This window comes from Streptomyces lucensis JCM 4490 (assembly GCF_014650035.1).
Classification (GTDB): Bacteria; Actinomycetota; Actinomycetes; order Streptomycetales; family Streptomycetaceae; genus Streptomyces; species Streptomyces lucensis.
The window spans coordinates 1-109,928 of sequence record NZ_BMUE01000020.1 but is presented as its reverse complement, the minus strand read 5'-3'; the positions used below and the strand labels follow the sequence as shown (position 1 = coordinate 109,928).

The 109,928-nt window shown below is 73.6% G+C and carries 101 protein-coding genes, 1 tRNA gene and 5 pseudogenes; 54 read left to right on the top strand and 53 right to left on the bottom strand.

The window, feature by feature from the left end:
- A pseudogene (locus IE177_RS31610) lies at window positions 1-177 on the bottom strand (RNA polymerase sigma factor SigF); the annotation flags it as partial.
- 175 nt (window positions 178-352) lie between these two features.
- Here IE177_RS31610 and IE177_RS31605 point away from each other — a divergent pair.
- A complete protein-coding gene (locus tag IE177_RS31605) occupies window positions 353-1,198 on the top strand; it encodes a DUF1206 domain-containing protein (protein ID WP_190018890.1) in 846 nt (281 codons plus the stop codon).
- A 20-nt stretch (window positions 1,199-1,218) separates the two neighbouring features.
- On the opposite strand, the gene IE177_RS31600 is transcribed toward IE177_RS31605, so the two are convergent.
- Entirely contained in the window at window positions 1,219-2,907 is a 1,689-nt protein-coding gene (locus IE177_RS31600) for an LCP family protein (protein WP_190018889.1), read from the bottom strand.
- 355 nt (window positions 2,908-3,262) lie between these two features.
- Here IE177_RS31600 and IE177_RS31595 point away from each other — a divergent pair, with 355 nt between their 5' ends.
- On the top strand, window positions 3,263-3,526 hold the full coding sequence (locus IE177_RS31595) for a GlsB/YeaQ/YmgE family stress response membrane protein (protein WP_190018888.1): 264 nt from the start codon (window positions 3,263-3,265) through the stop codon (window positions 3,524-3,526).
- Between the two features lie 216 nt (window positions 3,527-3,742).
- Window positions 3,743-4,114, top strand: coding sequence for an STAS domain-containing protein (locus IE177_RS31590; RefSeq protein ID WP_229816350.1), 372 nt, complete (start codon window positions 3,743-3,745; stop codon window positions 4,112-4,114).
- A 16-nt stretch (window positions 4,115-4,130) separates the two neighbouring features.
- Here the strand turns inward: IE177_RS31590 and IE177_RS31585 are convergent, their stop codons facing one another.
- Window positions 4,131-4,898, bottom strand: coding sequence for a LamG domain-containing protein (locus IE177_RS31585; protein WP_190018887.1), 768 nt, complete (start codon window positions 4,896-4,898; stop codon window positions 4,131-4,133).
- Between the two features lie 504 nt (window positions 4,899-5,402).
- Here IE177_RS31585 and IE177_RS31580 point away from each other — a divergent pair.
- Both IE177_RS31580 and IE177_RS31575 read left to right on the top strand, forming a co-directional pair.
- Entirely contained in the window at window positions 5,403-5,861 is a 459-nt protein-coding gene (locus IE177_RS31580) for a Crp/Fnr family transcriptional regulator (RefSeq protein WP_190018886.1), read from the top strand.
- A gap of 59 nt (window positions 5,862-5,920) precedes the next feature.
- A pseudogene (locus IE177_RS31575) lies at window positions 5,921-6,542 on the top strand (CBS domain-containing protein).
- A 100-nt stretch (window positions 6,543-6,642) separates the two neighbouring features.
- Here IE177_RS31575 and IE177_RS31570 read toward each other — a convergent pair.
- The 4 genes from IE177_RS31570 to IE177_RS31555 all read right to left on the bottom strand — a co-directional run bounded on the left by IE177_RS31570 (window position 6,643) and on the right by IE177_RS31555 (window position 11,218).
- Entirely contained in the window at window positions 6,643-7,239 is a 597-nt protein-coding gene (locus IE177_RS31570) for an Rv1733c family protein (protein WP_190018885.1), read from the bottom strand.
- Window positions 7,240-7,275: 36 nt separating this feature from the next.
- The gene (locus tag IE177_RS31565) at window positions 7,276-7,977 is read right to left on the bottom strand and encodes a CBS domain-containing protein (protein ID WP_190018884.1); all 702 of its coding nucleotides are present in this window, start codon (window positions 7,975-7,977) and stop codon (window positions 7,276-7,278) included.
- Between the two features lie 119 nt (window positions 7,978-8,096).
- A complete protein-coding gene (locus tag IE177_RS31560) occupies window positions 8,097-9,842 on the bottom strand; it encodes a GAF domain-containing sensor histidine kinase (protein ID WP_190018883.1) in 1,746 nt (581 codons plus the stop codon).
- A 305-nt stretch (window positions 9,843-10,147) separates the two neighbouring features.
- Window positions 10,148-11,218: a zinc-dependent alcohol dehydrogenase family protein gene (locus IE177_RS31555; RefSeq protein WP_190018882.1), complete on the bottom strand. Its 1,071-nt coding sequence runs from the start codon at window positions 11,216-11,218 to the stop codon at window positions 10,148-10,150.
- 227 nt (window positions 11,219-11,445) lie between these two features.
- Between IE177_RS31555 and IE177_RS31550 the strand changes: the two genes are divergently transcribed.
- Entirely contained in the window at window positions 11,446-11,823 is a 378-nt protein-coding gene (locus IE177_RS31550; RefSeq protein WP_190018881.1) for an STAS domain-containing protein, read from the top strand.
- Between the two features lie 23 nt (window positions 11,824-11,846).
- Here the strand turns inward: IE177_RS31550 and IE177_RS31545 are convergent, their stop codons facing one another.
- Window positions 11,847-12,725, bottom strand: coding sequence for a universal stress protein (locus tag IE177_RS31545; protein WP_190018880.1), 879 nt, complete (start codon window positions 12,723-12,725; stop codon window positions 11,847-11,849).
- Window positions 12,726-12,884: 159 nt separating this feature from the next.
- Here IE177_RS31545 and IE177_RS31540 point away from each other — a divergent pair, with 159 nt between their 5' ends.
- The 4 genes from IE177_RS31540 to IE177_RS31525 all read left to right on the top strand — a co-directional run bounded on the left by IE177_RS31540 (window position 12,885) and on the right by IE177_RS31525 (window position 15,380).
- Complete coding sequence (locus tag IE177_RS31540; RefSeq protein WP_190018879.1) at window positions 12,885-13,538, top strand: CBS domain-containing protein; 654 nt, start codon at window positions 12,885-12,887, stop codon at window positions 13,536-13,538.
- 97 nt (window positions 13,539-13,635) lie between these two features.
- Complete coding sequence (locus IE177_RS31535) at window positions 13,636-14,451, top strand: serine hydrolase (RefSeq protein ID WP_190018878.1); 816 nt, start codon at window positions 13,636-13,638, stop codon at window positions 14,449-14,451.
- Window positions 14,452-14,656: 205 nt separating this feature from the next.
- On the top strand, window positions 14,657-14,887 hold the full coding sequence (locus IE177_RS31530; RefSeq protein WP_190018877.1) for a response regulator transcription factor: 231 nt from the start codon (window positions 14,657-14,659) through the stop codon (window positions 14,885-14,887).
- A gap of 79 nt (window positions 14,888-14,966) precedes the next feature.
- Window positions 14,967-15,380, top strand: a complete 414-nt coding sequence (locus tag IE177_RS31525; RefSeq protein ID WP_190018876.1) for an SRPBCC family protein — start codon at window positions 14,967-14,969, stop codon at window positions 15,378-15,380.
- 4 nt (window positions 15,381-15,384) lie between these two features.
- On the opposite strand, the gene IE177_RS31520 is transcribed toward IE177_RS31525, so the two are convergent.
- The 3 genes from IE177_RS31520 to IE177_RS31510 form a co-directional block, all read right to left on the bottom strand.
- Window positions 15,385-15,876, bottom strand: coding sequence for a hypothetical protein (locus IE177_RS31520; RefSeq protein ID WP_190018875.1), 492 nt, complete (start codon window positions 15,874-15,876; stop codon window positions 15,385-15,387).
- On the bottom strand, window positions 15,873-18,275 hold the full coding sequence (locus IE177_RS31515; protein ID WP_190018874.1) for a molybdopterin oxidoreductase family protein: 2,403 nt from the start codon (window positions 18,273-18,275) through the stop codon (window positions 15,873-15,875). The genes IE177_RS31520 and IE177_RS31515 overlap by 4 nt, the downstream gene beginning before the upstream one ends.
- Before the next feature lie 166 nt (window positions 18,276-18,441).
- Entirely contained in the window at window positions 18,442-20,016 is a 1,575-nt protein-coding gene (locus IE177_RS31510; RefSeq protein WP_190018873.1) for a hypothetical protein, read from the bottom strand.
- Between the two features lie 383 nt (window positions 20,017-20,399).
- Between IE177_RS31510 and IE177_RS31505 the strand changes: the two genes are divergently transcribed.
- The 8 genes from IE177_RS31505 (at window position 20,400) to hypA (ending at window position 27,142) form a co-directional block, all read left to right on the top strand.
- On the top strand, window positions 20,400-21,986 hold the full coding sequence (locus tag IE177_RS31505) for a hypothetical protein (protein ID WP_229816349.1): 1,587 nt from the start codon (window positions 20,400-20,402) through the stop codon (window positions 21,984-21,986).
- 198 nt (window positions 21,987-22,184) lie between these two features.
- The gene (locus tag IE177_RS31500; RefSeq protein ID WP_190018872.1) at window positions 22,185-23,273 is read left to right on the top strand and encodes an NADH-quinone oxidoreductase subunit B family protein; all 1,089 of its coding nucleotides are present in this window, start codon (window positions 22,185-22,187) and stop codon (window positions 23,271-23,273) included.
- 99 nt (window positions 23,274-23,372) lie between these two features.
- Complete coding sequence (locus IE177_RS31495) at window positions 23,373-25,166, top strand: nickel-dependent hydrogenase large subunit (RefSeq protein ID WP_190018871.1); 1,794 nt, start codon at window positions 23,373-23,375, stop codon at window positions 25,164-25,166.
- Window positions 25,159-25,722 (top strand): NifU-related iron-sulfur-binding protein, encoded by a 564-nt coding sequence (locus IE177_RS31490; RefSeq protein ID WP_190018870.1) that lies wholly within the window; start codon window positions 25,159-25,161, stop codon window positions 25,720-25,722. The genes IE177_RS31495 and IE177_RS31490 overlap by 8 nt, the downstream gene beginning before the upstream one ends.
- Entirely contained in the window at window positions 25,719-26,315 is a 597-nt protein-coding gene (locus IE177_RS31485; RefSeq protein ID WP_190018869.1) for a DUF5947 family protein, read from the top strand. The genes IE177_RS31490 and IE177_RS31485 overlap by 4 nt, the downstream gene beginning before the upstream one ends.
- Before the next feature lie 55 nt (window positions 26,316-26,370).
- The gene (locus IE177_RS31480; protein WP_190018868.1) at window positions 26,371-26,577 is read left to right on the top strand and encodes a hypothetical protein; all 207 of its coding nucleotides are present in this window, start codon (window positions 26,371-26,373) and stop codon (window positions 26,575-26,577) included.
- A gap of 17 nt (window positions 26,578-26,594) precedes the next feature.
- Window positions 26,595-26,777 carry a hypothetical protein gene (locus IE177_RS31475; protein WP_190018894.1) on the top strand — a complete coding sequence of 61 codons (183 nt, stop codon included), beginning with the start codon at window positions 26,595-26,597 and terminating at the stop codon, window positions 26,775-26,777.
- A gap of 8 nt (window positions 26,778-26,785) precedes the next feature.
- Entirely contained in the window at window positions 26,786-27,142 is a 357-nt protein-coding gene (gene hypA, locus IE177_RS31470) for a hydrogenase maturation nickel metallochaperone HypA (RefSeq protein WP_190018867.1), read from the top strand.
- Window positions 27,143-27,163: 21 nt separating this feature from the next.
- Here hypA and hypE read toward each other — a convergent pair whose 3' ends face one another.
- The 9 genes from hypE to IE177_RS31425 all read right to left on the bottom strand — a co-directional run bounded on the left by hypE (window position 27,164) and on the right by IE177_RS31425 (window position 36,305).
- Entirely contained in the window at window positions 27,164-28,243 is a 1,080-nt protein-coding gene (gene hypE / locus IE177_RS31465) for a hydrogenase expression/formation protein HypE (RefSeq protein WP_308431601.1), read from the bottom strand.
- Window positions 28,236-29,378 (bottom strand): hydrogenase formation protein HypD, encoded by a 1,143-nt coding sequence (gene hypD, locus IE177_RS31460; RefSeq protein ID WP_190018866.1) that lies wholly within the window; start codon window positions 29,376-29,378, stop codon window positions 28,236-28,238. Before hypD ends, hypE begins: the two co-directional genes overlap by 8 nt.
- The gene (locus IE177_RS31455) at window positions 29,375-29,665 is read right to left on the bottom strand and encodes a HypC/HybG/HupF family hydrogenase formation chaperone (protein WP_190018865.1); all 291 of its coding nucleotides are present in this window, start codon (window positions 29,663-29,665) and stop codon (window positions 29,375-29,377) included. Before IE177_RS31455 ends, hypD begins: the two co-directional genes overlap by 4 nt.
- 3 nt (window positions 29,666-29,668) lie before the next feature.
- Complete coding sequence (gene hypF, locus IE177_RS31450) at window positions 29,669-32,023, bottom strand: carbamoyltransferase HypF (RefSeq protein WP_190018864.1); 2,355 nt, start codon at window positions 32,021-32,023, stop codon at window positions 29,669-29,671.
- Window positions 32,020-32,745 (bottom strand): hydrogenase nickel incorporation protein HypB, encoded by a 726-nt coding sequence (gene hypB / locus IE177_RS31445; protein WP_190018863.1) that lies wholly within the window; start codon window positions 32,743-32,745, stop codon window positions 32,020-32,022. The genes hypF and hypB overlap by 4 nt, the downstream gene beginning before the upstream one ends.
- Before the next feature lie 76 nt (window positions 32,746-32,821).
- Window positions 32,822-33,385, bottom strand: a complete 564-nt coding sequence (locus tag IE177_RS31440; protein ID WP_190018862.1) for a hydrogenase maturation protease — start codon at window positions 33,383-33,385, stop codon at window positions 32,822-32,824.
- Window positions 33,382-35,097 carry a hydrogenase maturation protein gene (locus tag IE177_RS31435; protein ID WP_190018861.1) on the bottom strand — a complete coding sequence of 572 codons (1,716 nt, stop codon included), beginning with the start codon at window positions 35,095-35,097 and terminating at the stop codon, window positions 33,382-33,384. Before IE177_RS31435 ends, IE177_RS31440 begins: the two co-directional genes overlap by 4 nt.
- 66 nt (window positions 35,098-35,163) lie before the next feature.
- Complete coding sequence (locus IE177_RS31430) at window positions 35,164-35,532, bottom strand: hypothetical protein (RefSeq protein ID WP_190018860.1); 369 nt, start codon at window positions 35,530-35,532, stop codon at window positions 35,164-35,166.
- Window positions 35,533-35,777: 245 nt separating this feature from the next.
- Complete coding sequence (locus IE177_RS31425; protein WP_190018859.1) at window positions 35,778-36,305, bottom strand: hypothetical protein; 528 nt, start codon at window positions 36,303-36,305, stop codon at window positions 35,778-35,780.
- A 224-nt stretch (window positions 36,306-36,529) separates the two neighbouring features.
- Between IE177_RS31425 and IE177_RS31420 the strand changes: the two genes are divergently transcribed.
- From IE177_RS31420 to IE177_RS31405, 4 genes are all read left to right on the top strand, one after another.
- The gene (locus tag IE177_RS31420) at window positions 36,530-37,021 is read left to right on the top strand and encodes a DUF1360 domain-containing protein (protein ID WP_190018858.1); all 492 of its coding nucleotides are present in this window, start codon (window positions 36,530-36,532) and stop codon (window positions 37,019-37,021) included.
- Window positions 37,022-37,080: 59 nt separating this feature from the next.
- Window positions 37,081-37,503 carry a DUF2267 domain-containing protein gene (locus IE177_RS31415; protein ID WP_190018857.1) on the top strand — a complete coding sequence of 141 codons (423 nt, stop codon included), beginning with the start codon at window positions 37,081-37,083 and terminating at the stop codon, window positions 37,501-37,503.
- Between the two features lie 190 nt (window positions 37,504-37,693).
- The gene (locus IE177_RS31410; RefSeq protein ID WP_373305211.1) at window positions 37,694-38,866 is read left to right on the top strand and encodes an AI-2E family transporter; all 1,173 of its coding nucleotides are present in this window, start codon (window positions 37,694-37,696) and stop codon (window positions 38,864-38,866) included.
- A 196-nt stretch (window positions 38,867-39,062) separates the two neighbouring features.
- A complete protein-coding gene (locus IE177_RS31405; RefSeq protein ID WP_229816348.1) occupies window positions 39,063-40,193 on the top strand; it encodes an FUSC family protein in 1,131 nt (376 codons plus the stop codon).
- Between the two features lie 10 nt (window positions 40,194-40,203).
- On the opposite strand, the gene IE177_RS31400 is transcribed toward IE177_RS31405, so the two are convergent.
- The 5 genes from IE177_RS31400 to IE177_RS31380 all read right to left on the bottom strand — a co-directional run bounded on the left by IE177_RS31400 (window position 40,204) and on the right by IE177_RS31380 (window position 45,029).
- Window positions 40,204-40,857, bottom strand: coding sequence for a hypothetical protein (locus IE177_RS31400; RefSeq protein WP_190018854.1), 654 nt, complete (start codon window positions 40,855-40,857; stop codon window positions 40,204-40,206).
- A 70-nt stretch (window positions 40,858-40,927) separates the two neighbouring features.
- The gene (locus IE177_RS31395; RefSeq protein ID WP_190018853.1) at window positions 40,928-41,431 is read right to left on the bottom strand and encodes a molybdenum cofactor biosysynthesis protein; all 504 of its coding nucleotides are present in this window, start codon (window positions 41,429-41,431) and stop codon (window positions 40,928-40,930) included.
- A 77-nt stretch (window positions 41,432-41,508) separates the two neighbouring features.
- A complete protein-coding gene (locus tag IE177_RS31390; RefSeq protein ID WP_373305212.1) occupies window positions 41,509-42,339 on the bottom strand; it encodes a lysozyme in 831 nt (276 codons plus the stop codon).
- A 268-nt stretch (window positions 42,340-42,607) separates the two neighbouring features.
- Entirely contained in the window at window positions 42,608-43,264 is a 657-nt protein-coding gene (locus IE177_RS31385) for a maltokinase N-terminal cap-like domain-containing protein (protein WP_190018851.1), read from the bottom strand.
- Between the two features lie 148 nt (window positions 43,265-43,412).
- On the bottom strand, window positions 43,413-45,029 hold the full coding sequence (locus IE177_RS31380; protein WP_190018850.1) for an adenosine deaminase family protein: 1,617 nt from the start codon (window positions 45,027-45,029) through the stop codon (window positions 43,413-43,415).
- A gap of 242 nt (window positions 45,030-45,271) precedes the next feature.
- Here IE177_RS31380 and IE177_RS31375 point away from each other — a divergent pair, with 242 nt between their 5' ends.
- On the top strand, window positions 45,272-45,526 hold the full coding sequence (locus tag IE177_RS31375) for a DUF5133 domain-containing protein (RefSeq protein ID WP_190018849.1): 255 nt from the start codon (window positions 45,272-45,274) through the stop codon (window positions 45,524-45,526).
- Window positions 45,527-45,741: 215 nt separating this feature from the next.
- Window positions 45,742-46,659, top strand: coding sequence for an SGNH/GDSL hydrolase family protein (locus IE177_RS31370; RefSeq protein WP_190018848.1), 918 nt, complete (start codon window positions 45,742-45,744; stop codon window positions 46,657-46,659).
- Between the two features lie 77 nt (window positions 46,660-46,736).
- Here IE177_RS31370 and pgm read toward each other — a convergent pair whose 3' ends face one another.
- From pgm to IE177_RS35905, 3 genes and pseudogenes are all read right to left on the bottom strand, one after another.
- Complete coding sequence (gene pgm / locus IE177_RS31365; protein WP_190018847.1) at window positions 46,737-48,377, bottom strand: phosphoglucomutase (alpha-D-glucose-1,6-bisphosphate-dependent); 1,641 nt, start codon at window positions 48,375-48,377, stop codon at window positions 46,737-46,739.
- Between the two features lie 110 nt (window positions 48,378-48,487).
- Complete coding sequence (locus IE177_RS31360; protein WP_190018846.1) at window positions 48,488-49,324, bottom strand: chitosanase; 837 nt, start codon at window positions 49,322-49,324, stop codon at window positions 48,488-48,490.
- 134 nt (window positions 49,325-49,458) lie between these two features.
- Window positions 49,459-49,795: pseudogene (locus tag IE177_RS35905) on the bottom strand (MFS transporter); the annotation flags it as partial.
- 411 nt (window positions 49,796-50,206) lie between these two features.
- Here IE177_RS35905 and mgrA point away from each other — a divergent pair.
- A complete protein-coding gene (gene mgrA, locus IE177_RS31350) occupies window positions 50,207-51,250 on the top strand; it encodes an L-glyceraldehyde 3-phosphate reductase (protein ID WP_190018845.1) in 1,044 nt (347 codons plus the stop codon).
- A 170-nt stretch (window positions 51,251-51,420) separates the two neighbouring features.
- Window positions 51,421-51,603: a hypothetical protein gene (locus IE177_RS31345; protein ID WP_190018844.1), complete on the top strand. Its 183-nt coding sequence runs from the start codon at window positions 51,421-51,423 to the stop codon at window positions 51,601-51,603.
- Window positions 51,604-51,681: 78 nt separating this feature from the next.
- Here the strand turns inward: IE177_RS31345 and IE177_RS31340 are convergent, their stop codons facing one another.
- The gene (locus IE177_RS31340; protein WP_190018843.1) at window positions 51,682-51,852 is read right to left on the bottom strand and encodes a hydrophobic protein; all 171 of its coding nucleotides are present in this window, start codon (window positions 51,850-51,852) and stop codon (window positions 51,682-51,684) included.
- Between the two features lie 156 nt (window positions 51,853-52,008).
- Here IE177_RS31340 and IE177_RS31335 point away from each other — a divergent pair, with 156 nt between their 5' ends.
- Window positions 52,009-52,182 carry a CsbD family protein gene (locus IE177_RS31335; protein WP_190018842.1) on the top strand — a complete coding sequence of 58 codons (174 nt, stop codon included), beginning with the start codon at window positions 52,009-52,011 and terminating at the stop codon, window positions 52,180-52,182.
- A gap of 322 nt (window positions 52,183-52,504) precedes the next feature.
- Complete coding sequence (locus IE177_RS31330) at window positions 52,505-52,954, top strand: ATP-binding protein (protein ID WP_190018841.1); 450 nt, start codon at window positions 52,505-52,507, stop codon at window positions 52,952-52,954.
- An 8-nt stretch (window positions 52,955-52,962) separates the two neighbouring features.
- Here the strand turns inward: IE177_RS31330 and IE177_RS31325 are convergent, their stop codons facing one another.
- Window positions 52,963-55,386 carry a SpoIIE family protein phosphatase gene (locus tag IE177_RS31325; protein ID WP_373305210.1) on the bottom strand — a complete coding sequence of 808 codons (2,424 nt, stop codon included), beginning with the start codon at window positions 55,384-55,386 and terminating at the stop codon, window positions 52,963-52,965.
- A 49-nt stretch (window positions 55,387-55,435) separates the two neighbouring features.
- Window positions 55,436-59,422 (bottom strand): HAMP domain-containing protein, encoded by a 3,987-nt coding sequence (locus tag IE177_RS31320; RefSeq protein ID WP_190018840.1) that lies wholly within the window; start codon window positions 59,420-59,422, stop codon window positions 55,436-55,438.
- A gap of 407 nt (window positions 59,423-59,829) precedes the next feature.
- On the opposite strand from IE177_RS31320, the gene IE177_RS31315 reads away from it, so the two are divergent.
- The 3 genes from IE177_RS31315 (at window position 59,830) to fdh (ending at window position 65,288) form a co-directional block, all read left to right on the top strand.
- Window positions 59,830-60,843 carry a 4Fe-4S dicluster domain-containing protein gene (locus tag IE177_RS31315; RefSeq protein WP_190018839.1) on the top strand — a complete coding sequence of 338 codons (1,014 nt, stop codon included), beginning with the start codon at window positions 59,830-59,832 and terminating at the stop codon, window positions 60,841-60,843.
- Window positions 60,840-61,865 carry an NrfD/PsrC family molybdoenzyme membrane anchor subunit gene (gene nrfD / locus IE177_RS31310; protein WP_190018838.1) on the top strand — a complete coding sequence of 342 codons (1,026 nt, stop codon included), beginning with the start codon at window positions 60,840-60,842 and terminating at the stop codon, window positions 61,863-61,865. Before IE177_RS31315 ends, nrfD begins: the two co-directional genes overlap by 4 nt.
- A gap of 162 nt (window positions 61,866-62,027) precedes the next feature.
- The gene (fdh, locus tag IE177_RS31305; RefSeq protein ID WP_190018837.1) at window positions 62,028-65,288 is read left to right on the top strand and encodes a formate dehydrogenase; all 3,261 of its coding nucleotides are present in this window, start codon (window positions 62,028-62,030) and stop codon (window positions 65,286-65,288) included.
- A gap of 1 nt (window position 65,289) precedes the next feature.
- On the opposite strand, the gene selD is transcribed toward fdh, so the two are convergent.
- Complete coding sequence (gene selD, locus IE177_RS31300) at window positions 65,290-66,297, bottom strand: selenide, water dikinase SelD (protein ID WP_190018836.1); 1,008 nt, start codon at window positions 66,295-66,297, stop codon at window positions 65,290-65,292.
- A 34-nt stretch (window positions 66,298-66,331) separates the two neighbouring features.
- On the opposite strand from selD, the gene IE177_RS31295 reads away from it, so the two are divergent.
- A tRNA-Sec gene (locus IE177_RS31295) sits at window positions 66,332-66,424 on the top strand.
- Window positions 66,425-66,459: 35 nt separating this feature from the next.
- On the opposite strand, the pseudogene IE177_RS31290 reads toward IE177_RS31295, so the two are convergent.
- Both IE177_RS31290 and selA read right to left on the bottom strand, forming a co-directional pair.
- Window positions 66,460-68,268 (bottom strand): annotated as a pseudogene (locus IE177_RS31290) (SelB domain-containing protein); the annotation flags it as partial.
- The gene (selA, locus tag IE177_RS31285) at window positions 68,268-69,632 is read right to left on the bottom strand and encodes an L-seryl-tRNA(Sec) selenium transferase (RefSeq protein ID WP_190018835.1); all 1,365 of its coding nucleotides are present in this window, start codon (window positions 69,630-69,632) and stop codon (window positions 68,268-68,270) included. The gene selA and the pseudogene IE177_RS31290, both read right to left, overlap by 1 nt.
- Before the next feature lie 131 nt (window positions 69,633-69,763).
- Between selA and IE177_RS31280 the strand changes: the two genes are divergently transcribed.
- Entirely contained in the window at window positions 69,764-70,012 is a 249-nt protein-coding gene (locus tag IE177_RS31280; protein WP_190018834.1) for a hypothetical protein, read from the top strand.
- Between the two features lie 6 nt (window positions 70,013-70,018).
- Here the strand turns inward: IE177_RS31280 and IE177_RS31275 are convergent, their stop codons facing one another.
- The 4 genes from IE177_RS31275 to IE177_RS31260 all read right to left on the bottom strand — a co-directional run bounded on the left by IE177_RS31275 (window position 70,019) and on the right by IE177_RS31260 (window position 73,677).
- Window positions 70,019-71,041 (bottom strand): MASE1 domain-containing protein, encoded by a 1,023-nt coding sequence (locus IE177_RS31275; protein ID WP_190018833.1) that lies wholly within the window; start codon window positions 71,039-71,041, stop codon window positions 70,019-70,021.
- Between the two features lie 66 nt (window positions 71,042-71,107).
- Window positions 71,108-71,938: a PP2C family protein-serine/threonine phosphatase gene (locus IE177_RS31270; protein WP_190018832.1), complete on the bottom strand. Its 831-nt coding sequence runs from the start codon at window positions 71,936-71,938 to the stop codon at window positions 71,108-71,110.
- 129 nt (window positions 71,939-72,067) lie between these two features.
- The gene (locus IE177_RS31265) at window positions 72,068-72,388 is read right to left on the bottom strand and encodes a hypothetical protein (protein ID WP_190018831.1); all 321 of its coding nucleotides are present in this window, start codon (window positions 72,386-72,388) and stop codon (window positions 72,068-72,070) included.
- Between the two features lie 80 nt (window positions 72,389-72,468).
- Window positions 72,469-73,677, bottom strand: coding sequence for a putative hexosyltransferase (locus IE177_RS31260; RefSeq protein WP_229816347.1), 1,209 nt, complete (start codon window positions 73,675-73,677; stop codon window positions 72,469-72,471).
- Window positions 73,678-73,873: 196 nt separating this feature from the next.
- Here IE177_RS31260 and IE177_RS31255 point away from each other — a divergent pair, with 196 nt between their 5' ends.
- Window positions 73,874-75,319: a glyceraldehyde-3-phosphate dehydrogenase gene (locus tag IE177_RS31255; protein WP_190018830.1), complete on the top strand. Its 1,446-nt coding sequence runs from the start codon at window positions 73,874-73,876 to the stop codon at window positions 75,317-75,319.
- Between the two features lie 75 nt (window positions 75,320-75,394).
- Here IE177_RS31255 and IE177_RS31250 read toward each other — a convergent pair whose 3' ends face one another.
- From IE177_RS31250 to IE177_RS31235, 4 genes are all read right to left on the bottom strand, one after another.
- Window positions 75,395-77,320: a collagenase gene (locus tag IE177_RS31250; protein WP_190018829.1), complete on the bottom strand. Its 1,926-nt coding sequence runs from the start codon at window positions 77,318-77,320 to the stop codon at window positions 75,395-75,397.
- Between the two features lie 145 nt (window positions 77,321-77,465).
- Window positions 77,466-78,419, bottom strand: a complete 954-nt coding sequence (locus IE177_RS31245; protein WP_190018828.1) for a LysR family transcriptional regulator — start codon at window positions 78,417-78,419, stop codon at window positions 77,466-77,468.
- A gap of 139 nt (window positions 78,420-78,558) precedes the next feature.
- On the bottom strand, window positions 78,559-79,230 hold the full coding sequence (locus tag IE177_RS31240) for a class F sortase (protein ID WP_190018827.1): 672 nt from the start codon (window positions 79,228-79,230) through the stop codon (window positions 78,559-78,561).
- 152 nt (window positions 79,231-79,382) lie between these two features.
- Window positions 79,383-79,982: a hypothetical protein gene (locus IE177_RS31235; protein ID WP_190018826.1), complete on the bottom strand. Its 600-nt coding sequence runs from the start codon at window positions 79,980-79,982 to the stop codon at window positions 79,383-79,385.
- 255 nt (window positions 79,983-80,237) lie between these two features.
- Here IE177_RS31235 and IE177_RS31230 point away from each other — a divergent pair, with 255 nt between their 5' ends.
- The 5 genes from IE177_RS31230 to IE177_RS31210 all read left to right on the top strand — a co-directional run bounded on the left by IE177_RS31230 (window position 80,238) and on the right by IE177_RS31210 (window position 84,452).
- Window positions 80,238-81,116: an SCO6745 family protein gene (locus IE177_RS31230; protein WP_190018825.1), complete on the top strand. Its 879-nt coding sequence runs from the start codon at window positions 80,238-80,240 to the stop codon at window positions 81,114-81,116.
- Between the two features lie 67 nt (window positions 81,117-81,183).
- Entirely contained in the window at window positions 81,184-82,050 is an 867-nt protein-coding gene (locus IE177_RS31225) for a fructosamine kinase family protein (protein WP_190018824.1), read from the top strand.
- 253 nt (window positions 82,051-82,303) lie between these two features.
- Window positions 82,304-82,495: a putative ATP-grasp-modified RiPP gene (gene tgmA / locus IE177_RS31220; protein ID WP_020938095.1), complete on the top strand. Its 192-nt coding sequence runs from the start codon at window positions 82,304-82,306 to the stop codon at window positions 82,493-82,495.
- 17 nt (window positions 82,496-82,512) lie between these two features.
- The gene (tgmB, locus tag IE177_RS31215; RefSeq protein WP_190018823.1) at window positions 82,513-83,496 is read left to right on the top strand and encodes an ATP-grasp ribosomal peptide maturase; all 984 of its coding nucleotides are present in this window, start codon (window positions 82,513-82,515) and stop codon (window positions 83,494-83,496) included.
- Window positions 83,497-83,531: 35 nt separating this feature from the next.
- The gene (locus IE177_RS31210; protein WP_190018822.1) at window positions 83,532-84,452 is read left to right on the top strand and encodes a Gfo/Idh/MocA family protein; all 921 of its coding nucleotides are present in this window, start codon (window positions 83,532-83,534) and stop codon (window positions 84,450-84,452) included.
- A gap of 57 nt (window positions 84,453-84,509) precedes the next feature.
- On the opposite strand, the gene IE177_RS31205 is transcribed toward IE177_RS31210, so the two are convergent.
- Window positions 84,510-85,418 (bottom strand): GNAT family N-acetyltransferase, encoded by a 909-nt coding sequence (locus tag IE177_RS31205; protein ID WP_190018821.1) that lies wholly within the window; start codon window positions 85,416-85,418, stop codon window positions 84,510-84,512.
- A 283-nt stretch (window positions 85,419-85,701) separates the two neighbouring features.
- On the opposite strand from IE177_RS31205, the gene IE177_RS31200 reads away from it, so the two are divergent.
- The gene (locus tag IE177_RS31200; protein ID WP_190018820.1) at window positions 85,702-86,808 is read left to right on the top strand and encodes a PP2C family protein-serine/threonine phosphatase; all 1,107 of its coding nucleotides are present in this window, start codon (window positions 85,702-85,704) and stop codon (window positions 86,806-86,808) included.
- Window positions 86,809-86,842: 34 nt separating this feature from the next.
- Here IE177_RS31200 and IE177_RS35645 read toward each other — a convergent pair.
- Window positions 86,843-86,980: pseudogene (locus IE177_RS35645) on the bottom strand (AsnC family transcriptional regulator); the annotation flags it as partial.
- Between the two features lie 211 nt (window positions 86,981-87,191).
- Between IE177_RS35645 and IE177_RS31195 the strand changes: the two are divergent.
- The 5 genes from IE177_RS31195 (at window position 87,192) to IE177_RS31175 (ending at window position 92,833) form a co-directional block, all read left to right on the top strand.
- Window positions 87,192-88,436 (top strand): serine hydrolase domain-containing protein, encoded by a 1,245-nt coding sequence (locus IE177_RS31195; RefSeq protein WP_190018819.1) that lies wholly within the window; start codon window positions 87,192-87,194, stop codon window positions 88,434-88,436.
- 117 nt (window positions 88,437-88,553) lie between these two features.
- Entirely contained in the window at window positions 88,554-89,786 is a 1,233-nt protein-coding gene (locus IE177_RS31190; RefSeq protein WP_190018818.1) for a cytochrome P450 family protein, read from the top strand.
- 215 nt (window positions 89,787-90,001) lie between these two features.
- Window positions 90,002-90,622, top strand: a complete 621-nt coding sequence (locus IE177_RS31185) for an L-threonylcarbamoyladenylate synthase (RefSeq protein WP_190018817.1) — start codon at window positions 90,002-90,004, stop codon at window positions 90,620-90,622.
- Between the two features lie 103 nt (window positions 90,623-90,725).
- Window positions 90,726-91,481, top strand: a complete 756-nt coding sequence (locus IE177_RS31180) for a dienelactone hydrolase family protein (protein WP_190018816.1) — start codon at window positions 90,726-90,728, stop codon at window positions 91,479-91,481.
- A 152-nt stretch (window positions 91,482-91,633) separates the two neighbouring features.
- Entirely contained in the window at window positions 91,634-92,833 is a 1,200-nt protein-coding gene (locus IE177_RS31175) for a glycoside hydrolase family 64 protein (RefSeq protein WP_190018815.1), read from the top strand.
- A gap of 73 nt (window positions 92,834-92,906) precedes the next feature.
- Here IE177_RS31175 and IE177_RS31170 read toward each other — a convergent pair whose 3' ends face one another.
- Window positions 92,907-95,222 carry a M4 family metallopeptidase gene (locus IE177_RS31170; RefSeq protein ID WP_229816352.1) on the bottom strand — a complete coding sequence of 772 codons (2,316 nt, stop codon included), beginning with the start codon at window positions 95,220-95,222 and terminating at the stop codon, window positions 92,907-92,909.
- A gap of 345 nt (window positions 95,223-95,567) precedes the next feature.
- Complete coding sequence (locus tag IE177_RS31165) at window positions 95,568-95,855, bottom strand: DUF1905 domain-containing protein (RefSeq protein WP_190018813.1); 288 nt, start codon at window positions 95,853-95,855, stop codon at window positions 95,568-95,570.
- 153 nt (window positions 95,856-96,008) lie between these two features.
- Between IE177_RS31165 and IE177_RS31160 the strand changes: the two genes are divergently transcribed.
- Entirely contained in the window at window positions 96,009-97,544 is a 1,536-nt protein-coding gene (locus IE177_RS31160; protein ID WP_190018812.1) for a metallophosphoesterase family protein, read from the top strand.
- On the opposite strand, the gene IE177_RS31155 is transcribed toward IE177_RS31160, so the two are convergent.
- Window positions 97,516-98,508, bottom strand: a complete 993-nt coding sequence (locus tag IE177_RS31155; protein WP_190018811.1) for a TauD/TfdA dioxygenase family protein — start codon at window positions 98,506-98,508, stop codon at window positions 97,516-97,518. The two genes, IE177_RS31160 and IE177_RS31155, sit on opposite strands and share 29 nt — an antisense overlap.
- Before the next feature lie 160 nt (window positions 98,509-98,668).
- On the opposite strand from IE177_RS31155, the gene IE177_RS31150 reads away from it, so the two are divergent.
- Window positions 98,669-99,280 carry a DNA polymerase ligase N-terminal domain-containing protein gene (locus IE177_RS31150; protein ID WP_190018810.1) on the top strand — a complete coding sequence of 204 codons (612 nt, stop codon included), beginning with the start codon at window positions 98,669-98,671 and terminating at the stop codon, window positions 99,278-99,280.
- A gap of 102 nt (window positions 99,281-99,382) precedes the next feature.
- Here IE177_RS31150 and IE177_RS31145 read toward each other — a convergent pair whose 3' ends face one another.
- Window positions 99,383-99,850 carry a peroxiredoxin gene (locus IE177_RS31145; RefSeq protein ID WP_190018809.1) on the bottom strand — a complete coding sequence of 156 codons (468 nt, stop codon included), beginning with the start codon at window positions 99,848-99,850 and terminating at the stop codon, window positions 99,383-99,385.
- Window positions 99,847-100,227 carry a DoxX family protein gene (locus tag IE177_RS31140; RefSeq protein WP_190018808.1) on the bottom strand — a complete coding sequence of 127 codons (381 nt, stop codon included), beginning with the start codon at window positions 100,225-100,227 and terminating at the stop codon, window positions 99,847-99,849. Before IE177_RS31140 ends, IE177_RS31145 begins: the two co-directional genes overlap by 4 nt.
- A 229-nt stretch (window positions 100,228-100,456) precedes the next feature.
- On the opposite strand from IE177_RS31140, the gene IE177_RS31135 reads away from it, so the two are divergent.
- Genes IE177_RS31135 through hemC form a run of 3 tightly spaced genes read left to right on the top strand, consistent with a single transcriptional unit; the run spans window position 100,457 to window position 102,840 of the window.
- A complete protein-coding gene (locus tag IE177_RS31135) occupies window positions 100,457-100,873 on the top strand; it encodes a hypothetical protein (protein ID WP_190018807.1) in 417 nt (138 codons plus the stop codon).
- Window positions 100,874-100,878: 5 nt separating this feature from the next.
- Window positions 100,879-101,856: an ATP-dependent DNA ligase gene (locus IE177_RS31130; RefSeq protein ID WP_229816351.1), complete on the top strand. Its 978-nt coding sequence runs from the start codon at window positions 100,879-100,881 to the stop codon at window positions 101,854-101,856.
- Between the two features lie 48 nt (window positions 101,857-101,904).
- Entirely contained in the window at window positions 101,905-102,840 is a 936-nt protein-coding gene (hemC, locus tag IE177_RS31125) for a hydroxymethylbilane synthase (RefSeq protein WP_190018806.1), read from the top strand.
- Window positions 102,841-102,865: 25 nt separating this feature from the next.
- Here hemC and IE177_RS31120 read toward each other — a convergent pair whose 3' ends face one another.
- A complete protein-coding gene (locus IE177_RS31120) occupies window positions 102,866-103,390 on the bottom strand; it encodes a hypothetical protein (protein ID WP_190018805.1) in 525 nt (174 codons plus the stop codon).
- Between the two features lie 401 nt (window positions 103,391-103,791).
- On the opposite strand from IE177_RS31120, the gene IE177_RS31115 reads away from it, so the two are divergent.
- Window positions 103,792-104,595, top strand: coding sequence for an RNA polymerase sigma factor SigF (locus IE177_RS31115; protein ID WP_190018804.1), 804 nt, complete (start codon window positions 103,792-103,794; stop codon window positions 104,593-104,595).
- A 37-nt stretch (window positions 104,596-104,632) separates the two neighbouring features.
- Here the strand turns inward: IE177_RS31115 and IE177_RS31110 are convergent, their stop codons facing one another.
- Window positions 104,633-104,947, bottom strand: coding sequence for an ANTAR domain-containing protein (locus IE177_RS31110; RefSeq protein WP_190018803.1), 315 nt, complete (start codon window positions 104,945-104,947; stop codon window positions 104,633-104,635).
- 129 nt (window positions 104,948-105,076) lie between these two features.
- Between IE177_RS31110 and IE177_RS31105 the strand changes: the two genes are divergently transcribed.
- Window positions 105,077-105,901 (top strand): VOC family protein, encoded by an 825-nt coding sequence (locus IE177_RS31105; protein ID WP_190018802.1) that lies wholly within the window; start codon window positions 105,077-105,079, stop codon window positions 105,899-105,901.
- Here the strand turns inward: IE177_RS31105 and glgX are convergent.
- The gene (gene glgX / locus IE177_RS31100) at window positions 105,879-108,143 is read right to left on the bottom strand and encodes a glycogen debranching protein GlgX (RefSeq protein WP_229816346.1); all 2,265 of its coding nucleotides are present in this window, start codon (window positions 108,141-108,143) and stop codon (window positions 105,879-105,881) included. The two genes, IE177_RS31105 and glgX, sit on opposite strands and share 23 nt — an antisense overlap.
- Window positions 108,140-108,652: a pep a2 gene (locus IE177_RS31095; protein WP_190018801.1), complete on the bottom strand. Its 513-nt coding sequence runs from the start codon at window positions 108,650-108,652 to the stop codon at window positions 108,140-108,142. Before IE177_RS31095 ends, glgX begins: the two co-directional genes overlap by 4 nt.
- A gap of 303 nt (window positions 108,653-108,955) precedes the next feature.
- On the opposite strand from IE177_RS31095, the gene IE177_RS31090 reads away from it, so the two are divergent.
- Window positions 108,956-109,255 carry a DUF5133 domain-containing protein gene (locus IE177_RS31090; RefSeq protein WP_190018800.1) on the top strand — a complete coding sequence of 100 codons (300 nt, stop codon included), beginning with the start codon at window positions 108,956-108,958 and terminating at the stop codon, window positions 109,253-109,255.
- Between the two features lie 109 nt (window positions 109,256-109,364).
- Window positions 109,365-109,928, top strand: a 564-nt coding sequence (locus tag IE177_RS31085; protein ID WP_190018799.1) for a maltotransferase domain-containing protein, incomplete at its 3' end; no start/stop codon positions are given.

Here is a 109,928-nt window from a genome sequence, read left to right as displayed (position 1 = left end):
CAGCGTGTTCCGCGCGTACTGGAACTCCGGCGTACCCTCCTCCAGCACCGCCAGCCGACCGAAGAACACCCGCGACAACTCCCGCGCGTCCCGCGGCGCCACACCCGCCGGATCGACCAGCTCGGGCAACCCCGCCGCCACCCGCTCCCCCTGGCCCGCCACGGTCTGCGCAGTCATGGTGTTCCCCTCCCGGATCCGTCCGCGTGCGCCGGTGTCGCCGACGACACCTCGCCTACCCGGGCACTCGCCATGCATGCCCGCCGCGCACACGGTCCTTCTGGCGCGCCGGACGCGCGACCACCGTGCGGTCGCGGGCAGGTGTCGGACCGGGAGGCGGGGGCATCGGCGGAGTATGAGCACACAGTCATGGGCACTACGCGGTCGCTTCAAGGCCCGCCGGGCGGCGGACAGCACGGCGATGACGGTCGCCGCCCGGGCGGGTTTCGCCGCCCGGGGACTCATCTACCTGCTCGTGGGCGTCATCGCGCTGCAGATCGCCTTCGCCGGGGACGGCAAGGGGCGGCAGGCGGACCGCGGCGGCGCCCTCGGGGAACTGGCCGAGAAGCCGTTCGGCTCGGCGATGCTGTGGACGGTGGGGATCGCACTGGCCGGGATGGCGCTGTGGCGGCTGTCCGAGGCGGTGTTCGGCGGACCGGGCTCGGACGGTTCCAAGCTGCGCAAGCGGGCGGCGTCGGCGGCCCGTTCCGTCTTCTACGCCTTCGTGTCGTACTCCGTGCTGGCGTACGCCGCCGGCGACCGGGACAGCGGCAGCGGGTCCTCCGACAAGCACACCGACGACGTCACCGCCGTGGTGCTCAAGTGGCCGGGCGGCCAGTGGCTCGTCGGCGTGGCCGGGGTGGCGGTGGTGGTCGCCGGACTGTGGATCGCGGTCCGTGCCGTGCGCAAGAAGTTCCGCAAGCACCTGCGCACCGCGGCCATGTCGCCGCGGACGCGGCGGGTCACCGACGTCCTGGGAGTGACGGGTGGCACGGCTCGCGGGATCGTGTTCGCCGTCGCCGGGGTCTTCGCCGTCGTCGCGGCCGTTCAGCACCGGCCCGGCCGGGCCAAGGGCATGGACGACACCCTGCGCTCCTTCCGTGACCTGCCCGCCGGGCCGTGGCTGCTCGCCCTCATCGCGCTCGGCCTGGCCGCTTTCGGGGTCTTCTCCTGGTGCAACGCGCGCTGGCGCGAGGTCTGAACGGGTCCCGGGCCGCTCGCTCACTCGTCGGAGTCGGGCTTGTTCCGTGCCGCGGCGTAGGCCTGGGCCGGGGTCATGGAGACCCCGTCGAGCCTGACCGTCTTGTAGGGGCTGACCTTGGCGCAGGTCTTGGCCTGGTCGGCGGTGGAGGCGTGGGCGCCTCCGACCGCGGTTTCGGTGTCGGCCGGCGCGGGCGAGGACTTGCCGCCGGGGTAGCTGTCACCACTGGGCCAGTCGCTGCCGACCACGAGGATCAGGTCAGGTCCGCTGCCCTGCCTGAGGTGCGCGTCGGTGAGCCCCAGCGCCCTGGCGACCGTCTGGGCCTCGCCTTTGCGGCCGGCGCCGTAGGTGAGCGTGGTGGTCCTCGCGGGGCTCGGTGCGTTGGCCGTGGTCGTCGCGGGGCTGAAGCCGCGGCCGGTGAGGGCGGTCGCGACGGCGGAGGCGCGACCGGTGATGCCGGTTCCGTTCTCCACGGTCACGGCGATCCCGGCCGCGGGCACGGCCCGGGCGGTGGCCGTGGCCTTCGACGTGGCCGGCGCCGCCGCGGACTTCTTCCCCGATCCGGTGGTCAGGGACTGGTCGTCGGCGATGGTGGAGAAGAGCGTTCTGGCGCCGGGGCCCACCACCACCCGGTTGGCGTCGCCCGGATCCGGAGCGGTCTGCATGGTCGTGAAGGTGATCCGCTTGGCGGGGACCTTGTTCACGTCGGCCGCGAGCCCTATCAGCTTCTTGACCGTGCCCAGCCCGTCGTCCACGGTGAGCGCCTTGGTGGCGGCGTCGGCGAGGGAGTAGACCGCGGTCGGGTCGGTGAGCGTGCCGGCGCTCTTGAACTTGCGGATCATCGCGCTGAGGAAGATGTGCTGGGAGATGGTCCGGCCGAGGTCGCTGCCGTCGCCGAAGCCGTGCCGGGAACGGACGAACTCCAGGGCCGCGACGCCCTTGAGGGTGTGGGAGCCCTCGGACAGCTTCAGGTGGGAGTAGGTGTCGTAGACGTCGTCGTCGACGCACACGGAGACGCCGCCGACCGCGTCGGACATCTTGACCACGCCGGAGAAGTCCAGCTTGACGAAGTGGTCGATGGGTATGCCGGTGAGCCGGTGGACGGTGGCCACCTGGCAGGCGGGTCCGTACTGCAGCGCGCTGTTGACCTGTCCGTAGTAACCGCCGGTGGACCGGCCCGTCTCGCTGTCCTTGCAGGCGGGGACTTTGGTCATGGTGTCGCGGGGGATGCTCATCACGGTGGCGTTGGAGCGGTCCGCCGATATGTGCATCACCATCTGCACGTCCGCGTTGCTGCCGTTCTGCACGCCGGTCCTCGCGCAGCCCCCGCCCAGCCTGCAGTCGGTCTTGCTCGTACGTCCGTCGGAGCCCATCACGAGGATGTTGATCGGGGTGCGGCCGAAGGCGTCGGCCTTCTCGGTGCCGCCCTTGCCGTCGAGCGAGACACTGTGGATGTTGCCGTTGAGGTGCTGGTAGAACCACCAGCCCGCGCCGGCCGTGAGCACGACCAGTGTGGACAGGCATATCGCGAGGATCCTCAGCACCCGTCTGCCGCGACGCACCGGACGGCCTCGCCGCGCCCGCCGTCCGCCGCGGGCGGCCGTCCGGGCCGCGGGCGTCCCGCCGAAGTCGCCGGTGCGCTGTCCGGGCACCCGCGCACCTCTACTGCGCGTGGCCTGGCCTGCGGGCCCGTCCCACGGGTCGCTCATCTCCCACTCCCCTGAACGGTCGTGCCCGTCAGCCCGGGCCGACCGCCGGACGGCCGGACCCGCGCTTGATGTACGGGCGGCGTGAAGCGGCACCTCACCTCGGTTGCGTGATGGCGCAATCTAACAAAGCCATGGCCTGAACCGTACAGATCCATACGCAATTCACAGGTGAGGCATCTCATGCGAGACACCGGCCCGATGTGACGGAGGCCACGCCGCGAGCGCCCGGCAGGCGGAGGGGAAGGGGCCGGCGGGCGCCGGCGCACGCTCAGGCCGGGCGCCACCGGCCCCGGGCGTGGCGCGATGTCGAACGGGCACACGTACACGACCAACGACGAAGGGTGGCCTGCCGGTCATGGAGATCTCAGGAATCATCAGCGCGCTCGTCATCGGCATCGTGATCGGCGCCCTGGGACGGCTCGTGGTCCCGGGACGCCAGCACATCGGCATCCTGTGGACGATCCTGGTCGGCATCGTGGCCGCCCTGATCGGATCGGTCGTCGCGGCCGGTCTCGGTGTCGCGGACACCAAGGGCGTCGACTGGATCGAGTGGCTCGTCCAGATCGCCCTCGCGGCCGTCGGCGTGGCCGCGCTGAGCAGGGTGAAGGCACTGCGCTGAGGGCGCCGCGGAGAACGGGCCCCGCCCTCGCCCGGCCCGCACCGCGCCCCTGCGGACGACAGCGGGGGGCGCGGTGCGCTGCTGTGCAGGCCGGGGCGCACCGGAGCGGGCGGCCCGGTCCCGGACGGGACGGCCGCGCATCGTCCGCGCGATCCGGGGCAGCCACCCGGTGGGGGAATCCTTGGCCAGAAGTCGTCGAACGTTGTCGAGGGACGCGTGAGAGCAACCGCATACACCAACGAACCGGACGACGCGGACCGGTTGTCGGTCAGCCGTGCCACCGTCGAGGGCGTCACCGTCGTCACGGTGGCCGGAGAGATCGACCACCACACCGCCGGCGCGCTGCGCCGGTCCCTGATACCCGGTGAACCCGCGGCGGCGGCGCGCACCGTCGCGGATTTCACCGGTGTGCCCTTCATGGACTCCAGCGGCATCAACGTCCTCATCGCCGCGCACCAGGCCCACGGCCCGGCCGGCTGGCTGCGGCTGGCCGGCGTCCGCGGGGCCGTCCTGCGGACCCTGGAGATCGTCGGGCTCACCGCCCTCGTCGACTGCTACCCGGGCGTCCAGGAGGCCCTCGACGCCTGAGGCGCGCGGCCCCTCATCAGGCCGGCTCGTCCAGGGCCGCCTCCTCCCCGGCTTCGGCGGCCGCCACCGCGTCGCCGGTCGGACGGCGTACGACGAGCCTGCTCACCTCGAACGACATCTCGGCCGTCCGCGGGGCGGGCGCCGGGTGGTAACGGCCCGCCGAAACAGACAGGTTGACGATGAGATAGGCGTGCCAGCGGCGTCCCACCCCCCGCTGGTCCGAGAAGACCCGTGAGCCGTTCACCCACCAGACGACGGAACGGGCCCCGAACTCGGTCCGCAGGTCGACCCAGGCGCCGGGGGCGATGGCGTCGTCCCGGAGCGAGAAGCCGGCGCCCCGCACGTGGTTGCCGAACTCCAGGAGGTGCGGATGGTCCGGGTGGTACTCGAAGACGTCGATCTCCTGGTCGCCGTCGCGCCAGGTCCAGATCGCCGGCCACGCCCCGACCTCGCGGGGCAGCCGTACCCGCGCCTCCAGCACGTCGCCCGGCCGCAGGGCGAAGGCCTGCTCGCTGCCCTCCGTGGTCAGCAGGCCCGTGTTCCACAGGCCGTCCGGCCGCCGGACGGCTCTGAAGACCCCGGAGCGGCTGTAGGAGGGGTCGGTCACCAGATGGTCCAGTTTGTCGTCGCCCGGGTTGACCGGGCCCCCGTCGGGATAGGCCCATGAGCGCCCCGCCACCCACTGTTCGGCGGACGCGAAGTCCGCGGTGAGCACGACGTCGGTGGACGGAGCGGACGGGGTGCGCTGAGCCGGGAACGGATCGCCCGGATTCGGTTGCTGCATGCCGGATGTCTCACCGGCTCGGCTCCGGACATGCGCCGGCGTCCCCGGCGGGGCCCCATGACAACCCCTTCGGGTGACGGACGCGGGGCGGGGGCCGGTCGGCCCCTGGTGCGCCGCTGCGTTCCGTGGTGTCCTTGTAGTGACGGGAAGGACCCGAGAAAGACGCGGGGAAGCGGCCTCGAACCGCGCACCGCGCAATCCGGATCCGCGAGAAGCGGGTGGCCCTTCCCGTCCTTTCGCCGCGCCCGGCCTCCGGCCGTGAGTTCCCTTCGGCCCCTGCGGTCGCCCGTGGCCGTCCGTTCCTCCTCGTGCCGTGACTCCCGTTCGCCTCGTGACACCGCCCGCCACGGCGACCGGAGCGTGCGGAGCCGCCGGGCACGTGGGCCGAACGGCCCCCGACCGGGCCCGAGCGGCCCGTGGTGCCGCGCGCGTCTGAGGCCCACGCTATGAGCACAGGACAACACGCCCACGCCGGGAGCAGCAGCCCCGAAGGGAGTCGGTGCGATGACCTCCGCCACCACCATGACCGCGGCTCTCGAGCCCGTCCACCGCGACCGGCTGATGCCCCTGGCACGCGAGGTCTGCTTCGCAGCCGGCACCCGGTTGTTCGAGGAGGGCCGCCGCGCCGACCGCTTCTGGATCGTGCGCACCGGCACAGTCGACCTCGACCTGCACGTGCCCGGCCGCCGCCCCGCGGTCGTCGAGACGCTCGGCCACAACGAACTCGTCGGCTGGTCCTGGCACTTCCAGCCGTACGTCTGGCACCTGGGCGCCGAGGCGATGACCCCGGTGCGGGCCTGGGAGTTCGACGCGGCGGCCGTACGGGCGATGTGCGCCGAGGACCCGGAGTTCGGACGGGCGATCGCCGTCTGGGTCGGGCGGGTGGTCGCTCAGCGGCTGCACGCCTCCCGGGTCCGCCTGCTCGACCTGTACGCCCCCTACGGCAGCGGGGGCCTGGCATGACCGGACGGCCGGGTGAGGAGGAGACCGTGTACGGCAGCCCGCAACGGGTGCGCGACGTGATGACCCGTGCCGTGGTCGCGGTGGGCCGCGACGCCCTGTTCAAGGACATGGTCGAACGGATGACGCAGTGGAAGGTCAGCGCCCTTCCCGTCCTGACGGGTGACGGGAGGGTGATCGGCGTGGTGTCGGAGGCCGATCTGCTGCCCAAGGAGGAGTTCCGGGACAGCGATCCCGACCGGCTCACCCAGCTGCGCCGGCTGGCCGACCTGGCCAGGGCGGGGGCGGTGAACGCCGAGGAGCTGATGAGCACGCCGGCCGTCACCGTGCACGCCGACGCCACGCTCGCCGAGGCGTCCCGCATCATGGCCCTGCGGCACGTCAAGCGGCTGCCCGTGGTGAACGCGGAGGGCCTGCTCGAAGGCGTGGTCAGCCGGAGCGACCTTCTGAAGGTGTTCCTGCGCTCCGACGACGAACTGGCCGACGAGATCCGCCGCGACGTCCTCGACGTGCTGTTCCCGGCCCCCGTCGAACCCCGTGCACATCACCGTCACCGACGGCGTGGCCACGCTGACCGGGCGGGTCCCGGACGGTACGCGGATCCCGCTCGCGGCCCGGATGGCGCGGGGCGTCGAGGGTGTCGTGGAGGTGGACTGCCGGCTCACCGCGGCGGACGCGCGGTGAGCCGGCGGCACCGCCCGCGCGCGTCCGGGAGCCGCCTCGGGCTCGGGTGCCCGTGAGGGTTCGGGTACCGCTGGAGGGCCCGGGTACCGCCGCACCGGATTCAGGTACCGCTGAAGTTGCCCCAGCGCGGACCGATCTGCTTCCACTCCTCGTCCCACTCGGCCATGCGCCGCCGGATGAGCCGGCCGCGGACGAACCAGCCCGCGGCCCAGACGGCCGCACCGGCCGACGGGGCCACGAGAACGCCGGTGAGGGCCGACTGCAGGCCGGCCGCGGCCCCGGTCACGGGTGCCGCGACCACCCGGCCGGCCCGGTCCGTCCACACCGTCACCCGGCTGCCGCCGGGGGCGCCCGGGAAGACCTTCGTCCGGCCGGTGTGCACCGAGCCGTCCTTGTCCGTCCAGCGCACCGCGGCCCACACCCGGCCGTCGTCGTATCCGGTGGAGGCGGGCGGGGTCTTCACCGCGCCGTCGGTGAGGACGGCGGACACCTGGTGCAACTGAGCCCGGCGCGCCGCGAACGCCGCGTCGGTGGCCTGTGCCGCCAGCACGCCCGCGAGGACTCCGCCGACGAGGACGAGGATCCAGGTGACCAGGACGACCCAGGCCTCGACGACATCGCTGTGCCGTCTGAGCGGGTTGCGCCGCCATCGCCACAGCCGGACGGGGGTGACTGTCGTGGGGGGTGTCCTGGTCATCGTCACCGCCTCTTCTCGTGCGCCGGCGGGTGCGCCTCACGGCGTGCCGGTCCGCTCGGCGTCCGGCAGGTCCGGATCGAGGTCCGGGCGCCGGGGCGGCCCGGCCAGCGCGCACCGCACGTCCACCACGCCCGGCACGGAGCGGGCGAGACGGACGGCGAGCGGTACGAGGTGGGTCTCTCGGACCCGGCCGCCGAGCGTCACTACACCATCGTGCACCTCCACCCGGATCGCCGCGGCGTGGGCGCCGAAAAGGTGTACGACGACCTCCCGCCGTACCTCCTCGGCGAGGTCCGCGTCGTCCCGCAGGAACACCCTCAGGAGGTCCGAACGGCTGACGATGCCCCGCAGCGTGCCGTCGGGCGCGACCACCGGCAGCCGCTTGACCCCGGCGTGCGCCATGGCGCGCGCGGCGAGGGCCAGGGTGGCGTCGGGTACGACGGTGACGGCGGGACAGGTCATCAGCTCACCGGCGGTCGTCGCGTCCGCCTTGCCGGCGTCGGCGTCGCGCCGCACCCGGCCGTAGCGGTCGGCGGCGCCCTCGCGGTACTCCTCCTTGGGCAGCAGGTCCGCCTCGGAGACGACGCCCACCACGTGTCCGGCGTCGTCCAGTACCGGCAGCGCGCTGACCCGCCACTCGCGCATGGCCTGCACGATGTCCTTGAAGGCCGCACCCGTGCGCAGGGCGACGACCGTCCGGGTCATCACGTCGTTCACGACGGTCGGGGTGTCGTCCATGGCGTCCTCCCGGGATCGGTGCCGTCGGTACGACACTTCCAGCCTGCCGCCGGCGGTGCGTGCGCGCCATGGGCCGAACGGACCCGGCAGGCCGCCCACCGGCCACACGGCCGGCCGCCCTACGTCTTCGGCAGCGGGACGCGCCACTCCAGCGTGGTGCCGCCGGTCTCGCCGCTGGTCACCCGGAGCCGTCCGCCGAGCTGTTCCGCCCGCCGCGCCATGTTGCGCAGGCCGCTGCGCCGGCCCTCCGGAGGAATGCCGACGCCGTCGTCGCCGACCCTGAGGCACACCTCGTGGCCGTCGGTGGTGAGCAGCACCTCGGTCCGGTCCGCGTGGGCGTGCCGGACCACGTTCGAGAGGGCCTCCGAGAGCACGGCCACCACGTGGTCGGCGATCTCGCGCGGCACCTCGGTGTCGACGAGTCCCTCCATCCGCACGCTCGGCGGGTGGCCGAGCACCCGGGCGCTGTCGCCGGCCACGCGGACGAGCCTGGCCCGCAGGCCGCTCTCGGCGGTGCCCGGGTGCGTCCGCAGCCCGAAGATCGTCGACCTGATGATCCTGATGGTCTCGTCGAGGTCGTCGACGGCCCGCAGCACCCGTGCGCGGGCCTCCTCGTGCTCGATGAAGCGGCCCGCGCTCTGCAGGGTCATCCCGGTGGCGAACAGCCGCTGGATGGCGAGGTCGTGCAGGTCCCGGGCGATCCGGTCGCGGTCCTCCAGCAGCGCGATCTGCTGGGCGTCCTGCCGCCGTTCCGCCAGCTCCATCGCGATCGCGGCCTGGGCGGCGAACCCCCGCAGCATCTCGCTCTCCTGACCGGAGAACACCGGCCGCCCGCTCTCACGGGCCAGCAGGACCACGCCCCGCGCCCCGGCCTCACCGGTCCCGATGGGAACGGCCACGGCGGGGCCAAGGCCGCGGAAGCGCGGGGGCTCGGCGGAGATCCGTTCGTCGTGGTCGACGTCGTCGCTGGTGACCGGGGCGGCGGCGGAGAAGGCCAGTCCCATCAGGCTCTCGCCGAGCGGGAGGACGAGTCCGCGGTGCGCCTTGGCCTCGGCCCCAACGGCGATCTCCACGGAGAGGCGGCCGGTGTCCCGCAGGGGCACGGCGACCGCGGCGAGCGCCGAGCCCGTGATCTCGCGGGCCCGCTCCGCGATGAGGTCCAGGGCCTCCGAGCGCGCGCTGCCGGACATCAGGCTGTGGCCGATCTCGGCGTTCGCCAGCAGCCAGCGCTCGCGCTGCCGGGACTCCTCGTACAGCCGGGCGTTGTCGATGGCGACACCGGCGGCGACGGCCAGCGTCGAGAGGACCGATTCGTCCTCCTCGTCGAACTCCGCACCGCCGCGTTTCTCGGTCAGGTACAGGTTGCCGAAGACCTCGTCGCGGACCCGGATCGGGACGCCGAGGAAGCTGTTCATCGGCGGATGGCCCGGCGGGAAGCCGTACGAGGCGGTGTGCCGGGAGAGCTTCGCCAGCCGCAGCGGCCGCGGACGCCGGATCAGCTCGCCGAGGATGCCGTGCCCCTGCGGGAAGGGGCCGATCCGCCTGATCTCCTCCTCGCTCACGCCGACGGTGTGGAAGGCGGAGAGGGTCCGGCCGTCCGGTCCGATGACGCCGAGGGCACCGTACTCGGCGTCCACCAGGGTCGCCGCCGCCTCGACGACGGAGTGCAGGGCCTGTTCCAGGTCCAGTTCACGGCCGACGGAGAGCACCGCCTCCAGCAGGCTGTGCACCCGGTCCCGGGTGCCGCGGGCCGCGTCGATCCGGGCCTGCAGCTCCTCCAGCAGCTCGTCGAGCTTCAGCTGCGGCAGCCGTACGCGGGGCGCCTCGGGGCTCGTCACCGTTCCTCCAGTCCCCCGGGGCCGCATGTCCGGATCACGACGGGATCGCGGGCCCCCGGCACTCCCCGGCACCGCGCGCTGGTTCCGGCCTGATCCGGACGGAAGGCCCCAGGCGCGTCGCTGGTCCACCACGGTAACCGTCCCGCGCGGCGCACGGGCGGGCGGCGCCGGGGGAACCGCGCCCGGTGCTCCGGGCAGGGACCACCGGCCCCGCCGCGGGACCGGACGGCACTGGTGCGGGGGAGGGGGCCGGGGCGAGAGTGGAACCAGGAGCGGCACCGATCCCCCGTGGTGCCGCTCCGCCCCACGAGGAGTGTTCACGCCATGATCGGTCAGGCCGCGGGGACGGCCAGTTCCGCGTGCTGTTCCCCGCCGAGGACCACCTTCAGCGCCCCGGTCTCACCGGCCCGGGAGAAGACCTCGTAGGCCTCCTCCATCTGCTGCAGCGGGAACGTGTGGGTGACCAGCAGCCCGGTCGGCAGCCGGCCTGCCGCCGCCATCCGCAGCAGGGTCGGGGTGGAGTAGGTGTCGACCAGGCCCGTCGTGATGGTCACGTTCCTGATCCACAGCTCTTCGAGGTGCAGGGTGGCCGGCCGGCCGTGGACGCCCACGTTCGCCACGTGTCCGCCGGGCCGCACCACGCGGGTGCACAGCTCGAAGCTCTCCGGGACGCCGACGGCCTCGATGGCCACGTCCGCGCCGAGCTCGTCGGTCAGATCGGACACCAACTGACCGGGAGCCTCGCGCACGTCGGCCACCGCGTCGGCGCCGAGCCGCCGCGCCGCCTCCAGCCGGGCCGGTACCAGGTCGACGGCGATGATCCGCTCGGGCGCGAACAGGCGGGCCGTGACGATCGCGGCCAGCCCGATGGGCCCGGCGCCGACGATGGCGACGGTGTCCCCGGGGCGTACGTGGCCGTTGAGGACGCCGACCTCGTACGCGGTGGGGAAGATGTCGGCGAGCAGGACGGCGTCCTCGCTGCGCAGGGCGGCGGGCAGCGCGTGCACGGAGAGGTCGGCGCAGGGCACGCGGACGTACTCGGCCTGCGTGCCGTCGATCCGGTGGCCGAGGATCCAGCCTCCGCCGCCGCGGCACTGGCCGTAGCTGCCGTCCCGGCAGAAGCGGCAGCGGCCGCACGAGGTGATGCAGGAGATCAGCACCCGGTCGCCGGGCCGTACGGTCCGCACGTCGCTGCCGACCTCGACGATCTCGCCGACCGCCTCGTGGCCGAGCACCGTGCCGGGGCGCACCTCGGGCACGTCGCCCTTGAGGATGTGCAGGTCGGTCCCGCAGATGGTCACCGCGCCGACCTTCACGATGGCGTCGGTCGGTTCCTTGACCGCCGGGTCCGGGACGTCCTGCCAGGCGGCCTGTCCGGGACCGTGGAAGACGAAGCCTTTCATGGCGCTCCTCACCCTCGTCGGTGGCGGTACCACGGGGGCGCGGGTTCCGGCGCGGTGCCGGTGCCGGCCCCACGAGTCCAGCTTCCCCCGTGCCGGGCGGTTCCGCTCGGGCCGTCGGGCCCCGGCGCGCGGAGGGGGGCCGTGCGCCGAGGCCGGTCCCGGAAACACCCGTGAAGAGGGCCGACTGGCCCTACCCGGCAGCCCGGCGGTCGGGTTTGGCTTGTCCCATGCCCGAGAACCACGTGCGGCGCGGCGCCGCGGAGCAGACCGGTCACGGTGCGGCCGAGGCCCGCCGGGCGCCCGGCGGGGCCACGGTCCTGCCGTTGCGGGGGGACATCGACCTGCTGACGGTGCCCGCCCTGGCGGAGCGGCTCGACGCGCTCACCGCGTGTCCGAGCCCCGACCTGGTGCTGGACCTCCGTCCGGTCGACTTCATCGACTGCGCCGGGCTGGGGGTCCTGTGCCGGGCCCGCAACCGGACGCTGGCCCGGCGGGGCAGACTGCGGCTCGTCGCGGACAGCCCGTGCTTCCTGCGGATGCTGCGGGTGACGGGGCTGTCGGGCGTGTTCGAGGTGCACCGGCAGCTGCCGGCCGCCTGCCGGTGAGGGCGGGCCGGCGGGGGCCGGCCTCAGGCGGGTTCCGGGTGCGCGGCGGGGCCGGGCGGTTCGGGTACGACGGCCACGGGGCAGTGCGCGTGGTGCAGGACGCCGTGGGGCACGCGGCCCAGTTGCGGGCCGAGGCGGCCATGCCGTCGGCTGACGCCGACGACGAGCAGTCCGGCGTCGCGGGAGGCCGCGAGCAGCGCGTCGCGGGCGTTGCCCTCGACGCGGCTCCGGCGCAGTTCCATGCCCTCCGGGGCGTCCGCCAGCGCCTGTTCCACCAGCTCGGCGGCGTCCTGTTCGTGCGGGTGCCCGGAGAGGGCGTGCCCGGGGCGCCGCCAGGCCCGTAGGGCCTCCAGGGGCACCTCGCGCAGCGCGGCCTCCCGGATCGCGAACCGGACGGCGGCCGAGCCCGCCGGTCTGCCCGGGACGCCGAGGACGACGCGGCCCCGGGCGCCGGCCGGCTCCGGGCCGCCCCGCACCACGATCACCGGGCAGTGCGCGTGTCCGGCGACCGTCACGCCGACGGAACCGAGGAGCGCCTCGGCGACGCCGCCGCGGCCCCGGACGCCCAGCACCACGGCGAGGGCGGTGCGGCTCTCGCGCACCAGCCCGCTTTCGGGCTCCTCGGGGAGCACGTCGGTGGTGACCGGCACGCCCGGCCGGCCGGTGCGCACCCGCTGCTCGGCGACGCCCACGACGTCCCTGGCCATCACCTCCTCGGCCGGTCTGCCGAGTTCCTGCGCGAGCAGGGCGCCTTCGTAGCGTTCCCAGAGCGAGGCGTACACCAGGCGGAGCGGTGCCCCGCGCAGGACGGCCTCCTCCGCGGCCCAGTCCACGGCGCGCAGGCTCGGCTCGGAGCCGTCGACGCCCACGACGATCGGAAGTTCCCGCACCGCTGCGGACATCCTCTCCACCTCCCGCAGGACGACCTGGTGCCGGCGTGGGGGGCGCGGCGAGGCCGAACGGCCCGCCCCGCAGGGCCATGCGGCCACTGTGCCGCGCTTCGCGTGCCCGCGCATGCTGGTCGCGGCAGGACCGGTCCCCGGCACGGACGGAGTGTCACCATGTACGGCACACCGCACATCGTCAGCGATGTGATGACCCACACGGTCGCCGCCGTAGGGCGGCGGGCTCCCTTCAAGGAGATCGTGCGGCTGATGCAGGACTGGCAGGTCAGCGCCCTGCCGGTGATCGAGGGCGAGGGCCGGGTGGTCGGGGTGGTGTCCGAGGCCGACCTGCTGCCCAAGGAGGAGCTGCGGGACGAGCCCGCGGAGGAGTACCGGCGGCAGCGCCGCCCGGCCGACCTGGCGAAGGCCGAGGGGATCACGGCCGGGGACCTGATGTCCTCGCCGGCGGTGACGGTCCGGGCGGACACGACCCTGGCCGAGGCCGCTCGCACCATGGCGCGGACGGGGGTCAAGCGACTGCCCGTGGTCGACGCCGTCGGCATGCTGGAGGGCGTCGTCAGCCGCGTCGACCTGCTCAAGGTCTTCCTGCGCGGGGACGAGGACATCGCCGAGGAGGTCCGGCGCGAGATCGTGGCGTACCTGTTCCCTCCGCCGTCCTCGGCCGTCCGGGTGGAGGTGCACGACGGTGTCGCCACGCTCACGGGACGGGTCCGCGACACGGCGCTGGTCCCCGTGGCCGCCCGTCTGGTGCGGGCCGTCGAGGGCGTGGTGGACGTGCGGTTCGACCTCGCGCGACCGGCCGCGGGGTGAGGCCGGGCGGTGGCTCTTCTCACAATCCCTCTGGAATCGGGGCAGAAGTGATGGGCACCACGGCCCGGGTGCGGCCTTTTGTCTACGTTCGTGACCCATGTCGTCCCACCACTCCCCCGCAGCACGCCTCACGGCAGGCGCCCTCCTCACGTCGGCGGCGGCCCTCGCGTCCGTCGGCACGCTGGCCCCGGCACCGGCGGCCGCCGCCACCGCCACCGGTCAGCAGAAGAAGGCGCACGCCACGGCGGCCGTGCTCGACCTGGACGGCGGCGACGGCGCCCCGGTGATCCACGGCGCGGACCGGGCGTACGACACCGCCAGCATCGTCAAGGTCGACATCCTGGCGGCGCTGCTGCTCAAGGCGCAGGACGAGGGACGGCAGCTCACCTCTCAGGAGCGCGGGCGCGCGGAGCCGATGATCCGGCGCAGCGACAACGCGGCGGCCAACGCCCTGTGGCGGGAGATCGGCGAGGCCCCGGGCCTGGCCGCGGCGAACAAGCGGCTGGGCCTGACGTCGACCAGCGGCGGGCCCGGCGCCAAGTGGGGGCTGACGCGGACGACCGCGAGCGACCAGATACGACTGCTGCGCGCCGTGTTCGGCACCGGCGCGAAGAGGAGTCCGGGCGCCGGCGCGCTCGGCGCGAAGTCCCGGGCCTACGTGCGCACCCTGATGAGCCGGGTCGCCCCCGAACAGGCCTGGGGGGTCACGGCGGTCTCCGGCCCGGGCGCCCGGCAGGCACTGAAGAACGGCTGGCTGCAGCGCGATACCACCGGACTGTGGGACGTCAACAGCGTCGGGCAGGTGACCGTGAAGGGGCACCGGTACCTCGTCGCGGTGCTGTCGAACGGCAGCGCGTCCATGAGCGACGGGATCTCGCTGGTGGAGCGGACGGCGCGGGAGGCCATGACGTAACGGCGGACCGGCGGCACGGCACAGGGGCGGAGGAACGGTTCAAACGTTCCTCCGCCCCTGTGACGTGCCTGTGACAGTCGGCGGACACACCGATGACGTCGGGCGAGCAACCTATTGAAACAAGGGCAAATCGCCCTAATCGGTCAGACACCTCGCCCCCGTCGCCCAGCGCGGCACCCCCGAGCCGTCCGCCGGAGGAACCCCCATGAGCGCCACTCCCGCCCTTCAGCACACCGAAGCCGCCGCCCCCGCGCTGGCTCCGCGCGAGCAGGAGACGCTCCGGCACATCGCCGCCGGTCGCACCTACCTGCAGACGGCCCGCCACATGGGACTCTCCACCCACACGGTGGACGCCTACCTGCGCCGCATCCGGGCCAAGTTCAACATCAGCAACACCGCCGAGCTGACCCGCGTCGCCATCGCCCTCGGCCTGTGACACCGGACCCGCTTTTCGGCCGCCGCCGAAGGGGCACGCGGTCGGGGTACGGATCCCGACCGGAGGGGCGGTGGCACCCATGTCCGAGTACGAACGTTCCCGCACCATGCCCGCACAGCCCGAGCACGTCTTCGACCAGGCGGCGAACGTCGGCCAGCTGGACGCCTGGCTACCGGACGCCGTGCACGTGGACGTGCAGGACCCGCCCGCCGTCACCGTGCACGAGGAGCGCTCGGGCCAGGACATGCCCGCACTGCTGCGGTCCGAGCCGGACCAGATGCGCCTGGAGTGGGGCACCCGGGGGCAGAACAGCTACACCGGCTGGCTCCAGGTGGCCGGCATCGGCAGCGGCGCCAGCGAGGTCACCGTGCACCTGTCCTTCTTCGAGGCCGGTCACGACCCGGGCGAGCAGGCGGTGTACGACGCCCTCGACGGCAGCCTGCGGCGCCTGGAGGAACAGGTGCGCTTGCGCGTCGACAACGCGGCGGGCTGAGCGCTCAGACGCTGGTCAGCACCTGGGGCGAGAGCTGCTTGATCACGGTGTTGGTCCAGCGGGCCTGGCGCAGTGTCCGCGGGTGGCAGGCGGTCGTGAGCGCGAGCAGCCGGGGGTCGCGGGCCGCCTGCCCGGCCTGCGCGAGCATCTCCCAGTGGACGGAGTTGCGGGTGGCGGCCAGATGGAGGTCGAGCAGGTCGTGCAGCAGGGCCAGGCCGGGCTCCGGACGGCGGCCGACGGCCTCCGCGGCCTTGGCGCGCAGGCCGGCGAGGGCGCCCGGAGACGGATCGGCGGGCGGCCCCGACAGGTCGAGGCCGTAGTGGTGACCGGTGTCGGCGAGGCGGGCACAGTGCTCGTGCGACCAGCCGGCCAGGTCCGTGGCCACATGGTGGACCTCGTGCTCCGTGCGGTGCCGCTCGGCGACGGCCAGCAGCGCCTTCTCCAGGTGGCGTTCGCCGTGGTGCAGGGTGCGCAGGGTGACGGTTAGGGCGTTCATCGGGCGCTCCTGGCGGTGCGTGCGGTGTGTGCGGTGCGGTGTCGCTCCGTTCCTGTGCCCGGCTCGACCGGTGTCACGCGGGCCGCGCAGGTCTTGAACAGGGGCTGCTTGGACACGGGGTCCCAGTCGGTGATCGTGCCCTCGTTGGCGGCCCGGCCCGCGCCGTCGGCGGCCGGGCGGTGTCCCGCGGGCGTGTCCCAGTAGCCGTAGTGGAAGGGCACGAACACCACGCCGTCCCGCATCGGCGTGATCCGCAGCCGGGCCCGCACCGCTCCGCGCCGGGTGCCGACCTCGACCAGGTCGCCGGCGTGCAGCCCCAGGGCGGCGGCCTCGGCGCCGGACATCTCGGCCCAGACGTCGGGGGCGGCGGCGTTCAGCTCGGGCGCGCGGCCGGTCTTGGTGCGGGTGTGGAAGTGGTGGACGGTACGACCGGTGATCAGCTGGAGCGGGAAGTCCGGCGAGACGTCCTCGTGCGGGGGAAGGTACTCGGCAGCCTTCACGACGGCCTTGCCGTCGGGGTTGAGGGACCGGTACTCCACGGGTTCGTCGGGCGCCCCGGTGACCAGGTCCTTGCCGTAGCTCTCGCAGGTGTCGGGATGGGCGAAGGGGAAGCCGTCGGTGTAGAGGCGCGACGTGCCGTCCGGGGCGCCGGCGGTGCAGGGCCACTGGATCCCGGTGCCGCCGTGCAGCCGTTCGTAGCTCAGCCCGGTGTAGTCACAGGGCCGCCCGGCGCTGCACCGCTGCCAGGCGGCGAACGCCGACTCGGGGTCGTGCCAGCCGATCAGCGGGCCGCCGTCCTTGTCGCGGAAGTCCATGCGGGCGGCGAAGTCGAGGAAGATGTCAAGGTCCGGGCGGGCTTCGCCGGGCGGGTCGACGGCCTTGTCCGACAGGTGCACGGTGCGGTCGGCGTTGGTGAGGGTGCCGGTCTTCTCGCCCCAGGTCGCGGCGGGCAGCACGACGTCGGCGAGCTGGGCGGTCTCGGTTTCGAACAGGTCCTGGACGACGACGAAGAGGCGTTCCTGGCCGAGGATCGAGCGGATGCGGGCCAGTTCGGGCAGTGAGACGGCCGGGTTGGTCCCGCTGATCCACAGCATGCGCAGCGTGCCCTGCTCGGCGTACCGGAACATCTGCATCGCATGAGTGGGCGGCGCGTAGTGGGGGATGCGGTCCGGGGTCACGTTCCACACCTCGGCCAGCTGGGCGACCTGCTCGTCGTTCTGCCAGTTCCGGAAGCCCGGCAGATTGCCGTCGGCGCCGCACTCGCGGGTGTTCTCGGCGCTGGGCTGGCCGTTCATCTGCAGCAGGCCGCGGCCCGGGCGGCCGAGCATGCCCCGGATCAGGTGCAGGTTGTTCACCTGCACGGCGGCGGCGGTGGCCTGGTGGGACTGGTAGAAGCCCTGCAGCACGGTCGAGGTCAGTCGCTCGGCGGTGCCGAGGATCTCCGCAGCCCGCTCGATCCCGGGGGCCGGCACGTCGCAGATCCGGGAGGCCCAGCGGGGCGTGCACCGCTCGACCCGGGCGGCCAGTTCCGCGTAGCCGACGGTGTGCGCGTCGATGTAGGAGGGGTCGGTCCAGCCCCTGCGGATGATCTCGTGGAGGAGGGCGTTCATGAGCGCCACGTTGGTGCCCGGGCGGGGCGCCAGGTGGACGGTGGCCCGTCGTGCCACCGGCGTGGTGCGCGGGTCGACGCAGACCAGCGCCGGCGGGTCGCCGCCCGCGAGCCGGTCCAGGACCCGCGCCCACAGCACCGTCTGGGTCTCGGCCATGTTGTGCCCGAACAGGGCGAGGGCGTCGGCGTGGTCGATGTCCTCGTACGAACCCGGCTGCCCGTCGCAGCCGAAGCTCTCCTTGAGCGCCTCGGCGGCGGTCGACGTGCACAGCCGGGTGTTCCCGTCCAGGTGGTTGGTGCCGATGCCGGCCCGGGCGAGCACGGCCAGGGTGTAGTACTCCTCCAGGAAGAGCTGGCCGCTGGTGTAGAAGCCGATGGAGCCGGGCCCGCGCTCGTCGAGCAGGTGCCGGGTGCGGCTCACGATCCGGTCCATGGCCGTGTCCCAGTCGGAGGGGACCAGCCGTCCGTTGCGGCGCACGAGCGGCCGGGTCAGCCGGTCCGGGGAGTTGTTCGCCTGCCAGCCGTACAGGTCCTTCGGCCCGAGCCGGCCGCGGTTGACCCGGTCGCCGGCCCGGCCGCGCACGCCGACGACGCGTCCGTGGCGTACGGCGATGTCCATGGCGTCGCCGTTGGAGTGCAGCACGGAGGCCGTCTGCACCCAGCGCTCCACGTCTGCCTCGGTGAGGCCGGGCGCCAGGTGCCGGTCGGTGCGGGCGGGCCAGGGGGTGCCGCGGTCGTAGGGGGTGCGTTCACCCCAGGGATCGGCGATGCGGTCGGCCTCGGTCGTCACTGTCCTACCTCCGGGGGGTCGCTCGGATGCCGCGCGAGTACCCCGGCGGTGCCCGCTACCCCCGGCTTCGCCCGGAGCGGGATCCGGCAGCGGCTGCCCACGGACCCGTGAGGGCCTCCCCGGTGTCTTCGGGAAGGCCCTCACAGGAGGTGTGCGCGGCCGGTGGTCAGTAACCGGAGCCCAGGCGCTGGGTCGTGTAGGCGCACTCCGTGTAGATGTAGCCGGAGCGGAGCTTGGCCGTGTCCGAGGCCGGGGTGGCGGTGCTGGTGCCGTTCGGCTTGTGCACGAAGTACGTGGTGCCGACCGGCAGGCTGATGGTGCGCTGCGGGTAGTGCCTGCCGCTGGCGTCGCAGGGCTTGAAGGTGGTCAGCACGGTTTCGGCGAACGAGTACGACTTGCAGGCGCCGCAGCCCTTGAGGGTGAAGCTGCCGGTGACCGGGCCCGTGTAGAGCACGGTGACGTCGTCCGGGCTGTCGTTCTTCACCGTGACGGAGATGCTGCCGCCGGAGGCGGTGGTGGGCAGCTTCTTGCCGGCCGCCGGGAGCGTCTGCGCGACCTCGGCGGCGATGGCGATCTTCTTGGCGCGGTCCCGGTTCCGGCCGTGCTTGTTGTCGGAGACGAACTCCTCCATGGTCTTCTGCGCCGTGTCGAAGTCGCCGTCCTTGTACTGGTCGACCCCGCAGGCGTACTGGCCGGCGTCGCCGCTCCTGCCGGCGCGTCCGGCGGCCTTCGCGAGACCGCCCCCGCTGTCGCCCGACGCCGTCGACAGACTGCCGATGCGGGTGTCCAGGTCGCGCAGCTTCTCGACGGCCGCGCAGGGTTCGTCGCCGTCCACGGCCTTCTGCGCCTTCGTCACCGCCGAGTCGACCGCCGGTACCACCTTGGTCGCCTGCCCGGAGTCCGGGAAGGTCTCCAGGAGGTCGCCGAATCGCGCGACCCAGTCGGCCTCGCCGCGGTCCAGGCTCTGTGTCCCGCACTCGTACAGCGAGGTCGCGAGCCGGTCGTCGGGCCACCGGGCGAGCGACCCGAGGTGCTCCTTCGGCATCGTGCGAGGCACTGTGCGCAGGTACTTGAGAGGCTCCACGGCTTCGCAGTAGTCCTGGTGGCCGTACGGCGCGCCGACCGTCGTGTAGTAGGTCCGCAGGCTGTCGGGGACCTTCCGGCCGGCCCGGGAGCCGGAGTGGTCGACCGCGAGGTCGCGGTAGACCTCCAGGGCGGACCGGTAGTCCGACACGGATTCGCGGAAGGACCGCCGGCCACCGGCGGCCACCAGCCGGTCGGCCTTGTCCAGGCGGTCCAGCAGGGCCTGTTCCACGGCGTCGTCGTGGGCGTCCTGGTACCACAGCGCGCCACCGGCCGGCACGGCGAGCAGCACCAGGCCGAGGACCAGGGCGAGCGGCGCTCCGCCGGGCCCGGCCAGCCGGGTGCGCAGCCCGACGAGCGCGCCGTGGGCGGCCGCCAGCAGCAGGAAGACGGCGTAGGCGACGAGGGCGGCTCCCGGGACGCCGTCGGCGTCGGCGGGCAGCGCCACGAACAGCAGGATGCCGGTCGCCACCCAGCAGGCGGCCATCGGCAGCAGGCGCCGGACGAGGGCGTAGCCCAGTCCGAGGCCGCTGAGGTTGAGCAGCGCCACCGCGACGGCGCGCAGGGGGTCCGGCGGAGCGGGCGGCGGACTGGAGGGCATGGGCGGCAGCGGTGGCCCCGCGTACCCCTGGCCCGGACCGTACAGACCTTCGGACATGATGGCTCCCCCCATCGGCCGCGCCCCCCATGAGTGCGGACCCGCATTTTACGGCACGCGAGCACACTCGACGCACACCCAACAACCGGCGAAATGTCGGCACTTGAGCGGTTGTGCCACCAAGGGCGAGCCGTCGTCCCCGGGCCGTCCGCGCCTGCGGCGGCGAGCCGGAGTCCGCGGGCTCCGGCCGCTCCCCGTCACCGGTCCGCCGCACGGCGGCCGGCCGTCGTGCGGGCCGCCGCCGAAGCCGCCCGTGCCGGGGCCGGGTTCCCGCCGTGTCCCCTGGGCGGAGCAATGCCGGTGCTCCTAAGGGGCGAGGAGCGGTGACGAGTGTGACCGTGGTGGAAGGGATGCACTGGTCCAACCGGTGGCGAGGAGGCGGCATGGCGCACGGAGTCGGTGTGGCGGGCGCGGCGCGCGCCGCCGTGACGGACGGCGCCGGCGCGCGGCGGGGACGGCCCGGTGACGCCTTCGAGCAGCTGGGCGCCGTCGCGGACGCCGTGCTGTACGAGGGCTACCTGCTCTATCCGTACCGCCGTTCCTCCCCGAAGAACCGGGTCCGCTGGCAGTTCGGGGTGCTGCTGCCGCGCGACTGGGTGGAGCGGGACGGTCCGGTCACGCCCGGGATCTCCGGTTCCGCGGACTCCTGGTACCAGCAGACGGAGTGCCTGCTGCGCGTGCGGCGCGACGACGCGGCCGTGCGGGTGCGGGTGCGGTACCTGCAGGTGCAGGACAAGCAGGTGGAGGCGGCCGACGGAGAAGGGCGGCACCGTCCGGTCGGCTCCCTGCGGACCGCGGACGGCGTCACCCATCTGTCGTTCGAGGAGGCGGTGCCGCGCGAGAGCGAGCTGGTGCTGCCGCTGAGCGAGCTGTTGCGGGGCGCGGGCCGCGTCACCGCGCGGGCGCCCGCCGGCACCGACCACGAGGCGCTGCCGTCCGGAGTGGGGCGGACGGTGCGGCGGCGCCGGGAGCTGCGCGCCGTCACCTCGGTCCTGGCCGAGCCGCTCACACCCGGGCTGTACCGGCTGCGGGTGCGCACCGAGAACCGCGGGGAGGCGCAGGACGTCCGGGCGCCGCGTGGCGAGGCGCTGCGGGACGCGCTCATCGCCACGCACACCCTCGTCGGCGGCGACGGCGTGGAGTTCGTGTCGCTCATCGATCCCCCCGCCGCCCACGCGGAGCACGTGCGCGACTGCCGCAACGAGTTCACCTTCCCGGTGCTGGGCGGCGCGCCCCCGCAGAGCGGCGCCGCCGCCCGGGCACAGGGCGCCACCGGCGGCCTGATGCTCTCAGCCCCTATCATCCTGCCGGACCACCCCCAGGTGGCTCCGGAGAGTCCGGGCGACCTGCACGACGCGGCGGAGATCGACGAGATCCTCACGCTGCGCACGATGCTGCTGACCGACGAGGAGAAGGCCGAGGCACGGGCGACCGACGCACGGGCCGCGCGGATCCTGGACCGGGTGGACACGATGCCCCCGGAGGTGTTCGCCCGGCTGCACGGCACGATCCGTTCGCTGGCCCCCGCGGGAGTTCCGGTGCCCGCCCGTACCGAGGTCCCCGAGCGGCCCGCCTGGTGGCAGGAGGGCGGCGACGACGGCCTGTCACCCACCGGCGACACGGTGCTCGTCGGCGGGACGCCCGTCGGCCGCGGCACCCGGGTGATGCTGCGTCCCCGGGCCCGGGGCGCCGACGCGCAGGACATGTTCCTCGACGGCCGTACCGCACGGGTCGCGGCCGTCTTCCACGACGTCGACGGCAGCGTGCACCTCGCCGTCACCGTGGACGACGATCCCGCGGCCGAACTGCACGGCTGGTACGGCCGCTTCCACTACTTCCGGCCCGACGAGGTCGAAGCCCTCGCCGGGCCGGACACGGCGGGTCCGGCACACCCGGCCCGGCCCCGTGCCCCGCGGCCGGCGCGTCCGGCCGACCGGCCGGAGGAGGGACGCCCCGATGGACGCCCCTGAGGCACCGGCGCACGGCCGGAGAACGGCCGAACATCCGGGCGCACACCGGGCGGTGGAGACGGCACCGCCCGTGAGGAGCGGCGCGCCGGCCCGTCCGCGCCCGAACGACCCCGACCCACCCCCGGAACCGAGCCTCGCGGCCCCGCCGGCCGCGGCCCACGACCGAGTCCGAGACCGGCTGCAACGGAGGCCGCAGACATGAGTACACAGAGCGGTACGACCGAGGTCCGCGGTGAGCCCAGCAGGGCCGAGGCGCGGAAGGGGTTCGACGAGATCCACATCCTCTGGATCTCGGAGGGCATGAGCTGCGACGGCGACACCGTCTCGCTGACCGCCGCGGACCAGCCGTCCATCGAGGACGTGGTGCTCGGGCTCATCCCGGGCCTGCCGAAGGTGAACCTCGTCAACAAGGTGCTCTCGCCCAGCCTGGGCGGCGAGGACTTCCTGGCGCCGTACCGGGCGGCGGCCCGGGGCGAGCTGGCTCCCTTCATCCTCGTCATCGAGGGCTCCATCCCGAACCAGAACATCATCGACGGCGAGGGGTACTGGACGTCCTTCGGCAACGACCCGGAGACCGGGGAGCCGCAGACCCTGAACTGGTGGATCGACCAGCTCGCGCCCAAGGCGTGGGCGGTGGTGGCCGCCGGGACGTGTGCGACGTACGGCGGCATCCACGCGATGGCCGGCAACCCGACCGGCTGCATGGGGCTGGCGGACTACCTGGGCTGGGACTTCAAGTCGCAGGCCGGGCTGCCGGTGGTCAACGTGCCTGGCTGTCCCATCCAGCCGGAGAACTTCATGGAGACCCTGATCTGGGTGCTCCAGCACGCGGCCGGTGCCGCCCCCGCACCCCCGCTCGACCACATGCTGCGCCCGCAGTGGCTGTTCGGAAAGACCGTGCACGAGGGCTGCGACCGGGGGTCGTACTACGAGCAGGCCGACTTCGGCCTCGACTACAACTCCCCCAAGTGCCTGGTGAAGACCGGCTGCTGGGGTCCGGTCGTCAACTGCAACGTGCCCAAGCGGGGCTGGATGGCCGGGATCGGCGGCTGCCCCAACGTCGGCGGGATCTGCATCGGGTGCACGATGCCCAGCTTCCCGGACGCGTTCATGCCGTTCATGGACGAGCCCCCCGGCGGCACGCTGTCGTCCATGGTCATCAAGCCCTACGGAGCCGTCATCCGGCGGCTGCGCGGGATGACGAACGACATGGTGAACCACGAGCCGAAGTGGCGCCACAACAAGCGCAGGCTCAGCAGCGGATACGACCCGCACTGGCGTGCGTGAAAACCTCCGGCTCGCACCCCGGCCCGGCACACCCCGGCCCCCACGACCCGCTCCACCCGTTCAGCCCGCTCATCCGAACAGCGAGGGACACCACCGCACATGACCACCACCGAGTCCCGGGCCGCAGGACGCAAGCCGGCCCAGATCGTCGACATGTCCTGGGATCCGATCACCCGGATCATCGGCAACCTGGGCATCTACACGAAGATCGACTTCGCGAACCAGGAAGTCGTCGAGTGCCACAGCACCTCGTCGCTGTTCCGCGGCTATTCGGTGTTCATGAAGGGCAAGGACCCGCGCGACGCAGGCTTCATCACCTCGCGCATCTGCGGGATCTGCGGCGACAACCACACCACCTGCTCCAACTACGCGCAGCAGATGGCCTACGGCGTCAAGCCGCCGAAGCTGGCCGAGCACATCACCAACCTCGGCGAGGCCGCCGAGTACATGTTCGACCACACGATCTTCCAGGACAACCTGGTCTTCGTGGACTTCTGCGAGGCGATGGTCAAGGCGACCAACCCCGGTGTCCTCGCCCGTGCCGAGCGCACCGACGCGCCCCGCGGCGACATCCACGGCTACCGGACCATCGCCGACATCATGAAGGCCTTCAACCCCTTCGAGGGCGAGGTCTACAAGGAGGCGCTGAAGGTCAGCCGGGTCACCCGGGAGATGTTCTGCCTGATGGAGGGCCGGCACGTCCACCCGTCCACGCTGTACCCGGGCGGCGTCGGCACGATGCCGCAGCCGAACACCTTCACCGACTACCTCGCCCGGCTGATGCGCGTCATCGACTTCGTCAAGAAGGCGGTGGCGATGAACGACGACGTCTTCGACTTCTTCTACGAGGCCCTGCCCGGCTACGAGGAGGTCGGCAGGCGCCGCGTCCTGCTGGGCTGCTGGGGCGCCTGGCAGAACCCGGACGTGGTCGACTACCGCTACGAGAACATGAACCGGTGGGGCAAGGCGATGTACGTCACCCCGGGCATCGTCGTGGACGGGAAGCTGGTCACCAACAACCTCATCGACATCAACCTCGGTCTGCGCATCATGCTGGGCAGCTCCTTCTACGAGGACTGGGTCAACGAGGACCCCTTCGTCACCCACGACCCGCTGGGCAACCCCGTCGACATGCGCCACCCCTGGAACCAGACCACGGTCCCGGTGCCGCAGAAGCGCGACTTCGAGGGCAACTACAGCTGGGTGATGAGCCCGCGCTGGCACCACCCGGAGACCGGGCAGCACCTGGCCCTCGACACCGGCGGCGGCCCCCTGGCCCGGCTGTGGTCGACCGCGCTGAGCGGCCTGGTCGACACCCCGTACGTCAAGGCCACCGGCGACAGCGTGCGCATCTCCCTGCCCAAGGGCGAGTCGCTGCCGGAGACGACCCTGGAGTGGCGCGTCCCGAAGTGGAGCAACACCATCGAACGGGACCGCGCCCGGCCGTACTTCGTCGCCTACGCGGCCGCCATGGCGCTGCAGTTCCTCGAGGAGTCCATGCAGATGCTGCGCTCCGGCGACACCAAGGTCTACGAGAACTTCGAGGTGCCGGACGACGCGATCGGCTGCGGCTTCCACGAGGCGGTGCGCGGCGTCCTCTCCCACCACCTGGTGATCCGGGACAGGAAGATCGCCAACTACCACCCGTACCCGCCCACCCCGTGGAACGCCAGCCCGCGTGACATCTACGGCACCCCGGGCCCGTACGAGGACGCCGTCCAGGGCCAGCCGATCTTCGAGGAGAACGGGCCCGACGACTTCAAGGGCGTGGACATCATGCGCACCGTGCGCAGCTTCGACCCGTGCCTGCCGTGCGGCGTCCACATGTACATGGGCAAGGGCCGGACGCTGTCCACGGTGCACTCGCCGACGTACGGGGCGAACCATGCCTGACGCCGTACGGCTGCCCGACCCGGCCGTGGAGGCCCGGCTCGCCCGGCTCGACCAGGTGCTGGCCTCACTGGAGTCCGCGGGCGGTCCGGCGCTGGAGGCGGTCACCCTGCTGACCGAGGTGTACGGCGAGGCACTGGCCCGCGTGCTGGACCACGCCGACGCCGCGTCGTGCGAGCGGTTCGTGGAGGACGAACTGCTCGGCCACCTGCTGGTGCTGCACGCCATCCACCCCGAGCCGCCCGAGCGGCGGGCCGCCCGGGCCGTGGAGCGGCTGCGGCCCGCGGTCCGCGAGCGCGGCGGTCACCTGGAGTGGGCCGGCGTCGACGGGCCGGTGGCCCGGGTCCGGCTGAGCACGGGCGGCGGCTGCGGCGGCGGCTGCGGCGGCGGGACCGCCGGCACCGCCGAGGCCGTCCGCGCGGCGGTGCTGGCCGTCGCCCCGGAGCTGACCTCGGTGGAGACCCTGCCGGGTGCCGGCGAGCGCCGGCCGGCGCCGGCGTTCGTGCCGCTGACCACGCTGACCCGCCGCGGCGCGGCGCCGCCGCGGGAGGCGCGGTGACCGCGCGGGGAGCGCTCGCCCGGGTGATCAGGTCCGCCGCCGGCCGGGCGGCGGCCGCCGAGGCCGAGCGCTGCGAGCTGTGCGCCGCCACCGTGCCCGGCGAGCACCCGCACCTGTACGAGAGCGGGGCCGCGGAGGTCCGGTGTGTCTGCGGGCCGTGCTCGGTGCTGTTCGCCGGCGACGGCGCCGGCCAGGGCCGCTACCGGCTGGTGCCGCGGCGCCGGGTCCGGCTGCCGGCCGTGGACACCGGGGTGCTGGGCGTACCGGTGGGGCTGGTGTTCTTCGTGCCGCGCGGCGACGGCACGGTCACCGCGCAGGGCCCGAGTCCCGCCGGCGCGATGCGGTGGGAGGTGGACGCGGCGGCCTGGGAGCGGCTGGCGGGGATGTGTCCGCAGCTCGCTTCCGTGGCACCCGACGTGGAGGCGCTGCTGGTGAACACGGTGCGCGGCCTCGACGAGCACTGGATCGTGCCGGTCGACGACTGCTACCGGATGGTCGCCCTCGTCCGCCGCGAGTGGCGGGGCCTGTCCGGCGGCGACCGCGTGTGGCCGGCCGTGGAGCGGTTCTTCGCGGAGCTCACCGAGCGGTCGTGAGGCACCGGCTCACCGAGCGGTCCGCGCCTCGCGGACCGCGGAAGGAGATCGATCAATGAGCACCATCCGAGTGGGCCGCCCCCAGGCGAAGCCCGACACGCCCACGCACGTACGCGGTCTGCACCAGGGCAACAGGGGCCCGTACGCGCAGCAGACCGGACACCACGAGGACGGCACCTCGGACGCGCGCCGTTCGACGGGGATCCACTGGAAGCGGCATGACGCCCTGCTGAAGGCCATGCCGAGCATCTCACCGGGATGAGGAAGCGGGGAGTGACCATGTTGAAGCGCTACCGGACCGTGCGGTCGGCGACGACCGGACGCCAGGTGCTGATCGCCCAGGCCGCGCTGCTGGGCGGCCTGCTGCTGGCCCTCGTCGTCAAGGAGCTGCCCGGCATCACGCGCGAGGTGCGGATCTACCGGATGACCGGTGGCCTGCGGGCGCACCGCCGGTACCCCTGAGCCGGCCCGTGCACGAGTTGTCGATCGCGACCGCGATCGTGGAACAGGCGCAGGAGATCGCCCGCGCGGACGGCACGGACGACGTGTCGTCGGTGACCGTCCGCGTGGGCGAGCTGGCCGGTGTCGTGCCCGACGCGCTGCACTTCGCCTTCGAGGTGGCCCGCGACGGCACGGCGCTCGCCGGGGCGCGGCTCGTCGTGGAGCAGGTGACCGCGCTGGCCTGGTGCGGAGGGTGTGCCGAGGAGTTCGCGCTCGGCATGCCGCCGTTCTTCTGGTGCCCGCGCTGTGACCGGCCCTCGCAGGAGCTGCGCAGCGGGCGGGAGCTGGAGATCACCGGGGTGGAGCCGGCCCCGGCCCCGGCCTGACGGCGGGGCCGGGGCGCCGGTTCAGCAGATGCGCGGCAGCTGCTCCCCCAGCGGCAGGTCCACCACCCGGGTGCCGCCGAGGCCCGTGGCCACGACGACCATGCCCGGGTGGTCCGCCACGCACTCGCCGATGAGGGCGGCGCCGGCGCCCTGCGGGTGCGCGCGCATCGCCGCGAGGACGGCGTCGGCGTCCCGTGGGGGGACGAAGGCGACGAGCCGGCCCTCGTTGGCGACGTACAGGGGGTCCAGGCCGAGGAAGCCGCAGGCGTTCACGACCTCGTCCGGAACCGGGACGGCACGCTCGCGCAGCCGTACACCGGTGCCGGAGGCGCGGGCGATCTCGTTCAGGGACGCGCCGAGGCCGCCCCGGGTGGGGTCGCGCAGGACGTGGATGTCCTTGGTGACCGCCAGCATGGCCGCCACCAGGTCCGCCAGGGGCGCGGTGTCGGAAGTGATCTCGACCCCGAACTCCAGGCCTTCGCGCACGCTCATGACCGCCACGCCGTGCAGGCCGATCGGGCCGCTGACGATGACGGCGTCACCGGGCCGGGCACGCTGCGGACGGATGTCGACGCCCTCGGGCACGAGGCCGACCCCGGCGGTGGTGACGTAGACGCCGTCGCCGTGCCCGGACTCGACGACCTTGGTGTCGCCGGTGGCGACCGTGACGCCGGCCGCCTCGGCCGCCGCGCCGACGGCACGCGCGACGCGCTCGACCACGGCCAGTTCCACGCCCTCCTCCAGCACGAAGGCCGTGGAGAGGTAGGCGGGCCGGGCGCCGCTCATCGCCAGGTCGTTGACGGTGCCGTTGACCGCGAGGTCGCCGAGGCTGCCGCCGGGGAAGAACAGCGGCCGTACGACGTAGGAGTCGGTGGAGAAGGCGATCCGCGCCCCGCCGAGGTGGAGCACGGCGGAGTCGGTCAGGGCGGCCAGGGTGGGGTTGCCGTAGGCGGGGGCGAAGACCTGCTCGATCAGCTCGGCGGACAGGGCGCCGCCTCCGCCGTGTCCCATGACGACGACCGGCTGGTCGCGCAGGGGGGCGGGACAGGTCCAGTCACTGGGGTCGACGGCCGGGGCGCCGGTGGTCGCGAGGTCAGCCAACGGGGTTCATCTCCTCCTGCGGGATGCGGGATCCCTGCTGGGCCGGGGCGTTCATCCGGCGGTACAGGTAGTAGGCGGCGCAGGCGCCCTCGCTGGAGACCATGGTGGCCCCGAGCGGGGTGCGCGGGGTGCAGGCCTTGCCGAACGCCTCGCACTCGGTCGGCTTGATCAGCCCCTGCAGCACCTCGCCGGCCCGGCACACCGCGGGTTCCTCGGTGCGGATGCCGGTGACGTCGAAGCGGTGCTCGGCGTCGTAGGCGCGGAAGGCGTCGGTCAGGCGCCAGCCGCTGGCCGGGATGGGGCCGATGCCGCGCCAGTTGCGGTCGGCGACCTCGAAGACGTCCTCGATCATGCGGACGGCGGCCGGGTTGCCCTGGTCGCGGACGGCGCGCGGGTAGGCGTTCTCCACCCGGTGCTCGCCGCGTTCCAGCTGGTGGACGGCGCGGCGGATGCCTTCGAGGATGTCCAGCGGCTCGAAGCCGGTCACGACGATCGGGACGCCGTGCCGCTCGGCCAGTTCCGGGTACTCGGCGGTGCCCATCACGCTGCACACGTGCCCGGCGGCGAGGAAGCCCTGCACCCGGCAGCTGGGGGCCGTCATGATGGCCTCGATCGCGGGCGGGACCCGGACGTGGGACACCAGCAGGCTGAAGTTGTCCAGGCCGAGACGGCGGGCCTGGTGCACGGCCATGGCGTTGGCGGGGGCGGTCGTCTCGAAGCCGATGGCGAAGAACACGACCTGGCGGTCCGGGTGCCTGCGGGCGAGGTCCAGGGCGTCGAGCGGCGAGTACACCACGCGTACGTCACCGCCCTCGCCCTTGACCCGGAACAGGTCCCGGTCGGTGCCTGGCACCCGCAGCATGTCGCCGAAGGAACAGAAGATCACGCCGGGCCGGGCGGCGATCTCCAGCGCCTTGTCGATGACGTCGAGCGGTGTCACGCACACCGGGCAGCCGGGGCCGTGGATCAGCTCCACCTCCTCGGGAAGGAGCTGGTCGATGCCGTGGCGGATGATGGAGTGGGTCTGGCCGCCGCAGACCTCCATCAGGGCCCAGGGCCGGGTGACCGTGGCGCGGATCTCGTCCAGCAGCCGGCCGGCCAGCTCGGGGTCGTTGAACTCGTCGATGTACTTCACCGGGCCTCACTTCCGCTCTCCTGCCGCGACGCCTGCTCCCAGGCGTCGCCGAACTCCTCCTCCAGCAGCCCCAGTTGCTCGAACAGCTCCAGCGACGCCCGGGCCGACGCCTCGTCCAGGCGCTGCAGCGCGAAACCGACGTGCACGATGACGTACTCCCCCACCCGGACGTCGGGCAGGTACTCCAGGCACGCCTGCTTCCGCACTCCGCCGAAGTCGATCAGGCCGGTCAGGGGGTCGGCGCGATGGTCGATGGACACGACCTTGCCGGGCACTGCCAGACACATGGGTCACTCCGTCTCGTGATTGGTTGCTGTTCCCGCGACCATCAGCTGGCCGAGTGCCAGCCCGCCGTCGTTCGGGGGTACCTCGCCGTGCCGCAGCACCGTGAAGCCGTCCCCGGCGAGCAGGCCGGCGCAGGACTCCTCCAGCAGGCCGTTGGCGAAGACGCCGCCCGTGAGGGCGACGGTCGCGAGGCCGGTGGCGGCGCGGGCCCGCCGGCAGACCCCGGCCACCGCGTGTGCGACGCCGCGGTGGAAGCGGGCGGCGAGCACGGCGGCGGGTGTGCCGCGGCGCAGGTCGTCCAGCAGTGCCCTGAGCATCGGCGTGGGACTGATGACGACGGTGCCCGCACCGCCGAGTCCGAAGGGGTAGGCGACCGTGTCGCCGTCCCACGCCGCCAGCGCCGCGGTCTCCAGCTCCATCGCGGCCTGGGCCTCGTACCGCGCGCGCTGGCAGACGCCCACGAGGGACGACACCGCGTCGAAGAGGCGCCCCATGCTGGACGTCGGGACGCAGGCCACCTGCCGCTGGAGCTGGCGGCGCAGTACCGCGCGTTCGGCGGGCGAGCAGGCGACGACGCTCGGCAGCTCCGGCTCCCACGGCAGACCCGCCGCCCACAGCCGGGCCAGCGCCAGCCGGCAGGGGTTGGCGACGCCGGCGTCCCCGCCGGGCAGCGGGGCGGGGGCCAGGTGGCCGAAGCGGCGGTAGCCGGTGTAGTCGGCGAGGAGCACCTCGCCGCCCCAGACGGTGCCGTCGTCGCCGTACCCGGTGCCGTCGAAGGCGACGCCGATCACCGGAGTGCCGCCGTCGAGGCCGTGTTCGGCCATCGCGGAGGCGATGTGGGCGTGGTGGTGCTGGACCAGGAACGGCGTGCTCGACGGCAGCCGGGCCGCGCGGGTGCGGGCCATGGCCGCCGAGTGGTAGCCGGGGTGCCGGTCGGCGGCCACCAGCCGTGGGGTGACCCCGGTCAGGCGGGCGAGGTGCAGCTCGGCCCGCTCGGCGGCCCGGAGGGTGGCCAGCTCCCCCATGTCCCCGATGTGCGGACCGAACCACGCGTGGTCGCCCTCGCCGAGGCAGAGGGCGTTCTTGAGGTCGCCGCCGACGGCGAGCGTGGGCCGGACGGGGACCGGGAGCCGCAGCGGGCGGGGGACGTGACCCCGGGAGCGGCGCAGCACCTGTTCGGTGCCGTCGGCGCGGACCCGCAGCAGGGAGTCGTCGCAGGGCGAGGCGATCGGCCGGTCGTGGACGAGCCAGGCGTCGGCGATCCCGGCGAGCCGGGTCAGTGCCTCGGCGTCGTCGGTGACGATCGGCTCACCGGAGCGGTTGCCGCTGGTCATGACCAGGGCCCGCGGGCCGGGCGGATCGCCGGGCAGCCCGAACAGCAGGGAGTGGACCGGGGTGTAGGGCAGCATCACGCCGACGTGCGGACTGCCCGGGCACACCTGGCCGGCGAGGCACAGGCCGTCCGGCGGAGTACGGCGGCGCAGCAGCACGATGGGGCGGCGGGCGCCGGTCAGGACGGCCCGTTCAGCGTCGGTGAGGACCGCGATCCGCTCGGCGGTGGGCAGGTCCGCGCACATCACCGCGAAGGCCTTGCCGCCGCGTTCCTTGCGGGTGCGCAGGGCGGCGACGGCGCGGGCGTCGGTGGCGTCACAGGCCAGGTGGTAGCCGCCGACGCCCTTGACGGCGAGGATCCGCCCGGTGGCGAGCAGCTCCCGGGCGGCCGCGAGGGCGCCGGCGTCCCGGGCGGGGCGGATCCCGGTGCCGTCGGCCGGGACGAGGCCGAGGCGCGGACCGCAGCCGGGGCAGGCGACGGGCTGGGCGTGGAAGCGGCGGTCGGCCGGGTCGCGGTACTCGCGGGCGCAGGCGGGGCACATCGGGAAGCCGGCCATGGTCGTGACCGCACGGTCATACGGCATCCCGGTGGCGATGGTGAAGCGGGGCCCGCAGTGGGTGCACGTGATGAACGGGTGCCGGTGGCGGCGGTCGGCCGGGTCGGACAGTTCGCGCAGGCAGTCGGCGCAGGTAGCGGTGTCGGGCGGCAGCTGGGTGCGTCCGGCGGCGCGCTCGGTGGAGCGGATGGCGAAGGGCCCGGTGTCGCCCGTGGCGGGCAGGTCCTCGCCGAGGACGCCGGTCACGGTGGCCAGCGGCGGCGGCTGCTTCGCCAGCAGCTCGCAGAAGCGGTCCACCTCCGGCGCCGGGCCCTCCACCTCGATGTGCACGCCGTCGCCGGTGTTGCCGACGAACCCGGCCAGGGAGAGTCCGGCCGCCAGGCGGTGCACGTGCGGGCGGAAGCCGACGCCCTGCACGGTGCCGCGCACGGTGAGCCGGCGGCGGACCGGCCCGGTGGCGGGGGCGGTCATGCGACGGGCGCTGAGGCGGGGTGGTGGTGGCCGTGCGGGTGCGGGGCGAGGGGCGGGCGGTGCGGCGGGGCGGTGTCGCGGGCGGCGAGGGCGTGGTCGAGGAGGATGCCGACGCCGGCGCCGGTGCGGGCGCACGAGCGCACGATCTCCACGCCCGGGTTGACCCGCTCCACGTTCGCCCGGAAGGCGGCCTCGTCGAAGCCGGCCGGCCCGGCCAGGTCGGTCTTGGTGAGGACGACGAGGTGGGCGGAGCCGAAGGCGGTGGGGTACTTCAGCGGCTTGTCCTCGCCCTCGGTGACCGCCATCAGCACGATCCGCAGGGTCTCCCCGAGGTCGTAGGCGGCCGGGCAGACGAGGTTGCCGACGTTCTCCACGAACAGCACGGCGGTGTCCGGCGGCAGCCAGCCGTCCAGCCGGGTCCCGACCTGCCGCGCCTCCAGGTGGCAGAGCCCGTCGGTGAGCAGTTGCTGGACGGGGGCGCCGGAGCGGGCCAGCCGGACGGCGTCGTTCTCGGTGGCCAGGTCCGCGGTCAGCGCGGCCACCGGCACGCCGCGCTCCACCGCGCGGGCCAGGACGCGGCCGAGGAGCTCGGTCTTGCCGCTGCCGGGGCTCGACAGCAGGTTGACCAGGGCCACGCCCCGGCGGGCGAGGTCGCCGCGCAGGGTCGCGGCCAGGTCGTCGTTCTTCGCCAGGACGGCCTGTCTGACGTCGGACCGGCACATGGGCGCAGCTCCTCGGGGTGCGGCGGTGGCCCCCGGGCCGCATCCCGTGCGGCCCGGGGTCCCACCGATCTTCGGCTCAGCCGGGCGCCGTGCCGGGCAGCGCAGCCGTGGACGGGGGTCCGGATTCCACCGGGCGGCCCAACGGGGGCACGGGGCCGGCGGGATCGGCGAGCAGGGCCGGGGCGAGCGCGTGCAGCGCGTCCACGGCCCGGCCGACGGCTTCGCGCACCGGTGCGCTCAGGCCGGGCAGGAGGTCGTCGCCGCCGGGCAGCACCGCGGGTTCGCAGGCCAGGACGAGCACCCGGGGCAGGGGCTCGTCGCCCAGGTGCGTGGCCAGGGCCAGTACTTTCGCCGGGTCCATGCCGTGGGCCTCGGGCACGACGGTGCCGTCGGGGAGCTCGGCCTCGATCAGCGACAGGGTGCCGGGCGGCAGGCCGCGCGGCGCGGCGTCGACCAGGACGGCGGTGGGGTAGCCGTCCAGCAGGTCGTAGGCGAGGTCCATGCCGCGGATTCCGTAGTCGCGTACGCGTACCCCGGGCGGCAGGGGGCGGTCTTCCAGGGCGCGGATCACCTCGGGGCCGAAGGCGTCGTCGGCGAGGAAGATGTTGCCGACGCCGGCCACCAGCAGACGCGGGGTCAACGGACGTCTCCGGCGGGCGCGGCCAGGGGCCGGGGCGAGCCGGCCGGTGTCTTGCGGACGAAGGCCGAGCGCAGGGCGTGGTAGGGGGCCTTGGGGTCGAAGAACACGGCGTGCATGCGGGCGAGTTCGGCCTGCCGGTGGTCGGCGAGGGGGCGTTGCCGTTCGTCCGCCGCTCGGGCGGCCGCCTTGGCGGCGATCCGCCGGTCCAGGTCGGGAACGGCGGCGAGGCCGGTCGCCAGCCGCCCGGCCTCGGCGGCGAAGTCCCCCGGCGCGGCCGCTACGAGCCGGTCCACGAGCCCGATCCGCTCGGCGGTCGCGGCGCTGACCGGCAGGGCCTCGGCGGTCAGCCGTTCGGCGGTCTGAGCACCGGCACGGCGCGGCAGGCTGTAGGTCCAGAACTCCGAGCCGTACAGGCCCATACGCCGGTAGTGCGGGTTGAGGACGGCGCCGGTGCGGCACCAGACCTGGTCGGCGGCGAGGGCGAGCATGGCGCCGCCGGCCGCCGCGTTCCCGGCGAGCGCGGCCACCACCAGCCGGTCGGTGGTGCGCAGCACCGCCTCGACGAGGTCGTCCATGGCGTTGAGGTTGTCCCACGACTCCTGGGCCGGGTCGGGGGCCGCCTCGATGACGTTCAGGTGGATGCCGTTGGAGAAGAAGTCGCGGGCGCCGCCCAGGACGAGGACGCGGGTGGGGCGGGTGAGCGCGTACTCGTAGGCGGCGAGCAGCCGGCGGCACTGCTCGGTGCTCATCGCGCCGCCGGGGAAGGAGAACTCCAGGAAGCCGGTCCCGCCGTGCTGCCGATAGCGGATGTCGGTCCAGGTGCGCCGGTCAGCGGGCAGTTCGAACGGGACCGGGGCCTGCGGGAGGGGTGGCGCGTGCTCGCCCGCGAGGGCGGCGAGGACGGAGGCGGCCGGGCGCCGGAAGGGTGCGGGGTCGCCGGAGTTCCTGCGGGGGCGCAGTTCCGGGATCCAGACGGCGCCGTCGCGGGTGGCCCGGCAGACGGCACCCGCGCGCTGTGCGAGGAGTTCGCCGGGACGGCCGCGCAGCCGGTCCTCGGGGTGCCCGCCGTGCAGGAACACCTCCCGGCCGAGGAGTTCGTCCAGGACGCCGGGCTGGGAGTCGGCGCCACGCAGTTTGCGCAGGACCGTCGCGGTGTCGTCGCGTTCCCAGTCGATGCGCCGCCGCTCCTGCCGGAAGGCGTCGCGCCAGACCACGTCGACCGACTCGTGGGTCTGCGGCAGGGGCTTGTGGGAGCCCTCGGCGTAGCGTCGTACGGCCGTGTGGACGGCGGTCACGGCGGCGTCGGAGACCTCGTTGCGGTAGAGGTCGCTCTTGCCGGCCGGCGGCACGGCGAAGGGCTCGGCCGCCCAGACCGGGCCCGCGTCCATCGCCGCCTCGGCCTGCAGCACGGTGACGCCCCAGCGCGGCGCCTGCTCGGCGACGGCCCAGTCCAGCGAGGACGGCCCGCGGTCGCCGGGTGGCCCCGGGTGCACGATCAGGCAGGTGTGCTCCCGCCACACGTCCTCGGGCAGGGCCGTCTTGAGCATGGGCGCGACGATCAGTTCGGGCCGCAGTTCGCGTACGGCCGCCCGGACCGGGCCGGGGCCCTGCGAGGCGAGTACGACGTCCACGCGGTGTCCGTGGTCCGACAGTTCGGCGTACAGGCGTTGGGAGAGGCTGTTGAACGCGCTGGCGACGAGCAGAATGTCCATGACACGGCATGTTCGTCCCTGCGGGGGGTGCCGTGAAGAACCGCCACGGCGTTTCCCGCGCCCGGCTCAGGTCTCTTCCTCCATCCGGATCGCCTTGCGCAGGTCCTCGAACGCCCGGCCGGTCCTGTCCGGGTGCGCTTCCAGCAGGGCCCCGGCAATCGCGTCGAGCTTGCGCTGGATGGCGTGCTCGGCGCGCATCTCGGCGTTCTTCAGCAGCGCGAGGAGCAGCAGCGTGACCGCGGTCATGGCCTCGCCCGCGAGCAGCAGCAGTTCCAGGCGCAGGTGAGCGGCGTGGGCCGCGACGAAGAAGCCGACGAGGAACAGGCAGAACCCGAAGAACACCGGGGAGCTGGTGAAGTTCGAGGCGTACTCGGCGAACTGCTCGAACCGGCCGCGGCGCGCCCCGCCGCGTTGCACGGGATTCTTGAAGGTCATGGCCCAGGCCTACCCGCCGGTGCGGGGTCCGCGGTCGGCCGACGGGGCGAGCATCCGGTGGCCTCCCCCGTCGGGCGGCCCTCCCCGCGGAGGCGTACGGTGCCGCAGCCTCGCAGGTGTACGCGCCGGAGCCGCGGAGCGTACGGTGCCCCGACGCGGAGGCGTACGGTGCCCCGGTGCCGAGGCGTACGCCCCGGGGCCGCAGAGGCGTACCCGCCGGCGCCCGCGCCCGCCCGTGGGAGGCGTCAGGCGGCGAGGGCGCGGCCCGGGCCGAGCCGGTCGAGGAGCTGGTCGCCGTGGAGCGCGGCCACGGAGGCGAGGAGGTCGGGGTGGCGCAGCAGGGCGGCGGCGCGCCGGTCGCCGTCGCCGGGGTCGAGCAGCCGCCGGAACTCGGCCGGAGTGCCGCAGGCGTGCTCCCCCTCGGCGAGCGCGTCGACGGCTCGTGCGGCCAGGCCGGGGTCGGCCAGCAGACCGGCCGCCCAGCTCGCCACTACCTCGTCGACCCAGCTGCGCCAGGCCCACTCCTCTGCGGGCTCGTCGCCGGCCGGGTCGGCTCCGGCGACCCAGTCCAGGCGGGAGGCGCCCCCCGGGCCCGCCATGGCGACCAGGCCGGCGTCGATGTCCGTCGGGTACCGCAGCCACGCGGCGACGGTCACGGCCTGCCGGGCCTGCGCCTCGCACAGGGCGGAGGCCAGGGCACCGCCGGACGGCGGGTAGGCGACCGTGAGCCAGCGCGCCGTCGCGGCGATGAGGGGGGACAGATCAGTGAGCACAGCCGGGCCGTCCGAGGTACGAGGGGAAGGGGCTCGGCGCAACGGTAGTCCGGTGCCCGGCCCGCCGGGAGGGAGTGCGAACCAGGTCATATGTGGCATCGCCCACGTCGCCGCCCCGTCCGGGCTCCACCGGCCGCACGCCGACGACGTGTCGCCGCCCCTCCCCGGGGAACTCGGCTGCGGGTGCGTCGCAGGGCACCGTACCGGGGAGACTGGGAGGTCACATGACGTCGGACGCCGCACGCTACGACGACCACGGCGAGGTCCCGCTGGCGGGTTACGCCGGTCTCGCCTCCGTGTTCCTGGCGGGCGCCGGCGCCTTCGCGGCGCTGGCCCGGTACCGGGGCGTGCGCCTGCCGCAGGAGGTGCCGCCGTGGGACGTGGCGCTGCTGGGCACGGCGACGTACAAGGCGTCGCGCCTGCTGACCAGGGACAGGATCACGAGTTTCCTCCGGGCGCCCTTCACGCGCCGCACGGAGGAGGGCGAGGCGAGCGAGGTCGTGGACGAGCCGCGCGGCAGCGGGGTCCGGCGGGCGGTGGGCGACCTGCTGTCCTGCCCGTTCTGCACCTCCGCCTGGGTTGCCGGGGCGCTGGTCTGCTCCTACACGGCGACTCCCCGGCTCACCCGGCTGGTCTGCGCGGGGTTCGGTGCGGTGACCGTCGCGGACTGGCTGCAGTACGCCTGGACGTGGACGCAGCAGTCGGCGAAGAGCTGAGCCCGGCCGGACGCCGGAGGTACGCGTCCGGGGGATTCGCGGACGAAGGGACGGGCCTGATGCATCACGACGAGATGATCGGAAAGGTGCAGGCGCTCGCCCACCTGCCCGACCGGGGTTCCGCCGAGCGGGCCGCGCACGCGGTCGTGAGCACCCTGTCGGAACGGCTGCCGTCCGGGCTGGCCCGGCATGTGGCCGCGCAGCTGCCGCCCGGCATGGCGTCGGCGATGCGGGAGGCCGCCGACGCGTCCCCGGCCGACTCCGGCACCGCGGGCGAGCGGTTCGGGCTGACCGTCTTCGCCGGACGCATCGCCGACCGGGCGGGCACCGACGAGGACACCGCGCTGCGGGAGGCCGCGGCCGTGCTGGAGGTGCTCGACGCCGCCCTCGCGCCGGAACTGCTGGAGCGGATGGCCGGCGCGCTGCCTGCGGACATCCGCGAGCTGCTGCCGGCGGGCCGGGCGTCCGAGACCACCGAGTGAGCCGGACCGGCCCGGGTCTCCCGGCCCGGGTCTCCCGGCCCGGGAGGGAACCGCCCACCCGGCGTGGTGGGCGAGCGGCCTTGACCCGCGCACGGGCGCGCCCGGCTGGCCCCCGCCCCGCCGTGCGCTTACGGTTCTCTCGATGTGACCGACCGTCAGCGACCGGGACGGAGAGCAGGCGGGAGCAGTGGTGGGCGATGCGCGTCGGCGGGCGGCCGCACCGGGAGGCGGACGCCGGGCGGGGCGTGCGGTGCTGGGCAGCCGGCCCGCGCACTCCGTGCGGCTCGCGGCCCCGCCGGGCTCCGGGCCGCGGACGTCGCCGGCCGAGGCGACGGTGCCGTGGCTGCGGGTCGCCGCGGCCTACGCCTGGCGGCTGATCCTCGTCGGCATCGCCGTCTACGGCGTCTTCTTCGTCCTCGGCAGCTTCCAGCTCATCGCCGTGGCCCTGTTCCTGGCGCTCGTCATCACGTCCGTCCTGCGGCCGGTCACCGACTGGCTCGCCCGGCTGCTGCCGCGGCCGCTGTGCGTCGCCGTCGCGCTCGTGGGCAGCGTGCTGCTGATGATGGGCCTGCTCGCCCTGGTGGGCAACGCGGTGGCGGGCGAGTGGGACCGGTTGCTGGGCGACTTCCGCGGCGGTGTGCACCGTATCGAGGAGTGGCTGCGCAGGCCGCCGTTCCGGCTCGGTCCCGGCAGGCTCAACGCTCTCCAGGACCAGGTGACGCGCTATGTCTCCGCGCACCGGTCGGCGCTGCTCAGCAGCGCGGTCAGCGAGTTCGGCCGGGTGGTCGAGCTGGTGACGGGTGTCGTGCTCGCGCTGTTCGCCTCGGTGTTCTTCCTCCACTCCGGCGAGCGCCTGTGGACGTGGGCGCGCGACCAGTTGCTGCCGAGCGGTGCGCGCGAGCCGTGGGACAGGGCGGGCCGGGCGGCCTGGCGCACCTTCGCCGGATACACGCGGGGCATCATCATCGTGGCCGCCACCAACGCCGTGCTGGTCGGCGTCGCCCTGCTGGTGCTGCGGGTGCCACTCGCGCTGCCGCTGACCCTGCTGGAGTTCTTCGCCGCGTTCGTGCCGCTGGTGGGATCGCCGGTCGCGCTCGGCGTGGCCACGATCGTGGCGCTCGCCGGGCGCGGACCGCTCACGGCCCTGGCCGTGCTGGTGCTCATCGTCGTGATCGGCCAGCTGGAAGGTCACGTGCTGCACCCGCTGGTGCTGAGCTGGGCGGTACGGCTGCACCCGCTCGTCGTCGCGGTGTCGGTCATCGCGGGCAGCATCGTCGCGGGGGTGATCGGCGCGGTGGTGGCCGTCCCCCTCGTCTCGGTCGTCTGGTCGGTGCTGTGCGCGCTGCGCGCGGTGCCTCCGTGACGGCGCAGCCGCGCCCCCGCGCCGGGATCGCCCGGGCTTTCGGCCGGTGCGGCGGGAGCGCGTGCCGGGCGTCGCGGCGCCGGCGTGACTGCGCGGACCAGGCGTTCACCGGCCTGAGGCGGCCGGCCGCGGGTGGGCGCCGGGCGGCATGGGTGCCGGCCTGGGTGGCACCCGGATCGGCGTGCGTGGGATACGAGTGACATGGCAGAAGGTGTGGAGCGATCTGACGGCCGCGGCGCGCGGACTGCGCCGGGCCTGGGCGGAGCCGGGCCGGGAACGCGATCTGGCCGTCCAGGCGGTGAAGGCGGCGATGGCCGCGTGGATCGCCTGGGCGGTGGCGGGCTGGTGGCTGCACGCCCCGGTGGCGTTCGTCGCGCCCTGGGTGGCGGTGGTGCTGGTGGAGTCGACCGTGTACCGGTCGATCGCGCACGGCCTGCAGCAGCTGGCGGCCATCGCGGCGGGCACGGTCGTCGCCACCGCGGTCGGGATGCTGCTGCACGACACGGTCGTCGCGATGGCGGTGGTGCTGCCCCTCGCGGTGCTGCTCGGCCGGTGGGGACGCCTGGGCAGCCAGGGCGTCTACGCGGCCACCGGCGCGCTGTTCGTCCTGACCAACGGGCCCGTCAGCGCCGCCACCTCCACGGCCCGGCTCGCCGAGGCGCTGTTCGGAGCGGTGGTCGGTATCGCCGTCAACGCGCTGGTCCGGCCGCCGCTGTATCTGCGCGACAGCCGGGCCGTGCTGCGGGACGCGGCCGAGGAGGCCCACGACATCCTGCGGGACGTGGCGGACGGGCTGGCCGAGGGACGCTGGGACGCCGAGGAGGCCGCGGCCTGGCACGACCGGGCCGTGCGGCTGCACCGGCTGGTGGAGCAGGCGCACTCGGCGGTCGAGTGGAGCCGGGAGAGCCTGCGCGCGAACCCGCGGCGCCGGCGCGACGCCCTGCCGCCGCCGGGCAAGGAGTACGACGACGCCGTCGTGGTCCTGGACTACGCGGCCGTGCACACCGCAGGTGTGACCCGGACGGTGCTGGAGGCCGCGGCCGAGGACCGCCCGGCTCCGCGTCCGCACCTGGAACTCGCGCGCCGGTACGCGCGGTTCCTCTGCCAGACCGCCCGCGCGCTGCGGCTCTACAGTCACAGCCGGTTCGGCGACGCGTGCGACGACGAACTGCGCGAGGCAGTGGCGGAGCTGCGCGACACGCTGCGGGACCTGCGCCGGGAACTGGCCCGCTCCACGACGGACGACCCCGACGAGGTCGCCACCTACGGCGCGCTGCTCGCGCAGGCCAACCGGCTGGCCGGCCGGCTGATCGCCCCGGGGACCTGACCGCGCACGGTCAGGCGACTGCGGTACTGGCGACGACGTCGTGGAGGTCCGCGGTGAGCGCCGCGTCCGGCTCGCCGGAGACGAGGCCGAGCAGGAAGGAGGTGTGCCCGCCGTCGACGTTCACCAGGGTCATCTCCAGTCGGGCGCCGCCGTCGTCGCCCGGGACCCGCAGGACCGCCGTGTGCGCGGGCCGGCCGTCCACGAGGGTGGCGCGCGACTCCTCCAGGGTGGCGGGCCGGTCGGGGAAGAAGAACCCGGCGTTGGAGCGGGCGGCCGACTCCGTCGTGCGGCGCAGGTCGGCGCGGGGCACGGGCCGGCCCGCGGGGCCCGCGACCACGGTGCCGCCCGACGTGGTGGAAGCGCCGTGGGTCCGGCTGGTGATCTGCGAGGTGAACGCGTCGATGAGCCCCTTGTCCTTCACCGGGTCGTGCCGCCAGCCCTCCGGGACGCCGTAGGTGAGACCGGCGCGGGTGTCGGTGACCCGGGGGCGGCCCGCCAGCGGGTCCGCGTCCTCCTCGCGGGTCCACCGGGCGGCCGCCGCCGCGGCCACCACGACGAGCAGCGCGACGAACCCGGCCACCCATGCCCGGCGCGGCCGTCGGGGCGCGGGCCGCGACACGAAGTGGGGGTGGTGCGGACGGGTCGTCGGTGAAGGCGTTGTCATGCCCTCAACCTGCATGATCCGTGCCGGGCGGCACCTGAGTAGCCGTACTCATCCGCCGTGTGCCGTGGCCTCATGCCGGCCCCGGCTCCAGCACCCCGAACTCGGCCGGGCCCACGGCGAGGACGCCGTCGTTCAGCGGCCTGCAGCGCACTCCCCCGCCGCCGCGCAGTGCGCGCCGGGCGCCGGGCCCGAGCGTGGTGTCCATCCAGGCGCAGGGACGGGCCGCGCCGCGCACCGCCAGTTCGACGGGCCCGGTGCCGCAGTCGAGGAACACGGTCGCGCCGACGTAGGTGTCGATGTCGATCCCGCGCAGCAGGACGTTGCGCCGGGTGCGCAGCAGATCCGCCTCGCCGGGGCCCTGCCGCGGTATCCGTTCGGCCGCCATGAGGGTGAGGGACGCGTTGCGGTGCGCCGGGTGGTTGAAGTACCGGTCCCCGACGATGCCCAGTCCCGCACGGACCTCGGCCGTCGTCACCAGTTCGCCGCCGGGCAGCTCGGGCAGGCCGTCGCCCGGCCGTCCCGCGAGCCGGTGCACCGGGGAGACCAGGAGCTGGACGACTTCGACACGCGGCACATGCCGAGCCTACGCCCGCGGTCGTGCGTGGTGCCCGTCCGCGGCCGGCCCCGGGCGGGCCGGCCGCGGACGGGCCGTCAGCCGGTGGCGAGCTTGGTCAGCTGGGTCTGGGAGCCGTTGAACCGGTCGTGGTCCCCGACCGTCGCGCCGGTGGAGGTGTACTGCCACATCGTGTAATACGACCAGCCCGAGGGCAGGGTGCCCGCCGTCGCCGCGTAACGGGCGATCCACAGCGGGTTCTTCGCGGCGAAACCGCCGTAGTTGCCGGTGCACTGGGTCCACCAGCTGGTGGCCGTGTAGATGACCGCGTCGCGGCCGGTGCGGGACTTGTAGCGGTCGAGGAAGTCGCGGATCCAGCCGACCATCCCGCTCGTGGACTTGCCGTAGCAGTCGTCACCGTAGGGGTTCCACTCGATGTCGAGGGCGCCGGGCAGCGTCTTGCCGTCCTTGGACCAGCCCCCGCCGTGGTCGACGAAGTAGTCCGCCTGGGCGGCGCCGCCGGTCGTGTCCGGCGTCGCGAAGTGGTACGCGCCGCGCACCATGCCGGTGTTGTAGGAGCCGTTGTACTGCTGGGCGAAGTAGGGGTTGGTGTAGTACGTCCCCTCCGTCGCCTTGGTGTACGCCCACCTGACGCTGCCGTCCCACAACTTCGGCCAGTCGACGTCTCCCTGGTGGCTGGAGACGTCCACGCCTTCGGTCTGGGTCGCGCGGTCGTCGGTGGGCGGGGCGCCGACGCCGGCGCCGTCATGGGCGAGTACGCCCATGCCCATGTAGGCGTTGCCCCGCGCGGGTGTGGAGGAGGCGCCCGGTACGGGCTCGGACAGGGCCGCCGGGGCGGACACGAAGAGGAGGAGGCCGGTCAGGGCGGCCGTGACGGCCGGGCGTGAGCGGCTGCGGTGAAGGTCTATGAAGCGTCGCACGCCATCCATCTGACTCGGGGTCGGGCGGCGCCGCACTCCGGGTACCGCCGGGCGGAGCCTTTTCCGCCCGTTCCTGGTCCGTACGGGTGGCCCGCCCGGCCGGGGCGGACGTCGAGGCGGCGCGCGGCCGGTGGTTCGCGCCGCCTGGCGTGGCCACCGGTCCGCGCCGCCGCCGGACGGGAGCACGGCCAGGGTGACGCAGAGGGCCGCTGTGAACGCGGTCGGATCCCGGTCGGATCGTGGTGGGCCGCGCGGGTCAGTCGGTGCGCAGCGTCATGAACACCGCGCGCAGGCGGGTGCCGTCCGGGCCCGGCCAGCCGGTGGCGACGTGGCCGAGGGCACCCCGGGGCGCCGCCGGGGGGTTGCCGTCCAGCGGTGTGAGCACGCGGTGGACGTGCAGCGTCGTGCCGTGTGGCGTGCGCACGTGTGTGCCCTCGGCGTCGTCGGCCGGGTCGGGCGCGAAGCCGTCCGGCACGAAGGGGGCGCCGGAGTATGAGCGGGTCACTTCGTGGTCGGGGGTGTCGCTGACGCTCTGGGCCATCGCCTGTGCCGTACCCCCGATCAGCGACAGCGCCTCGGCGACCAGGACCGGGTCGTGGCAGCCGTCGTAGGCCCAGCGCCTGCCCAGCACCCCGTGCTCCATCGTGCCCACGAGGGCGTGTTCGGCCCGCTGGAGCGGCGCCCCCCGGTAGGTCAGCGGTACCAGGTAGGCGGTCCGCCCGGGGCCCGCCGTGTCGGTGGCCACCACGAACTCGATGCCGACCTCGCCCTCGGGGTCGTCCAGCCGGAAGCCGCCCGACCTCTCCAGCACCGGGCCGCCCGGGCCGCCGCGGTACCAGGGGCGGGTGGGCAGCCAGCCGGTGAGCAGTTCCAGCTTGGTCGGCTTCACGGTGGTGTGATGGATGACGGCCATGCCTGCGGTTGCCTCCCGTTGCGCGGATGCGGACGGCCCTCAGCCTTCCACAGCTCGCTCGCCCGCCGGCCGCGGCGCGTTCGGGGTGGCCGCGGGTGACGACGGGGCGAGGGCCGGCCGGGCCCGCCCCGTCGTCACCCGGCCGGGGTCAGTGCGCCGCGGCGGCGTGGGTGCGCTCGAAGGCGGCGAAGGCGGCCTCCTGACGCCATTCCAGCCGTGCCTTCGCGCTGCCGTTGAGGAGGTGCCGGCAGGCCGCGCCGCGTACCGGCAGACCGGGGCGCTCTCCTCGGCAGGCCGGGACCCGCTGGTAGCCGCGCACGGTGGGATCGCCCTGCCACAGGCTCGCGCCGGGCAGGAAGCCGTACTCCAGCGAGGCGCGCGCCAGGTCCTTCAGCTCGGGGTAGCCGAGGCCGTAGGTACCGGCGGCGTACTGGTACTCGTGGCTGATGTCGATGCGGGAGACACCGGGGTCGTCGGTGGCGAGGACGACCGGCACGCCGTAGCGGCGGTATGTGCTGAAGGGGTGGTCGGCGCCCCTGACGCCCAGGATCTGGGCGTTGCTGGAGAAGGGGACCTCCACGGCCACCCGGCGGGCGGCCATGGTGCGCGCGGTGCCCTGCCAGTCGTCCTCGTGGACGAGGTCGACGCCGTGTCCGACGCGCTCGGTCCGGGCGACGTCCACGGCCTGCCTGATGTGGAACCCGAGGTGCTCCGGCTTGACCAGCCCGGGCCACAGCTCGCCGGCGTGCAGGGTGACGTGGGCCTGCGGGTACTGGGTGCGCAGATAGCCGACCATGCGCATCTGCAGCCCGTAGTCGCGCAGGGAGCTGTCCCAGTCCTCCGGCTGGACCAGGTTGACGGCGACGAACCGCGGGTCGGCCTCGGCCAGCCGCATGCCGAGAGCGAGCTGGGTGAAGACCCGCTCCGGCGCACTGCCGCGGGAGGCCTGGCTGATCCAGCGGACGACGAGCCCGCAGGTCGGCCTGGCCCGGGACGTGCCGCATTGCTCGGCGGCCCGGAACTCGGCGTCGCCGGCGTCGGCTTCCTCGCGCGCCTGGGCGACGAGCCGGTCCAGCCTGCCGCCCGCGAGCAGTTCGCGGTGCAGGGCGGCGAGGTCGTCGTTCCAGCCGACCTCGGCGGCGAGGCTCTTCGCGCCGTCCGAGGCAGGGGTGACCATGGTCTCCAGGTAGAACTGGTTGCCGCGCACGACGCCCTCGGCGACCTCGGCGAGCAGCTTGCCCCGGTGCCGCCAGGTGACCTCGCCGAACTTGCCGAAGGTGTCGAAGAAGTGGTCGTGGCCGTTGCGGTCGGCCGGAAAGTCCTCCATCGACCAGGCACGCACGAGCGCGGCGTGGAGGGCCGGGTCGGTGCGCGCGTCGCCGGCGGGGCGGGTGCCGGTGCGGCAGGGCGGGGCCTGGGCGGTCAGCGTCGCGGTGTCGACGCACAGTCCGTCCTCGGCGGCCAGTTCGATCAGGTACTCCGTGGACACGGCGCCGGACAGGTGGTTGTGCAGGTCCCCTCCCTTGGGCAGCTGCCGGAAGAACGCCCGCAGGTCCGCGGGCCGGTTGCGGGCGGACCGCAGGTACGCGTCGGTGCGCGCCTCCGCGGCCGTGACCTGCCGGGCCGGTGACGCGGCGGGCCCGGCGGCCGGGTGCGCCGGATACGCGGCGGCGGGCAGGGCGGACAGCAGGGACAGGGCGCCGAGGGTGCCGAGCACGGCCGGAACGCCCCGGCGGCGTGCGGCGCTCGAAGGTTGCAGACTCACGAGGGCATGATCAGCCAGGGAGCACGGCCGCACCGTCTCGCCGGGCGGGTCACGGCCCGAGAGCACCCGACCGGATGACGTGCCGGTCTTCACGGCCGCGCACCGGGCGCCCGGGCCCCCGCGGCCACGGGAGTGACGCGGGCCTGCCAGCACGGGTGGTGTTGCTGTGGCATGCGGGACGCGCACGCGGGTATTCGCGCTGCGACTTCGCACATCGGCGACACACCTGGGAGGCGGAACACATGCTGATGGCACACCCCGCGGTACTGAAGGACCTCATCGGCCAGTACGAGGCCCTCACGCTGCTCGGGGCCGAGGAGAGCCCGCAGGCGAGGCAGCGGCTGGCGGACATCTCCTACACGCTGTGCGTGGCCACCGGCACCAAGGACGTCGACATGGCCCTGATCGCCGCCCGCCACCGCCTCTCCGGGGCCCGCCCGGAGGACGACTCGCTGCTCCAGGCCGCGGCACCGGCGGAACCGGCGGCCGGGGTGTGAAGGCGGCCGGCCCGCCGGCCGGGGTCGTCCCGGACGGCGGGCCGGTGCCCGCGGGTTCCGTCCCGGTACCGCCGAGCGGCCCCTTCCCCTGAATTGATCCCCTCCCGCTTCTGGTCCAGGAGACCAACCGGACGGTATACAGGCCCAGTCGAACGCGCGGGGGCCGGCTGCCGGTGCCCCCCGCGCGCGGTGTACCGGCCGCAGGGGGAGGATCCATGACGAACGAGACGCGCCCGGCGAGCGGGGCGAGAGGCCGGCGGCGGGCCGCCGCGGTGGGAGCGGCGCTGGGCGGATGCGCCCTCGTCGCCGCCTCCGCGGCCCCGGTCGCCGCGCACCCCGGCGGACACGGGCGCGAGGTCGCCTACGTGGCCCTCGGCGACTCCTACACCTCGGGCCCCGGCATCCCGCGTCAGGTCGACGCCGGCTGCGCCCGCTCCGACCACAACTACCCCTCGCTCCTGGCGGCCCGGCGGCAGGTGACCTCGTTCACGGACGTCAGCTGCGGCGGAGCCACCACCGCGCAGATGTGGCAGGCGCAGGGCGACAACCCGCCCCAGCTCGACGCGCTCGACCGGGGCACGGACCTGGTCACGGTCCAGATCGGCGGCAACGACGTCGGGTTCGGCACCATCATCGCCACCTGCGCCCGGCTCGGCGCCCAGGACCCCACGGGCAACCCCTGCGAACGCTCCTACACCGCGTCCGGGCACGACGAGCTGGCCCTCGCCGTCCTGCGGACCGCGCCCAAGGTGGACCGGGTGCTGCGGGCCGTGCGGGCCCGGGCGCCGCACGCGCGGGTGGTCGTCGTCGGCTACCCGGACCTGCTGCCCGACGACGGCAGCGGCTGCTTCCCGCAGGTGCCGTTCGCGCGGCGGGACTTCCCCTACCTCCGTGACACCGAGAAGCGGCTGAACCTGATGCTGCGCCTGGTGGCGGGCGTCAACCGGGCGGAGTACACGGACACCTACGGCCCCACCGCGGGCCACGACATGTGCAAGGCGCCCGCGGACCGCTGGATCGAGCCGCTGCAGCCGGCCGCGCCCGCCGCCCCCGCCCACCCCAACGCCCAGGGCGAGGCGGCGATGGCGCAGGCGGTCCTGGACCGGCTGGCAGGGGGCCGCGGCCGCGGCTGAACCGGGAACGGCCTCCGGGACGATGGGAGCGGGTCGCGTGACGCCGCGGTCGCCGGAGGCCGCCGTGTGCGGTGGCGTCAGCCGCCGAGTGCCCCCAGCACCACGGCCTGGGCCTCCTCCTGCACCCGGGCGAGGTGCTCGGCGCCGAGGAACGACTCGGCGTACACCTTGTAGACGTCCTCGGTGCCGGAGGGCCGAGCCGCGAACCAGGCGTTGCCGGTGGTGACCTTGATGCCGCCGATGGCGGCGCCGTTGCCGGGCGCCTCGGTGAGGACGGACGTGACCGCCTCACCGGCCAGCGTGTCCGCGGTGACCTGCGCCGGCGACAACCTGCCGAGCAGCGCCTTCTGTTCACGGGTGGCGGGCGCGTCGATGCGGGCGTAGGCGGGGGCGCCGAAGCGTTCGGTCAGCGCGGCGTAGTGCTCCGACGGCGTCCGGTCCGTGACCGCCGCGATCTCGGAGGCGAGCAGGGCCAGGATGATGCCGTCCTTGTCGGTGGTCCACACCGAGCCGTCCCGGCGCAGGAAGGACGCGCCGGCCGACTCCTCGCCGCCGAACCCGAGGGCGCCGCCGGCCAGTCCGTCCACGAACCACTTGAAGCCGACCGGCACTTCGACCAGGGGGCGGCCGAGGTCGGCGGCGACCCGGTCGATCATCGTCGAGGAGACCAGCGTCTTGCCGATGCCCGCGCCGGCGGGCCACCGCTCGCGGTGGCGGTAGAGGTAGGAGATGGCGACCGCGAGGTAGTGGTTGGGGTTCATCAGGCCGGCGTCGGGAGTGACGATGCCGTGCCGGTCGGCGTCGGCGTCGTTGCCGGTGGCGATGCGGAACCGGTCGCGCTGTTCGATGAGGGAGGCCATCGCGTAGGGCGAGGAGCAGTCCATGCGGATCTGGCCGTCCCAGTCCAGCGTCATGAACCGCCAGGTGGGGTCGGTGTGCGGGTTGACCACCGTGAGGTCGATGCGGTGCTGCTCGGCGATCCGGCCCCAGTAGGCGACGGAGGCTCCGCCGAGCGGATCGGCGCCGATGCGCACGCCCGCGGCGCGGACGGCGTCCAGGTCGAGCACGCTGGGCAGGTCCCCGACGTAGGCGCCGAGGAAGTCGTGGCGCCGGGTGGTGTCCGCGGCGAGGGCGCGGGCGTACGGCACCCGGCGTACGTCCTTCAGGCCGCCGGTGATGATCTGGTTGGCGCGGTCCTGGATCCAGGAGGTCGCGTCGGAGGCCGCGGGGCCGCCGCTCGGCGGGTTGTACTTGAAGCCGCCGTCGGCGGGCGGGTTGTGCGAAGGGGTGACGACCACCCCGTCCGCGAGTCCGAGGGCGCGGCCCCGGTTGTGGGTGAGGATCGCGTGCGAGACGGCGGGGGTGGGCGTGTAGCCGTCCTGCGCGTCGACGAGCACGGTCACGCCGTTGGCGGCGAACACCTCCAGCGCGGTGACCTTGGCGGGCTCCGACAGGGCGTGTGTGTCGGCGCCCAGGAAGAGGGGGCCGTCGGTGCCCTGGGCGGCGCGGTACTCGCAGATGGCCTGGCTGGTGGCGGCGATGTGGTCCTCGTTGAACGCGGTCGCCAGGGACGAACCCCGGTGGCCCGAGGTGCCGAACGCGACCCGCTGCGCCGGGTCGGCCGGATCCGGGTGCAGCGCGTAGTACGCCGTGACCAGCCGGGCCACGTCGACAAGGTCCTCGGGACCGGCCGGCCGGCCGGCTCGCTCGTGCGGCATGAGTCCGTTCCTCCGCATCGGTAAGGTCGTTCGCTCACCGCCCATCTTTCCTCGCGTGGGGCCTGCCATGCGAGCAGGCCCCACGCGTCTCACGCCTCGTGCCCCGCGGGTCAGCCGATGTGGTAGCTGTCGCCGTACACCTTCCAGTCGAGCGGGGTGTTCAGGTCGAGGTTGCCCTTGCGCAGGAAGACGCGCTGTGCGGTGTCGACGCGGCTGGTGTCGCTGTGCGCCTCCTCCTGCTTCATCGCCCACACCCGCGCGTCGAGGAACGCGTTCAGGTACGCCGTCTCGTCGCCGCCCTGCGCCGGCGGCCTGGCGCTGCGCAGGGCGCGCCCGCGGATGTTGCGGAAGCCCGTCGGGTCGTCGCCGTCGCCGTGCATGACGAGGGCGTCGTAGTAGGCGAACTGGCCGAGCGCGCGCAGTCCGTCGGCCTTGCCCCGGGCGACCGCGGGGTTGAAGTAGACACGGTCGCGTTCGTCGTTCTGGGCATGCTGGAACGCGGTGTCCCGGGCGGCCCTGCGCCAGTCCGCGGGGAAGCCCGGGTCCAGGCCGTCGTGCGAGTCGCTGCCGTCGACCCGGCGCAGGGCGGGCAGGTATGTGGCGAGGACGTTTCCGGGGCTGCGGTCGGTGTAGAGCCGCACCAGGTCGAGCATGTCACCGGTGCCCGAGCAGAAGCCGATGATGCCGGCGGTGTAGCCGCGGCCGTCGCCGATGTCCTCGATGTACTTGTACTGGGCCTTCCAGTCGAGCGAGGAGTTCTCCGCGCTCGACACCAGCTTCATCGCCGTCTCCTTCTTCGCCGGATCGTCCAGGCCCGGGGCCGCGGCCTGGCCGGCGGCGGCGCGCCGGGTTCCGATCACGGCGCCGCAGGCCACGGCGCCGAGCGCGGTGACGACGGTCCTGCGGGAGGGGACGACGGCTGGGATTCGGCGGTCCGAGTGCGCCACAGGGGCTCCAGAGGGGTGTGGGGGGCGTACACTGATAGGAAAGTTTCCTACCAAATACGCCGAGGGCCCGTAACCCCGTGCACAGGAAGTTCGTAGGATCGGACAGTCGTGCGGCGGGCGGCGCGGGGGGCGGCTCAGCCGCGCCGCGCCTCGTCCCGGTCCCGCGTGAGGGCGTACAGCTCCTGCGACGTCGTGATCATCTCGCGCCGCTCCCGGCCGGGAGCCGACCATCGGCTGCGAGCCGTTGAGCGGGACCTGGGCGCTCTCGGGCAGGAAGCGGACGGCCAGCAGGCCGATGGCGCCGGCCACCATGAGGTAGTAGGCGGGCATCAGGTCGTCGCCGGTGGCGGTCACCAGCGCCGCGGTGACCAGCGGAGTGGTGCCGCCGAAGGCGGCGACGGCGACGTGGCCGGCGACTCCTCCCGCCTCCTGGCACGCGCTGCAGCGAGTCCCGGCCGGGGAGGTCGAAGATGGCAGCCGGGGATCACACCGATGGCGAAGGCGCCCACCGCCATCATGATCATGGTGGTGGCGAGGACCTTCTGACGGCCGACGCGGTCGCCCGGCCCGAAGACCAGCCCGCCGAGGAGCCGGACGGCGAAGGCGGCGGCGAAGGCCGCGAAAGCGGAGATGACCTGGGCGGCCGGGGAGGCGCCGGGGAAGACCACCTTGCCGACGGTGGCGGCCAGCTAGCTGTAGATGCAGCGCCTCCCGCGTCTGGCCGCTTTGATCACCGCGTGCCCCGGCGGCCGATTCAGAAACGGAACCGGTCAATCCCATCCGGGACGGCGGTTGGACTTGCGCGACGCGAAGGCGCAGGGTGGACGCGCTCTCGCGCACACGCGGGGCACACCTGTCGCACCACCCCGGAAGAAGACCTCGATGACGTACGTCGCGGACCCCGCTCGCTACGACGGCACCATGCGCTACCGGCGCACCGGCCGTTCGGGACTGGACCTGCCGGTCCTGTCCCTGGGCTACTGGCACAACTTCGGCGACGACCGCCCCTTCGAGACCCAGCGCGAGATCGCCCTGCGCGCCTTCGACCTCGGGATCACCCACCACGACCTGGCCAACAACTACGGCCCGCCCTACGGTGCGGCCGAGCTGAACTTCGGGCGGCTGCTCCAGCGTGACCTGGCGCCGTACCGGGACGAGCTGGTGATATCCACGAAGGCCGGCTGGGACATGTGGCCCGGCCCCTACGGGCAGGGCGGCGGCTCCCGCAAGTACGTGCTGGCGTCGCTGGACCAGTCGCTGCGCCGGATGGGCGTGGACTACGTGGACATCTTCTATTCCCACCGGCTGGACGCGAGCACGCCGCTGGAGGAGACGATGGGCGCGCTGGACACCGCCGTCCGCCAGGGCAAGGCGCTCTACGTCGGCATCTCCTCCTACGACGCCGAGCGCACCCGGCAGGCGGCCGCGATCCTGCGCGACCTCGGCACCCCGATGCTGATCCACCAGCCGTCGTACAGCATGCTCAACCGCTGGATCGAGACGGACGGCCTGCTGGAGGCGGCCGAGGAGGAGGGCTTCGGGGTGATCGGCTTCACGGCGCTCGCCCAGGGGCTGCTGACCGGCCGCTACCTCGACGGCGTGCCGCAGGACTCACGTGCCGCGCGCGGCACGTCCTTCGACCCGGCGTGGCTCACGGACGACATGCGGCGCCGGCTGCGCGCCCTGAACGACGTCGCGGCCCGGCGCGGGCAGAGCCTCGCCCAGCTGGCGCTGGCCTGGGCGCTGCGTGACGAGCGGGTGACCTCGCTGGTGATCGGCGCCTCGCGCACCGAGCAGCTGGAGCAGAACGTGGCCGCGCTGGAGAACCTCGACTTCACGGACGCGGAGCTGGCGGAGATCGACGAGTACGCCACCGAGGGCGGCGTGGACCTGTGGCGTGAGGCCCGGCTGGGCACCCTCGGGTGAGGGGGCACTCGGTGCCGGGCCCTCCCGGCACCGAGTGCCGCAGAAGCTGGACATAACGGAAAAGTAGGACATAATTAGGAGAGGTCGGACAGCGATGTCATAGCCGCCCCCCTTGCCCTCCGCCGGCGCACGCCGCGCTCGCCCCGCGACTTCGAGGAGCCGCTCACCGCATGGCGCACGCAGCCCACTGCAGCCCCCTTCTGCCTCCCCACCCCGACGTGGCCCTCGCCCGCGACTGCGAGCAGTGCCTCGGCTGGGGAACCGTCGTCACGCGCGACGGGGACCACGAACTGTGCTACGTCTGCCAGCCCGCCGCCGGGGACGACGAGGGCACCGCCCGGCCCGAGTCCTGACGGAAGGACGAACCCGACGGAAGGACGCAAGAGGGCCCCGGCCGAAGCCGGGGCCCTCTTCGCCGTGGACGGCCGCACCTACCAGCGGTACCAGCGGCCGCGGCGGCCTCCGGTTCCGGCCGGACGGACGATGAAGCCCAGCACCCACAGTACGAGCACGATGACGGCGATCCACCACAACGCCTTCAGCGCGAAGCCCGCACCGAAGAGAATCAGCGCCAGCAGAAGAACCAGAAGCAAAGGAACCATGTTTATCAACCTCCGGACCAGCGGGTGCCCGGGAATTTCTCGATCATCCCCCACTTTTCCCGGGGTTCCGAGTCGAGGCTGCCGGGTTTGGGGGGCGGAACAGTGGTAAGCCGGGATGAGGAACGGACACCGCGAGACCTGAGGATGTGAAACCCGATGGCTGGCAGCAAGAAGGCAAAGGGCAAGATGGAGCAGGCCAAGGGGAAGACCAAGGAAGCCATGGGCCGGGCCGTCGGCAATGAGCGCATGGAGGCCGAGGGCCGCATGGAAGGCGCGCGCGGGGACGCCCGGCAGGCCAAGGAGAAGACGAAGGACGTCTTCAAGCACTGAATCGGGCCGGCATTCGCATTCCGAAACGGGCCCGGGAGGCAACGCGAAAGCGGATTCTTTTCCCGGGCCCGTTTCGCTGCGCAGGGGCACCCCTGCGCACGCGCGCGGGCCCCTGCGGGCGGGCCCCGCGCGACCGCCGGTCCGCGCCGCCACCGCCCCCCGCCGCCCCCGGTCCGCGGCTCCCATCAGGAGTTCGTGTGCAACCGGAGGATTCCTCGCGGACGTCCCCTTGATCGACGGTGCAACGGGTAGCCGCAGCAGGGACGGCACGACCCCCCTTGATCACAGGAAGGGACCCTGACCCCAGAGGAAAAGGGCAACTATGGACATCCCGCTCAGGACGCACACGACGACGCAGGACCGCCCCGCGCCCCTGCGCCACGGCCGCACCTGGGACGCCGGCGTATCCAGCATCGGTGACGCGAGAGACGCCGTGGCGACGCTGCTGTCGCAGGCGCGTCCCGCACCCGGCCTGCGCTCGGTGCAGGATGCCCAGCTGGTCGTCAGCGAACTCGTCACCAACGCGGCCAAGCACGCACCCGGCCCCTGCTCCCTGGGTCTGGAACTGCTGCCCGACGCGTCAGCCGTGCGCATCACCGTGACGGACACCTCCGCCGAGCCGCCCGTGAGACGCCCCGCGGACCCGGGACGGATCGGCGGCCACGGCCTGCACCTGGTCGCGATGCTCGCCGCCGACCTGGTGGTGACCCCGCTGGCCGAGGGCAAGCGGGTCACCGCCACCGTGCCGCTCACCGGCGCCCTGGCGCGGTAGCCCGCGCCTCACACGACCCTGATGCCCACGATGCAGGTGTCGTCGTCGGTGTCCGACCTGCTGTGGGTGAGCAGCCGGTCCAGTTGCTGGTCCAGGGTCCTGGGCGCCGATCGCGCCGTGTCCAGCAGGTGGGACAGCGACTCCTCCACCGAGCGGTCCCGGCGCTCGATCAGGCCGTCGGTGTACATCAGCAGCGTGTCCCCGGCGGCGAGTTGCACCTCGGTCTCCTCGTACACCGCCTCCGGCAGGGCGCCGAGCAGCAGACCCTTGAGCATGGGCAGGGTCGCGGCCTCCGCCTCCCGCACCAGTACCGGCGGCAGGTGACCCGCCCGCGCCCAGCGCAGCGTCCGCCGCTCGCCGTCGTACAGCCCGCACACGGCGGTCGCGGTGACGGCGCCCGTCAGGTGGTGGGCGACGATGTTCAGCCACGACAGCAGCTGTGCCGGTCCGGCTCCGGTCACCGCGAGACCGCGCAGCGCGTTGCGCAGCACGACCATGCTGGTCGCCGCCTCGATACCGTGCCCGGCGACGTCCCCGACGCACAGCAGCACCAGCCCGGAGGGCAGCACGACGGCGTCGTACCAGTCGCCGCCGACCAGCTGCTCGGTCTCCGCGGGCCGGTAACGCACCGCCACCTGGAGGTCCGGCACCTGCAGAGGGGCCTGCGTGGGCGGCATGATCGCGTGCTGGAGCTGCAGCGCCAGCCTGTTGCGCTCGTCGGCCTGCTGCTCGGTGTGGGCCAGCTGGTCGCGGGTGGCGGCGAGGGCGACCTCGGTCCAGTGCTGGGCGGAGATGTCCTGGTAGGCGCCGCGCAGGCCGAGGAGCTGGCCGTCGGTGTCGAGGACCGGCTCGGCCACCACGCGCATGTGCCGGGTCACCCCGTCCGGGCGCAGCAGCCGGAACGCGGCGGACGCGGGCCTGCGGTGGTGGATCACGGTGCGCAGGAACCGGCCGATGGAGACGGCGTCGTCGGGATGGGCGTGCGCGGCCAGGTTCTCCAGGGCGACCGGGGGGCTGGTGGGCGGGCGGCCGTAGAGGTCGAACAGCTGGCCGTTCCAGGTGATCTCGTTCGTGAGCAGGTTCTCCTCGAAGCCGCCGATCCGGCCGAGCCGCTGGGCGTGCTGGAGGAGGCTGGCCAGGCGCGCCGTCTCGTCCTCGATGCGCCAGATGAGCAGGACCGCCGAGCCGTGACGGCTGATGCTGATGTCGGCGACGGCCGACAGCGGCACTTCGTCGACCAGCGCGGTCAGCCGCATGCGCCGGGTGCGGAACGGCTCGCCCGTGGCGTACACACGCTCCACGCGCTGGAACAGCTCACTGGCGCCGGCGGCCATCGGATAGGCCTCCAGCAGCAGCGCGCCGCCCACGACGGCCCGGGGCCGGCCCGCGGGGTCGAGGAAGCGGCCGTTGACGTGCTGGATGCGGAAGTCGACGAGCTGCCCGGCGTCGTCGAGGTGCGGCACCAGGACCAGCGCCGGGTCGTGCAGCCCGTCCGCCAGGTCCATCAGCTCCACCGCGTCGGGCAGTACCCCGGGGTCCTGTCCGGCCCCGGCCGGCAGCACGGAGGTCTCCAGCGTGTGGGCGCACAGCTCGGCGAGGGCCTCGACCTGCCGGAGCACCGGACGCGGCAGCGGTTCCTCGGGCTTGGCCCAGACGATCTCCAGGACTCCGTGGATCCGGCCGCCCACGCCGGCCGGCACGGCGATGCGCGCGCCGTCGGAGTACTCCCGGCGGCCCACCGTGGGCAGCCCGGAGTCGGTGAGCGAGGCCAGCCACAGGCCGTCCGGATCGGTCAGGCCGCGCCGGGCCACGGTCGCCACGTCGGGCGGGACGTACCGCCAGCGGGCCGCTTCGCCCGGCGGGAAGCCGGCGCTGCCCGCCAGGGTCAGCGAACCGTCCGCACCGGCCGCCCAGATCGCCACGGCCACCGCGCCCAGCGGCCGCACGGCGTGTTCGAGCAGCGAGTCGGCCATCGCCTGGGTGTCGTCCGCGGCGAGCAGCCCGCTCTCGGCGGCGCGCAGCCGTACGGCGGCGGACTCCTCGACGGGCTCCGACGGGTCCGCGGCGCGGGACAGGAAGGCCTCGGTGACCTCCGCGACCCGGTCCCGGGCGGCCTGGTTGATGACGTCCACCGCGAACTCCAGCGGGGTCACCTGGGCCTGCTCGGTGAGTTCGGCGAGCTGGCGGGCGGCCTGCGCCGGGCCGCAGCCGAGGCGCTCGACCAGGATGCCCTTGGCCAGCTCGATCAGCGCCCGGCCCTCGGCCTCGGCCTGTGCCGTGCGCACTTCCCGGCGCAGCCGCTCGACGGTGGCGGCGAGCCGGCCCACCGGCGAGGTGGCCGGGGCGTCGGCCGGCGCCGGGTCCGGGTGCGGGCGAGGGACGGGCAGACCGTCCGCGGTCTCCCGCAGGGCGGGCGGTTCATGACTGTTCACCGGATCCGTGCTCCTCGGCCTGCGGTCGGTCGGACGTGCCGTGCTGCCCTCATGCGGGGAGCCAGCGCCGGACGCAGGCGATGAGGTCATGGGTGTCCACCGGTTTCGTGACGTAGTCGCTCGCCCCGGAGGCGAGGCTCTTCTCCCGGTCGCCCTGCATGGCCTTCGCCGTCACGGCGATGACCGGCAGGTCGGCGTACTGGGGCATTCTGCGGATCTCCGCCGTGGCCGTGTACCCGTCCATCTCGGGCATCATCACGTCCATCAGCACGAGTTCGACGTCCGGGTTGTTCATCAGCGTCTCGATGCCCTTGCGGCCGTTCTCCGCGTGCAGGACGCGGAATCCGTGCAGTTCGAGGATGCCGCTGAGCGCGAACAGGTTGCGGGCGTCGTCGTCGACGACGAGGACGGTGCGGCCGCGGGTGTGCTCGTCGACCAGGTGGGGCGCCGTGCGCTGCGGCTCCTCGGCGCGGACCAGGGTGAGGACCTCGCCGGGTTCCTCGGCGGACAGGTGCAGCGCGATCCGCTCGCGCAGCTCGTCGAGGCTGAAGAGGAACTCCAGCGGGCCGTCGGTGCCCTCGGCGGCCTGCTCCGTGCGGTGGGAGCTGTGCACCAGGACGGGGACGCTCGCGAGGGCGGAGTCCCCGCGCAGCGCCTCCAGGAAGCGGGCCGACTCCCCGTCGGGCATGCCCAGTTCGACGACGACGCAGTGGCAGGCCTCGGCGGCGAGCGCTCCCGCCGCCTCCTGGGCGCCGACCGCGGTGATGATGTCGACGGGTGTGCCGCCGTCGTCGGCCCGGCCGTGCGCGAGGTCCCCGACCACGCTCTCGGCGACCAGCGTCAGCAGACCGCGCGGGCGCTCCTCCACGACGAGCAGGCGCCGGGAGCGCTGCCGCTTCGCGGTGACGAGCGGCAGGTGCGCGGTGGCGTCGGGCTCGGCCGCGCCGTCCGCCGGCAGCTGCTCGGCGGGCTTGGGAAGGGCGCGTCCGCTGCGCAGGACCTCCTCGAAGTCCGGCCGGGCGACCGGCAGGAAGAGGGTGAAGGTGCTGCCCTTGCCGGGAGTGCTGTCGACGCTGACGGCGCCGCCGAGGAGATGGGCGATCTCCCGGGTGATGGACAGGCCGAGCCCGGTGCCCCCGTACTTGCGGCTCGTCGTGCCGTCCGCCTGCTGGAAGGCGCCGAAGATGGTCTCCAGCTGCTGTTCCGGGATGCCGATGCCGGTGTCCTTGACACGGAAGGCGGCGACCGCGCCGCCCCGCACCACGCCGTCGGGCACCTCGTCGTCGGAGGCCGGTTCGACGCGCAGCTCGACCCCGCCCTGCTCGGTGAACTTCACGGCGTTGGACAGCAGGTTGCGCAGGATCTGCCGCAGCCGGGAGTCGTCGGTGAGCAGGTCGACGGGGGCGCCGGGAGCCGTGGTGATGGTGAAGTCCAGGCTCTTCTGCGAGGTCATCGGCTGGAAGGTGGCCTCGACGTACTCGATCAGCTGCCGCAGCGAGACCCGCTCCGGCGTCACGTCCATCTTGCCGGCCTCGACCTTGGACAGGTCGAGGATGTCGTTGATCAGCTGGAGCAGGTCCGAGCCGGCGGAGTGGATGATCCCGGCGTACTCGACCTGCTTCGGGGTGAGGTTGCGGGAGGGGTTCTGGGCCAGCAACTGGGCGAGGATGAGCAGGCTGTTGAGCGGCGTGCGCAGCTCGTGGCTCATGTTGGCCAGGAACTCGGACTTGTACTTCGAGGCGAGCGAGAGCTGCTGGGCGCGCGCCTCCAGCTCCTGGCGGGCCTGCTCGATCTGCAGGTTCTTCGCCTCGATGTCCCGGTTCTGGTCGGCCAGCAGCGAGGCCTTCTCCTCCAGTTCCGCGTTGGAGCGCTGCAGCTCCTCCTGTCGGGCCTGCAACTCGGCCGAGCGGGACTGCAGTTCGCTGGTCAGCCGCTGGGACTCCTGGAGCAGTTCGTCGGTGCGGGCGTTGGCGACGATCGTGTTGACGTTGACGCCGATGGTGTCCACCAGCTGCTGCAGGAAGTCCCGCTGGATCTTGGTGAAACGAGTGACCGAGGCCAGTTCGATGACGCCGAGGACCTGGTCCTCGAAGACGATGGGCAGCAGCAGCAGCGCGGTGGGCTCGACCTGCCCGAGCCCGGAGGAGATGGTGACGTACCCCGCCGGCAGCTCGTCCACGGCGATGGTGCGGCGGCTGCGCGCGGCCTGGCCGACCAGGGAACGGCCGAACGGGATGCGCACGGGACGGGAGTCGTCGTCGGGCCGGCCGTAGGAGCCGACGAGCCCCAGCTCGGGTCCGGACCGGCCGTCCTCGGCGAGGTAGAAGGCGCCGTACTGGGCGGACACCTGGGGCACCAGCTCGTCCATGATCAGCTCGGCGACCACGGGCAGCTCGCGGTGGCCCTGCATGAGACCGGAGATGCGGGCGAGGTTGGTCTTCAGCCAGTCCTGTTCCTGGTTGGCCCGGGTGGTCTCGCGCAGGGACCCCACCATGGAGTTGATGTTGTCCTTGAGGTCGGCGACCTCGCCGGAGGCGTCGACGGTGATGGAACGGGTCAGGTCGCCCTCGGCGACGGCGCTGGCCACGTCGGCGATGGCGCGGACCTGCCGGGTGAGGTTGCCCGCGAGTTCGTTGACGTTCTCGGTGAGGCGCTTCCAGGTGCCGGAGACACCCTCGACCTCGGCCTGGCCGCCGAGCCGGCCCTCGGTGCCCACCTCGCGGGCCACCCGGGTCACCTCGTCCGCGAACGCGGACAGCTGGTCCACCATCGTGTTGATGGTCGTCTTGAGTTCGAGGATCTCGCCGCGGGCGTCGACGTCGATCTTCTTGGACAGGTCGCCCTTGGCCACGGCGGTGGTCACGAGCGCGATGTTGCGCACCTGACCGGTGAGGTTGTTGGCCATGGAGTTGACGTTGTCGGTCAGGTCCTTCCAGGTGCCGGCCACGTTGGGCACGTGCGCCTGCCCGCCGAGCCGGCCCTCGGTGCCCACCTCGCGGGCCACCCGGGTCACCTCGTCCGCGAACGCGGACAGGGTGTCGACCATGGTGTTGATGACGTCGGCGAGGGCGGCGACCTCGCCCTTGGCCTCGACGGTGATCTTCTGCGAGAGGTCGCCCTTGGCGACGGCGGTCGCGACCTGCGCGATGGAGCGGACCTGACCGGTCAGGTTGGAGGCCATCACGTTGACGTTGTCGGTCAGGTCCTTCCAGGTGCCCGCCACACCACGCACCTGGGCCTGCCCGCCGAGCCGGCCCTCGGTGCCCACCTCGCGGGCCACCCGGGTCACCTCGTCCGCGAACGCGGACAGCTGGTCCACCATCGTGTTCATGGTGTTCTTCAGCTCGAGGATCTCGCCCCGGGCGTCCACGGTGATCTTCTGCGAGAGGTCGCCCTGCGCCACCGCGGTGGCCACCTGGGCGACGTTCCGCACCTGGGCGGTCAGGTTCCCGGCCATGAAGTTCACCGAGTCCGTCAGGTCGCGCCAGGTGCCCTTGACGCCCTTGACGTCCGCCTGCCCGCCGAGCCGGCCCTCGGTGCCCACCTCGCGGGCCACCCGGGTCACCTCGTCCGCGAACGCGGAGAGCTGGTCGACCATGGTGTTGATGGTGCTCTTGAGCTGGAGGATCTCGCCGCGCGCCGGGACGTCGATCTTCTGCGACAGGTCGCCCCTGGCCACGGCGGTGGCCACCTGGGCGATGTCGCGGACCTGGGTGGTGAGGTTGCCGGCCATCGCGTTGACGGACTCGGTCAGGTCGGCCCAGGTGCCCTTGACCCCCTGCACCTGCGCCTGACCGCCCAGGGTTCCCTCGGTGCCCACCTCGCGGGCCACGCGGGTGACCTCGGAGGTGAACACGGACAGCTGGTCCACCATCCCGTTGAAGACGGTGGCGATGTCCCCCATGAGCCCCGTCGAGTCGTCCGGCAACCGGGTGCCGAAGTCACCGTCGCGGACGGCGGTCAGACCCGCCAGCAGTCTTCTGAGTTCCTGGTCCCCCGGGACCGCGTCGGTCGTCCCGATCGCCTTGCCGGTCATGCGCACCCTCGTTCCGCTCCCCAGGAGCCCTCGCGCGAGGGCTCCGAACCACTGCCGGGCACGCGGTCCGACCCGGCGAATGGTGTGTGCATTTCCGCAGTTCACGGACATGCGTGATGAGAAAAATACGTCGAAGGCTAACCCACCCCCGGGTCACGGGACAAAGCGTTCGGCCATTCCCGGTGACCGAAAACATCACCCGCGGAATACAGGCATGAGGCCGGACCGGACGGGTATTCGGACGGGTTGGCGCCGCAGCCCCGGCGAGGAGGCGGCGGCATCCGGCGCGTGGGCGCGGGCCACCCGGCCGGCGCCCCCGCGTCCCGGCCGTTTCTCGCGCGCGGAGGCGGGGCACCCGTGCCAGGCTCGGAAGAGAGCACAGGGAGCCGAGGGCACGGAGGTACGTGATGGGCGGCGACGAGGACCGCGGCGGCCTTCTGTACGGTCCGCAGCCCGACGTGGCCGGTGCGGCCGGCTATCCCGACGCACCGCCGCGGATGGGGTTCTTCACCGACACCTCCGTGTGCATCGGCTGCAAGGCGTGCGAGGTGGCCTGCAAGGAGTGGAACGCCGTCCCCGAGGACGGCCTGGAACTGACCGGCATGTCGTACGACAACACGCAGGGGCTCGGCGCCGACACCTGGCGGCACGTGGCCTTCATCGAGCAGCGCAAGCCCTTCGGCGGGCAGGAGCCCGGGGTCGCGCACGACGACGTCGACGTGTTCGCGGCCGCCGCCCGGCTCGGCACCGACGCCGGCTCACCCGGCCCGGGCTCCACCGCTCCCCCGCCCGGGCAGGCGCCCGCCGGCGCACCCGCCGGGCGTATCTCCCCCCTCTCCCCGGACGGCCGCACCGAGCTGCGCTGGCTGATGGCCTCCGACGTGTGCAAGCACTGCACCCACGCGGCGTGCCTGGACGTGTGCCCCACCGGGGCGCTGTTCCGCACCGAGTTCGGCACGGTGGTCGTCCAGGAGGACGTCTGCAACGGCTGCGGCTACTGCGTGCCCGCCTGCCCGTACGGTGTCATCGACCAGCGCGAGGACGACGGCCGGGTGTGGAAGTGCACCCTGTGCTACGACCGGCTCGGCGCCGGCATGGAGCCCGCCTGCGCCAAGTCCTGCCCCACGGAGTCCATCCAGTTCGGCCCGCTGGAGGAGCTGCGCGAACGCGCGCGGGCCCGGGTGGCCCAGCTGCACGCGGCCGGCGTGCCCGACGCCCGCCTGTACGGCGAGAGCCCGGACGACGGGGTCGGCGGCGACGGGGCGTTCTTCCTGCTGCTGGACGAGCCGGAGGTCTACGGGCTTCCCCCGGATCCGGTGGTCACCACCCGGGACCTGCCGGACATGTGGCGGCACGCGGCGCTGGCCGCCCTCTCGCTGGCCGCCCTCGCCGCCGGGAGTTTCGTGAGGAGGCCGCGATGAGCGGACCGGACGTCACCCGGGACGGCGTCCAGGGCGCGAGGCCCGGCCGTCAGGCGCCGACGGGCGCGCACGCGGGCCGCCGCCGGCGTCGGCGCGGGCGCGGGCGGGGCGAGCAGCCGATGGTGCCGGACGCGGTGTTCTCGTCGTACTACGGCAAGCCCGTGCTGAACAGGCCGACGTGGAAGGCGCTGGACATCGCCGGCTACCTGTACCTCGGCGGTCTGGCCGGCGCGTCCTCGCTGCTGGCGGCCGGCGGCCAGTTCACCGGGCGGCCGGGGCTGGCCGCGCCGGCGAAGCTCGGGGCAGCGGGGGCGATCTCGCTGTCGCTGGCCGCGCTCGTGCACGACCTGGGCCGGCCGGCCCGGTTCCTGAACATGCTCCGGGTCTTCAAGCCCACCTCCCCCATGAGCGTGGGGTCGTGGCTGCTGGTGGGGTACGCGCCGCTGAACCTGGCCGCCGCGGCCGCCGAGGTGGCGGGCCGCTACCGGCTGCTGGGTTCCGCCGCCACCGCGGCGGCGGCCGTCCTCGGGCCGGCCGTGGCCACGTACACGGCGGTGCTCCTCTCGGACACGGCGGTGCCCTCCTGGCACGAGGGCTACCGGCAGCTGCCGTTCGTCTTCGCGGGTTCCGCCGCGACCGCCGCCTCCGGGCTGGCCCTGGTCGCGGCCCCGGCGGCCGAGGCCGGGCCGGCCCGGCGGATGGGCGTACTGGGGGCCGCGCTGGAACTGGCCGCCTTCCGTGCCATGAAACGGCACATGGGCCTGGCCGCCGAGCCGCTGGAGCAGGGCGGGGCGCACCGGCTGCTGCGGGCGGCGGAGGCCCTCACCGCGGGCGGGGCCGCGCTGGCGGTGCTGTCGGGGCGGATGCGTGACCGGCGCCTGGCCGTCGCCGCGGGCGCCGCCTGGCTGACCGGTTCGGCGGCCCTGCGGTTCGGGGTGTTCCACGCCGGGGTGGCGTCGGCCGAGGACCCCAAGTACACGGTCGTCCCGCAGCGGGAGCGGTTGCGGGCCCGCGGCCGCTGACACCCCGGGTCCTGCCCGTACGGCGTCCGGGGTGCCCGTACGGCGTCCGGACGCCGTTTGACCGGGGCCGGCCGGGGTACTCCGCCGCTCGGCACGCGGTCCGGATGCCGGGCCGGCGGGGCCGCGGGACAATGCCGTAGGGAGTGAGCGGAAGGAGTGGCCGTGGGCGTACGCACCTGGATCGACTCGTGGCCGGTCTACCGCCAGCTCACGGGTACCGACCCGCTGGGCCGGGGCGCGGCCGCCAAGAGCGGGCCCAGCGAACGGCTCCGGCCGCGGGTCGCCACCGCCGACCGGGTGGTCAAGTCCGTCTGCCCGTACTGCGCGGTGGGCTGCGGCCAGAACGTGTACGTGCAGGACGGGCGGGTCACCCAGATCGAGGGCGATCCGGACTCCCCGATCTCGCGCGGCCGGCTCTGCCCGAAGGGCGCGGCGAGTCTGCAGCTGACGACCGGCGCCGCCCGCGAGCACCAGGTCCTCTACCGGCGCCCGTACGGCACCGGATGGGAGCGGCTGGACCTCGACACCGCCATGGACATGATCGCCGAGCGGGTGATCGAGGCCCGGCGGGCCGGCTGGCAGTGGGAGGACGGCGGGGCCCGGACGCGGCGCACCCTCGGCATCGCCAGCCTCGGCGGGGCGACGCTCGACAACGAGGAGAACTACCTCCTCAAGAAGCTGTACACGGCGCTGGGAGCGATCCAGATCGAGAATCAGGCGCGTGTTTGACACTCCTCCACCGTTCCCAGTCTGGGAACCTCGTTCGGCCGCGGCGGCGCGACCACCTTCCAGCAGGACCTGCAGAACGCGGACTGCATCGTCATCGAGGGCTCGAACATGGCCGAGTGCCACCCGGTCGGGTTCCAGTGGGTGATGGAGGCCAAGGCGCGGGGCGCGAAGGTGATCCACGTCGATCCGCGGTTCACCCGTACCAGCGCGCTGGCCGACCTGCACGTGCCGCTGCGCGCGGGCTCGGACATCGCCTTCCTCGGCGGGATCATCCACTACGTGCTGGAGCGGGAGAAGTACTTCCGCGACTACATCGTGGCCTACAGCAACGCCCCGGTGATCCTCCGGGAGGACTTCGGTGACACCGAGGACCTGGGCGGCGTCTTCTCCGGTCTCGACGCCGCCGGCCGCCGCTACGACAACGGCAGCTGGCAGTACGAGGGCACCGAGATGCAGGCGGCCTCCGGCCAGCGCGACACGGAGTACGACAAGCGCACCGGGGGGGACGGCTCGCTGACCGAGGCGGCGCGCGGTGAGGCCCACGGCTCCGGTGGCGCGGTGATCGGCGAGGGCGAGGTCGAACGGGACGAGACGCTGACCCACCCGCGCTGCGTGTTCCAGGTGCTCAAACGGCACTACGCCCGCTACACGCCGGAGATGGTCGAGCAGGTCTGCGGGGTGCCGCAGGACCTCTTCCGGCAGGTGTGCGAACTCGTCACGGAGAACTCCGGACGGGAGCGGACCACGGCCTTCGCCTACGCGGTGGGCTGGACGCAGCACACGGTGGGCACGCAGTACATCCGCGCGGCGGCCATCCTGCAGACCCTGCTCGGCAACATCGGCCGGCCGGGCGGCGGCATCCTCGCGCTCCGCGGGCACGCCTCCATCCAGGGCTCGACCGACATCCCGACGCTGTTCAACCTGCTGCCCGGCTACATCCCGATGCCGTACGCGCACCGCAACGAGGACCTGGACGCCTTCGTCGAGGCGGAGGCGGCCCACAAGGGCTACTGGGGCAACATGCGCTCGTACCTGGTGAGCCTGCTCAAGGCGTACTGGGGGGACGCCGCGACCGCCGAGAACGACTTCTGCTTCGACTACCTGCCCCGGCTGACCGGCTCCCACTCGGCGTACGAGACGACGATGGCCCAGCTGGAGGGCGTCTGCAAGGGCTACTTCCTGGTCGGCGAGAACCCCGCGGTGGGCAACGCCAACGCCAAGCTGATGCGGCTCGGCATGGCGAACCTCGACTGGCTGGTGGTCCGGGACTTCTCACTGATCGAGTCGGCGACCTGGTGGAAGGACGGCCCCGAGATCGAGACCGGGGAGCTGCGCACGCGGGACATCCGCACCGAGGTGTTCTTCCTGCCGGCCGCCGCGCACACCGAGAAGGACGGCAGCTTCACCAACACCCAGCGGCTCCTGCAGTGGCACCACCAGGCGGTCGAACCACCGGGCGAGGCGCGCAGCGACCTGTGGTTCGCCTACCACCTGGGGCGGCGGATCCGCGAGAAGCTCGCCGGCTCCACCGACCCGATGGACCGCCCGGTGCTCGACCTGGCCTGGGACTACCCGACCAGGGGCCGGCACGCCGAACCGGACGCGGAGGCCGTGCTCGCGGAGATCAACGGCCGCGACGCCGAGGGCCGTCCGCTCTCCTCCTACGAGCAGCTGGAGCCGGACGGCTCGACGTCCTGCGGCTGCTGGATCTACTGCGGCGTGTACGCCGACGGCGTCAACCAGGCGGCCCGCCGCAGGCCCGGCCGGGAACAGGACTGGGTGGCGGCCGAGTGGGCGTGGGCCTGGCCGGCCAACCGCCGGATCCTGTACAACCGGGCGTCCGCCGACCCCGAGGGCCGGCCGTGGAGTGAGCGCAAGGCCCTGGTGTGGTGGGACCCGGACAAGGGCGAGTGGTCCGGTCACGACGTGCCCGACTTCAAGAAGGACAAGTCCCCCGGCCACCGGCCGCCCGAGGACGCCACCGGTCCACAGGCGCTGTCGGGCACGGACGCGTTCGTCATGCAGGCCGACGGCAAGGCCTGGCTTTACGTGCCGTCCGGGCTGACGGACGGCCCGCTGCCGGCGCACTACGAGCCCCAGGACTCGCCGTTCCCGAACCTGCTGTACGACCAGCAGCGCAACCCGGTACGGCAGTTGCTGTCCCCGCACCCGGACAACCGCTACCAGCCGAGCGGTGACGAGCCCGGCTCGCAGGTGTTCCCGTACGTGGCCACCACCTACCGGCTCACCGAGCACCACACGGCGGGCGGCATGTCCCGCTGGCAGCCCTATCTGGCTGAGCTGCAGCCGGAGTTCTTCTGCGAGGTGTCCCCGGAACTGGCCGCCGAACGGAACCTGGAACACACCGGCTGGGCGACGATCGTCAGCGCACGGGGCGTGATCGAGGCACGCGTGCTGGTCACCGACCGCGTGGCGCCGCTGACCGTGCACGGGCGCCGGCTCCACCAGGTGGGGCTGCCCTACCACTGGGGCCCCAACGGCTACAGCACCGGTGACGCGGCCAACGAGCTGTTGCACCTCTCCCTCGACCCGAACACGCACATCCAGGAGGCGAAGGCGTTCGCCGTGGACATCCGCCCGGGCCGCCGCCCGCGGGGCCCGGCCTCCGTGGAACTGGTGCGGGCGTACCGGGCGCGGGCGGGCATCGACGAGCGGACCGGCACGGAGCCCTGAGCTACCTGAGCACGACGGAGTGGGCGCCGCGCGGTACCAGCTCCCCCACCACGGGCGCCCCGGGCACCTCGCCGGCGACGAGGAGGCCCCCGGAGGTCTGCGCGTCGGCCAGCAGCAGCCGGGTGTCGTCGTCCGTGGTGCCGAAGTCGGTGTGCGAGGCCACCCATTCGAGGTTGCGCCGGGTGCCGCCGCTGACGTACCCGTCGCGTACGGCCTCGCGGGCGCCGTCCAGGAAGGGCACGGCGGCGGTGTCGATCACGGCGGTGACCCCGGAGGCCCGGGCCAGCTTGTGCAGATGGCCGAGGAGACCGAACCCGGTGACGTCGGTGGCGCAGGCGGCCCCGGCGGCCAGCGCGGCCTCGGAGGCCTCCCGGTTGAGTGCCGCCATGGTGGCGACGGCGTGCTCGAACCGCTCGCCGATGGCCTTGTGACGGTTGTTCAGCACGCCGGTGCCCAGCGGCTTGGTCAGCGACAGCGGCAGCCCGGGCCGGCCGGCGTCGTTGCGCAGCAGCCGCCCGGGATCGGCGATCCCGGTGACGGCCATGCCGTACTTCGGTTCCGGGTCGTCGACGCTGTGCCCGCCGCCGACGTGGCAGCCCGCCTCCGTGGCGATGTCCAGTCCGCCGCGCAGCACTTCGCGGGCCAGGCCGAACGGCAGCCGGTCGCGCGGCCAGGCGAGGAGGTTGACGGCGAGCAGGGGCCGCCCGCCCATCGCGTACACGTCGGACAGGGCGTTGGCGGCGGCGATGCGCCCCCAGTCGTAGGGATCGTCCACCACGGGGGTGAAGAAGTCGGCCGTGCAGACGACCGCCGTGTCCCGGTGCAGGACGACGGCGGCGTCGTCGCCGGTGGCGAGCCCGACGAGCAGCGGGTTCTCGCCGCCGGCGAGCGGGGGCGCGGTCAGTCCCGCCACCACCTCCTCCAGCTCCCCCGGCGGGATCTTGCAGGCGCAGCCGCCGCCGTGGGCGAACTGCGTGAGCCGTACGGACGCTTGGCGGGTCGGTGTCATGCCGGTCTCCTGGGGCAGTAGCCTGACGAGCGGTGGAGGCGTGTGGGTGCCTGGTGGCCCTCCCGGTCTTCAAAACCGAGGTGCCCGAGGATCTCGGGCAGGCGGGTTCGATTCCCGTCCGCCTCCGTTCCCCTCCCGCGCGCGGCAGCACCGGCGCTGGTCGTCGACGCGCTCGGTGCGACCCTGGGCGTCCAGGAGCTCGAGCAGCGGTACGGCCACCCGGCGGGTGGTGTCCAGGGCGCGCCGCGCCTCGCTGAGCGTGAAGGGCTGCGGCAGGGCGCGCAGGACGGCGGCCGCATCGGCGTCGGCGCCGGGCAGGAGGACGATTCCGTCGGCGATCCGGAGCAGCGCTCCGGCGGCCACCGCGGCCGCGAGCGCCCTGCGGTTCAGCCCGAGTTCTTCGAGTCGCCCTGCCTCCGGCGCGCGGAAGGGGGTGCCGGCCAGATCCCGGCGCACGGCGTCCACGGCCGCGCGGACGGGCGGGGGCAGGCCGGGCCGGGGGCCGTCGGCGAGGTACAGGCGCCCTTCGCGGGCGCGCACGCGCGGCGCGGCCCCGGCGAGCGCGTCGACCAGGGCACGGTCGGGCAGGCCGAGCAGGCGGCGGGCCGCCTCGGTGGGCAGGCCGGGCGCGAGCGGGTGGTCGCGGGCGTGCCGGCCGGTCTCGGCGGCGAGCCGGTCCTTCAGGGCGCTCCAGTACTCGGCGTCGGCCAGCCAGTCACCGGCGACGGGTTCCGCGGCGGCGGGTTCCTCGCGGTGCCGGGTCCGGGCGGGCCCGTGCGGGGCCCCGGCCGCGGGTGCGGGCGGTACCGGGATGCCCATGGCGCGCAGGTCGGCGCGCCGGATCAGCTTGCGGCGGCGCAGTTCGGCGGCGCCGTCGGGACGGCCGGTCAGGCCGGCGAGTTCGGCCGCGCGTGCCCGGCCTGCGCCGCGCCGCGTCAGCCGGGGCGGCCGTACGTCGAGGACGGTGACCGCGCGGGGCACGCGGCCGCCGCCGGGTTCGCGCAGCACGGCGCGGTCACCGACGCGCAGGGGCAGGGCCCGGTCGAGGGTGAGCCGGGCGGTGTCCTCGCCGAGCGGGCGGACGGTGACCGGGACGGCCGCGGTGCCGATGTGGAGGGTGGCGCGGCGGGGCAGGCCCGCCGCCGGTTCACCGGTGACGCGGACGTCGGTCACTTCGGTGCTCAGCCAGCGTCCGGGGGTCAGCAGCACGTGTCCGCGGCGCAGGGAGCCGTCCCCGGGGCCGTGCACGTTGACGGCGACGCGGGCCACCGCGCCGACGGCCGCGCGCTGCTCGTGCAGGCTCTGCAGCCCGCGCACCCGCAGCTCGGCTGTGCCCTCCCCGGTGGCCAGCCGGTCGCCGACGCGCAGGGTGCCCGCGCCCAGGGTGCCGGTCACGACGGTGCCGTGCCCGCGGACGGTGAAGGCCCGGTCGAGCCAGAGGCGGACGTCGGCTCCGGCGTCGGGGACGGGCAACCGGTCCGCCAGCCGGGCGAGTTCGGTGCGAAGTTCGTCCAGGCCCGCGCCGGTGACCGCGCTGACCGCGACCGACGCCACCTTGCCGAGCGAGGTGCCGGCGAGGCGCTCGACGGCGTCGGCGCGCACGGGTTCCGGGTCCGCGAGGTCGCTGCGGGTCACCGCGAGGACGCCGTGGCGGACGCCGAGCGCGTCGAGCACGGCCAGGTGCTCCTCGGACTGGGGCTGCCAGCCCTGGTCGGCGGCGACGACGAACAGCACGGCGGGCACGGGGCCGGCACCGGCCAGCATGGTCGCCACGAACCGCTCGTGACCGGGTACGTCCACGAAGGCGAGGTCTTCGCCGTCCACGCCCAGCCTGGTCCACACGAAGCCCAGGTCGAGGGTGAGGCCCCGGCGCCGCTCCTCCTCGTAGCGGTCGGGTTCCATGCCGGTGAGGGCGCGGACCAGGGCGGACTTGCCGTGGTCGACGTGTCCGGCGGTGGCGAGGACCCGCATCACCGCCGCCCTTCCGCGCCGTCCCGGGCCGAGCGGACGGCCTCGGCCAGGCGGTCGTCGTCCTCCTCCGGGACCGCCCTCAGGTCCAGCAGGCAGCGGCCCGCCTCCAGACGGCCGACGACCGGGACGTCGCCGGTGCGCAGTGCGGCGGCGTACGGCTCGGGCAGGGAGAGCGCCGCGCTGGGCAGGGTGACGCCGGGGGCGCCGCCGCCGCCGACCGTGGCGGCCGACTCGACCGCGTGCGCGTCGACGCCGTCGGCGGCGAGGGCGGAGGCGAGCCGGCCGGCGCGGGTCATCAGGGCGGCCGGCCGGGCGGTGAGGGCGAGGGCGGTCGGCGTGGGCGGCCCGGTGAGGGTGGCCTCCAGTGCGGCCAGGGTGAGCTTGTCGACACGCAGGGCGCGGGCCAGGGGGTGCCGGGCGAGGGCGCGGACGCGTTCCTGGCCGCCGAGCAGGAGTCCGCACTGGGGGCCGCCGAGCAGCTTGTCGCCGCTCGCGGTGACGAGCGCGGCGCCCGCGCGCAGCTGGGTGTCCGCGTCGGGCTCGTCGGGCAGTGCCGGGTGCGGGGCGAGCAGCCCGGAGCCGATGTCCACGACGACCGGCACGCCCAGCCCGGTGAGTTCGGCGGCCTCGGCGGCCCGCGTGAATCCGGTGATGCGGAAGTTGGACGGGTGCACCTTCAGCACGAACCCGGTGTCCGGGCCGATCGCCTCGGCGTAGTCGGCGGCGGTCGTGCGGTTGGTCGTGCCGACCTCGCGGAGCCGGGCGCCGGTGGAGACGAGCAGGTCGGGCAGCCGGAAGCCGTCTCCGATCTCCACCATCTCCCCCCGGCTGACGACGATCTCCCGGCCGGCCGCGAACACGGTGGCGGCCAGTACCAGGGCGGCGGCGCCGTTGTTGACGACGTGCACCGCACCCGCGGACGGCACCCGCTCGTGCAGCGCGGCGAGGGCGGAGCGCCCGCGGCGGGCCCGTACCCCGGTCGCCAGGTCGAGTTCGACGTCCGTGGGTCCGGCGGCCTCCTGGACGGCCCGGCGGGCGGCGGCCGAGAGCGGGGCCCGGCCGAGGTTGGTGTGCAGCAGCACCCCGGTGGCGTTGAGCACGGGACGCAGGCCGCCGGCGGTGCCGGGCAGCAGGGCGACGGCCGTGTCCGGCACCTGTTCGGGCGCGATCCCGCCGCCCCGGGCCGCCTCCTGCGCCCGGCGGACGGCGGCCTTGACCACCGGCGCGCCGAGCCGTCGCACGGCCGCGGACAGGCGCGGGTCGCGCAGCACCAGGTCCGTGCGCGGAACGCGGCGTCGTACGTCGCCGTCACCCGCGGTCCCGTTGCTCGTGTGCGCCGTTCCCGGTGCAGCGCGCTGTTCCATGCCGCCCCTGTCCCTCCGGTCCGGCCACTGCCCGTGAAGGCCGCACCCATCGTCTCCCAGTGCCCCGGGGCGGCCGTTCGACACGCCGGGAGGGGCGTTGTCCCGGGCGCCGCCCGGGTACCCGGCGCCGCATGGACGACCACGACGCGAACGACCACGAACGGCGGTGGAGGGGCGGGGGCGCGGCGGACCCCGGGCGGCGTCCCGGCGGTGCGGCCGGGGCTGCCGCCGACGCGCCTCCGGGCATCGCCGGGGGCCGCGGCGCGGCCACCGGCGGTCCTGCGGTTGCCGGCGGCTCCGGCCGCCCGCTGCTCGGCCCGGACGGGGACCCGGATCCGGGTGCCGGCGGCGAGGCGGCGGGCGGCCGGTCCGGGCGATGAGCGCGGTCACGGGTTCGCGCCGCGCCGCGGCCGGCCGTCGGTGTCGCCGGGGTCCGGGTGCGGCCGGGACCGCGGCGCCTCCCCGGCCGTGAGGTGTTCCAGCACCTCCGCCAGCTCCAGGCAGGCCCGCTCCACCGAACGCCGGGTGTTGCGCTGCTCGGTGATCACGGCGGACAGCAGCAGCGCGGTCAGGGCCATCGCGCCGTTGAACGCCTGCAGTTTCAGCATGACCTCGATGCGGCTCAGCCCCGCGAAGGCGCCGTCGCCGTCGGTCGCGGCGATGGTGGCCACGACCGAGGTCAGCAGCACGCACAGCACGCTGCCCACGAACCGGAAGCGCAGGGCCGCCCAGATGATGAGGGGCGAGACCAGGAAGAGCAGGCTGACCGAGCTGAAGGCGGCCAGCGGTACGAGACCGCAGGCGGCCAGGGCGAGCGCGGTCGCCTCCTTCCAGCGGCCCAGCGGCGGCGGCCAGCGGGCCCCGTGCAGCAGCAGGAGCAGCGGGGTGACGATGAGGACCCCCATCGCGTCCCCGACCCACCAGGCCAGCCAGATGAGCCAGAAGCTGTGCGCGGCGGGTGCGTCGGTGAGGACCACGAGGCCGACTCCGACGGTGGCGCTGACCGTCATGGCGGCGAGGGCGGCCAGGAAGACCAGGGCGAGGCCGTCCCGCAACCGGCTGAGGTCCTGGCGGAAGCCGGCCCGGTGCAGCAGGAGCGCCGCGCACACGGGTGCGGCGGTGTTGCCGGCCAGGACGCCCAGCACCTCGGGGCGGGGCTCGGCGACGGACAGCACGACGAAGAAGGAGCCGAGCGCGATGCCGGGCCAGCAGCCCATGCCGAGGATCAGCAGCGCGGCGACGGCGATGCCGGTCGGCGGATAGACGGGGGTGACGACGGCGCCCTCGATGGACAGTTCGCGCAGGAGGCCGAGCCGGCCGGCCCCGTAGTAGGAGGCCGCGACGGCCAGCACCTGGACGGCGTGGACACCCGTCCGGCGCAGCTCCTCGTTACCCACCACAGCAGCCATCTCACACCGGCGGCCGCGGGACGGCGAGGCGGGAGACGGTGCCGTCCGGCCCTATGGCTGAATCGTTCACGGGCCGGCACCGGCCCCGTCACGGCCCACGACGAGGACGGCGGCGTCGTCGTCGTGCCCGACGCTCGCGGCGCCCTTGATCACGGCGGCGGCCAGCGCGTGGACCTGCAGGCCGGCGAGGGCGGCGAGGCCCGCGAGGCGCACCACCTGGTCCAGGCCGGCCTCGATGTGCAGCGCCGGCCCCTCCACCACGCCGTCGGTGAGCAGGACGAGCACTCCCCCGGCGGCCAGCCGGTGCCGGGTCACCGGGTATTCCACGCCCATGGCGACGCCGAGTGGCGGCCCTCCCCGGTCGTCGACGACGCCGGACCTGCCGTCGGCCGTCGCCCACACGGCGGGGATGTGGCCGGCCCGCGCGCTCTCCAGCTCACCGGTGACCGGGTCGAGCCGCATGAAGGTGCTGGTCGCGAACAGCTCACTGCCCAGGGAGAGCAGCAGGTCGTTGGTGCGGGCGAGGAGCTCGCCGGGCTCGCCGGTGACGAAGGCGAGGGCCCGCAGTCCGGCCCGGACCTGGCCCATGAAGGCGGCGGCCTCGATGTTGTGGCCCTGGACGTCGCCGATGGACAGCCCGATCCGGCCGTCGGGCAGAGCGAAGGCGTCGTACCAGTCCCCGCCCACGTTGAGACCGAGGTTGGCCGGCGCGTACCGGACCGCGAGGCGCAGTCCGGGTACACCGGGCAGGTCGCGGGGCAGCATGCCGCGCTGCAGGGCGATGGCCAGCTCGACCTGCGTGCGTTGCGCCACCGCGCGCTCGCGCGCCTCGGCGGTGAGCGAGCCGAGTCTGGCCAGCAGCTCGTCGCCCTGGCCCGTGAAGCGCTTGCGGGGCATCGGTCACTTCCGGCGGAGCGGTGGCCCGGGGGGCCGAGCGCCTGGAAATTCGGCAAACGTGTGCATTTTACCGATATGGAGCACCGTCGCCCAGTGGAGAGCGGAGAGGGGGAGCGCTCGCGGGTCCGGTCAGCGGACCTCGGAGTCGATGCCGGTGATCACCGCGGGACCCAGGGGCGCGCTCCGCTCGTCCAGTCCCGCGTCGCGCAGGGCGCGGTCCGCGAGGTGGCGGGCCTCCTCCTCGGCGTGCGGGCCGGTGTCCGCCTCGACGGTCAGGCGGAGCGTGAAGGTGCTGTCCTCGTTGACGCTGAGCACGTCCAGGTCCTCGGCGCTCCCCATGCGCGTACCGTGGGGGTCGGCCGGCCGCAGGGCCCGGGCCAGCCGGTTCGGGACGTCGGCCTCGATCCCCTCGGTGAAGGTGCCGGGGACGCTGATCACGTAGGTCGTCATGACGATCCTTTCCTCGGGCTCCCCTCGCCTACCCCGTTTCACGGTGTTCGCACCGCGGGTCTCCCGTGCGGCGGCGCCGCTCACAGCGGGGAGTGGACCACCGCCGTCACATAGGCGCCGAACAGCAGGGACACGGCGGTGAGGGCCGCGTAGACCAGCACCGCACGGGCCCGCCGCAGACGCCAGGTCCGGGCGAGTGCGCGCGCCATCGGGATGAGCAGGGGGAAGGCCGGCAGCAGGAAACGCGGCTTGGACGAGAACGAGCCGGAGGCGCCGATCACGAGCAGGACGAGGACCCCGGCGAAGACCACCAGGGCCAGGGGGGCGCGCTCCAGGCACAGGAGCGCGAACAGGAGCACGCCCGCCGACACGATCACCAGGGCCGCCGGGTAGACGAATCCGCCGCCGTGCAGGAGCAGGGCCTTGACGAAGCGCAGCGAGCCCGCGCCGAAGTCGAAGCGGGAGTCCCAGGCGCTCTGCACCTTCAGGTAGCCGCCGAGCAGGTCGTCCGTGCGGCTGCCCACCCACAGCACGTAGCCGAGCCACCCGAGGGGCGCCAGCACCGCGCCGGCCCACAGGGCCGCCGGGACCCGGCCGCGCCGCCGCAGCGCCTCGTGGGCGGCGGCGAGGGCGACGGCGACCGCCACCGCGAAGCCGCTGGGCCGGGCCAGGCCGGCCAGCGCGGCCAGCGAGCCCGCCCACAGCCAGCGTCCCCGGAGCACGCAGTACAGGGACCAGGCGGCGAGCGCGGCGAACAGCGACTCGGTGTAGGCGATGGTCAGCTCGACGGCATGGGGCAGGACGGCCCACAGGGCGACCAGCGCGGTGGCCACCCCCCGCCCGTGGAGGTGGTGGCCGACGGCGTAGACGCCGTACGCGGCAGCGCCCGCGGCGGCCCAGGCGAGGAGCAGCGCGGCCTGGCCCGCGGTGAGCGGAAGGAGGGCGGTCAGCGCCCGGATGAGCCCCGGGTACAGCGGGAAGAAGGCCCAGTCGGTCTGGACGGCGCCGTCCGGGGAGATCCAGATGAGGCGGCCGTAGCCGTGCGTGGCGATGTGCAGGTACCAGCGGGAGTCCCAGGAGTGGGCCAGGTTCCTGACCAGCGGGTGTCCCCGGTGTGCGTTGGTCAGGACGACCGCGAGGACCCCGGCGAGGCGGACGGCGGCGAACAGGGCGAGGGCCGGCAGCGCGCCGTCGGGGTCGGGGCGCCGGGTGATGCGCGCCAGGGCCGGGCGGCGCCGGGGGCCGGACGGGGCGGCGGGCTCGGGCCGGGGTACGGATGAGGTGCTCACGCCCCTGACCTTGGGCAGCCCCGCGGGACGGTGCAACGCGCGACCCGGGTTTCTCGCGCACTTCACCCTGATTCAGGAACGGGCCCCCCGGAGGCGGTGAGGATGCCGGTTCCCGGCACCCCCTGACAGGCCCATCAAATGATCGAAGTAGGGTGTGGTTACCATATGAGCGCTGCCTAGCTCGAAAGATAGATCTGTGACTGTCAACGACGACTCGTTCACCAACTGGATGCACCGCGAGGAAATCGCGGAGTCCATGATCCCGATCATCGGAAAGCTGCACCGCGAGCGGGACGTGACCGTCCTGCTGCACAGCCGCTCGCTGGTGAACAAGTCGGTGGTCAGCATCCTCAAGACGCACCGCTTCGCCCGGCAGATCGCCGGCGCCGAGCTGTCGGTCACCGAGACCATGCCGTTCCTGCGGGCCCTGACCACTCTCGACCTCGGGCCCTCCCAGATCGACCTCGGCATGCTCGCGACCATGTACAAGGCCGACGAGCGCGGCCTGAGCGTCGAGGAGTTCACCGCCGAGGCCGTCGCGGGCGCCACCGGCGCCAACAAGATCGAGCGCCGTGAGCCGCGCGACGTCGTCCTGTACGGCTTCGGCCGCATCGGGCGGCTCGTCGCCCGGCTGCTGATCGAGAAGGCGGGCTCCGGCAACGGCCTGCGGCTGCGCGCCATCGTCGTGCGCGGCGGCGGCCCGCGCGACATCGTCAAGCGCGCCTCGCTGCTGCGCCGGGACTCCATCCACGGCCAGTTCCAGGGCACCATCACGGTGGACGAGGACAGCAGCACGATCGTGGCCAACGGCAACGCGATCAAGGTCATCTACGCCGACGACCCGTCGCACGTGGACTACACCGAGTACGGCGTCCGGGACGCCATCCTCATCGACAACACCGGCAAGTGGCGCGACCGCGAGGGCCTGTCGAAGCACCTGCGCCCCGGCATCGAGAAGGTCGTCCTGACCGCGCCGGGCAAGGGCGACGTCCCGAACATCGTGCACGGCGTCAACCACGACACCGTCAAGCCGGACGAGCAGATCCTGTCCTGCGCCTCCTGCACCACCAACGCCATCGTGCCGCCGCTGAAGGCGATGGACGACGAGTACGGTGTGCTGCGCGGCCACGTGGAGACCGTCCACTCGTTCACCAACGACCAGAACCTGCTGGACAACTACCACAAGTCCGAGCGCCGTGGCCGGTCCGCGCCGCTCAACATGGTGATCACCGAGACCGGTGCCGCCTCCGCCGTCGCCAAGGCGCTGCCCGAGCTCAAGGCGAAGATCAGCGGCAGCTCGATCCGCGTCCCGGTGCCGGACGTCTCGATCGCGATCCTCAACCTGCAGCTGGCCCGCGAGGCCACCCGCGAGGAGGTCCACGACTACCTGCGCGAGGTGTCGCTGACCTCGCCGCTCAAGCGCCAGATCGACTTCATCACGGCGCCCGACGCGGTCTCCAGCGACTTCATCGGATCGCGCCACGCCTCGATCGTGGACGCCGGCGCCCTCAAGGTCGACGGCGACAACGCGATCCTCTACCTCTGGTACGACAACGAGTTCGGCTACTCCTGCCAGGTCGTGCGGGTCGTCCAGCACGTCTCGGGCGTGGAGTACCCGACGTACCCGGCGACGGCGGTCTGACGCCGGAGTCCCACGCGTGCGGGCGGCCGCCGACCGGAGTTCCGGTCGGCGGCCGCCGTGCCGGGATGCGTACGGTCAGGCCGGCGCCGGCCTGGCACAGGCGCCGGCGGCGCACGCCGTGAGCCACTGGTCGAAGTCGGCGTCGTAGCGGGTGCCGATGCCGTCGGCGTAGACGGCGTATCCGCCGGCGTAGTCACCGGCGCGGAAACGGGTGAGCATGCGCTGGATGTCGTCGGGGTGCCGTTCGGCCATGTAGCGCACGGCGAGGTAGCCCCACGGGTAGGTGCGGGTGACGTCGCTGTTCTCGTAGGTGTTCTGGAACAGGGTGCTCAGCCTGTAGGTGTGCCGGCCGGCCTCCTGGACCGCCTGGTCGTCGGCGAGGCCCCGGTAGGTGTAGGAGACGTACTCCGCCAGGCCCTCGATCCACCACACGTCGGGCACGGAGACCTGCTGGGCGAAGTCGCCCTTCATGTCGTCGCGGGCGTCCAGGAAGTGCGTGTACTCGTGGTTGAGGTTCCAGATGCGGGCCGGGAAGCCGTTGTCGCGGTCCTTCTGGTACATGATCGACGTCGCCTCGTTCGCCGGGTCGGACGGGTCGCCCTCCAGCGTCATGCCGCCGTTGTCGGTGCTGATGCCGTAGATCGTGCCGGCGTATGTCTGGTAGTCGGCGCGGGAGGCGAAGACCACGAGCTGCAGGCTGGAGACGTACTGGCCGGGTATCGGGCCGTCGGCGCGCACGAGCGAGCGGAAGCGGGCGTCCTGGCCGAGGACGCTCGCGCAGGCGGCGTCGAGGTCGGCCGCGGTCAGCGACTGGGCCCGGACGGTGACGTTCCCGTCGCAGGGGTGGACGGTGGGCAGGACCGCCCTGGTGAGCCTGTCCGGCAGGTCGCAGACGTCGTAGTACGAGCAGTTGACGCCGTCGTAGTAGTTCGCCTGTGTCGCCACGGCCACCCAGAGCCCGGCCGTCGGGCCGGTGATCGCCGTCGCGTCCAGCAGCTCCCTGGTCAACGGGGCGACGGTGTCACGCAGTTCCGGGTGCTCGACGTAACGGGCGAGGTTCATGCCGGCGTTGGAGTCCAGGAAGGCCAGACCCGTGCCGAGCAGGTCGGTGTTGGCCAGCGCGAAGTCGTACAGGGTGTCGATGACACGCGGGTCGGCGTCGACCGCCTTCACGTACTGCGGGTTCCAGTTTCCGCGCCACAGGGGCGTGTAGACGTCGTTGACGGCGCGGACCATGCTGTCCACGGCGTCGTAGGAGCTGTCGTGGTCGTTCAGCAGCCGCCGGTAGACGTACAGGTACCGGCCCTGCTGGTCGGCGCTGTCGGTGAGGATGACGCTCTCGCCCAGGATGTCCCCGTTGGCCGCGCTGACGTCACGGGAGTGGGGGCGGGCGAAGAAGGTGTCCAGGCCCGCCGTGACGGCGGAGGTGAGCCGGGAGGTGTACGGGCCCACGTCACCGGCGTGGTTGAACTGGACGTAGTACCCGGCGCGCAGGAACAGCACCAGTTGCTCCAGGCTGCCCGAGTTGTCGCCGCGGTACTGCCCGGCCGTGCTGCGGAAGGCTTTCGCCACGGTCAGCATCTGGTCCTGGCGGAAGACGTCGTGCGCGTCCTTGCCGGTGACCGAGAAGAGGGTGCTGACGCAGTCCGTGGTCGACGACCTGACATACGAGACGAGTGCCGTGCCGGTGCGTCCGCCGAAGTCGGCCGGGGTGCAGGAGGCCGCGGCGGCACCGGGACGGCTTCGGTGGTCTCGCGTGAGCAAGGGTGCCAGTGGCGGGAGCTGGGCCGGGCTGAGCTGCTCCGCCCGGGCCGCGGGACGTTCGGTCGCCGCAGTGGCCGCACCCGTGGGTGACGGCTTGGGAACGGCCTTGCGGGGTGCTGTCGCGGCCGTGTGCGGCTGGGGAGCGGCCAGGGCCGGTGGGGACAGCAGGCCGGCCACGGTGACGCAGACGGCGGCGGCGCCGGCCATGCGTCCGGGCAGCGCGAAGCGATAGCGCATCTGGATGCCTCCACGAAGGGATGCGCCTCGGTGGGGTGTTGAGGCGTGTGAGGCACTGTCTCAGCGGGGCGCCCCCACAACAACGGTGTGTGACATAGCACATGACACAGCTCGCTCATAACATCGCGGTGCGGCCCGGCCGGCGCTACGCCCCGGCGGCGTTCCAGGTCCGCGAGGCCCAGGTGCGCAGGTGCGGTGCCTGGGCGACGAGGTCGCGGTACGCGGCGGTGGCGGACTCGAACACCGCCTCCACCACGTCGTCGCCGACGGCTCCGGGCCGCCAGGCGAGCACATAACGGCACCACAGCGGGGAGCCGGACAGCGGCTTGACGACGACCTGCGGCATCGGCCGCAGGGTGGGCTGCACGAGCGACACACCGAGACCGTCGGCGATCATGCTCTGCAGCTGGGTCTGGTCGCCCAGGAACTCGTGCACGGTGACCGGGGTGAAGCCGGCCGCCGCGCAGGCGTCGTAGAACACCCCCGGCCAGCCCGCGCCGTCGTCCGGCGTCACGAACCAGGCGTCCTCTGCCAGGTCGGCCAGCTGCACCTGGGCGCGCTGCCGCAGCCGGTGCCGGGCGGGCAGGGCGACGAACGTCGGCTCGGTGACTATCCCGCGGTGCCGGACGGCGCCGGAGTGGCGCAGCTCCATGCCCGGGTAGTCGGCGGCGATGGCGATGTCCGCCGTGCCGTCCTCGAGCAGTTCCACGATCCGCGAGGAGGCGTAGACGCTGTTGACGGCGAGGGAGAGCTCCGGCAGCCGGGCGCGGACGCGGGAGACCGTGCCGGACAGCATGGGCGAGTTGGTCGCGGCCACGCGGAGGGTGCGGCGGGGCCGCTCGGCGGCCGGACGGTGGCCGATGGCGTCGGCGCGGACCAGGACGTCGCGGGCCTGGGCGACGACCTCGGCGCCGTAGCGGGTCGGGCGCACTCCGCTCGTGCCGCGCTCGAAGAGCGGCTCGCCGAAGTGGCGCTCGATGCGCCGCAGCTGGGTGCTGACGGCGGGCTGGGAGTACCCGAGCTGCGCGGCGGCGCGGCCCACACTGCCCGCGTCGGCGATCGCGCACAGCACCCGCAGGTGCCGGAGCTCCAGCTCCATCCGTCCACTCCCCCGTTTCCGGCCCGCGTCCGGGCCCGTGAGACCGGTCCGCGGGTCCGGTGCCCACGGCCACCGCCGGCCGGGAGACCGGCCGGCGGACCGAAGCGTTCCACGGCGCCCCGGTGCGCACAAGTCGCGGTCACACCAGGTGGGCGAAGACCACCAGGTTCTCGGTGTAGTCCCGCACCGAGTGGTCGTAGTCCCCCGAGCAGGTGATCAGCCGGACCTCGGGCCGCGCGGTGTCGGCGTACACACGCCTGCTGGGGAAGTCGTCCTTCGGGAAGTTCTCGGCGTCGTCCACCACGAACTGAGCCGTCCGGCCGTCGGCGCGCTCGACCGAGAACCGGTCGCCCGGCCGGAGGGCGTAGAGGCCGGCGAAGACGGCGGCGGAGGTCTTCGTGTCGACGTGCCCGGCGATGATCGCGGTGCCCCGCTCGCCGGGGGTGGCCCCCTTGGCGTACCAGCCCACGAGGTTGGTGTCGCCCGCCGGCGGCGGCTCCAGCTGGCCCGTGGCGCCGATCGAGAGGGGGGTGAACGGGGCGTTCACCGAGATCTTGGGGATGAGCAGACGGGTCGGCTCGGACCGGGGCAGCGCCTCACCGGGCTCCCGCGGGTCGGCCGGCGCGGTGAAGCCCGCGCTAGGCACGGGGGGCACCGCCGGCGGCGCCGCACCGGAGCTCCGGTGGCCGCCGAGCATGCCGACGGCGAGGACGGCGATCGCCACGCCCCACAGTGCCAGCCGCCCGCCGCGGCCGGTGTTCGGCTCGTGCGGCGCCGGTTCGGGGCTCGGGGAGGACGGATCTGCTGTCATCGGACACCACCTCACTCGGCACGGCAGCGCGGGATCATGGGCACAGGAAGGGCACGCCGCCGAAAACGGCGTCCAGGGGCCCGCGGGGGCGCGGGCCGCCGACACGGTGGTCGCGCCGACGGCCTCCGCGGCCCCTGGCAGGTGTCACCGCGTCAGGCCGCCGGCCCGCCGGCCTTCCTGCGGCGCAGCGCGTACATCCCGGTGGCTCCTACCGCCAGCACCGCCAGACCGCCCGCGGTGACACCCGGATCGGCGAGCCCGCCGCCACCGGTGTGCATGCCGCCGTGCGGCTTGTCGTGGCCGTCGTCGCCCCACTCGTCCTTGTCGCGGCCGCCGTCCTCGCCCTTCTCCCCCTTGTCTCCTCTGTCTCCCTTCTCTCCTTTCTCGCCCTTGTCGCCCTTGTCGCCCTTGTCTCGGTAGCTGTCGGGGTCGAACCGGCTGTCGCCGCCGTCCGAGCCCGAACCCCAGTCGTCGCCCCGCACCACGGTGGCGAGCGCTCCGCCACCCGTGTGCATTCCGCCGCGCGGCTCGCCGCGTCCGCGGTCGCTGTCGTGTTCCTTGCCGTAGTCCTTGTCGTGGTCGCCGTCGGAGCCCTTGCCGTGGTCGCCGCCGGAGTCGCTGTCCCGGCTGTACGAGGAGTCGTCACGGCCTGAGTCGTCCCCACCGTGGGAGGCGAACGCGGCGCCCGGCGTGGCGAAGGCGAGGGCGGCGGAGACCGCCGCCGTAGCCAGGAGCATGCGGGCAGAACGCATAGTGATGTCCTTCCGGCGCGGCCGGGCAGCGGATACCTCATCAGCTGGACAGACCCGACCCCTACGTGAACCACCGTCAGCGACGGCCGCGACTCCCACCAGCCGGGCCGCCCAGCCGTGGCACCGCACCACCCGTCTTGCCCAAGCTCCTGCGCCACCCGCGCGCCGTCGGCCGCCGCGCGCACTTGTTATGACAGTGGTCATGGAGCAGGCTGGCACCGGGAGCACTGCAGGGTGACGCGGCGGGAGGCAGCGGTGGCGGACGGAATGGCGCGGGTGCTGTGGGAGCGGTACGAGCCGGTGCACGATCTCGTGTACTTCACCCGGGAGGCGCGGCGGGCCGCGGACACGCTCGGGATGCACGGCTTCTGGATGGGGTACTTCGCGCTGCGGGCCGCGCCGCTCGGCCCCGTCCGCCCGGCCGTGGTGACGAGCTGCTTCTACGTCTTCCATCCCGCCCGTGTGGCCCGCGCGCTGCCGGACGCCTGGGACTGCGCGCCTCCCGCCGAGGTGCTCGAGGCGCGCCTGGACGCCATGGACGCGGCGATGACCGGACTGTTCGGACCGGACGTCGTCGGCTCCGCCGAGTTCGCGCAGGCCGCGGACCTCGCCTGGGAGGCGGCGGCAGCGGCTGACACAACGGGCCGGGTCCTGGCCGCCGCCAACCAGGCGCTGGGGCGCCCGGAGCGGCCCACCGCGCGTCTGTGGCAGGCCGTGACGACCCTGCGCGAGCACCGTGGGGACGGTCACGTCGCGGTGCTCGTGAGCCTGGGGCTCGGGCCGGTCGACGCCATGGTGCTCAAGGCGGCGGCCGGCGAGTCCGACGCGGCGTTCCTGCGGGAGACGCGCAGGTGGGGACAGGAGGACTGGGCGGCGGCCACGGCACGGCAGCGGGAACGGGGGCGGCTCGCCGCCGACGGTTCGCTCACGCCGGGCGGGGCGGCCCTGCGCGCGGAGGTGGAGGCGCTGACCGACGCGGCGGCCGAGGAGCCGTGGGCCGCGCTCGGCGCCGGCCGCAGCGCCCGGCTGGCCGAGCTGCTTCAGCCGCTGGCCCGCGCCGTCGACGGCGCGGGCCTGCTGCCGCCCGGCAACCCGGTGGGTCTGACCCGCGCGTCGCACCCGGCAGCCCGCTGAGGACCGCCCCGCCGTGGGCTCGAAACGCCCTGCGGGGGGACCGGGTTGCGGGTCGTACGCTGAAGCCGTGGTCAACCGAGACGAGGATCCGGGTCAGGCTGCGTCCCGGCTCACCGGACGCCCGGTCACCGGCGGTCGAGCGGTGCCCGGGTCACCCGCCGAGGTGCTGCTGGACGGCGGGACGGCGGTGATGGTCAAACGCGGCGACGCCCCTGGGGCCGTACGTGCCGAGGTGGCCGGGCTGCGCTGGCTGGCCGCGGCGGACGCGGTCCGGGTGCCGGCGGTACTCGGGCACGACGAGCACTGGATGGTGAGTGAGCGCGTGCCGGCCGGGCAGCCCGGCCCCGCGGCGGCGCTGCGTTTCGGCCGGGCGCTGGCCGCCCTGCACGCGGCGGGGGCACCGCACTTCGGCGCCCCGCCGCCCGGCGGACCCGAGGAGGCGTACATCGGCCTCGCTCCCATGCGAAACGCGCCGGGGGCCGACTGGCCGCGCTGGTACGCCGAGCACCGCGTGCTGCCGTACGTGCGCGGCGCGGTCGACCGCGGCACGCTGAGCCCGGCCGAGGCGGCCGTGTTCGAGCGGGTCTGCGACCGGCTGCCGGACCTGGCGGGGCCGGCCGAGCCACCTGCCCGGCTGCACGGCGACCTGTGGAACGGGAACGTGCTGTGGGGCGCCGACGGCGAGGTCCGGCTGATCGACCCGGCCGCGCACGGCGGGCACCGGGAGACCGACCTCGCGATGCTGGAACTGTTCGGCTGCCCTCATCTGGAGCGGGTGCTGGCCGGGTACGAGGAGGCGGCTCCGACGGCCGGCGGCCGGCGCGAGCGCGTGGGGATGCACCAGCTCTTCCCGCTGCTGGTGCACGCGGTGCTGTTCGGCCGGGGATACGCCGAACGGGCCCTGGCGGCGGCGCGGGACGCGCTCGCGAGGTGACCCGGCACCGGCCCGTGGACCACCCACCCGGCCGGGTGTGATTTCCGACACTCCGTCACCGTCCGCCCGGGGGTGCGTGGCCGCCGTCGGCGGTGGCGCGGGAGTGCCCCGCCCCGGGCCATCCGGGCTCCGCCGCTTCCGTGTACGCGGCACCCGCAGGGCCGGGTCCGCGGACCATGGTCACGCAAAGTAAGGAAACCAACCACCCGTTCGATTCGTATAAGGACGTGAAAGCCTAATCAGGGAGAGACCAATGCAACCGTTCACGCTCAACTACGCGCGGCCCGCAGTGCAGTTGGACGTCACCACTCCGTACGCGTACGACTCCGGACTGCAGTTGAACGTCCTCCCGGACGGGCGGATCGCCGCCACCGACCACGCAACCCTGCGAGCCCTCGGAACCACGACGTCGACCGCCGGTTCCAAGACGCACTTCGACGACTGAACAGCGGGCCCCGAACGATGACCGTGCTCATCCTGACCAGTGAAGAGGACGTGACGGCGGACATGGTGGTCCTCCGGCTCGGCGAGGCCGGCGTGCCCGTCGTCCGGCTCGATCCCGCCGATCTGACCAACGGGGTCGCGCTGTCGGGCGAGTACGTGCAGGGCTCCAGCCGCGGGCATCTGTCCGTCGGCGGACGCCTGGTGAGCATGAACGGCCTGCGCTCCGTCTGGCTGCGCAGGCCCGGAGCGGCGGCCGCCCGTGCCGCCCAGCCGTCCGCCTGGCTGACGGAGGAGTCGTCGCAGGCGCTGTACGGCATGCTGCGGTCCACCGGCGCGCGCTGGATGAACCATCCGGACGCCGCCCGCCGCGCTCGTCACAAGCCCTGGCAGCTGCACCTGGCCCAGCACAGCGGACTCCCGGTGCCGGCCACACTGATCACGACGTTCCCGCAGGCCGCGCGGGAGTTCGCGGAGCGCTTCCCGGACCTGGTGGTCAAGCCGGTCTCCGGTGCGCATCCGCAGGAGCCGCCGCGCGCGGTGCCGACCAGCCGCGTCGCGCCGGACACGGACTTCTCGGCGGTCGCCTACGGTCCGACGCTGTTGCAGCGCCGGGTCGCCAAGCGGGCCGACATCCGGCTCACCGTCGTCGGCGACACCCTGCTGGCCGCACGCAAGCCCGCCGACCCCGACGCGCATCCCGACGACGTGGACGTGCGCTTCGCCCCTTCGGTCTCCCCCTGGCTGCCCGCGGACGTGCCCCCGCGCGTCGCCGAGGGCGTACTGCGCTACCTCCGGGAGGCCGAACTGGCCTACGGCGCGTTCGACTTCGCGGAGGACGCCGACGGGATCTGGTGGTTCCTGGAGTGCAACCAGTCGGGCCAGTTCGGCTTCGTCGAGATGGACACCGGCCAGCCGATCGCGGCCACCATCGCCAAGTGGCTTGCCGAACCGGGCAGTTCGGAGCGATCGACTGCGAACGGCAACCGGAGCGCGGCATCGTGAGGGTGCGGGGAACGGCTCGGAGGAAGGAACGCGACATGCGCATCGGACTGCTGGGCACGGGCCCGTGGGCCCGGACGGCGTACGCTCCCGCGCTCGCCGGACACACCGGCGTGCGGTTCACCGGGGTGTGGGGGCGCCGGCCGGAGGCGGCCACGGAGCTGGCGGAGCGGTACGGCGTCGCCGCCTACGGCGACGTGGACGCGCTGCTGGCCGACGTGGACGCGGTGGCGGTGGCACTGCCGCCGTCCGTGCAGGCCGACCTGGCGGCACGCGCGGCGCGGGCGGGCAGGCACCTGCTGCTGGACAAGCCGCTGGCGGTGTCGGTGGCCGAGGCGCGGGCCGTCGTGGACGCCGTGGAGCGGGCCCAGGTCGCCTCGGTGGTGTTCTTCACCGCCCGGTTCCAGAAGGAGCCGGAGGCCTGGATCGAGGAACAAGCCTCCGTGGCGGGCTGGTTCACGGCCCGGGCACAGTGGCTGGGGGCGGTGTTCACCGGCGACAGTCCCTTCGCGGCCTCCCCGTGGCGGCGGGAGAAGGGCGCCCTGTGGGACGTCGGTCCGCACGCCCTGTCGGTACTGCTGCCGGTGCTGGGCGACGTACGGCACGTCGCGGCGGCCGCGTACGGTCCCGCGGACACCGTGCACCTGGTGCTCGACCACGCCACCGGCGCGTCGAGCACCCTCACGCTGAGCCTGACGGCCCCGCCCGCGGCGGCCGGGGCCGACGTGGAACTGCGGGGCGAGGCGGGGGTCTCGCTCCTGCCGGGCAGTTCCGAGGGAGCGGTCCCCGCGCTCTCGCGCGCCGCCGACGCCCTGGTGGCGGCCGCCCGCACGGGCCGCCCGCACCCCTGCGACGCCGCGTTCGGCCTTCGCGTCACCGAGATCCTCGCGAGCGCGCACGACATGCTGACGGGCGGCGCGGACCGGGACCAGGCCGCCGGGCCGGGCCCGGCGGCCTGACCCGGCGGACGCGCTCCGGCGATCACCGCGCCGTCGGCGAGTCAGGGCGTCAGCGCGTCACCGGGCGCCCGCACCCCGGTCGGCCCAGTAGTTGACGCGTTCCCGTACGACCGGGTAGCCGGCCCTGGTGAAGTGGGCGGCCATCGGGAAGTTGGCCTGGTCGGTGGCGGCGGCGATGAACTCGGCGCCGTGTCCGGCCAGGAAGTGGGTGCACTCGGCGAGGAGGTCGTAGGCGTACCCGTGACCGCGCTGCTCCGGTACGACGCCGACGAAGCCGACGCACGGTCCGGAGGGGTTGTGGGCGGGGATGTGGATGCCGACCGGCTCGCCGCCGGGGGTGCGGGCGATCTGCCACCAGTCACGCGGTGACGGCATCCAGTGGAAGACGTCGAGTTCCTCCCGCGCGGCCTGGTCGACCCCGCCCTCCTCGATGGCCCGGCGGGCGTGGGCGTCCAGCGTGACGGAGTGGATGCGGCGCAACAGGCCGAGGAAGACGGCGTCGTCGGGCTCGGGTGCGAACACGAGGCGTCCGGGCCGCTCCGGCAGGCCCAGGTCCGCGGTCCAGCGGTACAGGAAGCGTTCCACCAGCGGCCGGTAGCCGGCCTTCCGGGCGGCGGTGTCACGGGTGCGCACGGCGGCGCGCAGCCCCGGGTCGTCCCGCCAGCCGCTGGGCAGGTCGAGGTCGACCTCGTCGGGATGCCAGGGCGCGCTCCGCACGAGTTCGGCGCCCGCCTCCTCCTCGCCCTCGGCGACGTCGAGCCAGTTGATCAGCAGCGGCTCGGTGTCCTCGGGCCGGCCCCACCAGGCGGCGCGGGCCACGGTGCGGTCCCCGCGCAGGGCGATGCGCTGCCAGTCGGGGCGGAAGCGGGTCCGGCGGTGCTTCTCGCGGAAGCCCAGCGGGTCGGGCATGGTGTGGAAAAGGTGTGCACTGCTGTCGTCGAGCGTGCGGATGACCAGATCGGTCACGGATCCTCCGGGATGCGTTCAGCTGGGTGCGCTCCCGGTCAGGCGTGGCACACCCGGGCGACGGGGAGGGGGGAGCGCAGGATGACAGTGGCCATGACACTCGCCTCCTTCCGTCGGTCTCGGGCGTGCGGGTTTGAGGCTAGGGGGCCGGCTGCGCGGGTGTCCACCGCTTTTTCCCCGGCCCCCGGCTCCGGCCGCACTCCTCCTCTCCCAGCCCTGACGACCTCTGCCGACGGCCCGGCCGGGAGAGGCCCGGCCGGGGCGGGCGGCGTAGCGTGGGACTGTGCGATCGGTGCGCGGCCTGGTGTCGCGCGGGCAGCGGGAGGATCGCGGCTGGCTGCGGGGCGCGCCGCCGCCGTGGTGGGTGCGGGTGCTGCCCGTACTGCTGCTGGTGGCCGTCACCGGGGCCGCGCTGATCACTCCGCACGCGAGCGATCTGGGGTTCCTGCTGGGCGCGATCCCGCCACTGGCGGTCCTGTCGTACGGTCCCCTGGCGACCGCGGCCCTCGGCCTCGGGGTGATCGTGGTGCTGCACCTGCCGGCCACCCATCTGGACCGCCCCGGCAACACCGATCTGCTCACCATCGTGTTCGTGGCCGTACTGAGTGTGTTCGTGTCCTACGTGCGCAGTCACCGGGACGCGCAGCTGCACACGGAGCGGGCGATCGGCGAGGCCGTGCAACGGGCCGTCATGCCGCCGCTGCCGGAGCGCGTGGGGCGCGTCGGGTGCACGGGCTTCTACCGGGCCGCGCAGGACGGGACGCTGGTGGGCGGCGACTTCTTCGACGTGCGGGAGGGGCCGGACGGCGTACGGGCGGTGATGGGCGACGTGCAGGGGCACGGACTGTCCGCGGTCGCGACGGTGGTGTCGCTGCTCGGCGCGTTCCGGGAGGCGGCACTGGACCAGCCCGATCTCGGGTCGGTCGCCGGGCGGATGGACCGCAGGCTGGCGGTGGACTCGCGGGGCGTGCGGCACGCGGAGCTGTTCGCCACGGCGGTGCTGCTGGAGTTCTCGGCCGACGCGCGCTCGGTGCGCGTGCTGGCCTGCGGTCATCCGGCGCCCGTGCTGTTGCGCGAGGGCGAGGCGCTGGAGGTGGCCGTGACGTCGGGCCCGCCGCTGGGACTCGGGGTGGTCGGCGTCGGTCCGCCGAAGGAGGTCACCGTGGCGCTCGGCCCCGGTGACCGGCTGTTCCTCGCCTCCGACGGCGTCTGGGAGGCGCGGGACGCGGCAGGCGCCTTCTATCCGCTGCCCGAACGGCTGGCCGCCCTGACCGGCACGGTGTCCGCCGGTCTGCCGGGCGCGGTGTGGGCGGACCTGCCGCGGCTGCGTTTCGAGGTCCGGGACGACGCCACGATGCTGGTGCTGGCGCCCGGGCCGCCGGTCGCCTGACCGTTCCGCGCCGGCGGGGCGGCCGCGCCGGTCGGCCCACGTCCCACAGGAAGCGGTGGGTGTGGATGCCGAAGTACGGGAAGGACTGGATGTCCCGGACGCCCTCCAGGGGGCGGACCACGTCGTCGACGAAGTCCAGCAGGGCCTTCGGGCCGGGTGCCGCCGACGCCGCCCGTGTCGACGAGGCCGAGGTCGGTGCGGGCCGGCAGCCGCTCGGCCAGCCCGTCCGACAGCCCGTAGGCGCCAGCCGGGATGCCGCCGCCGATGGCCTTGCCGAGGCGGTCCGGCGGGCACGGCCGGACCGGCGCTCCTATGCTGAGTGGGGCCGGGCTCCGACGTCCCGTCCGCCGCGCGGTCTGTGCTCACGTGCTTGGAGTCAGCCCATGTCGCCACCTTCCGCTCGCCTGCGCAGGGGGGTCGTACTCGCCGTGACCGCGGGGACGCTGCTGGCACCGCTGGGCCCGGGGGCCGTGTCCGCCGCCTCCGCGCCGGCCGCGTATGCCGCCGGCTCGCCCACTCCCTCGCCCCCGGGGCCGGAGGTCCGCGCCCTCACCCCCGAGGTGGCGAGCCGGCTCGACGCGTCGGTCCGGCGAGTGATGCGCGAGGCGAACGTGCCAGGGGTGACCGTCGGCATCTGGACCCCGGGCCAGGACGGTTACGTCCGCTCGTTCGGCGTCGCCGACAGGGCGAGCGGCCGGCCGATGGCGCCCGGCCTGTACATGCGCATCGGCAGCGAGACCAAGACGTTCACCGTGACCGCGCTGCTGCAGCTGGTGGGCGAGGGCAAGGCCGGTCTGGACGATCCGATCGGCAGGTACATCGACGGCGTGCCGAACGGCGACCGGATCACCCTGCGGGAGCTGGCCGGCATGCGCAGCGGCCTGTTCAACTACTCCGAGGACGACGCCTTCTTCAAGGCCCTGACGTCCGACCCGCAACGCCCCTTCACACCGCAGCAGTTGCTGGACTACTCCTTCAGGCACCCGGTGCTGTTCCCGCCCGGGCGGAAGTTCGACTACTCCAACACCAACCTGATCCTGCTCGGCCTGGTCGTGGAGCGGCTGAGCGGCCGGCACCTCCAGGACTACCTCAGGCAGCACATCACCGGTCCGGCCGGGATGAGGAACACGTTCCTGCCGACCGGCGCCGAGTTCCCCACGCCGCACGCGCAGGGCTACACCGACCAGACGGCCGACGGGAAGGTCGCCGAGACGGCCGGCTGGAACCCGTCCTGGGGCTGGGCGGCCGGCGCGGCCGTCTCCACCCTGGACGACCTGCACGTGTGGGCGCGCGCGGTCGCCACCGGCCAGTTCCCAGACGGCAGGCGGATGATCAGTCCGGCGCTGCAGAGGCAACGGCTCACCACCCCGCCGACGCCGATCCCCGGCGCCGGGTACGGGCTGGGCATCTTCGACGTCCAGGGATGGATCGGGCACAACGGCTCGCTGCCGGGCTACGAGAGCCTGACCGTCTACCTCCCGGCGTCACGGACCACCCTCGTGGTGCTCCTCAACACCGACATCGACCACGACGGCCAGGAACCCAGCACCCTGTTCGGCCAGGCGATCACCCGGATCATCTCGCCGCGGCACGTCTTCGGCCTGCCCGCCCAGCCGGCGGCCCGGTGACGAAACGACTCGGCCAGTTTCCCGGCCGAGTCGGGCCACGCCGTGGGCCCGCGGCCGATCGGACGGTGTACTGGGCTGCGACCGCCTCACGAGAGGCCGACCAGTCTGGAGACCGTCGTGACCGTCACCGACCGCATCGCCCTCGACCCCTTCGGCACCGACATCGTCGCGGAGTGCGCCCGGCTGCGTGCCCTCGGCCCCGTGGTGCCGGTCGAGCTGCCGGGCGGCATCCCCGCCTGGGCGCCCACCGACTACGGCACGCTCAAGGACCTGATCCTCGATCCCCGCGTCAGCAAGGACGCCCGCCTGCACTGGCGGCTATGGCCGGAGCTGGACCGGCACCCGACCTGGGCCTGGATGGCGAACTGGGTGGGCGTGGTCAGCATGCTCTCCACCTACGGCGCCGACCACACCCGGCTGCGCAAACTGGTGGCGCCGAGCTTCACGCACCGGCGCACGGAGGCGATGCGGCCGCGCGTGGCGGCCCTGACGGCCGAACTGCTCGACGCGCTGGCGGACGAGGCCGCGGACGGCCGTGCCGTGGACCTGCGGGCCGGGCTCGCACACCCGCTGCCGATGCGGATGATCTGCGAACTGCTCGGCGTGCCGGAGGAGTTGCGGCCCGACGCGGGACAGCTCATCGCCGACCTCATGGACACCTCCGACATGAGTCCCGAGCGGGCGGCGTCCGCGCAGCAGCGGATCGGCTCGGTGCTGGGCGCGCTGATCGAGTACCGGCGGGCGCGGCCCGGTGACGACATCACCACGGAGCTGATCCGGGTCCGGGACGACGACGGCGGCCGGCTCTCCGACCAGGAACTGCTGCACACGCTGCTGCTGGTGGTGGGCGCCGGGTTCGAGACCACCGTCAATCTCATCGGCAACGCGGTGGTCGCGCTGCTGACCGACCCGGCGCAGCTGGCGGCCGTGCGCTCCGGGACGGTCGGCTGGGACGGGGTGGTCGACGAGACACTGCGGGTGCATCCGTCCATCGCCGCGCTGCCACTGCGGTTCGCGGTCGACGAGCTGAAGGTGGCCGGCGTCGCGATCCCGGCCGGGGACGCGATCATCACGACGTACGCTGCCGCGGGACTGGACCCCGCCCACTACGGCCCGGACGCGGCGGTGTTCGACGCGGCGCGCGACGCGGAGGACCACCTGGCGTTCGGGATCGGGGTGCACCGCTGCATCGGCGCTCCGCTGGCCCGGCTGGAGGCGCTGACGGCGCTGCCCGCGCTGTTCTCCCGTTTTCCGGGGCTCCGGCTGGCGGTCGACGCCGGTGAGCTGCGGCAGGTGTCGTCGTTCATCGCGCACGGCTGGCAGGAGATCCCGGTCCGGCTGGAGGGCTGAGGCCCGCGCCGGCAGGACGGCTCCGCCGGCGGCCCCGGGGGGTGGGCCGCCGGCGGAGAGGCCGCGCCCGGGGCGGGGGGGGGATGCCCCGGGCGGCTCATCGGGTCTGATGCCCCCCGATCCGCGAGGTATACCCGGCTGCCGCGGATCGGCTCCTCCACGGCCGCTCGCCGGTCCTGCGCGTGCCACGGCCGGTGACCGAATAAGCTCGTCGGATGGCGAAGTACTTCGACGTGCACCCTGAGAACCCGCAGTCGCGCAGCATCGGCCAGATCGCCGACGCGGTGCGCTCGGGAGCGCTCATCGCGTATCCGACCGACTCCTGCTACGCGCTGGGCTGCCAGATCGGCAGCCGGGACGGCATGGACCGGATCCGTTCCATCCGCCATCTGGACGACCGGCACCATTTCACGCTGATGTGCCGGGACTTCGCGCAGCTCGGCCAGTTCGTACGGGTGGACAACGACGTGTTCCGCGCGGTGAAGGCCGCCACACCCGGAAGTTACACCTTCATCCTCCCGGCCACCCGCGAGGTGCCGCGCAAGCTGATGCACCCCAGGAAGAAGACCGTGGGTGTGCGCATCCCCGACCACGTCGTCACGCAGGCACTGCTGGCCGAACTGGACGAGCCGCTGCTGTCCAGCACGCTGCTGCTGCCGGACGAGGAGGAGCCGATGACCCAGGGCTGGGAGATCAAGGACCGGCTCGACCACGTGGTGGACGCCGTGGTCGACTCCGGCGACTGCGGCACGGAGCCGACGACGGTGGTCGACTTCTCCGGCGGCGAGGCGGAGATCGTCCGGCGCGGGGCCGGGGACACCGCACGCTTCGAGTGACGGGCAGGCCGCCGCGGTCGTGTGGATCTTGCGTGGCAGCATGAGGCGTGCGCGCGGGGCCGGGTCCCTGCCGCCGCCGCCGATCCACCAGGAGGCTCGCAGCATGACCGACGTACAGGGAACCGACGTCGACATCCCGACCGCGGACGGCATCGCCGACGCCTATGCCGCCCATCCCGCCGACGGGCTCCCGCGGCCGGGGGTCCTGCTCTACCAGGACGCGTACGGGCTGCGCCCGCAGCTGCGGGCGATGGCCGACCGGCTCGCGTCCGCCGGCTACACGGTGCTGGTGCCGAACGTCTTCTACCGGCACGGCCGCAGCCCGATCGGGAAGGTTCCCGAGTTCATCGATCCGTCGGCCGATCCCGCCATCTGGAAGCGGATCGGCCCGGTCATGGCCTCCCTCACCCCGGACCTGACCCGGCGTGACGCGGACGCCTACCTGGACTGGTTCGCCGGCAGTCCGCCGGCCGCCGACGGGCCGGTGGCGCTGACGGGTTACTGCATGGGCGCCCGGCTCGCCCTGCGGACGGCGGCCACCCACGCGGACCGGGTCGCGGCCGCGGCCGGGTTCCACGGCGGGCGGCTCGCCACCGACGCCCCCGACAGCCCCCACCTGGGCGCCGGGCGCATCACCGCTGAGCTGTACTTCGGCCACGCCGACCAGGACCCGTCCATGCCCGAGGAGCAGATCAGGCGTCTGACGGATTCGCTCACCGCCGCCGGCGTACGGCACACCTCCGAGGTCTATCCGGGGGCGCGGCACGGGTACACGCAGGCGGACACCCCCGCCTACGACCCGGTGGCCGACGAGCGGCACTGGGCGGCCCTGCTGGCCCTGCTGGAACGCGCCTTCTGACCTTCGCGGCGGGCGACCTCCCCGTCTCGGACGCCCGCCGAATCCTGTCCGAAACGTTGACATGCACGCGCTTGGCCGTAACTCTGAGAGCGCTCTCAGAGAGGTACGGACCAATTTCCCCGTACCACCCCGACCCCACACGGAGGTGGAGAGTGCCTCATCGGCATGCACGCACGGCGCTGCCCTACGCGGCCGCGGCGGCCCTGGTCGGCGGACTGCTCGCGTTCGGCGCGACGGACCGCGCCGACGCCGCCGTCCCGGACACCATCCCGCTGAAGATCACCAACAACTCGGGGCGCTCCGACGCCGTCTACATCTACGACCTCGGCACCCAGCTGTCCTCGGGACGACAGGGCTGGGCCGACGCGGGCGGCGGCTTCCACGCCTGGCCGGCCGGCGGCAACCCCCCGACGCCGGCCCCGGACGCCGCGATCACCGGTCCGGCCCCCGGGCAGTCGAAGACGATCCGGATACCCAAGTTCTCCGGCCGGATCTACTTCTCCTACGGCCAGAAACTCGACTTCCGGCTGACCACCGGCGGCCTGGTGCAGCCGGCCGTGCAGAACCCCTCCGATCCCAACCGGAACATCCTGTTCAACTGGTCGGAGTACACGCTGAACGACTCCGGGCTGTGGCTCAACAGCACCCAGGTGGACATGTTCTCGGCACCGTACGCGGTCGGTGTGCAGCGCGCGGACGGCGGCGTGAGCACCACCGGGCACCTGAGGTCCGGCGGCTACAACGCGGTGTTCAGCGCGTTGCGCGGACAGCCGGGCGGCTGGTCGGGGCTGGTCCAGACCCGCTCCGACGGCACCGTCCTGCGTGCGCTCTCCCCGCTCTACGGGGTGGAGACCGGCGCCCTGCCGGCGAGCGTGATGGACGACTACGTCAACCGGGTGTGGCAGAAGTACTCGACGTCGACCCTGACCGTCACGCCCTTCGCCGACCAGCCGAACACCAAGTACTACGGGCGGGTGTCGGGGAACGCCATGAACTTCACCAACTCCTCCGGCGCGGTGGTCACCAGTTTCCAGAAGCCGGACGCCGCCAGCATCTTCGGCTGTCACAAGCTGCTGGACGCGCCCAACGACAACGTGCGCGGGCCCATCTCCCGCACCCTGTGCGCCGGATTCAACCGCTCGACGCTGCTGAGCAACCCCAGCCAGCCCGACACCTCGGCGGCGAACTTCTACAAGGACGGCGTGACCAACCACTACGCGCGCGCCGTCCACGCCCAGATGGCCGACGGCAAGGCGTACGCGTTCGCCTTCGACGACGTCGGCAACCAGGAGTCGCTGGTCCACGACGGCGGACCGCAGCAGGCGTACCTGACGCTCGATCCGCTGAGCTGACGCTCCGCGCGCACACGAGGAAGGTCCCGCACCCGGACGGTGTCCGGGTGCGGGACCTTTCAGTTCACGCGGTTCAGCCGGTCGTCAGGGCGGTGTCGTCCACGACGAAGCTGGTCTGCAGGGAGGAGTCCTCCACGCCGTTGAACTTCAGCGTGACCGTCTGGCCCGCCAGCGAGGACAGGTCGAAGGACTTCTGGCTGTAGCCGGAGGCCGCGTTGGCGTTCGAGTAGGTGGCCAGGGTCTTCGATCCGGCGGTCACCGTCAGCTTGTCGTAGGCGGTGCTGCCGCTCTCCGACGTGTCGATGTGCAGGTAGAAGGTCAGGGTCGCCTTGCAGCCCGCGGGGATCGTCACCGACTGGGACAGGGTGTCGGTGTGCGAGGAGCCGTAGCCGTCCAGCCACGCCTTGTACGAGCCGCCGTGCGAGGCCTCACCGCTGTCGGTGGTGATGACGCCGCTCGTCGACGTCCAGCCGGTGCTGCCCGACTCGAAGCCCGGGTTGGCCAGCAGCTGGGAGGAGGAGCAGCCGCCGCCGGTGGTGCTGACCGTCCAGCCGAAGGTCGTGGTGCCGGTCGCGCCGGTGGAGTCCTTCACCGTCACCGTGGTGCTGGAGGTGCCCGCGGTGGTGGGCGTGCCGGAGATCAGACCGGTCGAGCTGTTGATCGACAGGCCGGCCGGCAGACCGGTGGCGCTGTAGGTCAGCGCACCGCTGTTGGTGCTGCTCGCCTGGATCTGCAGGCTCACGGCCGTACCGACGGTCGCGGACTGGCTGCCCGGGTTGGTGACCGTGACGCCGCTGCTCGGCGGGTTGATGTGGCCGCCGACGTTGATGCCGGCGAACGCGTTGCCCACCCCGGCGTACTCGGCGGAGTTGGTGCCGTAGAGCGCCGCGGCCGCGTTCAGGGCGGCGGTGCGGGCACCTGCGTAGTTGGTGCTCGACGTCATGTACGTCGTCAGCGCCTTGTACCAGATCTGCAGCGCCTTGGCGCGGCCGATGCCGGCGACGGCGACGCCGTCGGAGGTCGGGCTGTTGTAGGTCACACCGTTGATGACCTTGGTGCCGCTGCCCTCGGACAGCAGGTAGAACATGTGGTTGGCGGGACCCGACGAGTAGTGCACGTCGAGGTTGCCGACACCGGAGTACCAGCTGTCGGCGGAGCCGCCGTCCTTGCTGGGCTTGTCCATGTAGCGCAGCGGGGAGCCGTCGCCGTTGATGTCGATCTTCTCGCCGATGAGGTAGTCGCCGACGTCGGAGGAGTTGTTGGCGTAGAACTCCACACCGGTGCCGAAGATGTCGGACGTCGCCTCGTTCAGGCCGCCCGACTCACCGCTGTAGTCCAGGCCGGCGGTGTTGGAGGTGACGCCGTGGCTCATCTCGTGGCCGGCGACGTCCAGCGAGGTCAGCGCGTGGGTGTTGGACGTGCCGTCGCCGTAGGTCATGCAGAAGCAGCTGTCGTCCCAGAAGGCGTTGACGTAGCCGCTGCTGTAGTGGACCCGGCTGTAGGCGGCGACACCGTCGTTGCGGATGCCGCTGCGGCCGAAGGTGTTCTTGTAGAAGTCCCAGGTCTCCTGCGCGCCGTACGCGGCGTCGGCGCCGGCGGTCTGGGTGTTGGAGCCGGTCCCGTCGCCCCAGACGTCGTCCGCGTCGGTCATCAGGGTGCCGGTGCCCGAGGTGCCCCGGTTGAGGTTGTACGTCTTGTGGCCGCCGCGCGAGGTGTCGTTCAGCTGGTACGTCGAACCCGACAGCGAGGTCGTCAGGCTGACGGTGCCGCTGTACTGGGTCTTGCCCGTACCGGTCTGGACGGCCTGGTAGCGGTGCAGCTCCTTGCCGGTGGTGGCGTCGGTGACGACGTGGAGCCGGCTCGGCGTGCCGTCCTCCTGGAGGCCGCCGATCACGGTCTCCCAGGCGAGCCTGGGGGTGCCGTCGCCCGCCCAGATCACCTTGCGGGCGCTGTCGGTGGTGGGCTTCTTCGCGTCGAGGGCCTTCGCGGCCTTCAGGGCCTTGGTCTCGGCGGCGGACTTGGCGAAGGCCGCGGTGGTGGAGGCGACCTTGATGGTGTGCTTGTTGTTGAAGGTCGTGCTCACCGTGCCCTTGGCCACGGAGGCCGGCGGGGTGTGCACCACGAGGTCGCCGCCGAGGACCGGGAGTCCGGCGTAGGTGCGCTCGTAACGGGTGTGCACGGTGCCGTCGTTGTCCTTGACGACGTCCTTGACGACCAGCTTCTCCTTCGCGCCGAGCCCGAGGGTGCGGGCGGTCGCGGCGGTCTTCTGCTCGGCGTTCTTGATCAGCGCCTTGTGCTGGGCCGGGCTGAGCCTGGCCTCCAGGGCGCCGGTGTGCAGGGGGCCGGGGTGCGGAGCGGCCGGCTTGGCGACCGCGGGGACCGCCTGCATGCCGAGGGCGAGGAAGGCGGCGGTGGAGACCAGGGCGGCTCCGACCGTGGCCCGCTTGCGACCTCCGTGGGGAGAAGGTCTGTGGGGAGATCTCACTCGTACTCCTCCTGCTGCGGCCGCTGGGTGGCGGCCGGTGAGGGACCGGGCGGACGGGTCTGCCGCCCGGGCGCGCTGAGCTGTGCGGGGACCGTGATCCGTGCACACACCAGTGGGGTGCGCGCTGGGTGGAGGATTCCAGCTTTGACTCGCTCATGTCAGCGACGTCGACGGCATTCAAGGGTTTTCCCTATGCCCCGGCCAGGACCGGGAAAGCCCCAGGTACGGCGCCTTCCGCAACGCCGCGCCTCACAGTCGGACGGCCATCTCCACCCGCACGTCGTCGCCCTCCGACAGGCCCTGCGATGCGCGCACCGCCTTCTTCAGCGGCAGCAGGTACCCGCCGTCCCGGGGGAAGAGCGAGGTGGCGAAGGCGGTGCCGCCGATCCGGGCCCGGACGGGGACCACCCCCCAGCCGTACGTGGCCATGGCCGCCACCTCGCGGATGCCGGCGGCCTCCGGCTCCGGTACGGCGACGAAGTAGTACGGCGACGGTCCACGCCACTCGATCACACGTCCGGTGAAGGCGAGTTCCACGGATCCGCTCCGTCCCGGAGGGGCCGTCCCTCGGGGCCGGCCACGACACGCTCAGCCTATCGCCGCGAACGCCCCCTGCCCACAAGGGGCTTGGGTACCGGTGAGCCCGCGTCCCGCGCCTGACCGGCAGGCTCGTTTGTTACGGTGCACCGCGTGTCTGACTCCTCGCGCGATACCGCACAGGGCGCCGGCTGGGGCGCGGCCGAACGCGGCACCTACCGGCAGCTGATGCCGGACCACGTCGAGAAGCTGTCGTGGCTGAACCCGCGGATACTGTGGGCCGCGCGCAACGGCGTCCTGGCGTCCTGGTTCGGCGACCCGACCGGCCGCACCCGCAGCCGCTGGGTCGCGCGGCGCCGGGCGGCGGGCGCACCCGCCGACAAGGTGATCCGGCGCGAGGTCCCGGACCGGTTCTCCTTCATGGTCATGGGGGACACCGGCGAGGGCGGCGCCTCCCAGTACGCCGTCGTACCGGGCTTCCTGAAGGCGGGTCAGGGCACCGAGTTCGCGGTGATCGCGAGCGACGTCAACTATCCGGTGGGCAGCGCCGACGGCTACGGCGCCAAGTTCTTCCGGCCGTACCGGGCCTACCCCGCCCCGATCTACGCGATCCCCGGCAACCACGACTGGTACGAGGACCTCGGTGCCTTCATGCGCGTCTTCTGCGACGGCACCCCGGCCCCCGAACCCGGCCCCCCGCCCCGCCCGCTCACCTCCGCCTGGTGGCGCGCCCTGCTGTGGCACCGGCCGGTGCCCGTGGACGAGCGGCGTCTGGCCGCGGCACGCGCGCTGCGCGCGGAGTCCGCCCAGCAGGCCGAGCAGCCCGGCCCGTACTGGGCCATCGACGCGGGGCCGGTCCGGATCGTCGGCATCGACACCGGTCTGCTGGGCACCATCGACGCCGAACAGGGCGCCTGGCTGCGCGAGGTGTCACGAGGACCGAAACCGAAGATCCTCATCACCGGGTCGCCGCTGTACGTCGACGGGGAGCACCACCCCTGCGCCATCGAGGGCGGCGGCACCGTGGACGACGTCGTACGGGCTCCCGAGCACCACTACGTGGCCGCGATCGGCGGCGACATCCACAACTACCAGCGGTACCCGGTCGAAGTGGACGGCCGCACGATCCAGTACGTGGTCGCGGGCGGTGGCGGGGCGTTCATGCACGCCACGCACACCATCCCCCGCGTGTCGGTCGCGGGCGTCACCGAGCGGGAGTTCCGCTGCTATCCGCTGCGCGGCGACTCCCTGGCCTTCTACAGCCGTCTGTACGGCCGCCGGCTGCGGCTGCGGCGCTTCTTCACCCTGACCGAGTCCGAGGCGACCGCGGTCGTCGCCGAACGCCTCGGCATCGAGCCGGGCCGGGCGCCGGGCGCCGGCGCCCGGGTCACCCCGCGCACCCGGCAGGTCGCCGGCCTGCTGGGCACCGGCAGCCGGCCGGGGCGCGCCTCCCGGTTCCGGCTGCCGGTGCGCAAGGTCTACACCCGGCTGTTCTCGCCGTCCTCCGCCACCTACAGCCCGCCCTTCTTCAAGTGCTTCCTGCGGCTGGACGTCACCCCGGAGGCGGTCCGGATGCGCTGCTTCGCCGCGACCGGCAACCGTGCGCAGGAGATCGACCCGCCGGTCGAGGACGAGGTCGTGATCCCGCTGCGCCCGGCGTTCACCAGCGGCCCGGCTCCGTCCCCGTGACCGGTTCGGACGGCCTGCCGTCCACGCCCACGGGCACGTCCCCGGCGAGCATCACCCGGTGCATGGTCCGGGGGAAGCCGAGGTGGGCGTTGTCACCGGGAGCGAGGTGCACGGTGGCCCGGTTGTCCCAGAAGGCGACGCTGCCGGGCTCCCAGCGGAAGCGGACCGTGTACTCGGGGCGGACCGCCTGCTCCAGCAGCATCTCCAGCAGGGCGGCGCTCTCCGGGCGGGAGACGCCGGCGATCTGTTCCAGGTAGTAGCCGTTGACGAACAGCACCCGCTCGCCCGTCTCCGGGTGGACCCGCACCAGGGGGTGCACGGAGGCGACCTGATGGTCCAGCAGGTGGCGGACGTAGGCGTCGTCGCCGGGCCGTGGCTGGTAGCCGACGCCGAGCCGGTGTTCGGCGCGCAGCCCGTCCACGAAGGCGCGCACCGGCGCGGACAGACCGGCGTAGGCGGCGGCCAGGTTGGCCCAGGTGGTGTCGCCGCCGTAGGGCGGGACGGTCTCGGCGCGCAGGACGGTCGCGGCCGGCGGGTCGATCCGGGCGCCGTGGTCGCAGTGCCAGCCGCGCAGCAGGGTGTGCCGGCGTCGGCGCAGCCACTCCTCGTGCTCCATGCCGAACCGGCCGTTCAGTTCCAGCCGGTCGGCGGTGGTCTCCACCTCGGGGAAGGCGGCCGGTGAGGCGCTGCCGCGCCGGCCGGGGACGACCGGCTCGCCGAAGCGGCGGGCGAAGGCGACGTGCGCGGCGTGGCCGAGGTTCTGGTTCCGGAAGAACACCACCTTCCAGCGCAGCACGGTCCGCCGGATCAGGGCCACCACGGCGTCGTCGAGCGGTCCGGCGAGGTCGACGCCCGTGATCTCGGCTCCGATGTGCCCGGCGGCCGGCCGCACCTCCACACCCTCGACCCGCTCCGTCCCGTCCGCCTCGCCCGCCTCGTCCGCGGTGGCCCTGTGCGTCGTCATGCGCGCTCCGATGCTCGTCCGAACCGGCTCCGGACAGATCGTGGCACCTCGGCCCCGCGCGGTGAACTCCCGCGCGGCCGTGTCCCCCCGCGGCACGGGGGAACGGCTCGCCGGCGGGTACTCGGGGTGCGTCGTACGGTCGCTGGGAAAGGAGCCGCACGTGGCATCGGACGACCGGTTGGGGACGTACCGCGGCAGGCGTGACTTCGGACGGACCCGCGAGCCGTCGGGGCAGGCGGTCCGGACGGGGGGCGGGGCGCCGCGCTTCGTGGTGCAGATCCACGACGCACGCCGCATGCACTTCGACTTCCGGCTCCAGGCCGGCGACGTCCTGAAGTCCTGGTCCGTACCCAAGGGGCCGTCCACCGACCCCGGGGACAAGCGGCTGGCCGTTCCGACGGAGGACCATCCGCTGGACTACGAGGACTTCGAGGGCGTCATCCCGCAGGGTGAGTACGGCGGCGGTACCGTGATCGTGTGGGACCGCGGCACCTACGAGCCGCTGAGCCACGACCGCCGGGGGCGCCCGGTGGACTTCGCCAAGTCGCTGGAGGGCGGGCACGCCACCTTCCGGCTGCACGGCACGAAGCTGCGCGGCGAGTACGCGCTGACCCGCTTCCGCGACGGTGCGGACGGGGAGGAGGCCTGGCTGCTGGTACGCAAGGGTCCGGCACGTGCGGACGGGCACGGGACCCCGGATCCCCGGCGGGCCCGTTCGGTGCGCACCGGCCGCACCCTCGCCCAGGTCGCGGCGGCCGGCGCCGGGAAGTGACCGACGGCGGCCCGGCGCCGGCCGGCTGTGCTCCGGCGTCCGCCGGTGCGCCGTCGGCGGACGCTCCGGCCGTCCCGGTGCGCCGGGCGGCGCCGGCCGGGGTCAGCCCTGCCGGGCGCGCAGGACGGACAGCGCCCGGTCGGCGTGGGTGTTCATGCGCAGTTCGCTGCGCACCACCTCCAGGACCGTGCGGTCCTCGTCGATGACGAAGGTGACCCGCCTGGTCGGGGCGAGGGTGAAGCCCCGCTTGACCCCGAACCGCTCGCGCACCGTCCCGTCCGGGTCCGACAGCAGCGGCATGCCGAGGGTGTGCCGGCCTGCGAACTCCTGCTGGCGTTCGACGCTGTCGCCGCTGATGCCGACCGGGCGGGCGCCCACGGCGGCGAACTCCGCGGCGAGATCGCGGAAGTGACACGCCTCCGCGGTGCAGCCGGCCGTCAGGGCGGCGGGGTAGAAGAACAGCACGACCGGGCCGTCGGCCAGCAGCTCGCTGAGGCGGCGGACGGTGCCGGTCTCGTCGGGCAGGGCGAAGTCCTCGACCGTGTCCCCGGTGCGGACGCGCTCCGTCACGACCGTCCCTCCGCGGTCCGGGCCACCCCGCGCGCCCACAGCACCAGGGGCACCTGCAGGGGCAGCCGGGCCAGGGCCGCGTTGCGCTGGGGGGCGGAACGGTGCCGCCAGTCGACGGCCATCTTCACGTTGGCGGGGAACACGCCGACGAAGAACGCGGCGGCCGCCCGGGCTGCCACGGGGCGCGTCCGGCGCGCGGCGACCCCGGCCGCCAGGGCCAGTTCCACGACTCCGCTGCCGTACGTCCAGGCCCTGGGCGAACCGGGCAGGGTCCGCGGAACGAGGTGGTCGAACTGGCGGGGTGCGGCGAAGTGGGCGATCCCGGCCGTGGCCAGCAGGCCGGCGAGCAGTAGGGGTGAGCGTTCGGACCGGGGCACGGTTCCTCCTCTGGTGACCTGCCGCCGGATATTACTCGACGGTAGTGGCGGGCCGGCAGCTGCCGCCCGGCGCCGGCGCGCTCCGGGCGTCCGGCGCTCGGCGCGGGCCGGCCGTCCGGGGCCGGCCAGAGTCCGGCGATCGCGTCGGCGAGCCCCGTGGCGGCCTCGCTCCGGGTGGCGCGCGGGGTCGGGGTGCCCTCGGCGAGCGCCCGCTCCGCTCTGCGCAGGTGTGCAGGATCAGCAGCCGGACCGTCCGGCCCCGTTCGGCACGGACGGCCGGGGGCACCTCCGGGAGGGTGCGGTCGAGCCCCACGAGGGCCTGCCGCAGCGCCGGCGAGGCCAGACACGGCCCATCGGCGCCTCGGTGGCCGGCGCGGTCGCCGGCGTGATCCTGGCGCAGATGACGGTCGGCCTCGGCGGCCACGCGCTGCCCGTCGCAGCACGGCTTCGAGGTCGCGGCGACGGCTTCGAGGTCGTCCCGGCCCGCAGCGACGGCTTCGAGGTCGTCCCGGCCCGCGGCGCGGGCGCGGCCGCCCTCGCCTTCCTGCTCGCCTCGTTCCTCCCCCGCCATCGCCCGGCCGTTCAGGGGAACCGGCGGCGAAAGGCGCGTGAGGGCGCCGGGAGCGGTCGAGACCTTCAGCCGTGACAGCCGTGACCCTGCCTCTCATCCCGCCGATGCTCGCCACCCCCGGCCGGCTGCCGCCCGCCGCCCAGGACGAGCGGTGGGCGTACGAGACCAAGCAGGACGGCCAGCGGGTGATGGCCTACCTGGCCGGTGACGGGAGCGTGCTGCTGCGCGCCCGCTCGGGCGAGGACATCACCGGCGCCTATCCCGAACTCCGGCCGCTCGGCGGCGCCCTGGGCACCACGCCCGCGGTGCTGGACGGCGAGGTGCTGGCCCTGGACGCGCGGGGCCGGGCCGATTTCCAGCTGTTGCAGAGCCGTATGGGGCTCACCCACGCCCCCGCGCGCGCCGCCCGCCGGGCCGCCCAGGTGCCGGTGCACCTGGTGCTGTTCGACATCCCGTACCTGGGCGAACCCCTGGTGCGGCTGCCGTACCTGCGCCGGCGGGCGCGGCTGGAGAAGCTGGGCCTGGCCGGGTCCCACTGGTCGACGCCGCGCGCGGTGACCGGGCACGGCGCCGAGGCGCTGGCGGCGACCCGCGAGCACGGCCTGGAGGGCCTGGTCTGCAAGCGGCTGGACTCGGTGTACGAGCCGGGGGTGCGCTCCCGCGCCTGGGTCAAGATCCGGAACATGCGGGCGGAGGACGTGATCGTCGGCGGCTGGCTGCCCGGCAGGGGCCGGCTGACCGGGCTGCCCGGCGCGGTACTGGCCGGTCAGCGCGCGGGCGGCCGGCTGCGGTACGTCGGCGGGGTCGGCACCGGCTGGAGCGAGGCGGAGCGGACCGAGCTGGCCGGGCTGCTGCGGGCCATCGCGAGCGACCGGTGCCCGTTCGATCCCGTCCCGCGTGTCGCCGGCGCCCAGTGGGTGCTGCCCCGGCTGGTGGGCGAGGTCGCCTACAGCACCCGTACGCGGTCCGGGATGCTGCGCCAGCCGTCCTGGCTGCGGCTGCGCCCGGACCTCACCCCCGAGGAGTCTGCGGCGGACGTGCCGGAGGGCTTCGGCTAGCCGCGGACGGGCCGGGGCCATGCGGCCGCAGGGTCTATCGTGTCCCCCATGTCTGTGCCGGAACTCATCCGTATCGTCTCCCGCGACTCGCCCATGGCTCTGGCCCAAGTGGAGCGCGTCCGAGCCGAGTTGGCCGTACTGCACCCGGGCGTGCGGACCGAGGTCGTACCGGTGCGGACCACCGGCGACAAGTGGCTCGGCGATCTGTCGAAGGTCGAGGGCAAGGGGGCGTTCACCAAGGAGGTGGACGCCGCCCTGCTGGCCGGGGAGGCGGATCTCGCGGTGCACTGCGTCAAGGACGTGCCCGCCGACCGGCCGCTGCCCGCCGGGACGGTGTTCGCCGCGTTCCTGAAGCGGGACGACATCCGGGACGCGCTGGTGCACCCGGGCGGGCTGACCCTGGACGAACTGCCGTCGGGCACCCGGATCGGCACCTCCTCGGTACGCCGCGCCGCCCAGCTGGCCGCCACCCACCCGAGGCTGGAGTGCGTGCCGTTCCGCGGCAACGCCAACCGCCGGCTGGAGAAGCTGGCCGCCGGGGAGGCGGACGCGCTGCTGCTGGCGGTGTCCGGTCTGGAGCGGATCGGCCGGACGGACGTGATCAGCGAGGTGCTGTCCCCGGAGACGATGATGCCGCCGATCGGCGCGGGCGTCCTCGCCCTGCAGTGCCGGCAGGACGACGCCGACCTGATCGACGCGGTCAGCGGGCTCGGCGACCCGGACACCCACCGTGAGGCGACCGCCGAACGGATGTTCCTGCACGTGCTGCAGGGACACTGCAACAGCCCCATCGCGGGTTACGCGCACGTGGACCGCAGCGGCGAACTCTCGCTGCGGGCCTGCGTCTTCACCCCGGACGGCAAGATCCGGCTGAACGCCCACGAGTGGGCGGGCCGGCTCGATCCGGCCACTCTCGGCACCTCGGTCGCGGTGGCGCTGCTGCGGCAGGGCGCACGGGAGATCATCGACGGCATCCCGCACTGACCCCGCGACCCCGCCGCCGCTCGCGTCAGGCGGTACCGGGCTCCGTCTGGTCCTTCAGGAAGGCACTGACCTGGTGGGCCAGGCTGCCCTGACCGGTGCCCGCGGGAGCGGCCGCGGGGGCCGCCTCCAGGAGGCCGATGCCGCCCGCCCACAGCCGCCGGTCGGCCCACTCCTCGTCGACGCGCAGCTGCACCTGCACGTCCACATGGGCGAGGGCGGCCTCGGGCGCGGCGGCGTAGAGCACGGCGGTGGCCCGGCGCAGCGGATAGACGTCGAAGCCCTCGATGAACTGGGAACTGCGCCAGTCGATGAAGGCGCCCTCGCCGTCGGGGCCGACCCGGACGTCGATCTGACCGTCCTCCAGATGGATGCCGTAGTGGCGGGTGCCGCGGTTCTCGACCGTCACCCGGACACTGAAGTACGTCAGCCCGGCGGCGGCGTCGTCGCGTCCACGCGGGGGCTCGGCCGCTTCCAGGCGGTGGACGCGGACGCGCAGACCGGCATGCTCGTCGTACTCCTGCCAGTCCCCGACCACGTTCGGCTCGTACACAGTGCCCCTCTCGACTTTCGAGCTGCTGTCTATCTGTGCGCCGAGCGCACTGTCAAATGAGCGGAATGCGCTGTGGCCAGGGAATTCACCCGCTTTGATCGGTGATCAAGCGCTGCGCAGGAAGAATCCCTCCACATCCGCCTCCGGCAGCAGACGGCGCGTGCCGCACATCACGTCACCTCAAGATCAGCGGGCATCACGACCGAGCCGATCGGTATGATCCTATATGTCCGCGATTGTTTTGATATGCCACGAGCGGGAAGGTGAACGGGAGTGCTTCGGAGAGGAGGCACGTCCGTGGGAGCCGGCGCCGCCGGACACCCCGGTGTGTCCCGTCCAGAGTCCGAGTGCACCTCCCACGGTGTCTGTCCACCCAGCACCTGCTGAGAGAGGTGCGCACGATGCGTGTCACCGGCAGCACGAAGCCCCACCCCCACGACGACGCCCCCGACACCAGAGAGTCCTTCGAGCGGCTGGCCAAGCTGCCCGACGGTCCTGACCGCCGGGCGCTGCGCGACGAGCTGGTCCGGCTGTGGCTGCCCATGGCGGAGCGGATCGCGGTGCGTTTCCGCGGCCGCGGGGAGGCGCTGGAGGATCTCTACCAGGTGGCCGCGCTGGGCCTGGTCAAGGCCGTGGACCACTACGACCCCGAGCGCGGCCGCGCCTTCGAGGCCTACGCCGTGCCCACGATCACCGGTGGGATCAAGCGGCACTTCCGCGACCACATGTGGACCCTGCACGTGCCCCGCCGGGTGCAGGACCTGCGCAACCGGGTCCGCACCGCGACGAAGGAGCTGGCGCAGACGACGTCGGGGCGGGCGCCCACCGTGGCCGAGATCGCCGCGTACACGCGCCTCAGCGAGGACGAGGTGCGCACCGGCATGGAGGCGCTGGAGTGCTTCTCGGCGCTGTCGCTGGACGCGGAGGTGGCCGGTACGGACGGTTACGCCCTCGGCGACTCCCTCGGCGCCCCCGATCCCGGCTACGACCTGGTGGTGGACCGGGCGGCGGTCAAGCCCTGCCTGGAGGCGCTGCCCGAGCGCGAGCGCACCATCCTCTACCTGCGGTTCTTCCGCGGGATGACGCAGAGCCGCATCGCGCAGCAGCTCGGCATCTCGCAGATGCACGTCTCGCGACTGCTCAGCGGCTGCTTCGACCGGCTGCGCGACGAGCTGCTCGCCGAGGCCCGCGCGGAACTCCGCTGAACGCCGCCTCCGGCGCCGCGGCCGGCGTCCAGGGGCGTCACTCCCGCGCGGCCTCCGGCACCTGCGTGGGACCGTACCGGTCCAGAGCCTCCTCCAGCCGGGCGCGGACGTCCTCGGGGATCTCGCCCCGGCGGCCCCAGATGAGGATCAGCTCCGCGATGTTGCGCAGCTTGATGTTGGTGTGCTGGGAGACCTCCTTGAGGATCTCCCACCCCTGTTCGGGGGTCACCCGGCCGAGCGCCACGATCATCCCGATCGCCTGGTCGACGACCGCGTGGGACACCATGGCCTGCTTCAACTGGTCGACCTGCGCCTGCAGCTCGGCGATCCGCTCCGGTTCGCTCGCTCCCATGCTCCCATCGTGCGCGGGCGGCCTGCCCCCCTGCCACCCGGGGTACTCGGCAGGCGTCCGATCCCCCTCCCGTTGGACACTGATGCACAAGCGGTGGCCGCCGGGCCCCGAGAGCAGGACGCGACTGCCATGAACCACGAGACCCCCGTCAGCGACGCGGCGAACGGCAAGGCGCCGAGGCGCAGAGACGTCGTCTCCACCCACTCCGTCTTCGGTGCCCCGTGCTGGGTCAGCCTGACCAGCCGCGACCTGGAGGCCACGCAGAACTTCTACTCGGCCGTCTTCGGCTGGCGCTGGCGCGGCGCCAAACTCGGCGAGCACTTCCGGATCGCCCTGGCGGACGGGGTGCCGGTGGCCGGGATCGCCGCCGTGGCCGCCATGTGGCAGATGGCTGTGGCGTGGACCCCGTACTTCGCCGTGCCGGACGCCGACGTGGCGGTGGCCCGGGCACGGGAACGCGGCGGTACGGCAGCGGTCGGCCCGCTGTCCTTCCCGCCCGGCCGGGCCGCGCTGCTCGCCGACCGGGACGGGGCCACCTTCGGCATCTGGCAGGGCGAGCTGGTCTCCAACTGGGAGGCCTGGCGGCGGGCCACTCCGGCCTTCATCCGGCTGCACACCCGTGACGCCTTCGACGCCGCGCTGTTCTACGGCGAGATCCTCGACTGGGCGTCCGGGGTACCGGGCTGCTGCGAGGTCCGGTACGAGGGCGGCGAGGTGGTGCTGCGCAGCCAGGGCGACGCGGTCGCGCGCATCGACTCGGGCGCGGTGGAGGCGGCGCCGGACCCTTCGGTACGGCCGCACTGGCAGATCCACTTCGCGGTGTCCGACGTGCCGGGCTGCGCCCGGGCGGCGGAGAAGCACGGGGGCAGCGTGCTGCAGGAGGACGAGACGGAGGCGATCCTGCGGGACCCGGACGGGGCGCAGTTCACGGTCACCTCGCACCGCGCTCCCTGAGCCGGACGGTCCCGCTCCGGGCGGGGCGCCCACGGCCGGTGCCCGCCCCTCCGGCGGCCGCCGCCCGGCCCGCGGTCCGGCCCGCCGTCCGGGATCTCCGGTTCGCCGCCTGAGAGGGGCGCGACAGCAGGATCAGGCTCCGCGCCTCCACGCGGAGCCTCGTGCCGGCCTTGTGTTCGCGTTCGTCCGGGACGCCCTCCGGGTCGGCCGTGTCGATCAGGGTGGTCCAGCGCTCGCCGAAGGAGGCCTCGGGCAGCCGGAAGCCGACCGGCTCCCAGTAGCCGTTGACGAGCAGCAGGAAGGAGTCGTCGGTCATGCGGCGTCCGTAGGAGTCGCGCTCGGCGATGGCGTCGCCGTTGAGGAACGCGCCGACCGAGTGCGCGTCGCCGCGGTGCCAGTCCCGGTCGGTCATCTCGCGGGCGTCGGGCCGCAGCCACATCAGGTCGGGCAGCGGCTGGCTGGCCCTGGTGACGGTCTCACCCCGGAAGAAGCGCCGGCGGCGCAGCACCGGGTGCGCGGCGCGCAGGGCGATCAGGCGCCGGGTGAAGTCCGTGAGAGCGCGCTGCTCGTCGGCCAGGTCCCAGTCCACCCAGGAGATCTCGTTGTCCTGGCAGTAGGCGTTGTTGTTGCCGCGCTGGGTGCGGCCGAGTTCGTCGCCGTGGCAGAGCATCGGGATGCCCTGCGAGAGCAGCAGCGTGGCCAGCAGGTTGCGCTGCTGGCGGGCCCGCAGTTCGAGGACGGCCGGGTCGTCGGTGTCGCCCTCCGCCCCGCAGTTCCAGGACCGGTTGTGGCCCTCCCCGTCCCGGTTCTCCTCGCCGTTGGCCTCGTTGCGCTTGTCGTTGTACGACACGAGGTCGCGCAGCGTGAAACCGTCGTGCGCGGTGACGAAGTTGACGCTGGCCCGCGGTCTGCGCCGGCTGTGCTGGTAGAGGTCGGAGGAGCCGGTCAGCCGGGAGGCGAACTCGCCGAGCGAGCCGGGCTCGGCACGCCAGAAGTCACGTACGGCGTCCCGGTACTTGCCGTTCCACTCCGACCACAGCGGCGGGAAGTTGCCCACCTGGTAGCCGCCCTCGCCCACGTCCCAGGGTTCGGCGATGAGCTTGACGCGGCTGATCACCGGGTCCTGCTGGATCAGGTCGAAGAAGGCCGACAACCGGTCCACCTCGTGGAACTGCCGGGCCAGAGTCGCCGCGAGGTCGAAGCGGAAGCCGTCGACGTGCATCTCGGTGACCCAGTACCGCAGCGAGTCCATGATGAGCTGGAGCACGTAGGGGTGCCGCATCAGGAGGCTGTTGCCGGTGCCCGTGGTGTCGTAGTAGTGCGCCCAGTCGCCGTCGACCAGTCGGTAGTAGGAGGCGTTGTCGATGCCCCGGAAGGACAGGGTGGGGCCCTTCTCGTTGCCCTCGGCGGTGTGGTTGTAGACCACGTCGAGGATGACTTCGAGGCCGGCCGCGTGCAGCGCCTTCACCATCGCCTTGAACTCGTTGACCTGCTCACCCCGGGTGCCGAAGGCGGCGTAGGCGTTGTGCGGGGCGAAGAAGCCGATGGTGCTGTAGCCCCAGTAGTTGGACAGGCCGCGGTCCCGCAGGATCCCGTCCTGGGCGAACTGGTGGACCGGCATCAGCTCCACCGCGGTGACGCCGAGCGAGGTCAGGTGCCCGGTCACCGCGGGATGGGCGAGGCCCGCGTAGGTGCCGCGCAGCCGCTCGGGGACGTCCGGGTGGGCGCGGGTCAGCCCGCGCACGTGCGCCTCGTAGATCACCGAGTCCGCGTACGGCTTCCGCGGTGGGCGGTCGCCGCCCCAGTCGAAGAACGGATCGGTGACCACGCCGAGCATGGTGTGCCCACCGCTGTCGGCCGGGGAGGGGCCGTCGGGGGTGCGCTCGTACAGCGAGGCGTGGTTGTCGATCTGGCCGTCCACCGCGCGGGCGTAGGGGTCGAGCAGCAGTTTCGCCGGGTTGCACCGGTGGCCGAGCGCGGGCTGCCAGGGGCCGTGCACCCGGTAGCCGTACCGCTGCCCGGGGCCGATGCCCGGCAGGTAGCAGTGCCAGACGAACGCGTCGACCTCGTGCAGCGGGACGGGGGTCTCGGTGCCGGCGTCGTCGACGAGGATCAGCTCCACACGCTCCGCGACCTCGCTGAACAGGGCGAAGTTGGTGCCCTGTCCGTCGAACGCGGCACCCAGCGGGTAGGGGTGCCCGCTCCACACGGACACCCCTTCACGGGCCTTGCGGGCGGTCACCGGTTGCCCTCCAGGGCGTCGGCACCGGCGGGCGCCCGGGCGGCCAGCAGGGCCACGGGCTCGTCGCGCGGCACCTTCAGGTCCGTGCGCAGGGTCGGTTCGGGGGCGACGGGCACCAGTGGGACGCGCTCGCCCGCGCGGGCCCGCTGCGAGAACCAGATGATCTTGCTGCCGGTCTCCGAGGCACAGCATCCCCAGCCGTCGCTCATCGCGGCGATGTCGGCCAGGCAGGCCCGCAGGTCCTGGTCGGGGCGCAGATCGGGGTCGTCGTCGCCGAAGGCGGTGATCAGGTGCTGGCCGTTCCACCACATCTCGATGGAGGTGCGCTTGTCGGTGGCGTGCTCGTCGATCGCCCGCAGCAGCAGTTCGGCGCCGCGGCAGACGGGGGCCTCGAGGCTCTCGAGGTCCCAGTAGCGGAGGTGGGCGGCCAGGATGCGGCTGACCTGTCCCACCCGTTCCGGGCTGACTTCCACGTCGAGGTGGTAGTAGCAGGGCACTGCGGTCTTCATCGTCGCTTGCTCCTCACCGGCGAAGCTCTCGCTCCCCTCGCCCCGTCCGGGAGGGATCCCGGACACACAGCGTGAGCGTTCATCGCTCCTGAGTCACTTCCACAGTGAGGGCACTACGCCATTCGTGCAACACGAGCACCCGACACCCGCAATCGTTGAAGGTCCAACAAGACGTTGCGTGTTCGCGCGTGCACCATAAGTGAAAGCCTCGATCGCCGTAACGGTGCCGTGCCTCCCCGCGCACGGACATCACCCGACCGTCGGGAACGCGCCCAGTCGAGAGCGTGGAAGGTGAAGAGGGCGATGCTGCTACCCGCCAAGGCCGAAGTGGCCCGGCAGTTGCGGCGTTACCGGGCGTGGGAGCGCGTGATGCTCGCCTCGCCCCACGACCGCACGGTCCGGGCCACCTTCGAGGACTCGGGGTACACGCTGTGCGTTCTGATGGGCAAGCGCTGCGCTCGCGAGGCCGCTGACGCCGCCGAGCGCTATCTGCGCACCAGCCTGGTCAGCTACCTGCGCGAGCAGGACGGACGGCCGCAACCGCGCCGGGCGGCCAGAAGAGCGCCGCCACCGGAGCGGCGTTCCACAGCGCCGAGCTCCTGACCTGGCACCGTACAAGGCGTTCCCCCACCGGACCGATCAGGAGTCGGTCCGTCACTCGGATCGCGAAGCCGGGCGGTGCCCGGCTTCGCGCACGGCGGAGGTGAAACACATGCGCAGGACCCCGGCGATCGGCCGTGTACCGGTTCGTGACGTCCGGCCGGCCGTGGAGTGCGGCAGGCGCCCGGCGAAGGCGGTGGCCGGGGAGACCTTCGAGGTCACCGCCACCGTGTTCCGCGAAGGGCACGACGTCGTCGGCGCCAATGTGGTCCTGCGCGATCCCAGGGGCCGCCGCGGCCCGTGGACACCGATGCGGGAGCTGTCTCCCGGCAGCGACCGCTGGGGCGCTGAGGTCACGCCGGACGTGACGGGCCGTTGGACCTTCCGGGTCGAGGCGTGGAGCCATCCGCTGGCGTCCTGGCGGCACACCGCGGCCGTCAAGGTGCCGGCCGGGATCGACACAGGTCTGGTGCTGGAGGAGGGCGCGGAGCTGTACGAGCGCGCGGCTGCCGGGGTGCCCAAGGGCCCGGACCGGAACCTGGTGTCGGCCGCCGCGCTCGCCCTCGGCGACGACTCCCTGTCGGTGCACGACCGCCTGAAGGCGGCGCTGGCGCCCGGGGTGGAGGCGGTGCTGGCCCGGTATCCGCTGCGGGAGCTGGTGACCTCTTCCGACGCG

Bases quoted from the DNA above. Each gene is read 5' to 3' on its own strand.
- nrfD (WP_190018838.1), top strand. From the start codon at position 60,840: ATGAGCGGACCGGACGTCACCCGGGACGGCGTCCAGGGCGCGAGGCCC.
- IE177_RS31265 (WP_190018831.1), bottom strand. From the start codon at position 72,388: ATGACGACCTACGTGATCAGCGTCCCCGGCACCTTCACCGAGGGGATC.
- IE177_RS31560 (WP_190018883.1), bottom strand. From the start codon at position 9,842: ATGCGGCCCCGGGGGACTGGAGGAACGGTGACGAGCCCCGAGGCGCCC.
- IE177_RS31170 (WP_229816352.1), bottom strand. From the start codon at position 95,222: ATGCAGGCGGTCCCCGCGGTCGCCAAGCCGGCCGCTCCGCACCCCGGC.
- IE177_RS31340 (WP_190018843.1), bottom strand. From the start codon at position 51,852: ATGGTTCCTTTGCTTCTGGTTCTTCTGCTGGCGCTGATTCTCTTCGGT.
- IE177_RS31555 (WP_190018882.1), bottom strand. From the start codon at position 11,218: ATGAAAGGCTTCGTCTTCCACGGTCCCGGACAGGCCGCCTGGCAGGAC.
- IE177_RS31495 (WP_190018871.1), top strand. From the start codon at position 23,373: ATGACCACCACCGAGTCCCGGGCCGCAGGACGCAAGCCGGCCCAGATC.
- IE177_RS31435 (WP_190018861.1), bottom strand. From the start codon at position 35,097: ATGGACATTCTGCTCGTCGCCAGCGCGTTCAACAGCCTCTCCCAACGC.
- IE177_RS31565 (WP_190018884.1), bottom strand. From the start codon at position 7,977: ATGGACGACACCCCGACCGTCGTGAACGACGTGATGACCCGGACGGTC.
- IE177_RS31090 (WP_190018800.1), top strand. From the start codon at position 108,956: ATGCTGCTACCCGCCAAGGCCGAAGTGGCCCGGCAGTTGCGGCGTTAC.
- IE177_RS31415 (WP_190018857.1), top strand. From the start codon at position 37,081: ATGCATCACGACGAGATGATCGGAAAGGTGCAGGCGCTCGCCCACCTG.
- IE177_RS31580 (WP_190018886.1), top strand. From the start codon at position 5,403: ATGACCTCCGCCACCACCATGACCGCGGCTCTCGAGCCCGTCCACCGC.
- IE177_RS31540 (WP_190018879.1), top strand. From the start codon at position 12,885: ATGTACGGCACACCGCACATCGTCAGCGATGTGATGACCCACACGGTC.
- IE177_RS31530 (WP_190018877.1), top strand. From the start codon at position 14,657: ATGAGCGCCACTCCCGCCCTTCAGCACACCGAAGCCGCCGCCCCCGCG.
- IE177_RS31570 (WP_190018885.1), bottom strand. From the start codon at position 7,239: ATGACCAGGACACCCCCCACGACAGTCACCCCCGTCCGGCTGTGGCGA.
- mgrA (WP_190018845.1), top strand. From the start codon at position 50,207: ATGACGTACGTCGCGGACCCCGCTCGCTACGACGGCACCATGCGCTAC.
- IE177_RS31500 (WP_190018872.1), top strand. From the start codon at position 22,185: ATGAGTACACAGAGCGGTACGACCGAGGTCCGCGGTGAGCCCAGCAGG.
- hypF (WP_190018864.1), bottom strand. From the start codon at position 32,023: ATGACCGCCCCCGCCACCGGGCCGGTCCGCCGCCGGCTCACCGTGCGC.
- IE177_RS31455 (WP_190018865.1), bottom strand. From the start codon at position 29,665: ATGTGTCTGGCAGTGCCCGGCAAGGTCGTGTCCATCGACCATCGCGCC.
- IE177_RS31330 (WP_190018841.1), top strand. From the start codon at position 52,505: ATGGACATCCCGCTCAGGACGCACACGACGACGCAGGACCGCCCCGCG.
- IE177_RS31595 (WP_190018888.1), top strand. From the start codon at position 3,263: ATGGAGATCTCAGGAATCATCAGCGCGCTCGTCATCGGCATCGTGATC.
- IE177_RS31275 (WP_190018833.1), bottom strand. From the start codon at position 71,041: ATGGCTGCTGTGGTGGGTAACGAGGAGCTGCGCCGGACGGGTGTCCAC.
- IE177_RS31600 (WP_190018889.1), bottom strand. From the start codon at position 2,907: ATGAGCGACCCGTGGGACGGGCCCGCAGGCCAGGCCACGCGCAGTAGA.
- IE177_RS31370 (WP_190018848.1), top strand. From the start codon at position 45,742: ATGACGAACGAGACGCGCCCGGCGAGCGGGGCGAGAGGCCGGCGGCGG.
- IE177_RS31490 (WP_190018870.1), top strand. From the start codon at position 25,159: ATGCCTGACGCCGTACGGCTGCCCGACCCGGCCGTGGAGGCCCGGCTC.
- IE177_RS31375 (WP_190018849.1), top strand. From the start codon at position 45,272: ATGCTGATGGCACACCCCGCGGTACTGAAGGACCTCATCGGCCAGTAC.
- IE177_RS31180 (WP_190018816.1), top strand. From the start codon at position 90,726: ATGACCGACGTACAGGGAACCGACGTCGACATCCCGACCGCGGACGGC.
- hemC (WP_190018806.1), top strand. From the start codon at position 101,905: ATGTCTGTGCCGGAACTCATCCGTATCGTCTCCCGCGACTCGCCCATG.
- IE177_RS31550 (WP_190018881.1), top strand. From the start codon at position 11,446: ATGCCCGAGAACCACGTGCGGCGCGGCGCCGCGGAGCAGACCGGTCAC.
- IE177_RS31520 (WP_190018875.1), bottom strand. From the start codon at position 15,876: ATGAACGCCCTAACCGTCACCCTGCGCACCCTGCACCACGGCGAACGC.
- IE177_RS31345 (WP_190018844.1), top strand. From the start codon at position 51,421: ATGGCGCACGCAGCCCACTGCAGCCCCCTTCTGCCTCCCCACCCCGAC.
- IE177_RS31480 (WP_190018868.1), top strand. From the start codon at position 26,371: ATGAGCACCATCCGAGTGGGCCGCCCCCAGGCGAAGCCCGACACGCCC.
- IE177_RS31185 (WP_190018817.1), top strand. From the start codon at position 90,002: ATGGCGAAGTACTTCGACGTGCACCCTGAGAACCCGCAGTCGCGCAGC.
- IE177_RS31510 (WP_190018873.1), bottom strand. From the start codon at position 20,016: ATGTCCGAAGGTCTGTACGGTCCGGGCCAGGGGTACGCGGGGCCACCG.
- selA (WP_190018835.1), bottom strand. From the start codon at position 69,632: ATGGAACAGCGCGCTGCACCGGGAACGGCGCACACGAGCAACGGGACC.
- IE177_RS31210 (WP_190018822.1), top strand. From the start codon at position 83,532: ATGCGCATCGGACTGCTGGGCACGGGCCCGTGGGCCCGGACGGCGTAC.
- IE177_RS31235 (WP_190018826.1), bottom strand. From the start codon at position 79,982: ATGCGTTCTGCCCGCATGCTCCTGGCTACGGCGGCGGTCTCCGCCGCC.
- IE177_RS31155 (WP_190018811.1), bottom strand. From the start codon at position 98,508: ATGACGACGCACAGGGCCACCGCGGACGAGGCGGGCGAGGCGGACGGG.
- IE177_RS31245 (WP_190018828.1), bottom strand. From the start codon at position 78,419: ATGGAGCTGGAGCTCCGGCACCTGCGGGTGCTGTGCGCGATCGCCGAC.
- IE177_RS31250 (WP_190018829.1), bottom strand. From the start codon at position 77,320: ATGCGCTATCGCTTCGCGCTGCCCGGACGCATGGCCGGCGCCGCCGCC.
- IE177_RS31605 (WP_190018890.1), top strand. From the start codon at position 353: ATGAGCACACAGTCATGGGCACTACGCGGTCGCTTCAAGGCCCGCCGG.
- IE177_RS31320 (WP_190018840.1), bottom strand. From the start codon at position 59,422: ATGACCGGCAAGGCGATCGGGACGACCGACGCGGTCCCGGGGGACCAG.
- IE177_RS31195 (WP_190018819.1), top strand. From the start codon at position 87,192: ATGTCGCCACCTTCCGCTCGCCTGCGCAGGGGGGTCGTACTCGCCGTG.
- IE177_RS31585 (WP_190018887.1), bottom strand. From the start codon at position 4,898: ATGCAGCAACCGAATCCGGGCGATCCGTTCCCGGCTCAGCGCACCCCG.
- pgm (WP_190018847.1), bottom strand. From the start codon at position 48,377: ATGCCGCACGAGCGAGCCGGCCGGCCGGCCGGTCCCGAGGACCTTGTC.
- IE177_RS31505 (WP_229816349.1), top strand. From the start codon at position 20,400: ATGGCGCACGGAGTCGGTGTGGCGGGCGCGGCGCGCGCCGCCGTGACG.
- IE177_RS31475 (WP_190018894.1), top strand. From the start codon at position 26,595: ATGTTGAAGCGCTACCGGACCGTGCGGTCGGCGACGACCGGACGCCAG.
- IE177_RS31270 (WP_190018832.1), bottom strand. From the start codon at position 71,938: ATGCCCCGCAAGCGCTTCACGGGCCAGGGCGACGAGCTGCTGGCCAGA.
- IE177_RS31430 (WP_190018860.1), bottom strand. From the start codon at position 35,532: ATGACCTTCAAGAATCCCGTGCAACGCGGCGGGGCGCGCCGCGGCCGG.
- IE177_RS31315 (WP_190018839.1), top strand. From the start codon at position 59,830: ATGGGCGGCGACGAGGACCGCGGCGGCCTTCTGTACGGTCCGCAGCCC.
- hypB (WP_190018863.1), bottom strand. From the start codon at position 32,745: ATGTGCCGGTCCGACGTCAGACAGGCCGTCCTGGCGAAGAACGACGAC.
- IE177_RS31110 (WP_190018803.1), bottom strand. From the start codon at position 104,947: ATGGGAGCGAGCGAACCGGAGCGGATCGCCGAGCTGCAGGCGCAGGTC.
- IE177_RS31545 (WP_190018880.1), bottom strand. From the start codon at position 12,725: ATGTCCGCAGCGGTGCGGGAACTTCCGATCGTCGTGGGCGTCGACGGC.
- IE177_RS31335 (WP_190018842.1), top strand. From the start codon at position 52,009: ATGGCTGGCAGCAAGAAGGCAAAGGGCAAGATGGAGCAGGCCAAGGGG.
- IE177_RS31525 (WP_190018876.1), top strand. From the start codon at position 14,967: ATGTCCGAGTACGAACGTTCCCGCACCATGCCCGCACAGCCCGAGCAC.
- tgmA (WP_020938095.1), top strand. From the start codon at position 82,304: ATGCAACCGTTCACGCTCAACTACGCGCGGCCCGCAGTGCAGTTGGAC.
- IE177_RS31385 (WP_190018851.1), bottom strand. From the start codon at position 43,264: ATGGCCGTCATCCATCACACCACCGTGAAGCCGACCAAGCTGGAACTG.
- IE177_RS31280 (WP_190018834.1), top strand. From the start codon at position 69,764: ATGGACGACCACGACGCGAACGACCACGAACGGCGGTGGAGGGGCGGG.
- IE177_RS31095 (WP_190018801.1), bottom strand. From the start codon at position 108,652: ATGAAGACCGCAGTGCCCTGCTACTACCACCTCGACGTGGAAGTCAGC.
- IE177_RS31115 (WP_190018804.1), top strand. From the start codon at position 103,792: ATGCGTGTCACCGGCAGCACGAAGCCCCACCCCCACGACGACGCCCCC.
- selD (WP_190018836.1), bottom strand. From the start codon at position 66,297: ATGACACCGACCCGCCAAGCGTCCGTACGGCTCACGCAGTTCGCCCAC.
- IE177_RS31400 (WP_190018854.1), bottom strand. From the start codon at position 40,857: ATGACAACGCCTTCACCGACGACCCGTCCGCACCACCCCCACTTCGTG.
- IE177_RS31535 (WP_190018878.1), top strand. From the start codon at position 13,636: ATGTCGTCCCACCACTCCCCCGCAGCACGCCTCACGGCAGGCGCCCTC.
- IE177_RS31240 (WP_190018827.1), bottom strand. From the start codon at position 79,230: ATGACAGCAGATCCGTCCTCCCCGAGCCCCGAACCGGCGCCGCACGAG.
- tgmB (WP_190018823.1), top strand. From the start codon at position 82,513: ATGACCGTGCTCATCCTGACCAGTGAAGAGGACGTGACGGCGGACATG.
- IE177_RS31420 (WP_190018858.1), top strand. From the start codon at position 36,530: ATGACGTCGGACGCCGCACGCTACGACGACCACGGCGAGGTCCCGCTG.
- IE177_RS31105 (WP_190018802.1), top strand. From the start codon at position 105,077: ATGAACCACGAGACCCCCGTCAGCGACGCGGCGAACGGCAAGGCGCCG.